Annotated in this window: 113 protein-coding genes and 1 tRNA gene (2 of these 114 only partly in view); 63 read left to right on the top strand and 51 right to left on the bottom strand. The window is 57.2% G+C overall.

Annotated elements, in window-relative coordinates; genetic code table 11:
• The 5 genes in view from metW to KFJ24_RS17655 are tightly spaced (at most 6 nt apart) and all read left to right on the top strand, a layout consistent with a single transcriptional unit that may run on beyond the window.
• On the top strand, nt 1–125 hold the end of the coding sequence (gene metW / locus KFJ24_RS17675; RefSeq protein WP_250832448.1) for a methionine biosynthesis protein MetW. Its footprint begins 481 nt before the window's first position; 125 of the gene's 606 nt are visible here — the last part of the coding sequence; the start codon falls outside the window, past its left edge; its stop codon occupies nt 123–125.
• A complete protein-coding gene (locus KFJ24_RS17670; RefSeq protein WP_250832447.1) occupies nt 122–583 on the top strand; it encodes a DUF4426 domain-containing protein in 462 nt (153 codons plus the stop codon). The genes metW and KFJ24_RS17670 overlap by 4 nt, the downstream gene beginning before the upstream one ends.
• A 6-nt stretch (nt 584–589) precedes the next feature.
• Nucleotides 590–1,189, top strand: a complete 600-nt coding sequence (gene rdgB, locus KFJ24_RS17665) for an RdgB/HAM1 family non-canonical purine NTP pyrophosphatase (protein WP_250832446.1) — start codon at nt 590–592, stop codon at nt 1,187–1,189.
• A 4-nt stretch (nt 1,190–1,193) separates the two neighbouring features.
• Nucleotides 1,194–2,342, top strand: a complete 1,149-nt coding sequence (gene hemW, locus KFJ24_RS17660; RefSeq protein WP_250832445.1) for a radical SAM family heme chaperone HemW — start codon at nt 1,194–1,196, stop codon at nt 2,340–2,342.
• Nucleotides 2,342–2,875: a hypothetical protein gene (locus tag KFJ24_RS17655; protein ID WP_250832444.1), complete on the top strand. Its 534-nt coding sequence runs from the start codon at nt 2,342–2,344 to the stop codon at nt 2,873–2,875. Before hemW ends, KFJ24_RS17655 begins: the two co-directional genes overlap by 1 nt.
• Nucleotides 2,876–2,890: 15 nt before the next feature.
• Here the strand turns inward: KFJ24_RS17655 and trmB are convergent, their stop codons facing one another.
• The 3 genes from trmB to KFJ24_RS17640 all read right to left on the bottom strand — a co-directional run bounded on the left by trmB (nt 2,891) and on the right by KFJ24_RS17640 (nt 5,560).
• On the bottom strand, nt 2,891–3,625 hold the full coding sequence (gene trmB / locus KFJ24_RS17650; protein WP_250832443.1) for a tRNA (guanosine(46)-N7)-methyltransferase TrmB: 735 nt from the start codon (nt 3,623–3,625) through the stop codon (nt 2,891–2,893).
• 76 nt (nt 3,626–3,701) lie between these two features.
• Nucleotides 3,702–5,234: a YifB family Mg chelatase-like AAA ATPase gene (locus tag KFJ24_RS17645; RefSeq protein WP_250832442.1), complete on the bottom strand. Its 1,533-nt coding sequence runs from the start codon at nt 5,232–5,234 to the stop codon at nt 3,702–3,704.
• A gap of 71 nt (nt 5,235–5,305) precedes the next feature.
• Entirely contained in the window at nt 5,306–5,560 is a 255-nt protein-coding gene (locus KFJ24_RS17640) for an accessory factor UbiK family protein (protein WP_250832441.1), read from the bottom strand.
• A gap of 379 nt (nt 5,561–5,939) precedes the next feature.
• On the opposite strand from KFJ24_RS17640, the gene glnK reads away from it, so the two are divergent.
• A complete protein-coding gene (glnK, locus tag KFJ24_RS17635) occupies nt 5,940–6,278 on the top strand; it encodes a P-II family nitrogen regulator (protein WP_008173268.1) in 339 nt (112 codons plus the stop codon).
• Nucleotides 6,279–6,349: 71 nt separating this feature from the next.
• Nucleotides 6,350–7,630: an ammonium transporter gene (locus tag KFJ24_RS17630; protein ID WP_250832440.1), complete on the top strand. Its 1,281-nt coding sequence runs from the start codon at nt 6,350–6,352 to the stop codon at nt 7,628–7,630.
• An 81-nt stretch (nt 7,631–7,711) separates the two neighbouring features.
• Here KFJ24_RS17630 and speE read toward each other — a convergent pair whose 3' ends face one another.
• Nucleotides 7,712–8,593: a polyamine aminopropyltransferase gene (speE, locus tag KFJ24_RS17625; RefSeq protein WP_250832439.1), complete on the bottom strand. Its 882-nt coding sequence runs from the start codon at nt 8,591–8,593 to the stop codon at nt 7,712–7,714.
• A gap of 210 nt (nt 8,594–8,803) precedes the next feature.
• On the opposite strand from speE, the gene speA reads away from it, so the two are divergent.
• The 3 genes from speA (at nt 8,804) to KFJ24_RS17610 (ending at nt 12,243) form a co-directional block, all read left to right on the top strand.
• Entirely contained in the window at nt 8,804–10,714 is a 1,911-nt protein-coding gene (gene speA, locus KFJ24_RS17620) for a biosynthetic arginine decarboxylase (RefSeq protein WP_250832438.1), read from the top strand.
• Between the two features lie 246 nt (nt 10,715–10,960).
• Nucleotides 10,961–11,608, top strand: a complete 648-nt coding sequence (locus KFJ24_RS17615; protein ID WP_284709213.1) for a sigma-70 family RNA polymerase sigma factor — start codon at nt 10,961–10,963, stop codon at nt 11,606–11,608.
• Nucleotides 11,605–12,243, top strand: a complete 639-nt coding sequence (locus KFJ24_RS17610) for a ChrR family anti-sigma-E factor (protein ID WP_250832436.1) — start codon at nt 11,605–11,607, stop codon at nt 12,241–12,243. The genes KFJ24_RS17615 and KFJ24_RS17610 overlap by 4 nt, the downstream gene beginning before the upstream one ends.
• Nucleotides 12,244–12,313: 70 nt before the next feature.
• Here KFJ24_RS17610 and KFJ24_RS17605 read toward each other — a convergent pair whose 3' ends face one another.
• Complete coding sequence (locus tag KFJ24_RS17605) at nt 12,314–13,057, bottom strand: SDR family NAD(P)-dependent oxidoreductase (protein ID WP_250832696.1); 744 nt, start codon at nt 13,055–13,057, stop codon at nt 12,314–12,316.
• 223 nt (nt 13,058–13,280) lie between these two features.
• On the opposite strand from KFJ24_RS17605, the gene KFJ24_RS17600 reads away from it, so the two are divergent.
• The 3 genes from KFJ24_RS17600 (at nt 13,281) to KFJ24_RS17590 (ending at nt 17,930) form a co-directional block, all read left to right on the top strand.
• Nucleotides 13,281–15,056 carry an acyl-CoA dehydrogenase C-terminal domain-containing protein gene (locus tag KFJ24_RS17600; protein WP_250832435.1) on the top strand — a complete coding sequence of 592 codons (1,776 nt, stop codon included), beginning with the start codon at nt 13,281–13,283 and terminating at the stop codon, nt 15,054–15,056.
• A gap of 168 nt (nt 15,057–15,224) precedes the next feature.
• The gene (tcdA, locus tag KFJ24_RS17595; RefSeq protein WP_250832434.1) at nt 15,225–16,016 is read left to right on the top strand and encodes a tRNA cyclic N6-threonylcarbamoyladenosine(37) synthase TcdA; all 792 of its coding nucleotides are present in this window, start codon (nt 15,225–15,227) and stop codon (nt 16,014–16,016) included.
• Nucleotides 16,017–16,037: 21 nt separating this feature from the next.
• On the top strand, nt 16,038–17,930 hold the full coding sequence (locus tag KFJ24_RS17590; protein ID WP_250832433.1) for a cation:proton antiporter: 1,893 nt from the start codon (nt 16,038–16,040) through the stop codon (nt 17,928–17,930).
• Nucleotides 17,931–17,943: 13 nt separating this feature from the next.
• Here KFJ24_RS17590 and KFJ24_RS17585 read toward each other — a convergent pair whose 3' ends face one another.
• From KFJ24_RS17585 to KFJ24_RS17570, 4 genes are all read right to left on the bottom strand, one after another.
• Nucleotides 17,944–18,927, bottom strand: coding sequence for an NADP-dependent oxidoreductase (locus tag KFJ24_RS17585; protein WP_250832432.1), 984 nt, complete (start codon nt 18,925–18,927; stop codon nt 17,944–17,946).
• Nucleotides 18,928–19,002: 75 nt separating this feature from the next.
• Complete coding sequence (locus tag KFJ24_RS17580) at nt 19,003–19,476, bottom strand: acyl-CoA thioesterase (RefSeq protein ID WP_250832431.1); 474 nt, start codon at nt 19,474–19,476, stop codon at nt 19,003–19,005.
• Complete coding sequence (locus KFJ24_RS17575) at nt 19,473–20,561, bottom strand: SMP-30/gluconolactonase/LRE family protein (RefSeq protein WP_250832430.1); 1,089 nt, start codon at nt 20,559–20,561, stop codon at nt 19,473–19,475. The genes KFJ24_RS17580 and KFJ24_RS17575 overlap by 4 nt, the downstream gene beginning before the upstream one ends.
• Nucleotides 20,562–20,660: 99 nt before the next feature.
• Nucleotides 20,661–21,458 carry an alpha/beta fold hydrolase gene (locus KFJ24_RS17570; protein WP_250832429.1) on the bottom strand — a complete coding sequence of 266 codons (798 nt, stop codon included), beginning with the start codon at nt 21,456–21,458 and terminating at the stop codon, nt 20,661–20,663.
• Between the two features lie 393 nt (nt 21,459–21,851).
• Between KFJ24_RS17570 and KFJ24_RS17565 the strand changes: the two genes are divergently transcribed.
• From KFJ24_RS17565 to KFJ24_RS17555, 3 genes are all read left to right on the top strand, one after another.
• The gene (locus tag KFJ24_RS17565; protein WP_434968042.1) at nt 21,852–22,943 is read left to right on the top strand and encodes an AraC family transcriptional regulator; all 1,092 of its coding nucleotides are present in this window, start codon (nt 21,852–21,854) and stop codon (nt 22,941–22,943) included.
• Nucleotides 22,940–24,376: a cardiolipin synthase gene (gene cls, locus KFJ24_RS17560; protein ID WP_250832427.1), complete on the top strand. Its 1,437-nt coding sequence runs from the start codon at nt 22,940–22,942 to the stop codon at nt 24,374–24,376. Before KFJ24_RS17565 ends, cls begins: the two co-directional genes overlap by 4 nt.
• A 78-nt stretch (nt 24,377–24,454) precedes the next feature.
• Nucleotides 24,455–25,126 carry a GntR family transcriptional regulator gene (locus tag KFJ24_RS17555; RefSeq protein ID WP_250832426.1) on the top strand — a complete coding sequence of 224 codons (672 nt, stop codon included), beginning with the start codon at nt 24,455–24,457 and terminating at the stop codon, nt 25,124–25,126.
• A 10-nt stretch (nt 25,127–25,136) separates the two neighbouring features.
• Here the strand turns inward: KFJ24_RS17555 and KFJ24_RS17550 are convergent, their stop codons facing one another.
• Both KFJ24_RS17550 and KFJ24_RS17545 read right to left on the bottom strand, forming a co-directional pair.
• Entirely contained in the window at nt 25,137–27,218 is a 2,082-nt protein-coding gene (locus KFJ24_RS17550) for a patatin-like phospholipase family protein (RefSeq protein ID WP_250832695.1), read from the bottom strand.
• A gap of 144 nt (nt 27,219–27,362) precedes the next feature.
• Nucleotides 27,363–27,971, bottom strand: coding sequence for a hypothetical protein (locus KFJ24_RS17545; RefSeq protein ID WP_250832425.1), 609 nt, complete (start codon nt 27,969–27,971; stop codon nt 27,363–27,365).
• Between the two features lie 217 nt (nt 27,972–28,188).
• On the opposite strand from KFJ24_RS17545, the gene KFJ24_RS17540 reads away from it, so the two are divergent.
• Entirely contained in the window at nt 28,189–28,554 is a 366-nt protein-coding gene (locus KFJ24_RS17540) for a hypothetical protein (protein ID WP_250832424.1), read from the top strand.
• A 10-nt stretch (nt 28,555–28,564) separates the two neighbouring features.
• Here KFJ24_RS17540 and KFJ24_RS17535 read toward each other — a convergent pair whose 3' ends face one another.
• Nucleotides 28,565–31,354 carry an ATP-binding protein gene (locus KFJ24_RS17535; protein ID WP_434968027.1) on the bottom strand — a complete coding sequence of 930 codons (2,790 nt, stop codon included), beginning with the start codon at nt 31,352–31,354 and terminating at the stop codon, nt 28,565–28,567.
• Between the two features lie 81 nt (nt 31,355–31,435).
• Here KFJ24_RS17535 and KFJ24_RS17530 point away from each other — a divergent pair, with 81 nt between their 5' ends.
• Nucleotides 31,436–31,669 carry a DUF2789 domain-containing protein gene (locus tag KFJ24_RS17530; protein WP_250832423.1) on the top strand — a complete coding sequence of 78 codons (234 nt, stop codon included), beginning with the start codon at nt 31,436–31,438 and terminating at the stop codon, nt 31,667–31,669.
• Here the strand turns inward: KFJ24_RS17530 and KFJ24_RS17525 are convergent.
• The 7 genes from KFJ24_RS17525 to KFJ24_RS17495 form a co-directional block, all read right to left on the bottom strand.
• Nucleotides 31,663–33,102, bottom strand: coding sequence for a GGDEF domain-containing protein (locus tag KFJ24_RS17525; protein ID WP_250832422.1), 1,440 nt, complete (start codon nt 33,100–33,102; stop codon nt 31,663–31,665). The two genes, KFJ24_RS17530 and KFJ24_RS17525, sit on opposite strands and share 7 nt — an antisense overlap.
• 60 nt (nt 33,103–33,162) lie before the next feature.
• On the bottom strand, nt 33,163–34,104 hold the full coding sequence (xerC, locus tag KFJ24_RS17520) for a tyrosine recombinase XerC (protein ID WP_250832693.1): 942 nt from the start codon (nt 34,102–34,104) through the stop codon (nt 33,163–33,165).
• Nucleotides 34,105–34,132: 28 nt separating this feature from the next.
• On the bottom strand, nt 34,133–34,879 hold the full coding sequence (locus KFJ24_RS17515) for a DUF484 family protein (RefSeq protein WP_250832421.1): 747 nt from the start codon (nt 34,877–34,879) through the stop codon (nt 34,133–34,135).
• A gap of 16 nt (nt 34,880–34,895) precedes the next feature.
• Nucleotides 34,896–35,810 (bottom strand): diaminopimelate epimerase, encoded by a 915-nt coding sequence (gene dapF / locus KFJ24_RS17510; RefSeq protein ID WP_250832692.1) that lies wholly within the window; start codon nt 35,808–35,810, stop codon nt 34,896–34,898.
• Between the two features lie 11 nt (nt 35,811–35,821).
• Nucleotides 35,822–37,072 (bottom strand): diaminopimelate decarboxylase, encoded by a 1,251-nt coding sequence (gene lysA / locus KFJ24_RS17505; RefSeq protein WP_250832419.1) that lies wholly within the window; start codon nt 37,070–37,072, stop codon nt 35,822–35,824.
• Nucleotides 37,073–37,112: 40 nt separating this feature from the next.
• Nucleotides 37,113–37,292, bottom strand: a complete 180-nt coding sequence (gene lptM / locus KFJ24_RS17500) for an LPS translocon maturation chaperone LptM (protein WP_250832418.1) — start codon at nt 37,290–37,292, stop codon at nt 37,113–37,115.
• Nucleotides 37,293–37,356: 64 nt separating this feature from the next.
• On the bottom strand, nt 37,357–40,215 hold the full coding sequence (locus tag KFJ24_RS17495; RefSeq protein WP_250832417.1) for a class I adenylate cyclase: 2,859 nt from the start codon (nt 40,213–40,215) through the stop codon (nt 37,357–37,359).
• A gap of 146 nt (nt 40,216–40,361) precedes the next feature.
• Between KFJ24_RS17495 and KFJ24_RS17490 the strand changes: the two genes are divergently transcribed.
• The gene (locus KFJ24_RS17490; RefSeq protein WP_250832416.1) at nt 40,362–42,806 is read left to right on the top strand and encodes an EAL domain-containing protein; all 2,445 of its coding nucleotides are present in this window, start codon (nt 40,362–40,364) and stop codon (nt 42,804–42,806) included.
• 30 nt (nt 42,807–42,836) lie between these two features.
• On the opposite strand, the gene argH is transcribed toward KFJ24_RS17490, so the two are convergent.
• Nucleotides 42,837–44,246: an argininosuccinate lyase gene (gene argH, locus KFJ24_RS17485; RefSeq protein WP_250832415.1), complete on the bottom strand. Its 1,410-nt coding sequence runs from the start codon at nt 44,244–44,246 to the stop codon at nt 42,837–42,839.
• A 119-nt stretch (nt 44,247–44,365) separates the two neighbouring features.
• On the opposite strand from argH, the gene KFJ24_RS17480 reads away from it, so the two are divergent.
• From KFJ24_RS17480 to KFJ24_RS17455, 6 genes are all read left to right on the top strand, one after another.
• The gene (locus KFJ24_RS17480; protein ID WP_250832414.1) at nt 44,366–45,412 is read left to right on the top strand and encodes a sensor histidine kinase; all 1,047 of its coding nucleotides are present in this window, start codon (nt 44,366–44,368) and stop codon (nt 45,410–45,412) included.
• Nucleotides 45,413–45,421: 9 nt separating this feature from the next.
• Complete coding sequence (locus tag KFJ24_RS17475; protein WP_250832413.1) at nt 45,422–46,183, top strand: LytR/AlgR family response regulator transcription factor; 762 nt, start codon at nt 45,422–45,424, stop codon at nt 46,181–46,183.
• 93 nt (nt 46,184–46,276) lie between these two features.
• Nucleotides 46,277–47,218: a hydroxymethylbilane synthase gene (gene hemC / locus KFJ24_RS17470; protein ID WP_250832412.1), complete on the top strand. Its 942-nt coding sequence runs from the start codon at nt 46,277–46,279 to the stop codon at nt 47,216–47,218.
• Nucleotides 47,199–48,008, top strand: coding sequence for a uroporphyrinogen-III synthase (locus KFJ24_RS17465; RefSeq protein ID WP_250832411.1), 810 nt, complete (start codon nt 47,199–47,201; stop codon nt 48,006–48,008). Before hemC ends, KFJ24_RS17465 begins: the two co-directional genes overlap by 20 nt.
• A gap of 11 nt (nt 48,009–48,019) precedes the next feature.
• Nucleotides 48,020–49,138 carry a uroporphyrinogen-III C-methyltransferase gene (locus KFJ24_RS17460; protein ID WP_250832410.1) on the top strand — a complete coding sequence of 373 codons (1,119 nt, stop codon included), beginning with the start codon at nt 48,020–48,022 and terminating at the stop codon, nt 49,136–49,138.
• Complete coding sequence (locus tag KFJ24_RS17455; RefSeq protein WP_250832409.1) at nt 49,135–50,376, top strand: heme biosynthesis HemY N-terminal domain-containing protein; 1,242 nt, start codon at nt 49,135–49,137, stop codon at nt 50,374–50,376. The genes KFJ24_RS17460 and KFJ24_RS17455 overlap by 4 nt, the downstream gene beginning before the upstream one ends.
• 51 nt (nt 50,377–50,427) lie before the next feature.
• Here the strand turns inward: KFJ24_RS17455 and KFJ24_RS17450 are convergent, their stop codons facing one another.
• From KFJ24_RS17450 to rho, 3 genes are all read right to left on the bottom strand, one after another.
• Nucleotides 50,428–51,420: a 2Fe-2S iron-sulfur cluster-binding protein gene (locus KFJ24_RS17450; protein WP_250832408.1), complete on the bottom strand. Its 993-nt coding sequence runs from the start codon at nt 51,418–51,420 to the stop codon at nt 50,428–50,430.
• Nucleotides 51,421–51,433: 13 nt separating this feature from the next.
• On the bottom strand, nt 51,434–52,921 hold the full coding sequence (gene ubiD, locus KFJ24_RS17445; protein ID WP_250832407.1) for a 4-hydroxy-3-polyprenylbenzoate decarboxylase: 1,488 nt from the start codon (nt 52,919–52,921) through the stop codon (nt 51,434–51,436).
• A gap of 261 nt (nt 52,922–53,182) precedes the next feature.
• Entirely contained in the window at nt 53,183–54,445 is a 1,263-nt protein-coding gene (gene rho, locus KFJ24_RS17440; RefSeq protein ID WP_250832406.1) for a transcription termination factor Rho, read from the bottom strand.
• 384 nt (nt 54,446–54,829) lie between these two features.
• On the opposite strand from rho, the gene moaB reads away from it, so the two are divergent.
• The 4 genes from moaB to KFJ24_RS17420 are packed head-to-tail and all read left to right on the top strand — an operon-like array spanning nt 54,830 to nt 57,357.
• Nucleotides 54,830–55,402 (top strand): molybdenum cofactor biosynthesis protein B, encoded by a 573-nt coding sequence (moaB, locus tag KFJ24_RS17435; RefSeq protein ID WP_250832405.1) that lies wholly within the window; start codon nt 54,830–54,832, stop codon nt 55,400–55,402.
• Nucleotides 55,403–55,431: 29 nt separating this feature from the next.
• A complete protein-coding gene (locus KFJ24_RS17430; RefSeq protein WP_250832404.1) occupies nt 55,432–56,646 on the top strand; it encodes a molybdopterin molybdotransferase MoeA in 1,215 nt (404 codons plus the stop codon).
• A 2-nt stretch (nt 56,647–56,648) separates the two neighbouring features.
• Complete coding sequence (gene moaD, locus KFJ24_RS17425; protein ID WP_250832403.1) at nt 56,649–56,909, top strand: molybdopterin converting factor subunit 1; 261 nt, start codon at nt 56,649–56,651, stop codon at nt 56,907–56,909.
• Between the two features lies 1 nt (nt 56,910).
• Nucleotides 56,911–57,357 (top strand): molybdenum cofactor biosynthesis protein MoaE, encoded by a 447-nt coding sequence (locus KFJ24_RS17420; protein ID WP_250832402.1) that lies wholly within the window; start codon nt 56,911–56,913, stop codon nt 57,355–57,357.
• 142 nt (nt 57,358–57,499) lie between these two features.
• Here the strand turns inward: KFJ24_RS17420 and trxA are convergent, their stop codons facing one another.
• Nucleotides 57,500–57,826 (bottom strand): thioredoxin TrxA, encoded by a 327-nt coding sequence (gene trxA, locus KFJ24_RS17415; protein WP_012139190.1) that lies wholly within the window; start codon nt 57,824–57,826, stop codon nt 57,500–57,502.
• Nucleotides 57,827–58,119: 293 nt separating this feature from the next.
• On the opposite strand from trxA, the gene ppx reads away from it, so the two are divergent.
• Nucleotides 58,120–59,646 carry an exopolyphosphatase gene (ppx, locus tag KFJ24_RS17410; protein WP_250832401.1) on the top strand — a complete coding sequence of 509 codons (1,527 nt, stop codon included), beginning with the start codon at nt 58,120–58,122 and terminating at the stop codon, nt 59,644–59,646.
• Between the two features lie 6 nt (nt 59,647–59,652).
• Here the strand turns inward: ppx and KFJ24_RS17405 are convergent, their stop codons facing one another.
• Nucleotides 59,653–61,602, bottom strand: a complete 1,950-nt coding sequence (locus tag KFJ24_RS17405; RefSeq protein WP_250832400.1) for an ATP-binding cassette domain-containing protein — start codon at nt 61,600–61,602, stop codon at nt 59,653–59,655.
• 45 nt (nt 61,603–61,647) lie between these two features.
• Here KFJ24_RS17405 and KFJ24_RS17400 point away from each other — a divergent pair, with 45 nt between their 5' ends.
• From KFJ24_RS17400 to KFJ24_RS17390, 3 genes are all read left to right on the top strand, one after another.
• A complete protein-coding gene (locus KFJ24_RS17400) occupies nt 61,648–62,205 on the top strand; it encodes a DUF2390 domain-containing protein (RefSeq protein WP_250832399.1) in 558 nt (185 codons plus the stop codon).
• Nucleotides 62,202–62,585, top strand: a complete 384-nt coding sequence (locus KFJ24_RS17395) for a DUF4124 domain-containing protein (RefSeq protein ID WP_250832398.1) — start codon at nt 62,202–62,204, stop codon at nt 62,583–62,585. The genes KFJ24_RS17400 and KFJ24_RS17395 overlap by 4 nt, the downstream gene beginning before the upstream one ends.
• Nucleotides 62,586–62,708: 123 nt before the next feature.
• On the top strand, nt 62,709–63,440 hold the full coding sequence (locus KFJ24_RS17390; RefSeq protein WP_250832397.1) for an FKBP-type peptidyl-prolyl cis-trans isomerase: 732 nt from the start codon (nt 62,709–62,711) through the stop codon (nt 63,438–63,440).
• 76 nt (nt 63,441–63,516) lie between these two features.
• Here the strand turns inward: KFJ24_RS17390 and rsd are convergent, their stop codons facing one another.
• Both rsd and KFJ24_RS17380 read right to left on the bottom strand, forming a co-directional pair.
• Nucleotides 63,517–63,996 (bottom strand): sigma D regulator, encoded by a 480-nt coding sequence (gene rsd, locus KFJ24_RS17385; RefSeq protein WP_250832396.1) that lies wholly within the window; start codon nt 63,994–63,996, stop codon nt 63,517–63,519.
• A gap of 102 nt (nt 63,997–64,098) precedes the next feature.
• Complete coding sequence (locus KFJ24_RS17380; RefSeq protein ID WP_250832395.1) at nt 64,099–64,605, bottom strand: disulfide bond formation protein B; 507 nt, start codon at nt 64,603–64,605, stop codon at nt 64,099–64,101.
• 123 nt (nt 64,606–64,728) lie between these two features.
• Between KFJ24_RS17380 and KFJ24_RS17375 the strand changes: the two genes are divergently transcribed.
• On the top strand, nt 64,729–65,175 hold the full coding sequence (locus KFJ24_RS17375) for a flagellar basal body-associated FliL family protein (protein WP_250832394.1): 447 nt from the start codon (nt 64,729–64,731) through the stop codon (nt 65,173–65,175).
• Nucleotides 65,176–65,192: 17 nt separating this feature from the next.
• Here KFJ24_RS17375 and rmf read toward each other — a convergent pair whose 3' ends face one another.
• From rmf to KFJ24_RS17355, 4 genes are all read right to left on the bottom strand, one after another.
• Complete coding sequence (gene rmf / locus KFJ24_RS17370) at nt 65,193–65,408, bottom strand: ribosome modulation factor (RefSeq protein ID WP_250832393.1); 216 nt, start codon at nt 65,406–65,408, stop codon at nt 65,193–65,195.
• Between the two features lie 115 nt (nt 65,409–65,523).
• Nucleotides 65,524–67,083, bottom strand: coding sequence for a glutamate--cysteine ligase (gene gshA / locus KFJ24_RS17365; protein WP_250832392.1), 1,560 nt, complete (start codon nt 67,081–67,083; stop codon nt 65,524–65,526).
• A gap of 68 nt (nt 67,084–67,151) precedes the next feature.
• Entirely contained in the window at nt 67,152–69,494 is a 2,343-nt protein-coding gene (locus KFJ24_RS17360; RefSeq protein ID WP_250832391.1) for a Tex family protein, read from the bottom strand.
• A 53-nt stretch (nt 69,495–69,547) separates the two neighbouring features.
• Entirely contained in the window at nt 69,548–71,284 is a 1,737-nt protein-coding gene (locus KFJ24_RS17355; RefSeq protein ID WP_250832390.1) for a putative bifunctional diguanylate cyclase/phosphodiesterase, read from the bottom strand.
• A gap of 144 nt (nt 71,285–71,428) precedes the next feature.
• Here KFJ24_RS17355 and rep point away from each other — a divergent pair, with 144 nt between their 5' ends.
• Nucleotides 71,429–73,447: a DNA helicase Rep gene (gene rep / locus KFJ24_RS17350; RefSeq protein ID WP_250832389.1), complete on the top strand. Its 2,019-nt coding sequence runs from the start codon at nt 71,429–71,431 to the stop codon at nt 73,445–73,447.
• 53 nt (nt 73,448–73,500) lie between these two features.
• On the opposite strand, the gene KFJ24_RS17345 is transcribed toward rep, so the two are convergent.
• A complete protein-coding gene (locus KFJ24_RS17345) occupies nt 73,501–73,914 on the bottom strand; it encodes a c-type cytochrome (RefSeq protein ID WP_250832388.1) in 414 nt (137 codons plus the stop codon).
• A 201-nt stretch (nt 73,915–74,115) separates the two neighbouring features.
• Between KFJ24_RS17345 and KFJ24_RS17340 the strand changes: the two genes are divergently transcribed.
• Both KFJ24_RS17340 and KFJ24_RS17335 read left to right on the top strand, forming a co-directional pair.
• On the top strand, nt 74,116–74,454 hold the full coding sequence (locus tag KFJ24_RS17340) for a hypothetical protein (RefSeq protein ID WP_250832387.1): 339 nt from the start codon (nt 74,116–74,118) through the stop codon (nt 74,452–74,454).
• A gap of 9 nt (nt 74,455–74,463) precedes the next feature.
• Nucleotides 74,464–75,591 carry a phospholipase A gene (locus KFJ24_RS17335; protein WP_250832386.1) on the top strand — a complete coding sequence of 376 codons (1,128 nt, stop codon included), beginning with the start codon at nt 74,464–74,466 and terminating at the stop codon, nt 75,589–75,591.
• Nucleotides 75,592–75,738: 147 nt separating this feature from the next.
• Here the strand turns inward: KFJ24_RS17335 and KFJ24_RS17330 are convergent, their stop codons facing one another.
• The 12 genes from KFJ24_RS17330 to KFJ24_RS17275 all read right to left on the bottom strand — a co-directional run bounded on the left by KFJ24_RS17330 (nt 75,739) and on the right by KFJ24_RS17275 (nt 87,159).
• Nucleotides 75,739–77,091, bottom strand: coding sequence for a phosphomannomutase (locus KFJ24_RS17330; RefSeq protein ID WP_250832385.1), 1,353 nt, complete (start codon nt 77,089–77,091; stop codon nt 75,739–75,741).
• 9 nt (nt 77,092–77,100) lie between these two features.
• Complete coding sequence (gene bfr, locus KFJ24_RS17325; RefSeq protein WP_250832384.1) at nt 77,101–77,577, bottom strand: bacterioferritin; 477 nt, start codon at nt 77,575–77,577, stop codon at nt 77,101–77,103.
• Between the two features lie 143 nt (nt 77,578–77,720).
• On the bottom strand, nt 77,721–77,927 hold the full coding sequence (locus KFJ24_RS17320; RefSeq protein ID WP_250832383.1) for a bacterioferritin-associated ferredoxin: 207 nt from the start codon (nt 77,925–77,927) through the stop codon (nt 77,721–77,723).
• A 99-nt stretch (nt 77,928–78,026) separates the two neighbouring features.
• Entirely contained in the window at nt 78,027–79,319 is a 1,293-nt protein-coding gene (gene pepQ, locus KFJ24_RS17315) for a Xaa-Pro dipeptidase (protein ID WP_250832382.1), read from the bottom strand.
• Nucleotides 79,306–80,226, bottom strand: a complete 921-nt coding sequence (locus tag KFJ24_RS17310) for a LysR family transcriptional regulator (protein WP_250832381.1) — start codon at nt 80,224–80,226, stop codon at nt 79,306–79,308. Before KFJ24_RS17310 ends, pepQ begins: the two co-directional genes overlap by 14 nt.
• A gap of 58 nt (nt 80,227–80,284) precedes the next feature.
• On the bottom strand, nt 80,285–81,304 hold the full coding sequence (locus tag KFJ24_RS17305) for an ABC transporter ATP-binding protein (RefSeq protein ID WP_250832380.1): 1,020 nt from the start codon (nt 81,302–81,304) through the stop codon (nt 80,285–80,287).
• Complete coding sequence (locus KFJ24_RS17300; protein ID WP_250832379.1) at nt 81,301–82,299, bottom strand: ABC transporter ATP-binding protein; 999 nt, start codon at nt 82,297–82,299, stop codon at nt 81,301–81,303. Before KFJ24_RS17300 ends, KFJ24_RS17305 begins: the two co-directional genes overlap by 4 nt.
• A gap of 5 nt (nt 82,300–82,304) precedes the next feature.
• Nucleotides 82,305–83,237 carry an ABC transporter permease gene (locus KFJ24_RS17295; RefSeq protein ID WP_250832378.1) on the bottom strand — a complete coding sequence of 311 codons (933 nt, stop codon included), beginning with the start codon at nt 83,235–83,237 and terminating at the stop codon, nt 82,305–82,307.
• Nucleotides 83,234–84,283 (bottom strand): ABC transporter permease, encoded by a 1,050-nt coding sequence (locus KFJ24_RS17290; protein WP_250832377.1) that lies wholly within the window; start codon nt 84,281–84,283, stop codon nt 83,234–83,236. Before KFJ24_RS17290 ends, KFJ24_RS17295 begins: the two co-directional genes overlap by 4 nt.
• Before the next feature lie 76 nt (nt 84,284–84,359).
• Complete coding sequence (locus tag KFJ24_RS17285; RefSeq protein WP_250832376.1) at nt 84,360–85,922, bottom strand: ABC transporter substrate-binding protein; 1,563 nt, start codon at nt 85,920–85,922, stop codon at nt 84,360–84,362.
• 156 nt (nt 85,923–86,078) lie between these two features.
• On the bottom strand, nt 86,079–86,801 hold the full coding sequence (locus KFJ24_RS17280) for an LrgB family protein (RefSeq protein WP_250832375.1): 723 nt from the start codon (nt 86,799–86,801) through the stop codon (nt 86,079–86,081).
• The gene (locus KFJ24_RS17275; RefSeq protein WP_250832374.1) at nt 86,794–87,159 is read right to left on the bottom strand and encodes a CidA/LrgA family protein; all 366 of its coding nucleotides are present in this window, start codon (nt 87,157–87,159) and stop codon (nt 86,794–86,796) included. Before KFJ24_RS17275 ends, KFJ24_RS17280 begins: the two co-directional genes overlap by 8 nt.
• Before the next feature lie 75 nt (nt 87,160–87,234).
• Here KFJ24_RS17275 and KFJ24_RS17270 point away from each other — a divergent pair, with 75 nt between their 5' ends.
• Together KFJ24_RS17270 and KFJ24_RS17265 are read left to right on the top strand one after the other, a co-directional pair.
• Nucleotides 87,235–87,777 carry a YaeQ family protein gene (locus KFJ24_RS17270; RefSeq protein ID WP_250832373.1) on the top strand — a complete coding sequence of 181 codons (543 nt, stop codon included), beginning with the start codon at nt 87,235–87,237 and terminating at the stop codon, nt 87,775–87,777.
• 97 nt (nt 87,778–87,874) lie between these two features.
• Nucleotides 87,875–87,951 (top strand) — tRNA-Arg (locus KFJ24_RS17265).
• Between the two features lie 137 nt (nt 87,952–88,088).
• Here KFJ24_RS17265 and KFJ24_RS17260 read toward each other — a convergent pair.
• Nucleotides 88,089–88,481 carry a glutaredoxin gene (locus KFJ24_RS17260; RefSeq protein WP_250832372.1) on the bottom strand — a complete coding sequence of 131 codons (393 nt, stop codon included), beginning with the start codon at nt 88,479–88,481 and terminating at the stop codon, nt 88,089–88,091.
• Nucleotides 88,482–88,736: 255 nt separating this feature from the next.
• Complete coding sequence (locus KFJ24_RS17255; RefSeq protein ID WP_250832371.1) at nt 88,737–89,621, bottom strand: helix-turn-helix transcriptional regulator; 885 nt, start codon at nt 89,619–89,621, stop codon at nt 88,737–88,739.
• Nucleotides 89,622–89,737: 116 nt separating this feature from the next.
• Here KFJ24_RS17255 and KFJ24_RS17250 point away from each other — a divergent pair, with 116 nt between their 5' ends.
• The 7 genes from KFJ24_RS17250 (at nt 89,738) to KFJ24_RS17220 (ending at nt 95,475) form a co-directional block, all read left to right on the top strand.
• Complete coding sequence (locus tag KFJ24_RS17250; RefSeq protein WP_250832370.1) at nt 89,738–90,436, top strand: ABC transporter permease; 699 nt, start codon at nt 89,738–89,740, stop codon at nt 90,434–90,436.
• A complete protein-coding gene (locus KFJ24_RS17245; RefSeq protein ID WP_250832369.1) occupies nt 90,433–91,176 on the top strand; it encodes an ATP-binding cassette domain-containing protein in 744 nt (247 codons plus the stop codon). Before KFJ24_RS17250 ends, KFJ24_RS17245 begins: the two co-directional genes overlap by 4 nt.
• A gap of 123 nt (nt 91,177–91,299) precedes the next feature.
• On the top strand, nt 91,300–92,064 hold the full coding sequence (locus KFJ24_RS17240; protein WP_250832368.1) for a substrate-binding domain-containing protein: 765 nt from the start codon (nt 91,300–91,302) through the stop codon (nt 92,062–92,064).
• A 199-nt stretch (nt 92,065–92,263) separates the two neighbouring features.
• Nucleotides 92,264–93,133: a formate dehydrogenase accessory sulfurtransferase FdhD gene (locus tag KFJ24_RS17235; protein ID WP_250832367.1), complete on the top strand. Its 870-nt coding sequence runs from the start codon at nt 92,264–92,266 to the stop codon at nt 93,131–93,133.
• Nucleotides 93,126–93,713 (top strand): molybdenum cofactor guanylyltransferase MobA, encoded by a 588-nt coding sequence (gene mobA / locus KFJ24_RS17230; RefSeq protein WP_250832366.1) that lies wholly within the window; start codon nt 93,126–93,128, stop codon nt 93,711–93,713. The genes KFJ24_RS17235 and mobA overlap by 8 nt, the downstream gene beginning before the upstream one ends.
• Nucleotides 93,710–94,231 (top strand): molybdopterin-guanine dinucleotide biosynthesis protein B, encoded by a 522-nt coding sequence (gene mobB / locus KFJ24_RS17225; RefSeq protein ID WP_250832365.1) that lies wholly within the window; start codon nt 93,710–93,712, stop codon nt 94,229–94,231. The genes mobA and mobB overlap by 4 nt, the downstream gene beginning before the upstream one ends.
• Nucleotides 94,228–95,475 (top strand): molybdopterin-binding protein, encoded by a 1,248-nt coding sequence (locus KFJ24_RS17220; RefSeq protein ID WP_250832364.1) that lies wholly within the window; start codon nt 94,228–94,230, stop codon nt 95,473–95,475. Before mobB ends, KFJ24_RS17220 begins: the two co-directional genes overlap by 4 nt.
• On the opposite strand, the gene KFJ24_RS17215 is transcribed toward KFJ24_RS17220, so the two are convergent.
• Genes KFJ24_RS17215 through KFJ24_RS17200 form a run of 4 tightly spaced genes read right to left on the bottom strand, consistent with a single transcriptional unit; the run spans nt 95,476 to nt 99,494 of the window.
• Nucleotides 95,476–95,952: a DUF6505 family protein gene (locus KFJ24_RS17215; protein WP_250832363.1), complete on the bottom strand. Its 477-nt coding sequence runs from the start codon at nt 95,950–95,952 to the stop codon at nt 95,476–95,478. It abuts the gene before it with no gap.
• Complete coding sequence (locus KFJ24_RS17210) at nt 95,949–96,653, bottom strand: biotin/lipoate--protein ligase family protein (protein WP_250832362.1); 705 nt, start codon at nt 96,651–96,653, stop codon at nt 95,949–95,951. The genes KFJ24_RS17215 and KFJ24_RS17210 overlap by 4 nt, the downstream gene beginning before the upstream one ends.
• Complete coding sequence (locus tag KFJ24_RS17205) at nt 96,650–97,495, bottom strand: Mrp/NBP35 family ATP-binding protein (RefSeq protein WP_250832361.1); 846 nt, start codon at nt 97,493–97,495, stop codon at nt 96,650–96,652. Before KFJ24_RS17205 ends, KFJ24_RS17210 begins: the two co-directional genes overlap by 4 nt.
• 19 nt (nt 97,496–97,514) lie before the next feature.
• Nucleotides 97,515–99,494: a 4Fe-4S binding protein gene (locus KFJ24_RS17200; protein ID WP_250832360.1), complete on the bottom strand. Its 1,980-nt coding sequence runs from the start codon at nt 99,492–99,494 to the stop codon at nt 97,515–97,517.
• Nucleotides 99,495–99,645: 151 nt separating this feature from the next.
• On the opposite strand from KFJ24_RS17200, the gene KFJ24_RS17195 reads away from it, so the two are divergent.
• The 17 genes from KFJ24_RS17195 to KFJ24_RS17120 all read left to right on the top strand — a co-directional run bounded on the left by KFJ24_RS17195 (nt 99,646) and on the right by KFJ24_RS17120 (nt 112,439).
• Nucleotides 99,646–100,221, top strand: a complete 576-nt coding sequence (locus tag KFJ24_RS17195; RefSeq protein ID WP_250832359.1) for a DUF3305 domain-containing protein — start codon at nt 99,646–99,648, stop codon at nt 100,219–100,221.
• Complete coding sequence (locus tag KFJ24_RS17190) at nt 100,221–100,886, top strand: DUF3306 domain-containing protein (protein WP_250832358.1); 666 nt, start codon at nt 100,221–100,223, stop codon at nt 100,884–100,886. Before KFJ24_RS17195 ends, KFJ24_RS17190 begins: the two co-directional genes overlap by 1 nt.
• Before the next feature lie 94 nt (nt 100,887–100,980).
• The gene (locus tag KFJ24_RS17185; RefSeq protein WP_250832357.1) at nt 100,981–101,592 is read left to right on the top strand and encodes a TorD/DmsD family molecular chaperone; all 612 of its coding nucleotides are present in this window, start codon (nt 100,981–100,983) and stop codon (nt 101,590–101,592) included.
• A gap of 40 nt (nt 101,593–101,632) precedes the next feature.
• Entirely contained in the window at nt 101,633–101,821 is a 189-nt protein-coding gene (locus KFJ24_RS17180; protein WP_250832356.1) for a hypothetical protein, read from the top strand.
• An 88-nt stretch (nt 101,822–101,909) separates the two neighbouring features.
• Nucleotides 101,910–104,795 carry a formate dehydrogenase subunit alpha gene (locus KFJ24_RS17175; protein ID WP_250832355.1) on the top strand — a complete coding sequence of 962 codons (2,886 nt, stop codon included), beginning with the start codon at nt 101,910–101,912 and terminating at the stop codon, nt 104,793–104,795.
• A gap of 15 nt (nt 104,796–104,810) precedes the next feature.
• On the top strand, nt 104,811–105,419 hold the full coding sequence (gene fdh3B / locus KFJ24_RS17170; protein WP_250832354.1) for a formate dehydrogenase FDH3 subunit beta: 609 nt from the start codon (nt 104,811–104,813) through the stop codon (nt 105,417–105,419).
• Between the two features lie 87 nt (nt 105,420–105,506).
• Nucleotides 105,507–106,679 (top strand): formate dehydrogenase subunit gamma, encoded by a 1,173-nt coding sequence (locus tag KFJ24_RS17165; protein ID WP_250832353.1) that lies wholly within the window; start codon nt 105,507–105,509, stop codon nt 106,677–106,679.
• Entirely contained in the window at nt 106,676–106,804 is a 129-nt protein-coding gene (locus KFJ24_RS18205) for a hypothetical protein (RefSeq protein ID WP_284709422.1), read from the top strand. The genes KFJ24_RS17165 and KFJ24_RS18205 overlap by 4 nt, the downstream gene beginning before the upstream one ends.
• Nucleotides 106,779–107,036, top strand: coding sequence for a sulfurtransferase TusA family protein (locus KFJ24_RS17160; protein ID WP_350455582.1), 258 nt, complete (start codon nt 106,779–106,781; stop codon nt 107,034–107,036). Before KFJ24_RS18205 ends, KFJ24_RS17160 begins: the two co-directional genes overlap by 26 nt.
• Nucleotides 107,037–107,562: 526 nt before the next feature.
• Nucleotides 107,563–107,916: a hypothetical protein gene (locus KFJ24_RS17155; protein WP_250832352.1), complete on the top strand. Its 354-nt coding sequence runs from the start codon at nt 107,563–107,565 to the stop codon at nt 107,914–107,916.
• 296 nt (nt 107,917–108,212) lie between these two features.
• Nucleotides 108,213–108,959, top strand: coding sequence for an SDR family oxidoreductase (locus tag KFJ24_RS17150; RefSeq protein WP_250832351.1), 747 nt, complete (start codon nt 108,213–108,215; stop codon nt 108,957–108,959).
• 69 nt (nt 108,960–109,028) lie between these two features.
• The gene (locus tag KFJ24_RS17145; RefSeq protein ID WP_250832350.1) at nt 109,029–109,226 is read left to right on the top strand and encodes a hypothetical protein; all 198 of its coding nucleotides are present in this window, start codon (nt 109,029–109,031) and stop codon (nt 109,224–109,226) included.
• Nucleotides 109,227–109,402: 176 nt separating this feature from the next.
• Nucleotides 109,403–109,981 carry a TetR/AcrR family transcriptional regulator gene (locus KFJ24_RS17140; protein WP_250832349.1) on the top strand — a complete coding sequence of 193 codons (579 nt, stop codon included), beginning with the start codon at nt 109,403–109,405 and terminating at the stop codon, nt 109,979–109,981.
• 12 nt (nt 109,982–109,993) lie between these two features.
• Complete coding sequence (locus KFJ24_RS17135) at nt 109,994–110,440, top strand: acyl-CoA thioesterase (protein WP_250832348.1); 447 nt, start codon at nt 109,994–109,996, stop codon at nt 110,438–110,440.
• Nucleotides 110,441–110,461: 21 nt separating this feature from the next.
• Entirely contained in the window at nt 110,462–110,926 is a 465-nt protein-coding gene (locus tag KFJ24_RS17130) for a DMT family transporter (protein WP_284709206.1), read from the top strand.
• A gap of 140 nt (nt 110,927–111,066) precedes the next feature.
• Complete coding sequence (locus tag KFJ24_RS17125) at nt 111,067–112,014, top strand: hypothetical protein (RefSeq protein ID WP_250832346.1); 948 nt, start codon at nt 111,067–111,069, stop codon at nt 112,012–112,014.
• A 107-nt stretch (nt 112,015–112,121) separates the two neighbouring features.
• A complete protein-coding gene (locus KFJ24_RS17120; RefSeq protein WP_250832345.1) occupies nt 112,122–112,439 on the top strand; it encodes a hypothetical protein in 318 nt (105 codons plus the stop codon).
• 13 nt (nt 112,440–112,452) lie between these two features.
• Here KFJ24_RS17120 and KFJ24_RS17115 read toward each other — a convergent pair whose 3' ends face one another.
• Nucleotides 112,453–112,978, bottom strand: the final stretch of a protein-coding gene (locus KFJ24_RS17115; protein WP_250832344.1) for an AMP-dependent synthetase/ligase. 1,277 nt of this gene lie beyond the right edge of the window; only the last 526 of its 1,803 coding nucleotides appear in the window; the start codon falls outside the window, past its right edge; its stop codon occupies nt 112,453–112,455.

Raw genomic sequence — 112,978 nt, 5'->3', positions numbered from 1 at the left:
GCATTCGCATCAAGAGCCGCCGGGTTGTGGACGGTCAGCACCAGAATAGCTGGCTGGCTCGTTTGTGGCCTAACCTGTTAGGGGAGATCGCCATTTACCGCATCACACGGGAGAAAGAGCAATGATCACCAGAAAGCTCCGAATACTCAGCCGTATAGCACTGACAACCCTGTTATTTATCGCCTACACGACCCAGGCTCAGGCAGCCGGAAACAAGGATTTCGGCGATTACCAGGTACACTGGAGCGTACTGCCAAGTACTTTTCTTGCGCCTGAAGTTGCCAAAGCAAACAACCTGCAGCGCAGCAAGGGTATCGGCATTATCAACATCTCCATCATGAAAGAAAACGAGGACGGCTCCCTGTCACCGGTCAGCGGGCAGGTCGAAGGCAAGGTGACCAATGATATCCAGCAGGTGAAGTTTCTGGCATTCCGTCGCGTCCAGGAAGGAGATGCCGTGTACTTCATTGCAGAGTACCAATATCCCTCAGGAGAGCTGATGACGTTCAACATCACTGCACGGCCGACCGGCTACCGGCAGGATTTGCCGGTACGATTCGCTCACACCCTTTTCAGCGACTGAGCCGCCATGACTGACAAGCTTGTTATTGCCAGCAACAACAAGGGCAAAATCGCCGAACTGGCCGAATTGCTGGCACCACTAGGCATGATACCCGTTGCCCAGGGTGAGCTCGGGGTGGAAGAAACCGAAGAGCCGGCCGTGACCTTTGTGGAAAACGCCATTCTAAAGGCCCGTCACGCCGCCCGTGAAACCGGCCTACCCGCACTCGCTGACGACAGCGGCCTGGCGGTCGATTGCCTGGATGGCCAGCCCGGTGTGCGCTCGGCGCGCTATGCCGGAGACAACGCCACCGACCAGGACAATGTAGAGGCCTTGCTCAAGGCGATGCACGATGTCCCGGAAGATAAGCGCAACGCCCAATTCCATTGCGTGCTGGTTTACCTCCGCCATGCAGACGACCCGACGCCCATCATCTGTCACGGTCGCTGGCCCGGCTCAATTTTGCGAGAACCCCGGGGCGAAAGCGGCTTCGGTTACGACCCGGTATTTCTGGTACCCGAGCACGGTTGCAGTGCCGCCGAACTCACACGCCCCGAGAAGAGTCGTATCAGCCATCGAGGGCGCGCCCTCGCCAGGCTTACCGAACAACTCAGGGCGGGAGCATAGCCCCATGACCGCCCCGTCAACGGTGGCGGTCAGACCGCCCCTCAGCCTGTACCTTCATGTGCCCTGGTGTGTTCGCAAGTGCCCCTATTGCGACTTCAACTCCCACGTTGCCAGGCAGGAAATCCCGGAAACAGCTTACCTGAAGTCGATGCTTGAGGATCTGGATCAGGATCTCGCCTTTGCCAAGGACCGTGAGATTCAAACGGTCTTTATTGGCGGCGGCACCCCCTCACTGATGAGCGGTGAGTTTTACCGGAACCTTTTCAGGGAACTCCGCGCCAGGCTGGATCTGTCCGCTGACGCCGAAATCACTCTGGAAGCCAATCCCGGCACGCTGGAACAGGGCCGATTCGAGGCGTTCCGGCAAGCCGGAATCAACCGGTTATCCATCGGCGTCCAGAGTTTCAATCCCGCACATCTGAAAACCCTGGGGCGCATTCATGACAGTGACGCGGCCCATCGTGCCATTGCAGCCGCCCGGCAGGCCGGTTTCGACAATTTCAACGTGGACCTGATGCACGGCCTGCCCGACCAGACACCGGAAAATGCCATCGCGGATCTTGAGGCCGCACTGAGCCACAGCCCCCCTCATGTGTCCTGGTATCAGTTGACACTTGAGCCGAACACCGAGTTCTATAGCCGCCCGCCCGACCTGCCGGACGATGACCGGCTCTGGGACATCTACCGCCAGGGTTCCGCATTTCTGAGACGGCACGGTTTCCAGGATTACGAGGTTTCCGCCTGGAGCCAGCCGGGCATGGCCTCACGCCACAACCTGAACTACTGGATGTTCGGAGACTATCTGGCACTGGGCGCCGGTGGCCACGGCAAGGTCAGCCTCGCCGACGGCAGTATCCGACGATATTGGAAAACCCGTCAGCCAGACGCCTACCTGAATCGCATAGGTAGCCGCACGGCCGGTTCTGAAATCATTGACGTAAATGAACTGCCACTGGAGTTCCTGATGAACGCGTTACGCCTTTCCGAAGGCGTAAACGAAGAACTGTTCACTGAACGTACAGGTTTACCCCTGTCGTCAGTTGCGGTAAAACTTGAACAGTTGCGTGAGGAAAAGCTGCTGGAAAGGGACCGAATTCAGGCCACCGACCTCGGCCAACGATACCTGAACAGCCTGTTGGAGCGTTTTCTGTAATGGACACAGCTAACGGATCGGCAGCCCTGCCGAAGAGCCTTAAGGCCAGCCTCCTGCTGGCGGCAGTGCTGTTGATTGCTCTGCTGCTGGTCAATCAGCCACTGCAGACAGGCTCCGCGCCCCAGGGCATCGTCAGTTTCCAGATGGCCGGGACTGCAGATCAGTCGCACGCCATTCTTCGAAGCTGGCGAGCAGATGGCGTGGTCTGGGCGAAAGTCTCGCTGTGGCTGGATTTTCTTTTTATACCGGTCTACGTGCTGGCCCTGCTTCACCTGACCCGTCACCTGATGCGGGACCGCCCCGGCATTCGGGAGCGAGTGGTTGCGCGCTGGATACGGGCCATGTTTCTGGCAGCCGGCCTCAGCGATGGTGCCGAGAACATACTGCTTCTGAATAACTTTAATCCGCCTACTGATATGGTGAGCCTTTCCGCCACCATCTGCGCACTGGTCAAGTTTACCGGGCTGACCCTGGGGGGTGCCGGCCTGGTGATTATCAGGGCTGCACGCCGCCACCCGTTTGTCCATGGCTAACGGCGCGACCCCCGATCAATTGGTGCGATGGAAAAGCAGATCCCAGACGCCATGCCCGAGGTGCTCACCGCGCTTCTCGAACTTGGTGATCGGACGATCATCAGGCTTGGGTGAGAACTCACCCGGCTCCTGAGTATTGGCAAACCCCTCCGACTCCACCATGACTTCCATCATGTGTTCGGCGTAATTTTCCCAGTCTGTTGCCAGGTGCAGAATACCCCCGACCCGCAGCTTGTGGCGGATACGCTGGACGAATTCTGCCTGGACCAGACGGCGTTTATGATGCTTCTTCTTATGCCAGGGGTCCGGGAAGAACACCATAACCCGATCCAGACAGGCGTCCGGCAAGCAAAGATCAATCACGTCGTTGGCATCGATATTATAGACCCGCACATTTTCCAGGCCGCGGTCCTCAACTTCCTTGAGGAGAGCCCCCACCCCGGGGAGATGCACTTCCACACCAATAAAATCCTGCTCTGGAGCCGCTTCCGCCATATCCGCCAGCGACTTGCCCATACCGAACCCGATTTCCAGGTTAAGCATGGCATCACGCCCAAACACCTGGCGTGGATCGATCATGCCGTCTTCCCGGGTCAGGCCGTATTTCGGCCAGCTACGCTCGAAAGCTTTCTTCTGGCCTTCGGTCATGCGGCCCTGACGAAGGACAAAACTGCGCACACCACGACGTGTGGTTACCGGCGAATCCGCGGAGGTCGTTTTAGGATCTTGCGGCTCTTTCTGGTCAGTCATCTGCAATCCTCAACCGCAGGCTCTGCGGGTTCTGATTAAAAGGAATTTGAGAGACAGTTTACCAGAGTCGACGGGGTCAGGAGGACACCAGGGAATTTCGTCCCTGCTGCCGGTCCAGTTGGCGGTAGCCCAGGGCCTCAACCAGATGTGCCTGACCCGGGGCATCGCAGTCATCAAGATCGGCCAGGGTTCGGGCAACCCGCAAAATCCGGTGCAACGCTCTTGCTGAAAGACCGAGCTTTTCCATGGCACCGGTCAACAGGTGCTCTCCACTGGCGTCCAGAGGACAAGCCAGGTGCAATTCGCGACCAGACAGTGCCGAATTCAGCTGATGCCGGGCGGCCTGCCGCTCCCTGGCCTGCGCTACACGTTCCCGGACCTGTGCACTGGACTCACCGCCCCCACCCTGCTGCATCAGCACCTCGCCACCCTGGACAGGGACCTCCACATGAAGATCGAACCGGTCCAGCAGTGGTCCGGAAATCTTTGAACGGTAACGCAGTACCTGCTGAGGCGTGCACTGGCATTCAATCGTGGGATGCCCACTATAACCGCAGGGACATGGATTCATAGCGCCCACCACCTGAAACCGGGCCGGAAAGGTGACCTGACGTGCAGCGCGACTGATTGCAATTTCGCCGGTTTCCATGGGTTCCCGAAGGACTTCCAGTACCCGGCGTTCGAACTCCGGTAACTCATCAAGGAACAGCACGCCGCGATGGGCCAGAGAGATTTCACCCGGACGCGGGCTGCTGCCTCCGCCAACCATCGCGACCGCCGAAGCCGTGTGATGGGGCGCGCGAAATGGCGGCCGGCGCCAGCCACTCTCTCCGAGCGGCAAACCGGCGACAGAGTGCACGCTGGCCACTTCCATGGCGGCCTCATCACTCAAGCCCGGCAGAATACCGGGCAAACGGCTGGCCAGCATGCTCTTGCCGGTTCCGGGTGGCCCAAAGAACAGAAGGTTGTGGTTGCCGGCAGCGGCAACCTCCAGTGCCCTGCGGGGCACTCCCTGGCCCCTTACATCAGACAAATCCGGCAGATTCAGGTCAGAGCCCCCATCCGGTCCAGGCGATGCTTTGGCCAGCGGCACCAGTCTGGCACGCCCACACAGGTGCTCACACACGGCGAGCAAATGACCTGCCGAGAGAACGTCCCCGTGGCTGGCAAGCGCGGCCTCACCGGCATTGGCCTGGGGCACCAGCAAGGCCCGCCCCTCCTTACGTGCAGCCAGCACAGCCGGTAAAACGCCTTTTAAGGGCCGGAGCGCGCCATCGAGGGATAGCTCGCCGACAAACTCCCATTGACTAATACTGTCGGAGGGAATCTGGCCGGAAGCGGCCAGAATGCCAAGGGCAATGGGCAGGTCAAACCGACCACCTTCTTTGGGGAGGTCGGCAGGGGCAAGGTTGATGGTAATCCGGCGCGCCGGGAAATCGAAACCGGCATTGAGCAGGGCGCTACGGACGCGCTCCTTACTTTCGCGAACGCCGGTTTCCGGCAAGCCTACGATGGAAAGGGCGGGCAGGCCGCCTGAGAGATGCACTTCAACCGTGACCGGCGGAGCAGACACACCGATGCTGGCTCGGGAATGAACGATGGCAAGCATGAGAACCTTCCGTGGTTATAAACATCTTATCTGTTCAACGGACCCGGCTTCCTGCCAGCCCGTTTGCAGGCTTACTGGTCCTGCAGCTTCTGCTCCAGTTCGGCGACCCGTTGCTCCAGCGTTTCCACCTTTTCACGGGTCTTCAGCAGCACCGCCTGCTGGGCATCAAACTCTTCCCGGGTCACCAGCTCCAGCCGGGACAGTACCGACATCACCGTGGCGCGGGCCTGGGTTTCAAAATCTTCCCGGGCAGCGCGGGCCATATCGGGAACAAACTGGCCAAACTGGCCCTGTAACTGGGCGAAAATATCCTGCGGACCTTTCACACATCACCTCTCTGGTTCAAATAATGACCGGTTTCGACCAAAGACGGGCGCTCGAACCGGACCGAAAGAGTGTATCACACCGCTGCCCCTGCCATAATGTAGGCGGTCGACATTATAATGCTCGACGCGCTCTCCAGAGCCCGCCCTAATTTGGCTCATTCCGGGGCGCAGTGCCCGGTTTTGGTGCGCACTTTTGCGCCAATCTGGGACAGTCGTTAAGTAATTGACTGTTATAAAAGACTTTTTTTGCGTTGGCATACCCGATGCTAAAGCACTCGTACGCAATCCGCACAATTGGTGTGCGAGGTGGCAGCATCCCGACCTCAACAACGGGCCGAAGAATCCCAGATGTTGAGACGGCTTTACCAAGGAGAAAGCAATGAAACTTGTGACAGCGATCATCAAGCCTTTCAAATTGGATGATGTCCGTGAGGCACTATCCGAAATTGGCGTACAAGGCGTAACGGTCACTGAAGTCAAAGGCTTCGGTCGCCAGAAGGGCCACACCGAACTCTATCGTGGCGCAGAATACGTGGTGGACTTTCTACCCAAGGTCAAGGTTGAAGTTGCTATCGGCGACAACCTCCTGGACCAGGTTATCGAATCCATCACCAAGGCAGCGAATACAGGAAAAATTGGTGACGGCAAAATTTTCGTGACCGAACTGGCACAGGCGATTCGAATCCGAACCGGCGAAACCGGCGAAGAAGCGGTCTGATCAAAGCCTGATCAACCAGACAGCCAACGCAAAAATTTATAACTTGAAAAGCCTCGTGCGGAGGGCTTCAAATGGAAAGCAATCTTAATCATATTTTCGAACTGCAGTACGCATTAGACACCTTTTACTTCCTGATCTGTGGTGCCCTGGTCATGTGGATGGCCGCGGGCTTCTCGATGCTCGAAGCAGGCCTGGTGCGTGCCAAGAACACCACTGAAATCCTGACCAAAAACGTCGCGCTGTTCGCGGTTGCCTGTACGATGTACCTGATTGTCGGTTACGACATCATGTACGGTGGCGGTCTCTTCCTCAGCGGCATCACAACCGTTGGTGAAATGGATGAAGCGGCCATAGCCGGCGTGATTGCTGCGTCCACCGAATCCGGTTTCGGCGACATGGGCGAGTACAGCGGTGCTTCCGACTTCTTCTTCCAGGTAGTCTTCGTTGCAACAGCCATGTCCATCGTTTCCGGTGCCGTAGCTGAGCGCATGAAGCTCTGGGCATTCCTCGCATTTGCTGTCGTTATGTGTGGCTTCATCTACCCGATGCAGGGCGCATGGACATGGAACGGCGATGCCGTATTCGGCATCTACGAACTGAGCTACAGCGACTACGCCGGCTCCGGTATCGTGCACATGGCTGGTGCCGCTGCTGCGCTGGCAGGTGTTCTCTTGCTGGGTGCCCGTAAAGGCAAGTACGGTGCGGATGGCCAGATCAAGGCCTTCCCGGGTGCAAACCTGCCGCTGGCAACACTGGGTATGTTTATCCTGTGGATGGGCTGGTTCGGCTTTAACGGTGGCTCTACCCTCAAACTGGGCGGTATCGGTGTTGCCAACGAAGTTGCCAACGTATTCCTGAACACCAACGCAGCCGCTGCTGGTGGTCTGATTGCAGCACTGATCGTGGCGCGCATCATGTTCGGCAAAGCTGACCTGACCATGGCCTTGAACGGCGCTCTGGCTGGCCTCGTAGCCATCACGGCTGAGCCTGCTGATCCGTCACCTCTGCTGGCCACCATCATTGGCGCCATCGGCGGTATCATCGTGGTCTTCTCCATCGTGACTCTCGACAAGCTGCGTATCGACGATCCGGTCGGTGCCATCTCTGTCCACGGTGTGGTTGGTATCTGGGGTATCTTTGCAGTCCTGCTGTCCGACGCAGATGCGACCTTCATGGGTCAGCTGGTCGGCATGCTCACCATCTTCATCTGGGTCTTCGTGACCAGCCTCATCGTCTGGGGCATCCTGAAAGCCGTCATGGGCCTCAGGGTTTCCGAGGAAGAAGAGTACGAAGGTGTGGATCTGTCCGAGTGCGGCATGGAAGCCTATCCGGAGTTTGTCAGCCAGAAGTAATGATCGCCGGCTGGCATGATCAAAAAGGGCGCCCCTCGGGGCGCCCTTTTTTATTGCCTTCTCCGGAACTGAACGAAAGCGTCAGCCTTCTCCAGGGAGTACCTGATCTTCCAGCACATCCAGCATGAACTGCGGCATGGCAAGAGCGCCATGGTGGACACCGGCGTTGTAATAGCGCGTGACGAAAGGACGATTATTGGCGTCTTCTTCCCGGAAATACCGAACCGGCTTGTCCTTACCGGCCATCGTGCAGCTCCACCAGCCAGTGGGATAAACCGGCTGCGGGAACGGAAGAGTCTGGACGTGATCAAAGCCAGCCTTGCGCATATCCTCGTGAATGGACTTGATGATGGTATTGGTATGCAACAGGGGCGACTCACTCTGCTGGACAATAATACCGCCATCTCTCAGTGCCAGCATCGCATCACGGTAGAAATCCAGCGCAAACAACCCCTCTGCGGGGCCAACCGGATCGGTGCTATCAATAATGATAATGTCCAGGCTGCTGGGCTCCACGTCGCGAATCCACTGGATACCGTCCCCAAAGAAGAAATTGGCGCGAGGGTCACTGTTAGCCTCGCACAGCTCCGGAAAGTATTTCTCGGATGTACGCGTTACACGCTCGTCGATTTCCACTTGCCAGGCTTCTTGCACACCGGGGTGCTTTAGCACCTCTTTCAGGGTGCCACAGTCGCCGCCACCGACAATCACCACCTTCTTCGGATCCTTGTGGGTAAACAGCGCCGGATGAGTCATCATCTCGTGATACAGGAAATTGTCCCGGGCAGTCAGCATCACACAGCCATCGAGCACCATCAGGTTTCCGAAGGTCTCGGTTTCGTAGATTTCCAGTTTCTGAAATGGCGTTTGCTCTTCGTGCAGTTTCTTTTTCACCTGCAGGGAAAAAGCCGTCCCCTGATCCTGAAATATCTCGGTGAACCAGCCTTCGTTCAATGCCGTCATCTTGTTTCTCCCGCTGTGCTCCGTGAGCTCTGTTAAAGGGCGTATTGTAGGGATGCCTTCGGGGTAGCTAAAGTGTTAATCATCACGCTGGCCCACGTATTTTCCACAGCCGGTTCTTTTAGCCAGCAACAGGAATCCATACAATGACGTCCAGACACCGGCACCTGAACATCCACCCCGCCGGCCCGGTTTCCTGACAGGATAGCAAGCATGAGCGAAGCCAGCGGCACCCCTGCCCACAAGATCTATAACATCGACCACTGGAGCGATGGCTATATTGGCGTAAATCATGGGGGCGAAGTGATGATTCGCCCGGATCGCGGCCACAGCCCGGCACAGATAAACCTGCCCGAGCTGGCACGCTCGCTGTCGAATTCCGGTGTGCAGTTTCCGGTACTGATCCGTTTTACTGACATACTGCATGACCGGGTCAACACGCTGTGCGACGCCTTCAACGAAGTGGCTGCCGATCAGGGCTACCAGGGCCAATACACCGCCGTGTATCCGATCAAGGTCAACCAGCAGCGGAGGGTCATCGAGGAACTCGTGTCTGCGGAGCCTGCAGCATCGAATGGTCAAATCGGTCTGGAGGCTGGCAGCAAGCCCGAACTGATGGCCGTTCTGGCAATGTCCCGTGAGCCAGGCTCGGTCATCGTGTGCAATGGTTACAAGGATCGGGAGTACATCCGTCTTGCCCTGATTGGACAGAAGCTGGGCCACAGGGTGTTCATTGTCGTTGAAAAACAATCCGAACTGCCCCTGATCCTGAAAGAAGCAAAGGCTCTTGATGTAAGTCCGCTGATTGGTGTGCGTGTACGTCTGGCCACCATCGGGAAAGGTAACTGGCAAAACACCGGCGGGGAGAAATCCAAATTCGGGCTCTCTGCCAGCCAGGTTCTGGATGTGGTGAATACCCTGAGTGATGCCAATGCCCTGAATACCCTACAACTCCTGCACTTTCACCTTGGCTCACAGATCGCCAACATTCGCGATATACAGACCGGGCTCAGGGAATGCGCGAGGTTCTACAGCGAACTGCGGCAAATGGGCGCCCCTGTGGGCACTATCGACATCGGCGGTGGATTGGGCGTGGACTACGAGGGTACCCGCTCCCGCAGCAGCTGCTCCATGAACTACAGCGTGCAGGAATATGCCTACAACGTGGTGCACGTACTCCAGTCGGAATGCGATCGTATCGGCATTCCGCACCCTGATCTGATCAGCGAATCCGGCCGGGCATTAACCGCGCACCACTCGGTGCTGGTAACTAACGTCATTGACCAGGAAGTACCGGATAATCGCGCACCACAGAGGCCAGCCCCTGACGCCCCTGCACCATTACAGGATCTTTGGCGGGACCTGCGGAGCCTGGAAGACAGCGCCACCCCCCGCTCTCTTGCGGAGATTTATCACGATGTACTTCACGCCATGGCGGATGTTCATGCCCAGTTCGCCCATGGACTGCTGTCCCTTCAGGAACGTGCAGGTGCAGAAACCCTGTACACGCGCTGTTGCCGCCTGCTGCGCGGCCAGCTCGACAACGCCAACCGGGCCCACCGGGAAATCATCGACGAACTCAACGAGAAGCTGGCCGAAAAGCTGTTCGTGAACTTTTCCCTGTTCCAGTCACTCCCGGATGTCTGGGGGATTGACCAGATCTTTCCGGTGATGCCGATCAATGGCCTGGACCGGCCATTAAACCGGCGGGCTGTTATCCAGGATATTACCTGTGATTCGGATGGGCGCATTGACCAGTATGTGGATGGCCAGGGAACGGAAACCACCCTGCCCCTGCCTGCTGACGTACCGGGCACCCCTCTGCTGATGGGATTTTTTATGACCGGGGCCTACCAGGAAATCCTGGGCGACATGCATAACCTGTTTGGCGATACTCATTCCGTGGATGTGAAACTGAATCCGGAGGGCGGGTTCGATATCAGCGAACCGATCACCGGTGATACGGTCGCCAAGGTATTACGCTATGTCAATTTCGAGCCGGATGACCTGCTGGCCGCCTACCGGCTTAAATTCAGTGAGAGCGATTTGCCGAAAGACTTACAGGCTGCATTGCTGGCGGAACTGGCGGCAGGACTGAACGGCTATACATATCTCGAAGAATAACACTGGCGGATTTGCCCTTCCTGCTCCCGGCGCCAGCTGCTGGGAGCAATGCCCCTCCAATTTTCTGAAAGCCTGCCCAACATTGGACGGGTCGCTATCCATCGGTGGCAAACTCCAGCCCCAGCGGCGTCTCCGTCTGCCCGCCGGAGCCAGTAAAAAAATCGATATTTTTTTCAACCCGGTTGATCCGCAGGGTATTCGAACCCGTATATCTCGGCACTGACAAATCTGCGGTGAGTGCATACAATGATGACTAGAACAAGTTCAAATCATGCCACTGTCAAGGAGCGTCCAGTGACAACACTGGATCAAAAGTCAGCGAATTCCGAGGGTCGAAAGGACCAATGGAGCCAGCTGCTTCAGAAAGTGGGCAAGAGCCAGGATCGGGAGGCGTACCACGCGCTCTTCGAGCACTTTGGCCCACAGATAAAGTATTACGCCATGGCAAATGGCCTGGCCAGCCACGCAGAGGAGCTGGTACAGGAAGTCTTTGTCTCCATCTGGCGACGCTCCTGCCTGTACGATTGGCGTAAGGCAGCAGCATCCACCTGGATTTTCACCATCGCGCGGAACCAGCGCATTGATATGCTCCGCAAAATGCAGCGCACCAGCGCGGAGATGGCGATAGAGACCGAAGATCTGTGGCAGATTCCAGGTGAAAATGAGAACGAACCTGTGACATCGCTCCACCGCCTCATGTCAGAACGTCGCATTCGTGATTCGTTGAGCCAGCTGCCCGAAGCGCAGATTACAGTGATCGCCAAAGTGTACATGGAGAACAAGTCCCACCAGATGGTGGCGGACGAGCTGGACATTCCCCTGGGCACAGTGAAAAGCCGGGTGCGCCTGGCACTGAACAAATTGAAAGTGATTTTGCAGGATCAAAACGCATGACACGGCACCATCCCGATACTCTCAGCCTCATGGAATACAGTGCAGGGAACCTGAGCGAGCCCCACGCACTGTGCATCCGGCTCCACCTGGACGAGTGTTCGCACTGCAGAAGCCGTGTGGATACGCTGGACAGTCTGGGTGCTGTCATGATGGAACAGCAGCCAAAAGTCAGCGTGTCCGAAAGCATGTTCGACACCATCCTTTCACGCATCGACAGTGCACCCGTTGATGGGCCGGCTACGCCTGCGGCTCCGAGAATGAGCCCACTGCAAAAGCTGCTGGGAAAGGATATCAACGATCTGCCGTGGAAACGTCAGCTTGGCGATGTCAGCGTACTGGATATCAGCGACAGGTTCCCGGACCAGAAAGAGCAGGTCGTGCTGCAAAAGCTGGCCGCGGGTGGCAAGGCCCCGGCTCACACCCATCGTGGCGACGAGACAACGATTGTTCTCCAGGGAGCATTTGCTGACCAGAAGGGTGTCTTCAACCAGTGGGATTTCGTAGTGCTGAACGAGGAGGATGAGCACAAGCCTGTGGCTGTTGGCTGTGAGGACTGCATTACCCTGTCCGTGCTCAGCGCACCCGTAAAGCTGACGGGCACGTTCACTCGTATGTTGAACCCCTTCATCCGGTAAGCGCTGCTTGCCTACACCAAAAAAGCCGGTCGATGGTTAATCGCCCGGCTTTTTTTATGCTCGGTCGGTATCACCATGGCAGCTCCGACCCATCCCAATTCAGAAACTGGCCGTTGCTCTCGGCATCCACACCCTTCAGTACCGTGTGCAGATTGGTGGCAGTGTCATCCGGATCATGTACCTCCAAACGGGCCAGGGACTGCCGGAACGGCTCGCTGAGGGCGGACTCAGTCGTTCCTGGGTGCAGTGCGACGCAGGCGACAGGCTTGCAACGCCTCGGTAACTCCACCGACATCGTCCGAACCAGCATGTTCAGAGCGGCCTTGGAGCTGCGATAGGCGTACCAGCCCCCAAGACGGTTATCCGAGATCGAGCCCACCTTGGCAGAGATGGCTGCAATGCGTTTCAGCTCCCGGTGACGCAACCACGGAACCAGGGCTCGCACCAGCAGGCCAAACCCGGTGGCATTCACCGCGAACGCTCTTGCCATCGCCTCCGCTGAAAGGTCTTCCAGGCGTTTCTCGGGAAACATGGTATCCGAATGCAGGAGACCGGCAGCGTAAATCAGCGTATCAATCCCTGTTTTTTCCTGGAACATCGATGACAGAGACTCTGCCATTGGCTCCAGCGCTGCGCTGTCTTCTGCATCCCACGCCAACAGGCTCACCCGATCCGATGCCTGCAATTCTTCCGGGGCATGGTTCGGGTGCCGGCAAAGACCCACGACATGGCTTTCCGGATTGCCATCCAGAATTCTGGCTGCCAGCGCCGCACCAATCGCACCTGAAACTCCCGCAATCACTACTCGCTCCACCTTCTTCCCCTTTTTTCTCACCAGTGTTTCGGAATTTTGAGCGTTTTACCGGCGGATTTAACCGGCCATTACAGGAGATACGAAAATTTCGTCGCGCGGACCGAATAATTCAGTGAACCAGCAAATTAAAACGGGCGTATGAATTAAATGTTGAACTTACCACTAGGGTGAGACGTACCTGACCCGACACCTCATCAAATCAGCACTTTCAGGAGAGTACTCCATGCAATACCAGGCTCCGGCGAACGACATTCGCTTTATCTTGTTTGATGTTCTGGGTGCAGACCGACTTCACGAGCTTGAAAAATATGCCGATGCCACACCGGATCTGATCTCTGCGGTGATTGACGAGGCCGGCAAGCTGGCTGCCGAAGTCATTCAGCCCACCAATCAGATTGGTGACCAGCAGGGTTGCACTTACGATCCGGAGACACACGCGGTTACCACGCCTGAGTGCTTCAAGGACGCGTACAAGAAATTTGTCGAAGGCGGCTGGACCGCTCTGGATGCCCCTCTGGAGTTCGGCGGTCAGGGCTTGCCCCACACCCTGAAGTTTGTGGTGGATGAAATGATCTGCTCAACCAACCTGTCTCTCGGCATGTACCCGGGGCTGACGCACGGCGCGATCAGCGCACTTTTCGAACATGGCTCCGACGAACTGAAGCAGACCTACCTGGAAAAACTGATTTCAGGGGAGTGGACAGGCACCATGTGCCTGACCGAACCCCAGTGCGGCACCGACCTGGGGCTCATTCGTACCCGTGCGAAGCCCAACGACGACGGAAGTTATGCCATCGAGGGCACCAAGATCTGGATTACCGGCGGCGAGCACGACCTTGTCGACAATATCGTCCATCTCGTGCTGGCCAAGCTGCCGGGCGCACCGGATACCACCAAAGGCATCTCCCTCTTTGCTGTGCCCAAATTCCTGCCCGATAGCGGCGAACGCAATCCGGCTTTCTGTGGTGGCCTGGAACATAAGATGGGCATCAAGGGTTCCGCAACCTGCGTCATGAACTTCGAGGGCGCCAGGGGCTGGCTCGTCGGTGAGCCCAACGATGGCATGCGTGCCATGTTCACCATGATGAACGAAGCGCGCCTGATGGTTGGCATGCAGGGCCTCGGCCTTGCCGAAATGGCCTATCAGGAAAGCCTTGGCTTTGCCCGCGAGCGGCTGCAGAGCCGCTCCCTCAATGGCCCGAAAAATCCGGAGGGTCCTGCGGATCCGATCATCGTGCACCCGGATGTAAGGCGCATGCTCATGCGTCAGAAGGTCCTGAATGAAGGCATGCGTGCCCTCGCGCTGTTTACGGGCCACCACCTGGATATCTCTACCGCGCATCCGGACGCCGCGGTACGCGAATCCGCCGATGATCTGGTACAACTCCTGACGCCGGTGGTCAAAGCATTCCTGACCGACGAGGGCTTCAATAATGCCAATACTGGCCTGCAGGTGCTCGGCGGCTCCGGATTCACCACTGACTGGCCGCTGGAGCAGCTGGTGCGAGACGGTCGCATCGCCCGTATCTATGAAGGCACCAACGGCATCCAGGCCATGGATCTGGTGGGCCGTAAACTGAGCCTGAAAGGTGGGCAGCTGGTCCGGACCCTGTTCGGCGTTATGACCGCCTACCTCAGGGACAACCCGGAGGCGCCGTACCTGGCAGAACTCAAAGACGCCATGAAGTCCCTCGAAGAGGCGACCACCTGGCTGGCAAGCAATGCCCCCGACGATCCGGAACAGGCCGGGGCAGCCGCCACACCGTATCTGCGGCTGATGGCCCTGACCGTCATTGGCTATCTCTGGTCCCGCATGGCCGGTGTAGCGGGTCAGCAACTGGAGGCTGGAGAGGCCAACAAACCTTTGCTGGAAGGCAAGCAGGTATCCGCTCGCTTCTATTTCGAAAAATTGCTGCCGGAAGTCCACTGGTTGCTGGGTGACATCAAGACCGGCAAGGACAGCCTGATGGCATTCGAGGATGACCACTGGGCCGCGTAAGAGCCAAACCGGTCAAAAATAAACACTGGCTACATTGATTAGTGTCTCCTTCACAGCCACGCACCGCGTGGCTTTTTTTGGTCTGTTTTTCGGTCTGGCCTGGCGCTGGGTTACAATTGCGTTCTTTGATTCCGTTCGGCTTCGCGCCGGACCCTGACCGGAGGCTGCATGAACGCCGACGATTTTGCTTTCCGCTTTGGCGGCATTGAACGACTCTACGGGCGCCGAGCCCTTGATGCTTTCCGGAATACTCACGTTGCCATTGCAGGTCTCGGCGGAGTGGGTTCATGGGCCGCAGAATCGCTGGTCAGGAGCGGCATCGGCACAATTACCCTGATTGACATGGATGACATCTGCGTCTCGAACACCAACCGGCAACTCCATGCGCTGGAAGGCCAGTATGGCCGCACCAAAACCGACGCCATGGCAGAACGACTGAAGGCCATCAACCCACACGCTGATATACGCATACACTTTGGCTTTCTAACCCCGAAAAATGTCATGGAGCTGATCACTCCGGATATGCATGGCGTCGTGGATGCCATCGACAGCGTAAAGCCCAAGGTAGCCCTGATCGCCCACTGTCAGCGCAACAAGATACCCATTGTGTGTGCAGGCGGGGCCGGTGGCCAGATGGATCCGACCCAGATCCAGGTCAGCGACCTTAGCAAAACCACCCAGGACCCTTTGCTGGCAAAGGTTCGCAATATGCTGCGCCGGGAGTATGGTTTTTCCCGCAACCCCAAACGGCGCTTCGGTATAGAGGCCGTATACTCACTGGAGCAGCTCACGTATCCTGCCGGAGATGGCGAAGTTTGCCTGCAAAAACCGGCCACCGCCGGGCCTGTTCGGCTGGATTGCGCGTCCGGATTCGGAGCAGCCAGCCCGGTAACCGCCAGCTTTGGTTTTTTTGCAGCTTCCCGAATCCTGAACCGTATTGCACGACGCGCCAATCGATAACTCAAAGGACCTGAACGCACTATGCCAGTCAGCACGGTCATGCTTCTCGCCAGCATTGGCGTAATTTCCCTGTTCTGTCAGTGGCTTGCCTGGCGAGTCCGAATGCCTGCCATTCTATTCCTGCTGGCCGGTGGCATTGCCGCCGGCCCAATGCTCGGTTTTCTGGCGCCAGAGGCGGTATTCGGCGAGCTGCTGTTTCCCGTCATATCCCTTGCCGTTGCGATCATTCTTTTTGAAGGCAGCCTGACTCTCCGCTACGAAGAAATCCGTGGCCACGGCAAAATGGTGCGTAACCTCATTCCCGTCGGCTCCTTCGTTACTTGCATCATCGGCACACTGACGGCCCGCTGGTTACTGGATGTATCCTGGCCCGTAGCACTCCTGTTCGGGGCAATATCCATTGTTACCGGGCCCACGGTCATCGCACCATTGCTACGTTCGGTGCGGCCGGATTCCAAGCTGGCCAACATACTGCGCTGGGAAGGCATTATCATCGACCCTGTCGGCGCACTGCTGGCGGTTCTGGTCTTTGAAGGCATCGTTTCCTGGGGACAGGGCAATGTCTTTGGCCACTCTGTCTATATATTTGGCAAGACCCTGATGGTGGGTTTCCTGATCGGCGCCATTGCTGGCTACCTGAATGGCGTCGTGCTCCGCAAACACTTTATCCCGCAATACCTGCATAATGCCGGCACCCTCACCTTCATGCTCGGTGTCTATGCCATTTCCAATGAAATTGCGCACGAATCCGGACTCCTGACTGTCACAATTATGGGAATCTGGATGGCGAACATGAAACAGGTGCCTATTGACAGCATTCTGGAATTCAAGGAATCCCTCAGTGTACTGCTGATCTCCGCACTATTTATCATCCTCGCCGCCCGGGTGGAATTTTCCGCCATTGCCGATCTGGGCTGGGGACTGGCTGTGGTCCTCGCCATACTGATGCTGATCGCACGCCCGCTGAGCATTTTTCTCTCCGCGATCGGCACTAACCTGAATTGGCGAGAGAAGCTCTTCCTGAGCTGGATAGCGCCCCGGGGCATTGTCGCAGCCGCCGTATCCGCGCTGTTTGCCTTCCAGCTGCAGAAACTGGGTTATGAAAGTGCCGGTGCGCTTGTGCCACTGGTGTTCATGCTGATCATTGCCACCGTCACCCTGCAGAGCCTGACCGCTCGCCCGCTTGCCCGTCTGCTCAAGGTCGCTGAGCCGGCGGAATTCGGCTTCCTGATTCTCGGCGCTAATCCGGTGGCCCGTATGATTGGCCTCGCCCTGAAAAAGCATGAAGTCCCGGTGACGCTGGCAGACACCAACTGGGAAAATGTACGTCAGGCTCGTATGGAAAACCTTCAGACCTACTTCGGTAACCCCGTGTCAGAGCATGCCTCCACCCACCTGGACCTGACCGGTATCGGCAACCTGCTGGTCATTTCGCCTTACAAGCATATGAACTCACTGGCCACCTATCACTTCCTGGACTGGTTCGGAAACAACTCCGTTTTCAGCCTCGTAGAAGGTGATCAGGATCAAAAGGCCCGTCATCAGACCGCTGAGAAGATCCAGATGACCCGGGGCCTGTTTGACGGTGTCAGCTACGCAAAACTGGCCAGCCTGGCCAGTCAGGGCTACACGGTAAAAACCACCCAGCTCAGTGAAGAGTTCAGCTACAAGAAATTCCTGGAAAAATACCAGCGCCAAGCCCTTGTGCTGTTTGTGTTTGACAGCAAGGGCTACGTCTCACCAGTACTGGAGATGGAAGGCATAAAACCCGAGAAGGACTGGGTGTTGATTAGTCTGGTCCCGCCTCAGGCCCCGAAAGAACGCAAGGAGAAGGACTCTCAGGAAACCCCCAGCGGGGAGGGCTCCGGTAAAAGCTCAGAGGAAAAAACGCAGAACAAGAGGAACCCGGGTTGAGGGGGAATACCCCTCAACCGCAGTCCAGAACCAGTTTGCCTCGGACGTGGCCACCTTCCAACAGTTCGTGGGCGTCCGCAACTTGCTCAAGCGGGAATGCCCGCTCAATATGGACCTTCACGTCGCCATCCTCAATCAGCTCGGCAATTTCATCCAGGTGGAAGACATCCGGGCGCACCGTCATGCCATGAGCTCTCAGGCCAAGGCCCTCGGCGGCACTGATAATCTCATCCGCGGTGACGGTAGGAATAGTCACCAGCACACCATGTTCACCCAACGTATGCAGTGACCGTTTTCCGGCCTTCCCACCGATCAGATCAAGCACTACGTCCAGCCCATAGCACTCCTCGGCAACATCGCTGGAGTGGTAATCAATCACTTCATGGACGCCAAGCTCGGCCAGAAAATCCCGGTTCGAGGCCGACGCCGTGGCAATCACATGGGCACCCCGTTCCAGTGCGAACTGTACCGCAAAGTGCCCGACACCGCCGGCACCGGCATGAATCAGTATCTTCTGGCCGGGTTCCAGCTTGGCCACCTCAAACAACGCCTGCCAGGCTGTAAGGGCGGCCAGCGGGAGAGCGCCGGCGGTAACCAGATCCAGCTCTTCGGGCACGATGGCAAGCTCATCAGCACCCGCGACGGCGAACTCGGCGTAGCTGCCGCCCGTAGCAGGAAAACCGATCATACCCATCACCCTGTCGCCCGGAGCGAGGGTAGTGACGTCATCGGCAACAGCAACAACCTCACCCGCCACATCATAGCCCGGGGTCCAGGGCAACGAATCTTCAATCTGCCGGGCCGCAAAACCAAGCCCTTTTCGTGTTTTCCAGTCAATGGGGTTCAATCCCGCACCGCGGACCCGGATAAGCACCTGGCCGGCTTGCGGCACGGGAATTTCCGAGCTGACCACCTGCAACACATCACGCTCGCCAAAACGATCATAGATAACATGACGCATAGAGGATTCGGTGGTCTGATCAACGGTATTTACCATGGCGGTCTCCGGACAACGGTTATAACGGGAAACGAACTTTCGTTCAGACTAGCAGAAGTTGGCGTTTTTAGTGACTCAATCGAAGTTGAGGCTCTTGCCACCAGCAACCACAGCACCTCCGAGTATTTCGGAAAACTCCTTCGGTGCCCGGGAGGGGCGCTGGGTTTTCATATTCACACAGGCGTGTGTCGAGATCGCTCTGACCAGTGTTTTGCCATCAGCCGGGCGAACCAGCTGAAACTGGCGGGATGAGCGAAGGCGGCCATCATAACCGGTCAGCCAGGTACCAAGAACCAGGCGGTCTCCGGCATTGGCGGAGGCAAGATAATCAATCTCGGTGCGGGTGATCGCCATCGCCTTGCCTGTGGTTTCATGCAACTGCCAGGTCATGCCCAGGCTTTCGATATGGGCCCAGCTGACATCCTCGAGCCAGCGCACGTACACCACATTATTGGCATGGCCAAGGCGGTCAGTGTCTTCATCACCCACCGTGATATCGATCACAAATGGATCCTGAAGGTCCCACTGGACGGCTTTATCGTCTGTCATGCGTCATCATCCCCGAGTCCCGGAATGGCCCGTAACGGTAGCCGCCCAATGCGATCGTTGTGAAGTGAGCCAAAGTACAAATAGCCACCGTGGGGGGTTACCGAGGTAATCTCCTTAAGATGGGTGCCACGGCTATCCTGAAGGCTGGTAATCATCTCCCCGTCGCGATCAAAGGCTACCACCAGGCCATACTCCTGCGGTTCAGGCTTGAGGCTGTCCGGCAATTTCGCCACCAGGTCCTTTAACCAGGGCCTGCGGTGCAAGGCGTCCACCTGTAGATTCCGCAGAGTGGGAAATGCAATCCAGTAACGCCCTTTGCTATCCACATCAAGGTTATCCGGGAAACCCGGCAGATTATCAGCGAACACTTCTGCCTGCCCTGCCTTGGGGCCATGAATCCAGTAACGAAGCGTCCGGTATTTCCAGGTTTCATTGACCAGTACGAAGTCGCCTTTCGGAGAAATCGCAACACCGTTGGCAAAGTGCAGGTTGCCGAGCAGGACCTCGGCTTTTCCGGTCTGGGGTGAATATCTCAGCAACCGGCCATGGGGACGCATTTCAAGCAGGTCCAGCCGGTATTTCGGCTGATGAAAACGGGAACTGGCGTCGGTGAAATAAATCTGGCCATCCGGAGCTATGTCGACATCATCCGTAAAGCGAAACGGAGTGCCCCTGGCTTCCCGGGCCAGAACTGACACCTTCTTGTCCGGTGAAATGGAAAGCAGCCCCTTCCAGGCATCCGCAACAATCAGGTTGCCTTCTCGGTCAAACACCATGCCCAACGGGCGCCCACCCGTCTTGAGCCAGGTCTCCAGCCGACCATCGGGAAACAGCCTGACAATACGACCGTCCTGAGTGCCCGCATACAGAACACCGTCCTTTCTGACAGCGGTGTCTTCGGGTCCGAAGACTTGCCCCCGGGCCAGAAGGTCCGCCAGCCTCAGTCTTTCATTAGGCGCCAGCACGCCGGTCATCGGGGGTGGAGAGGGCGGTTGCCATGCCTTGCTGTCAATGGGGGATGGTGTCAGCAGAAAACTCCCCAGCATGAAAAACAGGACCAGCGCTCCCACCATCAACCATTTCATAGACCATGCCCGCCTGTTTCATGTCTGTTGCATTTGTCTGCCATCGTTTAACCATAACAGACAGCGCACCAGCCTTGAAAACGTGGCTAATAGAGGCGGTTATTTTTCACCACTGAGAAAACGGCGACACAAGGCGGCAAAGGTGTCGGCCTTCTCCGCATGCAGCCAGTGCCCGGTATCCTGAATGATACGGAGCTCAGCCGCCGGGAACAGGCGCTGAATCTCATCCCGATGTTTTTCCTGGATATAGGCAGAATCCGCCCCCTTTAGAAACAGCACAGGGCCGTCAAAAGGTCCGCTGCCCTCGGGCGCATTGGCAAGGTCGGTGTAGCAGGCATCAATCGCCGGCAGATTCAGGCGCCAGCGGAACATTGGACTACCTTCAGTCTGCTCTTCCCGCGGCACCCGCTCAAGATTCTTCAGCAAAAACTGCCTGGTAGCAGGCATTTCCACAAATCCTGCCATCAGTCTGTCGGCATCCTGCCGCGAACTCACACCGCTCAGGTCAATGTCTTTCATGCCTTCAAGAATGGCATCGTGTCTCGCCTTGTAACTGACCGGCGCAATATCGGCCACGATGATTTTCTCCACACGCTCAGGAGCCTGCAGGGCAACCTGCATGGCCACCTTCCCGCCCATGGAGTGCCCCAGAATGCATGCCGTTTTGATGCCCTGGCTATCCATGTAGGCAATCACGTCCTCGGCCATCGACGGATAATCCATGGCGTCAGTATGGGGTGAACCGCCGTGATTGCGCTGATCAAGCGCATGAACCTGCCATTCATCCTGTAATCGGCGGGCAATACCGCCCAGGTTCTCAAGTGACCCGAACAGGCCATGCAACAGAATCAGTGGCGGCCCTTCGCCGGTAATTCGGTAGTTCAGCTCTACACTCATGGGCAAATAGTCTCCGGGTTGGCATCGTATTTTTCAGATCGGATACATTACCACTGCCAGCCACTCGAGCAAGTTCCGGCGGCATGGGACTTTTCCAGGGGCGAAAAAAAAACCGGGGATTGCCCGGCTTAAAGGTCATAGCTTCCAAGTCCGTCTGATCAGCAATAGAAAATGCTGCTCAGGTACTCTGCAAGCGCAATCACGTTTTTACGTTCATACTCGGTATGGGGTACAAAAATTTCCTGTTCCATTAGACACCTCCTGAAAAGGTCTTTCCATTGCTTCAAACTGATAACTTAATGCTATCGTTATTGGCATGACACACTGTTGACAGGTTGTCTCATCGGCTTGACATTTTGTATCAGTCTCCATGACAGCTTGTTAACCATCGGAATCAATACTGTGACTCCGGATCAGCCAGAAAACACGACAACACCGCTAGTTGCAGCCTCCAGCACCCTGGCTCTCGTGCATTATCTTGAGCGTCAGGGCGTGCTGGACCCGGCCCGTGTGGAGAAGATAATCGGGCTGGGCATGCCAGCTCTGACTGACCCCGATCGCCGGGTGCCCGCTGATGCCCATTACCGTTTATGGGAGTATGCAGAACAGGTAACCGGAGACCCCGGTGTTGGTTTGCATGCGGGTCAGGTGGTGGATCCGGAGCGAATGGGCCTGGTGGGGCATGTTTTCTTCAATTGCGACACGTTGGGAGAGGCGGTCACTCAATATGTACGACTGCATCGGCTGATCAACGAATCCGTGATCCTCAGCTTCGAGCAGATTGGCGAACAGGCTATCCTGGCCTGGCAGCCGGACAGCCCGGATCATTACTGTCGTCAGGACATGGACCGCACCCTTGCGACAGCACTGAGCCGGACCCGCCACTTCATTCACCCGACAATAAGGGCTGAATGGGCGGAAATCGCCCACCCGCGCCCAACCTATGCAGAGGAGTACGAAAAGTTGCTGGGAGGCCCGGTCCGGTTCGGATGTAACACAACGCGCCTTGCCTTTCCTAGCCGCCATCTCAGCCACCCCATTCCCCGACGAAATCCCTATGTCTATTCCGCTGTGCTCAAACAGGTCAACTCCGTTCTTGCGCGACTGCAGCCTCGCCGCGCGTTCAGCCGCAAGATTCGCCGTCTCATTTCCATGCAGTTGTCGACCGACCGGATCGACGCGGATAGCCTGGCAAAACAGTGCCACATGAGCCGACAGACCCTCTACCGGAAGCTGAAAAAGGAAGGGCTCAGTTTTCACGACCTGGTCGAGCAGGTACGCAAGGACAAGGCGCTGCGCTATGTCGCGGCTGATCAGTATGCACTGGGCGAGATAGCGTTCCTTCTGGGCTTTTCAGAACTGAGCGCGTTCAGCCGGGCCTTTAAGCGATGGACCGGCACTGCACCCGCCCAGTACCGGGACAGGCACTTTGCCCGGGAAGGAGACGACAGCAGAACCTCCCATGCCACGGAGGGAAAATCGTGATCAACGATCAGCTTTCACTGGTGGCGGTGGCCCTCGGCCTGTTTTACCTGGGAGCACTGGCATGTATTTTCCGCATTCTCCTCACCTACCGTACCGCCCAAGGTGCCATTGCCTGGATCGTCGGCCTGTTGGGCCTGCCCTACTTTGCCGTCCCACTGTTCCTGCTATTCGGCCGGCACCGGTTCGGGGGCTATGTCAAAGCGCGGCGGATGGGGGACGAGGCGCTGACCGATATCCTTAACCATTTTGAGCAGCAAACCACGTCTATTTCCGAGGTCGACAAGGAACGCTTCTCCGACGAGCTACAAGTACTGTGCAGGCTCGGTCGCCAACCCTTCACTGAAGGTAATCGCTGCACCCTGCTCCGGGACGGAGAAGCAACCTTTGATGCGCTGTTCGAGGCAATGGAAGATGCCACCAATTACATACTGATGGAGTTTTATATTGTCCGCTCGGATCGTGTCGGCCAGCGCATCAAATCGATCCTTGAGCGCAAGCTGGCCCAGGGAGTGGAGGTATGGTTTCTGTATGATGAAATCGGCAGCGTCTGGCTACCTCGAACCTATCTGAATCAGTTGTCTGCAGCGGGCGCCCGGGTGGCATCGTTTGGTAATGGCAATATCCGCAGGCGGCGATTTCAGATCAACTTCCGTAACCACCGGAAACTGCTGGTCTGCGATGGCAAGGTGGGATTTGTCGGCGGTATTAATCTGGGCGACGAATACCTGGGAATCGCTATGGACCAGGAACCCTGGCGAGACACCCACTGCCGTATCGAAGGGCCAGCGGTGACCGGCTTGCAACTGACCTGGCTCGAAGACTGGAACTGGGCCAGCAATGACAGTCCTGAGCTCGACTGGGCGCCCCGGAAGAATACGCCCGGAGATGACAGAGTCCTGATGCTGCCAACTGGCCCGGCAGATGACGGTGAAACCTGCGCGCTGTTCTTCCTGAACTGCATCAACAATGCTCGAAGCCGCGTATGGATTTCCTCTCCCTATTTCGTGCCGGATCTACAGATCATGAACGCCCTGCAGCTGGCCGCGCTCCGGGGCGTGGACGTACGCATTCTCATCCCGGAAAAATCAGACAGCCTTTTGATCAATCTCGCCGCGTATTCCTACACGGTTCAGGCCTGCAAGGCTGGCATCCAGATCTACCGGTATCAGCCGGGATTCATGCACCAGAAAGTCGTCCTGGTAGACAATCGCTACGCCGCCGTTGGCACGGCCAATCTCGACAACCGTTCAATGCGCCTCAATTTCGAGATTACCGCTGTCAGTACTGCGCCACACTTCGTCACCAGTGTGGAGTCCATGCTGGAGGAAGATCTTGACAGCTCCCGGCTGATGACTGAAGGCGACTACCAGGACCGCTCTATACTGTTCCGGCTGAGCTGCCGTGCCGTTCGCCTGCTCGCCCCCTTGCTCTGACTGACACTGGTTTCAGCGGGCAGGAATGTGCGAGTATGCTTTCACAAACCGGCCAGTATGCAGTAGCGACATACAAACATGAATGCGTTCAAGCCCAGAGAAACCCTGACAGAACAGGTTGCTCGCCACATTGAGAACCTGATTGCCTTTGGCCAGATCCGCTCGGGTGAGCGCATCTATGAGGGTGCCATGGCCAAACAGATGGACGTCAGTCATGGCTCGATTCGTGAAGGTTTACTGCTACTGGAAAAGCGGCACCTGGTTCGCAACGTACCCCGCAAGGGTGCGTTCGTGACCCCGCTCGATGAATACTTCGTCCGCAGCCTTTATGAAACCCTGGAACTCTATCTGACCCACACCGGCCGCAAGCTCGTGCAGTTATGGCAGCCCGCCGATATGGAGCGGCTGGAATCACTGTATGACCGGATGAGTGCCTGTTTCGAGAAAAATGACCTGATGGCCTTCCTGGAACTGGGCATTGAATACACCCAGGCGTCCATCGCTTACGCAGACAACTACTTCATTACCTCAGCCATTGACGACCTCTGGCCTTCCGCCAAGCGTTGCGCCTTTGTCGCCTTCCAGAGGGGCGGCAATCAGATTCTTGAAGACAACCTGGCGCACATGCGGGAATCCATACAGGCCATCAAGGACCGTGACGAGAAGCGACTCGCCGACATACTGCACCGGTATGCACTGCAGCAATGTCAGCAGGTTCTGAACGCCATGGATTCAGGCACTCGAACCTGAGCCTGAAGTGTCAGTAAAACAGCTGGGTGAATGAGAACCCTATATTCAGGTAAGCCGTCCAATTGTCTTTGTTATTGTAGGCAGTCGCTACCTGTACCGGGCCCAGGAAGGTATCAACACCTGCGAATACACTCCAGGACCGGACCGAGCTGTTCCAGCTTGCCTGGTCCAGAGAATCCCACGCATTACCCACTTCCAGGCCCATCCCCGCGAACCACGGAACCAGCGGCCCACCAAAGGCCTGACTGGCATACACCGCTCCCATTAATGCGTTGTCCCCCGTAATCTGCCCCGGCGCGAAGGCAGACAAACGCCGGAATCCCCCGAGACGAACCGCATTTTCAATACCTGGCTCACCCCGGGTTACCGCATCGGCATAAAGCAAACCGGTCATATTAAAGCCCTGCCACGTTCGGGTTCCCAGCGCCATACCGGTGATTGAATCAAAGTGACGGTCAGAACCGAGGTCTTCGCGTTCCAGTCGCCCCCGCAATCCCCAAAAAGCCCCTTGCCGCGGGAAAAAAGCATCATCCAGTGAATCGTGCACCAACTGGAGAGCCAAGCCCCCTTGATGGATGGAATCGTCAGGCGCCACCGGTGGCCCAACCTGCTCCTCGACTGTGGCATAACCCCGGGTGTATTTGAGACGAACCTCGGCAACGCTGCCCAGTTCAATACCAAGTGCGAGATCCGCCTTGCGAAAGGTTACATCTACCTCGGAAATACGGGTTTCGCCACCGTCGTAAACACTGAATGTATCCCGACTGTACTCGCTACCGATTACCATGAACCTCTGGTAGCCATAGTCCAATGGCTGGTACCACTGGGTCCGGACCCAGGGTTCGGTACCCAGCTGAATACCGGTCTGCCATTCACCACCAAGCGCGTTGAGCTCGGTCATCCGTAGGGATGAAGCAATGTTGAAACGGGTTTCACCATCGAAGTTATCTTCGTAGTTGAGGCCAAAAGACAGATAATTGGGTCCCCAGCTTTTTTCCTGGACCCGAATGATCAGCACCGTTTCATCTTGCGAGGGTGAAAGCGAATAGGACACAGTCTCATAGTAACCAAGACCATAAATTCGCTTGAGATCAGCCTCAAGCACTTCGACATCGAGTGGCGCACCAGGTTGCTGCTGTATCCGCTCACGCAGAAACTCGCTCGCCAGCTTACTGCCCTGATCAATTTCTATGCGCGCAATCGGGCCGACAGTATAGTTACGCGACGCCATTGCCGCTTTGTAGCCCGTCCACGCCGTTCGGGAGACCGCCAACTGGCTCAGCTCCGTGGCGTGATTCCGGGCGGCGGTAGCGCCCAGCTCGAACAATGCCGCGGCATTGTAGAAATCTGCGGAACTGTAGCCCTCAAGATCGGGACGGATCAGCACATCCTCATCCCCGAGCAAACCCAACTGCACCTCCGTATTGCGTCGGGTCATGATCGTGGTCAGTTGACCCACAACAGAGAACGCTTCCCTCAGCTCATCGGTTTCCAGCAGCGAATCGGTAATATCAACAGCGATGATGATATCGGCACCCATCTCACGGGCCACACTAACGGGCAGATTGTTCGCGACGCCGCCATCCACCAGCAAGTGGCCGTCTCGCTCAACCGGGGCATAAACCCCTGGAATACTCATGCTGGCACGAATCGCTTCAGCGAGATTGCCCGTGCCCATTACCACCGGCTCACCGGTTTCAAGATCGGTCGCTACTGCCCGGAACGGCACGGCGAGACGATCAAAGTCCTCCACCAGGGCAGCGTTATGCGTGAGCTCGTTAAGAATAAAGCCGAGGTTCTGGCCGGCAATGATGCCGCCACCCACATGCAAACCATCAGAGCGGACGCCAATACCGGGAATGACCGGGAAGCGCCACTCGTTCTGCTTGCGACGGACTGGCTTATAAACCCTGCCCGGGTCATCCCGGAAGCTGGATAGCCAGTCCATCTCGATAAATCGGCGTTCTATTTCACTGACCGGCATGCCGGATGCGTAGAGCGCTCCGACGGCAGAGCCGGCACTGGTGCCCACCACCACGTCCACCGGAATGTTCATTTCCTCAAGGACGCGGATAACGCCGACGTGGGCCATACCCTTGGCTCCGCCACCACTGAGGACCAGACCAACTTTCGGCCGCTCCGCGGCGAAAACAGGCGCCACCCCCAGCAATCCCGCCAGGATGAGAAAAAGGAGGACAGGTTTCAAGCAGGCCGAATCCTTGTAGTGTGAACGGGATTATTTCCTGCCGGATGAATCGTCGTCCGCCAGGGAAAGGTGAGATACATCCGGCACCATCGGTGGCGGCAGATCCCGCTCAACACCCAGATCACTGCCGGCCGGCGCCAGCGTCCAGTCATCAAGATGCTGGAACATGGGCGCGTCGACATCGGTATGTTCAACCAGAGTCACTCCCACCGGATCGAGACTGAGACTGGATCCCGAGAGGATGTCGTCCACCTTCTCACCGGCGACCTGCAAACGATCTCCAGGCTCGGTCCTGGGCTCCTGACCTCGAGACGGTGCTGCGGCAGCCTTCTCAGGCTGTGGCTCCGCTACAGGCACTGAGGCCGGTTTCCGGGATGGCTGTTGCGGGGCGGATGCTCCGGCACCAGCAGAAGCGCCCGGCATGGGCTGGACATAGGCCAGCATGCCATGTTTTTTCAGCACGGCCCGATATTTCTCGGCCTGAGCCTCTTCCAGCTTATTTCGAATAACAACCGGCTGGCCGCTAAACATTCGATCCACCTGTTCAATACTGGCCTTGAACAGGGTCCGGGCATTATTGCGTGCAGCTTCCAGATCCGTGCCGGGCGCACACTCTCCCTTAAAGACAAGCTGAAACATGGGCCATCCTCCTACTGACGGTTTTAATCATATGATAGTTGATGGAGGCGCTCTCCGGCAGCCCCAGGGCATAGTCGTCAACTCATCAGAACTGCAAACAATTGAAAAATCCGTGTCCGACATCACGCAAAATCCGAGAGACTCTGCGATAATCAACGGTAACCTAAGATTACATTTCGTTACATTGAGTCCGGGACGTCACCAGGGAGTGGCCTTCATGAGCATCCAGTCTTCCATTCGCATCGCTGTCGCATCGCTCTTGCTTTCGGCTTCGGGTGCCCAGGCAGAAAACCTGGACATCCTGATGAGCCAGGTTTTCCCGCAGGGACAGGCGACCTATATTGGATACCAGAGCGTTGAGCGTGAAGACATTCCGGTTACCTCAGTCGTGGACCGCAAGTATCTGATTGTAGACTTCCGCTTTGATGCACGACAGCCTCCGGTCGAACAACTGCAGGCCAGCGTCCACAAGGTCTGCATGACACTCCTGAAAGATCACGAGCTGGTGCGCCACCTCTCTGACTCCGGCTACGACATGGTGTCCGTAGCCTTTGATCGCCGATCGCAGTTCGACTGCCTTTAAGCCTGCCCCCCTAGTCCTGACGTCCCAACAGTTTGGGGAAAGCTTCCAGCGCACTGTTGACCGCATCAAGGTTGAACGCCTCAACGTCCGCCAGTAATTTCTCACCGTAACGAGTGACTGAGCCGGAGCGATATCGCGTTCCCCAGGCCAGCACTCGCCGGGCGAAGTCTTTCATCTGCTCCGGGTCGCCGCTTTCCCGCACTGTTTTCCATTCACTGCCAAAGTCAGACGCCAGTTGCTCACGCAGCCAGCCACGCTCCTGCATGCTCAGGGTCTGTGCCAGCAGTCTATCGGCCTCTTTCGGCTCGCCTTCATACTCGGCCCGCTCCCCGGTCGCCTCCACGTCAGGCAATACGACGGTAAACACTGACCCCGCCCCGGGTTCACTTTCCAATTCCAGCTCTCCTCCCATCATCCGGGCCAGTTTTCGACTGATCGCAAGGCCAAGGCCGGTACCGCCATAACGACGGGTATTCTGGCCTTCCTGTTGCTCAAAGGCATCAAAGATGCGTTCACGCTGATCAGGAGGAATACCAATTCCGGTATCCTTAACGGTTACGAGGAGCTGGTAATGCTGACGGTCAGCATTGTCCCCACGGCTACCTTTATCGCCTTCCCGGGATTTCAGGGGAGTGGCTGTCGCCCTGACGGTTACCCCGCCTTGATGGGTAAACTTGATCGCATTACCCACGAGATTGAACAATACCTGCCGTAAACGGGTTTCATCGAGCATCATCGCAGCCGGCATTTTCGAATCGACGCTCACCTCCAGTGATATCTCCTGCTCCCTGGCCCTCAGGTCGAAGATGTGGCGCACGTCGTCAAGCACCCGGCGAACGGAAACAGCGGAGTAGTCCAGACGCATTTTCCCGGCCTCGATCCGGGAAAGATCCAGAATGTCGTTGATCAGCATAAGCAAACTTCGGCTGCCCGCGCGGATCGCATCCAGATAGGTGCGCTGCTGCGGGTCAGTAACACTCTTGCTTAGCAAGTCGCTGTAACCGATCACCGCATTCATCGGTGTCCGTATTTCATGGGACATGTTGGCAAGGAATTCACTCTTTGCCAGATTTGCGGTTTCAGCCCCCCGGGCCAGGCGCTCCGCTTCCAGCTTGGCAGCCCGCAGTTCGTCCTCACTCCGACGCAGGGCATTTTCAGAACGGATACGTTCATCCACTTCCCGTGACAACTTACGGTTCCAGTACAGGAAGATGAGCACAACCAGAATGGCGATCAGTACTACCCGGCGCACCACTGTGTAGTCGGTTTCCTGCTCGATATCCAGGTGGATCCAGCGGTTGTAGATGGCTTCGGTCTCGGTTGCATCCAGACTACTCAATGCCTTGTTCAGAATCCGGTGCAACTCCGGGTTATCCTTCCGCACCGCGAGTCTCAGGTCATATTGGTACGGTGTAATACTGGTGATTCGCAAATTCGACAGCCCCAGCCGCGCCACGGTATAGCTGACAGCGGGAATGTGAGTCACCATCACGTCAAGGTCACCGTTGGACAGGGCCAGCAGCCCCTCCTCGACAGTGTCCACAGGATAGAGGTCCAGATTCGGGTGGTTAATCAGAAGGTAATCGTGGGCGGCATGGCGATTGACAACGCCAACCTTCTCGGTGCGCAACTCTCTCAGGTCACCGATAAAGCGACCGTCATCCCGAATTGCGAGCGCGATGGGCACAGTCAGGTAGGCTCGGGTGAAGAGAAAATCATTTTCTGTTCGCGGAGTCCGTGACAACCCCGGAAGAATATCAACCTCACCTGCCTTTAACTGCCCCTCAGCTTCGATCCGGTCTTTCAGAATCGTTCTGTTAAAGCGGACCTCGAGCTGCGATTCCAGGCGGGTAATCAGATCCGGCGCCAGCCCCGTGGGTCGACCGTCCTGGGCATATTCAAAAGGAGGCCAGTCGGAACGAAAGGCGACACGCAGGTTCGGGTGCCGCTTGAGCCAATCCAGATCAGATGAGGACAGTTCCAGCCCGCTGCGTTCAAGTGCCGGCAGGTCTGCCTTAAGCCAGGATTGCCGTATTACGCGGTGCTCATTGTGACTGATCGACGCCACCGCCTTGTCCATCACGCGGTAAAGGAGGTCATTATCAACGTCGACCTGCAGGACAACGTCCACGGTCTTCTGGTCCAGCAAAACCGAGAGTCCGATACCCTTTATCATGGCTGACTGCAGGTAATCGGAAACGACAGGCACCGGTCCCAGGAAGGCATCGGCCTGACCCGAGAGCACACTGCTCACTGCTTCGCCAAAGCTGTCTACTGGCACCGGTGTAAAACTCTCGACCGGTTCCAGCATGGGAAATTGATTGGGGTCCTCTTTAACGACCGCAATGCTTCCGCCTTCGAGGTCGGATAACGACCGGATCGCGGCATCACCCGCGCTGACAAACAAACCATACGTCAGCGACATCAAGGGTTCGGTATAACGTTTGCCCGGAGTCACCCGCGCTCCGGGCATGCGGGTGGTAAGCATGGCTTCCGGCGCAGGCTCTGATTGCCCGGCCTCACTACCCAGTTTCACCGGCTCTACAGGGACGCCCAGTTTGTCTGAGAGGCGCGCGAGATAATCGATATAGGTGCCCGCCAGAGTACCGTCACCGGTATCAAATATGAGCGGTACCTGGCCAACCTGCACCCCCACGCGGAACCGTTCCTGCTGTGCAAGCCACGTCAATTCTCCACTACCAAGAATCGGAGCCGGAGATGACTGGGGGGGATCGGCCCTCAGCGGGGCTTGAAAAAAAGCCAACAGACAGAATAGTAGAGTCGGAAGGGTGACCTTCACTGGATATCCTCAAGGGTTCCGCTACATTTCAGGGAACAATACCTGCAAACGAACATGATTTCATTCGGGAGAACCGCATCTATGGACACCAGCAAGCACACGCTCAGTACCCTTTTCGAACAGATGGGGCTGGCTGCCGATGAAAAAAGTATTGAAGATTTTGTCGCCAGATATTCGCCGTTACCGCGTGAAATCGCACTTCAGGACGCGCCATTCTGGTCAGAGAGCCAGTCACATTTTCTGGAAGAAGGTCTCGAAGAAGACAGCGACTGGGCCGAGATCATCGACGAACTTGACGCGCGCATGCGTCACTGATCTGGCGCGCCCGCGTCAATCTGGACGCAGTTCCGACCGCCGTCCTTGGCCAGATAAAGGGCGCGGTCTGATCTCTCGAAAACCGAATCTTCAGAATCTCCCGGTGCAAACCCCGCCAATCCCACAGAGAAGGTGACCATCACAGGCTCACCGCTAAAATGGAACGGCAGGTTGCTGATATGATGCCTGAGCTTGTCCATGACAGCCTGGGCATCTTCCGGCGAGGTTTCAGGGAACAGAAGCACAAACTCTTCCCCACCATAGCGGGCAATAAAGTCAGTATTCCGCAGCCTTTCCCTTAATTCCCTGGCAATCAGCTGTAGTACCCGATCTCCTGCCTTATGGCCGTAGGAATCGTTAACCCTCTTAAAATAATCAATATCCAGCAGACCGATGGTCAGCGGATGCTGGTAGCGCTGCCAACGATTACATTCAAAGGAAAGGCGTTCCTGCCAGGCTTCCCGATTCGGCAATTGCGTCAGCAGGTCGGTCATCGCCCGCTGACGTTCGCGAAGCACCTGGCCCTGCATCTGCTCAGAATGAGCCTCCATGGCCGCAATTTTTTCCTGCATGGCAGCCAACTGCTCTGAAAGGGCCTTTTCCCGTTCGGTCTCCTGAACATGAAATCGACCCACAGCATCGCCAATGGACTCCAGATGCCGACTGACGGATTGCTTTAACTCTTGCAGATCGTCACTGGCCTGGATATCCAGCCCAACCCGCTCCAACCCTTCCCGAATCTCTCGATCCAGGCTTTCCGTCGCATCGAGACGACCGGACTGCGCCGAGGACTGGTCAGAGAAGTGCTCGCGAAGTACCTCGAGCCGCTCATCGAGCCGCTTTAAAAACGCCTCGAACTCTCGCTGACTGCGCGTGATGGCCGCGATCACCAGTTCAGCAACGTGATTCAGGCCTTCCCGAAGCACCTTCCAGTCATTGCTGGACAGCAGTACCTGCTGAAGCCCCCGGGCACGGGTTTCTGCCGCAGGCTCCAGAGTAACCTGATTCAGCATCTGACCAAGGAGCTGGCCAACGCGCCGGGCAATTCTCAGGCGCTGCGTGTTGTCCTCAATATCCCGTTCATCGCCCGGCACCGCCGACTCATTCTGGTGGCTGACGAAATCCGATGACGGAGCCTCTTCCTGTCGCCCCCTGTCAGCGGAGGAGGGCCGCTCATCAAGCAGCGTCACCTGCCGATCAATCTGTTCCTGTAATTCCCGCCAGGCGTCCACGTTTACTTTTTTCTTGCGAAGATCCTTTCGGACACGGGCAAGAAGGCGGTCGAGTTCCGGGGTCTGCCCTTCCGAAGCGAGGCTTGTGCGCACCAGCATCCGCTCAAGAGTGTTGCGCTCAGCCTTCCACTCCTGTTCCCGATTATCTGCAGACTCAAGCTCCTGAAGGTATTTTTCCTTCCAGGACTGACCCGATGCCATGGAGCGTTCCCGTATTGCCCTTGGTAACCACATACTGGTCTGAGACTTCCTTATTGCCGGTTATTCCGCGGAATTCTTTTCATTACGATCATTCCCATCATACTGATGACGGCGCGCTCTGGGATGACTCTGGTCATAAACACGAGCCAAATGCTGAAAATCAAGATGAGTATAGACCTGGGTGGTGGCAATATCCGCATGGCCCAACAGTTCCTGGACCGCCCGGAGATCCCCGCTGGACTCCAGCATATGGCTGGCAAAGGAGTGGCGCAGCATATGCGGGTGCATCTTCTGATCCGCCCCCTTTGCCACGCCCCACCGACTGAGCCGCGCCTGGATGCTTCGACGACTCAGACGATCCCCCCGACGACTGACAAACAGCGCCTGTTCCGGTTCAGGTGCCAGTGCCGTTCGCAATGGAAGCCAGGCCTTCAGGGCGGCCAAAGCCTTGCTGCCGACCGGCAGAATCCGCTCTTTGCTGCCTTTACCCAGAACGCGGATTTCCCCTCCCTTCGGGTCTACCGAATCCAGATTCAGGCCCGCCAGCTCGGACAAACGAAGGCCAGAGGAGTACATCAGCTCAAACATGCACAGATCCCGGACTTCCAACGGGTCGTCTGGACTGGCATCAAGAAGGTGACTGAGCTGATCGACGTCGGCCACCTTGGGCAGCCGCCGGCCGCTTTTGGGTGCCCGAATGTCCAGGGCGGGATTATCAGTGGCAAGGCGCTCTCGCAAGAGAAACTGGTAAAAGCGGCGAGAAGAGGACAAATGACGGGCGATACTGCGACCACCAAGCCCTTCCCGACTCAGGGTCGCCACATAGCGACGCAAATCATGACTGGAGACCTTACGCCATTCACCGCACTGATCATGCCATAGCCAGGCGGCCAGGCGGGTCAGATCACGCTGATAACTGTCACAGGTACGGGGGGAATGTCGTTTTTCCGAGGCAAGATGGCGAATGAAATCGTCAATGGGGCCAGTCAGCCCCGGGGGCAGATCAACGGGCAGATTTGCCCCCGGCACCCTAGCGCGACTCCGTCGCAATATCGGCAACCGGAGCAGCGCCGGTATGGCGCTGAACCATAGAAGGCAGCAACCGGCTCAGGGTGTCACTAATGTAACTGAGGAACAGCGACCCCATGCTCTGGTCAAAATATCCCGGCTGACAGCTGCCAACGGCCAAGAGGCCAACAAGGTCATCACCGCGCAACGGCACCAGTGCGACCGACGCGATTGGCTCTTCCCTGTCAGGAAACAGAAATTCACGCTCGCTTTCCCGGAATTGGCCACAGACAGCACGGTCGCCCTCCAACAGGCCGCCCAGACGCTCCCGTGCCTCCACGGGACTGACCACATGAAGCGCACCCTGGGAGGCCTCGGGCAGTTCTGCATCGGTAAACAGCAGCACCGAGGCTGCGTCGAGACCGAAATCACCGCGAATACTGTCATCAATGGCCGAGGCCATGTCATTGAGGGTGCGCGCCTCAATCACCTGCATAAGCAATCGTTTGCTTTTCTCGAAAAGACGATCGTTGTGGCGGGCGATGGAGACCAGCTCCACCAGTTCCCGGCGCAGCGTGTCCCTCTGCTCGCGGAAAAGATGCACCTGGCGTTCCACGAGCGAAATCGCCCGACCGCTGTCATGGGGCAGGGTCAGACTGCGCAGCAGTTCATCCTGGTCGACAAAAAAATCCGGATTGGCACGCAGATAGTCTGCCACCTGCTCCCTGCTCAGCTCTTCGACCTTCTGGTGGGCCGTTTGTTCTGTCATCGTGATCTCCTGAGTATCAGGACCGTTGTTTGGAAGGCCGGCCACCTCGACGGCGACGACCGTTATTATCGCCCGGCAGCCGCAACTGGCCTTCGAAAACGCTGGTTGCAGGTCCTTCCATCATAACAGGGGCACCCTCACCCTGCCATTCAATGACCAGCCGCCCTCCGCGCAATTCAACCTCCACGCGATGGTCCAGCAAGCCGCGCAAACAACCCACCACAACGGCGGCACAGGCGCCGCTGCCGCAGGCAAGCGTTTCTCCGGATCCGCGTTCGAATACCCGAAGGCGGACGCGCCCCCGGTCGATGATCTGCAGAAACCCGATATTGGCCCGTGCCGGGAAACGCGGATGCTTCTCCAATCTGGGCCCGAGGGTTTCCACCGGCGCCTGCTCAACATCATCCACCAACAGAACACCGTGTGGGTTGCCCAGGGAAACCGCGCTGAGTTCGACGGTCTGGCCATCCACCTCCACCGTGTACACATCTTTTCGGCAATCGGCGGCAAACGGTATGGCAGGGGGATTGAATTCGGGCACGCCCATATTGACCATGACCATGCCATCCGTGCCTACCCGCAGCTCAATAACACCCTTAGCGGTCTGGACGCGGATAATCTTCTTGTTCGTCAGACGCTGATCGCGCACGAAACGGGCGAAACATCGGGCGCCATTACCACACTGCTCCACTTCAGAGCCATCGGCATTGAAGATTCGATAGCGAAAGTCGACATCTGGCAACCCCGGTGGCTCTACGACCAGCAACTGGTCAAAGCCAATACCAAAGTTCCGGTCCGCCAACTCCCGGATCGTCTCCGGACGCAAGCGAAAGGGCTGGCTGATCGCATCCACCACCATAAAATCATTGCCCAGCCCGTGCATCTTGGTAAATCTGAGCACAGGGCCCTGGCCGCGTCGCTGCTGATTCATCTCCTGATCACTCATTCCGGCAAGCAACTCTCTGGTGCGACCTGTTCATCCAGGGTTTCCCGGCGACGAACGATATGCACCTGATCACCATCCACCATCAATTCTGGCGGCCGGTTCCGGCTGTTGTAATTGGAGCTCATCACAAACCCGTAAGCACCGGCCGAACGAACCGCCAGCAGATCGCCAGCCTGCAGTCGCAACTGCCGGTCTTTGCCGAGAAAGTCACCGGTCTCACACACCGGCCCGACGAGGTCCCAGGGCTTTTCCTCACCATCCTGATGTGGCCTGACCGGGATGATCGACTGCCAGGCACTGTAGAGGGCTGGCCGGATAAGATCATTCATGGCGGCATCAATGATGGCAAAGTTTCGATGTGCAGTGCACTTCAGAAACTCCACCCGGGTCAACAGAATGCCGGCATTGGCCGCAATGGAACGACCCGGCTCCATAATAAGCTCAAGCTTGCGGTCACCAAGCCGTTCAGCCAGCGCCTTGACGTAATCCGACGGCTGGGGTGGCTGCTCCTGGTCGTAGGTGACCCCGAGACCGCCACCGATGTCCAGGTGGCGAATATGTATGCCCTGGGCCACCAGGCTGTCGATGAGCACCAACACCCGATCCAGGGCGTCCAGAAAGGGTGACACCGACGTCAGCTGGGAACCGATATGACAGTCGACGCCCTGGATATCCAGATTCGGCAAGGTCGCCGCTCTGGCATAGACGCCTGGAGCCTCGGCAATATCGATGCCGAACTTGTTCTCTTTCAGGCCGGTCGAAATATAGGGATGGGTACCGGCATCCACATCCGGATTCACCCGTAGCGAAACCGGTGCCTTGACACCCAGCTCACCCGCGACCTTGTTGAGCCGGTCAAGCTCGGTGTCGGACTCCACATTAAAGCAGCGTACGCCGGCTTCAAGGGCGCGTTTCATTTCCCATTCCTGCTTACCAACACCTGAGAACACGACCTTGCCGGCGTCACCACCGGACCGTAACACCCGTTCCAGTTCGCCAGCAGAAACAATGTCGAACCCTGCTCCGAGCCGTGCCAACACGTTCAGAACCGCAAGATTGCTATTGGCTTTGACCGCGTAACACACAAGGTGCGGGCGTCCCTTCAAGGCATCATCATACGCGCGGTAATGGCGCTCGAGAGTAGCGCGGGAATAGACATAGGCCGGCGTACCGAAACGTTCGGCGATTTCGGAGACAGGCACATCTTCGGCGTAAAGTTCGCCGCTGCGGTAATTGAAATGATCCATTATTTTCCTGATTCGTTAATCGGGGACGGATGACAGGACGTTACTCGCCCGACTCCTTGCTGTTGCGCGTATCGTTAATACCGGGCCCGGCGTCCACGGCTTCCACCGCCGAGCGGACCGATGCATCCTGGTGCTCTCTGAACAGCGGGCCTTTCTGACCACAGCCGCCAAGCGCCATCATCAGGACCAGGCCGGTGAGCAAAATTTTCACATCGCGCATTCGTGCCATCCTTCCTTCACTATGGCTGAAGTATACCTGAGAGGCGGCCTGCACGGCGAGAAGGCTATCGCCCGGATTGCAGCTCACGATTCAGTGATTCCTCGAGAACTGAACGGTAATAAAGGTACTGACTGGTCTGAATATCCTGCTGGTATACCTGGGGGTCCAGATCATGAGGCAAATGCACATCGGTCAGATACACAGGGTAGCGTTCATGGCTCTGACGCAACGAGCGGATATAGTGGGCGACTGCCGGAATCAGCCGGTCGCCATACTCCTGTACGGTAAACTCCTGTTCGCCACAGAAGATATCAAAGCGCACCCGGTTGCCCCCTTCCTGAACGCCGACCGCCTGGACTTCAAGACCCGGCAAGGGCGCACCGGAATCATCCACAGGCCGGTTTTCTGCCCGCCAGTGGCCGTCACTATTCACAACCTCATAACACTGAACGCCCGCAAGCACCGCCGGCGCATCACTGCGTCGAAGCATTCGTCGCTCAATCAGGTTTTCAAGAAACCGTAACAACGGCGTCAGCAAATAGCGCCGGTTACTGACCGCCTGCTCCCAGAAAGAGATAGATCCCAACTCATCCACCACCCAGATGCTGGCACGCTCACCGCGAATCCGATAAAACAACTGGATGCTATCCGGCTCACTGGCCTGACATACCGCCCTGAGCGCCGGATTTTCCGGTATCGCATAGCGATCAAACACAACGGGCAGATACTGCTCCTGAGGCAGGGCAAGATGCCCCATGAGCGTCCCAAAACTGTCCAGAACAATAAACCCCGGTTCGGTACCGTTAAACTGGAGCAGAAAATAGCGACGATCCATTTCAATCACATAACGCAAGGGGTGCGGGCCCGCACTGCCGGCGAAGAACTGTCGCAAGACATCGCTGAACAACTCCTGGACCCGACGGGCGATGGCAGTACCATGGCCGCGGTTGTGACTATGCACCTGAATGTCCGGAATATCCGAAGGGTTGCCGGCCACTGAGGCCAGCACGTTTTTCAGGCACTGTACCAGGGTGTCCCCGGTCGCATAGTGCTGAAGACTTACCTCGTGCCAGCTGTTGAAGGTAATCTGGTCAATCGTGATTACCAGGTTTTCCCTGCCGCCACTGAACCCGAGGGAATCGTGCCTCGCACTGAGCTTGTGCAGCCCCCTCTCGGTAAGGTGTGCCTGGGGATCAACGCCGACGTTAACCAGCAGCAGATTGCGCAATGGGCGCACACCCCGGGACAGCGCATCACGACCAGCAGCCTCAACCGGGAAGGAAAGAAAACCCGAGAGCGCATCCAGCATTTCCTTCAGCTCGCTCACCGAAGCGACGCTGTGCCCAGCTCGCACGTTCAATCGGGTTGAACGGGTAAGCAGGCCATTGCAGTAACACCAGACCATAAGTTCTGTCAGGTTGCCCGATCGCCGAATCACGGGCTGCCAGAAGGCGTCCGCCGGATCCTCAAGATCCCGGTAGAGTAGCCAGCCCTCGCCGTCACTGCCCTGCTCCGCCTGATGATGAAACGCCAGGTTTTCTTCCGCCAGCGACGGGGCCAGCCCCGGGTTTATCTGTTCTATTTTGCCGGCCTTGCGCTGAAACGCGGCATACAACTTACGCCCAAGCAGGTTGATATCAGCGGCACTGATCGCTGCCCGGGTGCCATGCTCCCGGGCCATTCTCGACAGCAGCCGGTAACTGTGGGTGAACTCCGTCACAATGGTCCTGCGCAGCGCGGTAACCTCTTCCGCTCGCCAGCGCTGACGGTTATCGAGCTCACTCAGGGTCGTCTCGGTCCAGCCCCAGCGAGTGACCAGCTGCCTCAGCAGATGGACTCGCCACTGCCCGGGCGCCTCTTCAGTACGGGTCAGGGGAAGCCCGGCTTTCAGATACAGGCTCCTGCGCACCAGGTCCAGCCTTGACCTGACCTCAGGACCTGACAGCCAGCTTTCCAGGCGACTGTATAACAGCACATAGGGATCCAGCTCGTCCGCACCGGTTTCGCCACGGAACACCGCCTGTTTGAAAACGCTGGACAACAGTGGCTGACCACTCGTCTGGGCGTAGCACTCGATCAGCAAAAGCTTGAGTATTGATTTCCAGGGCGCATCAATCCCCTTGTAAAGCTGCCAGACACCAGCTCCAAGAAATTCTTCATCGGGGATGGCGGGCACCGGGCCAAAATCGATGTATTCCTCTCCGCGAATGAAGCGGCAATCGACTAACTGTCGCATGCACTCGTCGTAACGCTGTTCACAGTCCGCCGGGACAAGCCACCACATCGGGTGACAGCCAGCCAGATGGATACTGGTACGGTAAAACTCATCCAACAGAAGGAAGTGCTGGGCACTGCCACAGTTTTCACCCATCACCTCCGCCTTCTGACGCCCCGCGCGCCAGTCTTCTGCACAGAAGACAAACACATGCAGCTCGACACCGAGAGACGCCGCCCATTCAGACAGTCTTTCGGCCTTACGCTCCAGACAATGAATGCCCCGCTCCGAAAGATCGTTTCGATGGCACAACCAGACATCCAGATCACTGGCTACCGAGTGCCCGAGGGTGCCCGGGCTACCCATGAGAAACAGGGCATCCAGATCCGGCTTACGTTTGCCCTCATCCCGAACACTGAACGTGCGAGCCAGCCGACGGGCGGCGCTGAGGGTCAGTTCCGATGGTTGATAATGGGCGACACCGTATGGGCAGTCACCATCCACGTAACCTGGCAAGGCAGGATGATTGATGTGAAATACCAGGGGCAGGATCTCCAGCAGCATCTGCTGACGGTAGGTCAGCGCCGAGTGCGCGCGCTCCCACCTATGCTGATTGACCGCGAGAAACCGGTCTCTCAGACGACGCAGGGTCTTTCGATCTATACCCTCATCAAAATCAAGGGCAATCGGTGCAGCGTGGGCAGTCAAGGCAGCTCCTGCGGAGAGGTTTTTTTCGGTCTCAGGATCAGTATGATGACCGCATCGTGGCAAAACCAACAAAAAAATAAAAGCGGTGCCGGCGCGTTCCTGGCAACTCGCCGAATCATACCGCAGAAAACCGAGGCTCACCCGTCGTGAAAGAATTCGTCATTCGCCGCTATCGTTCCGATCAGGCTCAGAGCTCCCACCGCAGCACACTTCTGCGCATTGACGACGAGGGCCGGGTCCTGTTCGCCGACCATTACGCAGAAACGGTACTGGGATACGACGCCAATGAACTGGAGGGCGAGCCGGTACACCGGGTGCTTGCGTCCCGCCAGGATGACCCGTTTGCTCCCGCCAATCGCCACCGAATTGAACGCGGCCAGAACGTGCTGGTGACTTTCCGCCACAAGGAAGGTTTTTTCTATACCGCATGCCTTAGCCTGCGCCTGAACATGCGGGACTCAGACAAGGCCGCCAGTGCCAACATCATCCATCGGGATAACTCCGCCATGGACCCGAGCCTGCTGCGTTCAGCCGAGTGCAACGCCAGCTTCGGGGTCTGGGAGCTGGATACCCGCAGCAATGAAATGACGTGGACCGAGGGCATCTTCGAACTGCTGGAGCTGCGGGCTGGCGCTGAAATCACACCGGAACAGGCACTGTTTTACTGTCAGACCGGTCAGGCCAGGGTACGGGCTCTGTTTCGCCGCTGCATCCGGACAGGCGAGCCCTTCTCGCTGGAACTGAACGTCCTTACCTCGCGGCAAAACACTCGCCGGATGACCCTGAGCGGTATGGCCCTGAAAACCGGAAGCCGGAAGCAGCGGCTTGGCGGCACGCTGGTCGATCGCACCCCCGAGATGCGCCGGGATCTGGCTCGCCAGCAGGCAGAGCAGGTTTTGTCTGCCACTACAAAGGCAACTCCCGACCTGGTCGCTGCAGTGGACCTGGAGCTCAACCTGATGCACTGCAACCATCACTTCGTTCGGCAGTTTGCCAATGCATTCGGAATCACCCCCACGCCCGGCGATAACCTGAAACAACTGCTAACGGACCATCCCAACGAACGGCGGCTGATCGAGCGGCTCTGGCAACGGGCGTTTGATCGCGACAACTTCGTGGTGGAAATGCCGCTGGCTCAGCAAAACCGTGAATTACCCGTTTACGAATTTCACTATCAGCGTCTGACCGACAGCCAGGGAGAGGTCATCGGAGCAGTGCATGTAGCTCGGGACATAAGCAACCGGGCCAGTCATGCCAGCAGTAGCGAATACCGTATCTGTCACGACCCTGTCACCGGCCTGTTGAACCGCCGGGAATTCGTTGCCCGGCTATTACGTACGCTGGAGCAGAAAACCCATCGAAAATCCTGCGACAGCCTGCTGTATCTGGACCTGGATGAGTTCGATCGCTTCAATGATATTGCCGGCGGCGGTACCTGTGACCGCTACCTTCGCGAGCTGGCTGGCAACCTTGGTATTCGGGTGCGCCAGCGTGATGCCCTGGCGCGACTGTCCGGAGATACCTTTGCCCTGCTGATAGAGAATTGCCCTGAAGCCCGGGCACGAAAAATCGCTGAGGACATTCTGGCGCTGATAGGTGAGTTCGTTTTTGAGTGGCAGGACCACCAGCTGCAAACAACAGCCTCGGGTGGTTTGCTGGTTATGGAAAACGACGTTCCGAGCGACCCGGAACAACTGCTGAGCCAGGCTTCCGACCTGTGCCATACCGCAAAGACCTCCGGACGCAACCGCATTCATACCGCCCATGCGATTGCCCAACACGCTGACGAGAGCATGGCGGGCAAACGCCTGGAAGAGCTCCGCAGGGCCCTCGATAATGACGGGCTGATTCTGGAGTACCAGTCATTGCGCCCGGTCGCGAGCGTTACCTGGGGCGACCACATTGAAATCCTGTGCCGCATCCCCGGAGATTCTGACGACCAGACACTGCTACGGCCTGATCAGTTCCTGCCGGTGGCCGAACGTTTCGATCTCGCAAAACGACTGGATCGTCAGGTAATTCGACAGACACTCGACTGGCTGGGCAAACATCGCCTGCTGGAACCACGGATAAAATACGTTGGATTCAACCTGTCCCTCGCCAGCGTTCTGGATGACACCTTTGCAGACTTTATGGCGAAGGCTTTGCAGGCGTCGCCGTATGCACCGGAGTGTTTCTGCCTGGAAATACGGGAATCCCATGCCACACAGTATCCGGATGACGTGGCAGTGCTGTGCGACGCCCTCCACCGGGTCGGATGCCGGGTGGCCCTCGATGGCGCCGGCGCCTCTGTTGAGAGCTACAGTCTGGCCGCAAAACTGCCGGTAGACATTATCAAGCTGGACCGGAGAATCATGCAGCACCTGGAAGACGATCCGGTGCAACAGGTAATGATTGAGGCGCTGCATCGCATTGCCGAAGCGGCGGGTAAAACCACCGTGGCAACGTTTATCGAAAGCGATAACACACTCAGCAAGGTAAGAACGCTGGGCATTCACTACGGCCAGGGCTTCAGATTGTCACGCCCCCAACCGCTGGCGGAACTAACCCCGGCTGCGGTAGACCTGACCACCGGGCGCATCGGCGGATAGCCGTTACGCCCGGTAATAAGTGCAGCCGGATCAGCCCAGAAGCGTGCGGGCCCGTCCAACGGCAGCCCGGACCTGGTCCGGCGCAGTGCCACCCAAATGATCGCGAGCCTGCACTGAACCCTCGAGGGTCAGCACATCAAACACATCGTCGCCGATCACATCGGAAAACTGCTTCAACTCGTCCAGAGTCATGTCAGACAAATCACGACCTTCGGCCACACCAAAGGCCACCGACTTGCCGACGATCTCATGGGCATCCCTGAAGGGAACACCTTTCTTGACCAGATAATCCGCCAAGTCAGTGGCCGTTGAGAAACCACGTTTGGCGGCCACCCGCATATTGTCGGCCTTGGCACGAATCGCCGGAATCATGTCCGCGTATGCCTTCAGGCAACCCTTGACGGTATCAACGGTATCGAACAGGGGTTCCTTGTCCTCCTGGTTATCCTTGTTGTAGGCCAGTGGCTGGCTTTTCATCAGCGTCAGCAAGCTGATCAAATGACCATTAACACGCCCGGTCTTGCCCCGGACCAGTTCGGGCACGTCCGGGTTCTTCTTCTGGGGCATGATGGAAGAACCGGTACAGAACCGATCCGGCAGATCAATGAAGTCGAACTGGGCAGAGGTCCACAGCACCAGCTCCTCGCTGAAGCGGGACAGGTGTGTCATCAGCAGGGCGGCAAAGCTGCAGAATTCAATGGCGAAATCCCGGTCACTCACGGAATCCAGCGAATTCTCGGTCGGGCGGTCAAAGCCCAGCAGTTTCGCCGTCATGTCCCGGTCGATGGGGTAGGTGGTTCCGGCCAGGGCGGCTGCACCAAGGGGCATCACGTTTACCCGCTTGCGGCAGTCCTGAAGGCGCTCGGCATCCCGCACCAGCATCTCGTACCAGGCCAGCAGGTGATGACCGAAGGTCACTGGCTGGGCTGTCTGCAGATGGGTAAAGCCCGGCATAATGGTGTCAGCTTCGCGCTCCGCCAGCCCAAGCAGTCCCGTTTGCAGTCGCTTCAGCTCCTCCGCGATCACGTCGATCTCGTCGCGCAGGTACAAACGGATGTCCGTCGCCACCTGATCGTTCCGGCTGCGGCCCGTGTGCAGTTTCTTGCCAGTGATGCCAATGCGGTCAGTAAGACGGGCTTCGATATTCATGTGCACGTCTTCAAGGCTTACGGACCATTCAAATGTGCCGGCCTCAATATCTGCCTTGACGCCTTTCAGGCCTTCTATGATTGTGTCCCGCTCTTCGTCGGTCAGCACGCCCACCGCCGCCAACATGGTGGCGTGGGCAATGGAGCCGGTGATGTCATGATGGTAAAGACGCTGGTCGAAACCGACAGAGGCGGTAAAACGCTCGACAAAGGCATCGGTGGGCTCGCTGAAGCGCCCACCCCAGGGTTTTTCGGAGGTTGTGGTCTGGTCAGACTTTTTCTGATCCGTCATGGTCTATCTTTCCTGCTGACAGCCCGGCATCATCTGGCGGGAATTGAGTACATTGATCGTGGCGGGAGTATAACATTCTGACACGTCTAAAGGAGACACCCCTGAACGGCGACAAAGGTGTGACAGACAGCGAATTCTTCGTGCCCGACCTGTGTCGGGTTCGGGCGGTCTTTTTGCTGCTGATTACCAGTGAGCTGCTGGTTCTGGTTCTGGCCATCGTACAGGCGGACGCTGGCTGGATAGACTGGAACTATTTCGGCCTTCTCTCGCTGTTCGTTCAGTGGACTACTCTGACAAGTGCAGCACTGATCTGCCTGCTGCGTCGAAAGCTGGCGGCAATGTCAGTTACCCGGGCCACGCTGAGCATCGTTGCCATCGTCCTGCTGGACGTTCTCGCCTTCAGCCTGTTCGCTGACAGTGTGCTGCACCCCCAGCCCGGAGTGGCTGTGTGGCAGAGCATTGCCAAGAAACAGTTGCTGGCGTTGCTGATCGTTCTCACGGTGCTCCGTTATTTCTATATGCAGCACCAGTGGCAACAACAGCGCGAAGCGGAAATGCAGGCTCACCTGACGGCGCTTCAGGCCCGTATTCAACCCCATTTCCTGTTCAACAGCATGAATACCATTGCCAGCCTGATCACGGTGAACCCTGACCAGGCAGAAGAGGCGGTGCTGGATCTGTCGGAACTGTTCCGCGCCAGCCTGCGAACGGGCGACCAGCTTATTCCCCTGGCAAGGGAACTGGACCTTTGCCAGCGTTACCTTGCCATTGAGGCCCTGCGACTCGGGGACAGGCTTACTCTCGAATGGGCCATCCAGCCAGGGCTTGAACAACAAGCCATACCTCCCCTCACCCTTCAGCCTCTGGTAGAAAATGCGATCTATCATGGCATACAGCCCAGGCAAGGTGGCGGCACCGTGCGCATTGAGGCCCAGGCCCGGGGCAATTTTGTATACTTGCTGGTACAGAATCCGAAGCCGGACCATAACGACCGCCAGCATGAAGGTAACCGCATGGCGCTGGCCAATATCCAGGCTCGCCTGCAGGCGCTGTTTGGCGAGCCGGCAGTGCTCAAGCACAGCCACCAGAACGACATTTATACGGTTACCTTGCGACTTCCGCGACAAAGCGCCAATACGCAGCCCACATCCCGGAAAAGGACGTAATACCCGGACATGAAAACTGAGCCAGCCCTCGCACGCAGCATTCTGATCGCCGACGACGAACCCCTCGCCAGGGAACGCTTGCGTCGCCTGGTGGACGCACTGCCCGGGTACCGGGTGTGTGGCGAAGCGGCAGACGGCGACGCGGCACTGAAGCAGGTGGCCCAACTGGAACCGGATATTCTGCTACTGGATATCCGCATGCCAGGCATGGACGGCATGGAAGCGGCAGCCCGCCTGGGTCAGCTGGCCAATCCGCCCGCGCTGATCTTCTGCACCGCCTACGATCATTATGCGATTCAGGCCTTTGGCGTCCAGGCCATGGCCTACCTCCTCAAACCCGTGCGCAAGGAAGCACTCGCAGAGGCTCTGAACCGGATCGGCCGGGTCAATCGGGTGCAACTGCAGGCGCTGACCGACCAGGCTGACCAGGACGATGAACAGCTGGCAGTTCGCACCTACCGGGGCACCGAACTGATTGACCTGAGCAATATTCTCTACTGCGAGGCCGATCAGAAATACGTCACCCTGCATCATACCCGCGGCGAAACGGTCTGCGATTACACCCTCAAGGAACTGGAAAGCACCTACCCACATCACCTTCTGCGTACGCACCGTCATACCCTGGTAGGTGTCCGTTTCATCCAGGCTCTCACGCGCTCGCCGGAGGGTCAGAACATGATTGTCCTCAGGGATGGCCGGGGCGAACTTCCGGTCAGCCGGCGCCACACCAGCAACGTACGGCAGTGGCTGCAGGAACATCAGCCGGGTTAATCGTCCCTCGGAATACCCCGACATCCACGGCGGGACTTTTTTGCTGTCACAAGGTAACCTTGGCGAACATTTTCCGAACCGACAGTGAGTGTCATGTCAAAACGTACCCTTCGCATCGCAACCCGCAGCAGCGCATTGGCTCTCTGGCAGGCAGAATTCATCAAGGCCGAACTGGAGCGCCTGAACGACAACATCGACGTCGAACTGGTCAAAATCAAGACCCAGGGCGACAAGATCCTTGACGTTCCGCTCGCCAAGATTGGCGGCAAAGGCCTGTTTGTGAAGGAATTGGAAGAAGCCATGCTGGATGGCCGTGCGGATCTTGCCGTGCATTCAATGAAAGACGTGCCTATGGAGTTCCCGGAAGGTCTGGGCCTGGTCGCCATTTGCGAACGGGAAGATCCGACCGACGCGTTTGTCAGCAATCGGTACGACAACGTTGATGCGCTGCCGGACGGTGCCGTGGTAGGTACCGCCAGCCTGCGACGGGAAGCCCAGCTGCGGGCCTACCGACCAGACCTGCAGATTCGGGTATTGCGTGGCAATGTAAATACCCGCCTCGCCAAACTGGATGCCGGTGAATACGAGGCGATTGTACTGGCGAGCTCCGGCCTCAAACGACTCGGCTTCCATGACCGGATACGTTATTGCATGCCAGACAGCATCTCCCTGCCAGCCGTAGGCCAGGGCGCCCTGGGTATCGAATGCCGGTTGGATGACAGCGAACTTCTGGCCATGCTCGCGCCGCTCAACCACACCGACACCTGGGATCGGGTAAGCGCAGAACGCGCACTCAATCGCCGCCTTGAAGGTGGTTGCCAGGTGCCCATTGCCGCCTATGCCCTGCTCGAAGACGAGAATACCGTCTGGTTACGCGGCCTTGTGGGCGCCGTCGATGGCACCCAGATATTCCGTGTCGAAGGTCGCGCACCTCGTTCAGAAGGCGAACGTCTTGGTCGGGAACTGGCAGAAGACCTGCTTGCCCTGGGGGCCGACAAGGTACTGGCTGAAATCTATGGCCACACCCCGCGCTAAGGTGCCCGATCTTCACGGCCGGCGGATTCTGATTTGCCGGCCGGAACCCGAGGCCTCAAGGCTTGCCAACTGCTTCCGCGATGCGGGCGCTGTGGCCCGGGTACTCCCCCTTATCGAACGGGAACCGCTGCCGGAAACACCGGAGCGGCGCACCCTGATCCTGGATCTTGACCATTTCTCCCATATCATCACGGTCAGCCCCTACGCGGCCAGGCTTCTGCTGGAGGAGCTGGACACCTGGTGGCCCCAGATTCCCTCCGGAATTCGCTGGTACGCCGTTGGCGCAGGAACGGCCTCTGTGCTCGCCGATTATGGCCTGTCTACACGGAAGCCCGTCGATGGCTGGACCAGCGAAGCCTTGCTGGAGCTTCCATCTCTGGCACAGGTCAGAGGAGAACGGGTGTTGCTGGTTCGAGGCGACAATGGCCGTGAGCTTATTCGCCAGACCCTCAAGGATCGCGGCGCCCGGGTGACCATCCTGCCACTTTATCGAAGGAGTATTCCAGACTACAGTCCGGAAGAGGTCGGCGGGATTCTCGGCGACTTTGCACCGGAGGCCATCGTCGCCCTCTCCGGAGAAACCTTGAACAATCTCATCGCACTATGTGCGAATAGCGGCCATAATCTATACGATAGGTTATTGATTGTTCCCGCTGAACGGGTTGCCGAACAGGCCCGGGCAGCAGGATTCAGAAATCCGTGTACACCAGGAAGCCTTGCCGACAATGACATCGTGGCCACCGTTGCGGCGCAACTCACCGGCCGGGACGGTGGCTCCGGAAAAGCCTAGTAAGGACGCCCGTGACTGATACTACGAATCAACTGCCCGCCCCTATACCCAAGGAACCACCCGCACGCCAGAAAATCTGGCCTGTCTGGCTCGTTGCCATCATTGCTCTGGTATTTGCCATTGCCCTAGCCGTCTGGAGCTGGCAACAGTGGAATAATCATCAGGCCGTACAGCAGACCCTCCAGAATCTGCAGCAGGACACAGCCCAGCTCGAGAGCCTCTATGGTGATCGTGGTAGCCAGCAAAACCAGCGACTGCAATCCCTCGAAGAAAAGCTGTCAGCCCAGCGGGAACTGATCGCCACCCAACAGAGGCAGATCGATCACAATGCCCGGGAACTGCTGGAAGCCGGGAATCGCACCCGGACCGACTGGCTGCTCGCAGAAGCGGAATATCTCCTGCGCATCGCCAACCAGCGCCTGATGATCGAGAAGGACATCCGCGGCGCACTGTCAGCCCTGCAGGCCGCCGATGAGGTTCTGGCCGAGTCTGATGACATAGGCGTGTATCCGGTGCGCCAGCAACTCGCCCGGGAAGTTCTCGCGCTCAAGGGCATTAGCGGGGTGGATCGCACGGGGCTTTACCTGAAGCTGGAAGCGGCCATCGACAGCATTCACCAACTTACCGACCAGGCACTGATCAACGATCAGGCTCCGGGCTTTGTTGGTACGACTGGCGAAGCGTCGGACAGCGCCCAGAGTGGCGAGCCAAACGCCCTGATGCGGGCCTGGAACAAATTCAAGTCGACACTGATGCAAGTGGTGGTCGTCCGTCGCCTGGACGAATCGGTCAAACCACTGCTATCTCCTGACCAGAGTGCCTACGCCCGCCTCAACCTCCAGCTGATGCTCGAGGAAGCCGAAATGGCCGTACTTCGCGGCAACCAGCCACTTTATGAGCGAGCACTGACCAAGGCACGGGATACTATTGATAACTGGTACAACGCCAGCAACCCCCGGGTCATGGCTCTTTCCGAAACCATGACCGAGCTGGCCAGCCGCAATGTCGACCCGACACTGCCGGATATCAGCCAATCCCTGGACCTGCTCAAGAAACGCCTTGCCGGCCGGCTCAATGCTGACGATGCCGGAGATACCGAATCCGGAACAAACGGAGGCGGTGATTCATGATTCGTCTGCTGCTGATTGTCCTGCTGGCGCTGCTGATCGGGACCGGACTTTCTCTGGGGCTGCAGTATGATCTGGGTTACATACGCATCAGCCTGGGTCACTACATGGTAGAGACCAACTTCTGGGTTGGCCTGGCGCTGCTGGTGGCCGTGATTGTGCTGACAGTCCTCACCCTCAGCCTGTTCCGTCGATTTCGTCATGGCACCGGCATGGTGGCCGGCTGGATTTCACGGGGCAACGAGCGCCGGGCCCGTCGCCGCACCACCCAGGGCCTGTTGGCGCTGGCGGAAGGTAACTGGCCAAGAGCGAACAAACTCCTGACGTCTTCTGCGGGTCATGTCGATACGCCACTGATCAATTACCTGGCGGCAGCACAGGCATCGTTTGAATCCGGCAATCATGAAGAGGTCGACGAACTGCTGCGCAAAGCCTTTGAAAGCACACCGGGATCGGACCTGGCGGTCGGCATTACCCAGGCCCAATTACAGTTAGCCGGTAATCGCCTGGAACAGGCCCTGGCCACACTGATCAGACTGCGCAAGCTGTCGCCTCACCACCCCTTTGTGCTCAAGCTTCTGAAAAATGCCTACTTGCGTCTGGAAGACTGGCGAGAGCTTTCGAAGATGCTGCCTGAACTGCAAAAGCGCAACGTTCTCCCGGATGATGAATTCAACGAATTACAACGCCTGGTCTGGCACAATCTGCTGGAACAGGCTGCTGAAGACTGTCGCCGGCAACGGCAGGCTGATCCGGATGCGTCCCTGGAACCGCTTACCCGTCTGTGGGATGAATTGCCCGGCTTCCTGCGCCGTGATGAATACACTATCCGGGATTACGCCCGACTGCTGGCTGACCTGGGCGAAGAAGCACAGACTGAAACCCTGCTCCGCAAGGTACTGCGCAATCACTGGAGCGACGAACTGATCAATCTTTACGGGCGGATTAAGGGGCACAAGCCGGACGAGCAGCTACTGCTCGCCGAACAATGGCTGAAAGACCGTCCAAACAATCCGGAATTGTTACTGGCGCTGGGACGGCTCAGCCTGCGAAATGAACTCTGGGGCAAGGCCCGGGAATATTTTGAAACCAGCCTGCGCTTGCGGCGCAATCGGGAAACCCTGGCGGAACTGAGCCGTCTGAACGCCCACATGGGCGAGGAACAAGTCAGTGTCAAACTGATGATGCAGGGGCTGGCCAAAGACAATGGCTTGCCGGAACTCCCCATGCCCAAGGCCTGACCGGAAGGGCCAGGGCTGACCAAAAGGTCAGGCCCTGGCTGGAACCGCCGCCTACTTGCGCGGTGCATACTCCAGGACATCCGAGAAAAAGGCCTGTTCTGGCAGTCCTGCGTCAATCAGAGCGTCCATCAGCGTGTAGACCATAGTTGGTGAACCGCTGGCGTGGACCTCGACATTACCCCAGTCCATGCCTGAAGCCAGAACCGCGCCCACCAGCTGATCATGGTGGCCACCCCAGTCGTTGTCCTCGTCATCACCAACCACGGGCAGGAATGTAAAGGGAGGCCATTCCTGCTGCCACTGCTGGGCAAGGCTCCGCAAATACATATCCTCGTGGCGACGCACGCCCCAGAATAGCCTGACCGGCTGGTTATAGTCGGTGCTGCGCAAGTAATCCACCAGACTCTTCATCTGGGCGAAACCGGTACCGGCTGCCACCAGTAACATCGGCTTGTCGGGCACGGTCGCCAAACAGGCCTTGCCATGGGGCAGTTCCAGAGTAACTTCACCGCCAGCCGTCAGGGCATCGATGACCTTCTGCGCAGAAACCCAGTCCGGCGTCGCCTGGATATGCAGTTCGATATTCTGTTCGGCCGGACTACTGGCAATGGAAAAATAACAGGGCTCGGCATCCGGAAGGTTCACGGACAAGTACTGGCCCGCGTGGAATGACAGTTCCCGACGACGCGGGAGTTGAAGCTCAACGCGGTATACGTCGTGACTGATTGATCGAACGTCCACGACCTTTGCCTGAAACTTGCGAGGCTGGTTATTTCCGGCTGCCATAACGGCGTTTATCTCCAGTTCAAGATCACCGAGCGCCTGACTCCTGCACAACATCAGGCGCTCACTGACCAAAATCTTCTGTTGGTTTCGGGTGTTGAGCACGGGCCCGGCCATCAGCCGTGCCTCACAGATTTCACACACCCCGTTGCGACAGGCCGCCGGCACATCAACGCCCGCCCTGGCGGCCGCGCTAAGCAGGTCGTCGCCCGGGCCGGCGTAAAACACGAGCCCGGAAGGCTTCAGAACGACCCGATGCACACTGTTGCCCCTATCACTCGGGGCGATCGGGGCCAGTTTCAATCCCCAGGCTGTCCCACAGCTCGTCCACCCGCTGCTTGACCTCATCGGTCATGGTAATAGGGGTGCCCCACTCCCGGTCGGTTTCACCGGGCCATTTGTTGGTGGCGTCCATCCCCATCTTTGATCCCAACCCGGACACCGGCGATGCAAAGTCCAGATAATCAATGGGGGTGTTATCCACCAGCGTGGTGTCACGGGTCGGATCCATGCGGGTGGTCATCGCCCAGATCACGTCCTTCCAGTCCCGGGCGTTCACGTCATCATCTGTCACAATGACGAACTTGGTATACATAAACTGACGCAGGAACGACCATACGCCCATCATGACCCGTTTGGCATGGCCTGGGTACTGCTTCTTCATGGTCACCACTGCAAGCCGGTAGGAACAACCCTCGGGTGGCAGGTAGAAATCCACGATCTCCGGAAACTGTTTCTGCAGAATCGGGATAAACACCTCATTCAGCGCGACACCCAGAATGGCTGGCTCATCAGGCGGCCGACCGGTGTATGTACTGTGATAGATCGGATCCCTGCGGTGCGTAATCCGCTCCACCGTAAACACCGGGAACTGGTCCACCTCGTTGTAATACCCGGTGTGATCACCAAAAGGCCCTTCCGGCGCCAAATCATCCGGATAGATAAAGCCCTCAAGCACTATCTCGGCACTGGCCGGCACCTGCAGATCACTGAGACCGGCTTTCACCAGTTCGGTGCGGCTGCCGCGCAACAGGCCGGCAAAGGCATATTCAGACAGGCTATCCGGCACCGGCGTCACGGCCCCGAGAATGGTGGCGGGATCCGCGCCCAGCGCAACGGCCACCGGATAGGGCTGTCCCGGGTTGGCCTTCTGGAATTCCTGGAAATCCAGGGCACCGCCCCGATGGCTCAGCCAACGCATGATCAGTCGGTTACGCCCAATCACCTGCTGGCGATAGATCCCCAGATTCTGTCTTTCCTTATGGGGACCACGGGTAATCACCAGTGGCCAGGTCACCAGCGGCCCCGCATCCCCCGGCCAGCAGTGCTGCACCGGGATCTGATACAGATCCACCTGATCCTTTTCGATCACCACATCCTGACAGGGCGCCGAGCGAAGCACCTTGGGACTCATCCGCATGACCTGGCGGAACAGGGGTAATTTCTCGATCGCATCCCTGAAGCCCTTGGGGGGATCCGGCTCCTTCAGGAACGCCAGCAATTTGCCAATGTCCCTGAGAGCCGTGACATTGTCCTGCCCCATCCCCATTGCGACCCGCTTTGGTGTACCAAACAGGTTAGCCAGCACGGGCATGTTGTAGCCTTTCGGATTCTCAAACAGCAACGCCGGACCCTCTGCCCGCAATGTGCGGTCACAGATTTCCGTCATTTCCAGATGGGGATCAACTTCAACAGAGATACGCTTCAGCTCGCCCAGTTTTTCCAACTGGTCAATGAAGTCTCTCAGGTCGTTGTATTTCATCGTTTGCTCCGAAGGTTTCGGGCTTTGTACGGGATACAGCGCTTATCGGATGTTTAAATCTGCACGCCAGATCAGGATGGGGGACGGGTGCGCGCAGGAATCAGGATAGCAGTGCCAGAAAATCCCTCCCCGGACTGTGTCTTGCCAGGGATGGCAGGACACAGTCTACAGGGAAGTATTCACGGCGTGTCCGGGGAGGGATTCCCCTGCGCCGCCCGCCACCAAGGGCCTGGCGCGCAGGAATATACCCGCGTCCTGAACTTAACGACGCTTCATCGACTGGAAGAACTCGTCGTTGGTCTTGGTGTCCTTGAGCTTGTCCAGCAGGAACTCAATGGCTGCGGTGTCGTCCTCCATGGAGTGCAGCAGCTTGCGCAGGATCCACACCCGCTGGATATCCGCCTCACTCATCAGCAGATCTTCCCGGCGTGTGCCGGAACTGCGGATATTGATCGCCGGGTACGTCCGCTTCTCGGCAATTTTGCGATCCAGATGGATCTCCATGTTGCCCGTACCCTTGAACTCCTCGTAAATCACTTCGTCCATCTTGGAGCCGGTGTTTACCAGCGCCGTCGCCAGAATGGTCAGGCTGCCGCCTTCTTCCACGTTACGAGCGGCACCAAAGAAACGCTTCGGCTTCTCCAGGGCATGGGCATCCACACCACCGGTAAGTACTTTGCCGGAGGAAGGGATCACCGTGTTGTAGGCTCGAGCCAGACGGGTAATGGAATCCAGCAGGATCACCACGTCTTTCTTGTGCTCAACCAGACGCTTGGCCTTCTCAATAACCATTTCCGCCACCTGAACGTGACGTGCAGGCGGCTCGTCAAAGGTGGAGGCAATCACCTCACCTCGCACCGTACGCTGCATTTCGGTTACTTCTTCCGGCCGCTCATCAATCAGCAGCACCATCACATGGCACTCCGGATTGTTGCGGGTAATGGACTGGGCAATGCTCTGCATCAGCAGAGTTTTACCGGCTTTGGGCGGGGATACGATCAGACCACGCTGGCCCTTGCCGATCGGCGCCACAAGATCCAGAACCCGTGAGGACAAATCCTCGGTACTGCCGTTTCCGGCCTCAAGCTGCAGGCGCTCTTGCGGAAACAGCGGTGTCAGGTTTTCAAACAGAATCTTGTTACGCGCATTGTCCGGTTTGTCGAAGTTAATTTCATTAACCTTCAACAGGGCAAAATAGCGCTCACCGTCTTTCGGCGGACGAATCTTGCCGGCAATGGTATCACCCGTGCGAAGGTTGAAACGCCGGATCTGACTCGGAGAGACGTAAATGTCGTCAGGACCTGCTAGGTAGGAGGCGTCAGCGGAACGGAGGAAGCCGAAACCGTCCTGCAGAATTTCCAGTACGCCATCACCGTAGATGTCTTCGCCGCTCTTGGCATGCCTCTTCAGAATAGTGAAGATAACATCCTGCTTGCGCGAACGAGCCAGGTTATCGAGGCCCATCTCTTGCGCAATTTCGAGCAATTCGGGCATGGAGTTCTGCTTGAGTTCAGTAAGATTCATAGTTTATTGAATTTTTCAGGAATGGAAGTAGTAAGCACGCATTGGAATGACAGGGACGCCCTGAACGAATTGATTAAAACGTCGTTTAACTAGGTGCTGGCCAAATGGAGCAACCGGTATAGATGGAATCCGGGATTAAAGTACTGAAGCCAGAGAGTGGGAACAACCGTTCGCCGGGCAACCGAGATCATCGACCACCTGACTGGCGAATGTCAAGTACACCGGCCAAATTAACGCCAATTTCATGGCACGCCAGTGTTTCCGCGCCCCCGTTTTAGCCGGGGGATCGCATCTCCCTCTGAAGGGTTACCCCTCTTCCAATCTTAATCCGTGACACGGATACTGACGAATATAGACCTTTTATAATTTTGCGGAGCCTATTCCATGAGCAGCGAACGCACCGACCAACTGACCCCTCTGAACATCGCCGTTCTTACCGTTTCTGATACCCGCGGCCCAAACGAAGATACATCCGGTCAATTCCTTGAAGACAGCGTGATCGAGGCAGGCCACAATCTGACTGCCCGACGCATTCTACCCGACGACGTGTACCTGGTAAGGGCCGTGATCTCGGACTGGATTGCCGATCCAAAAGTGCATGTCGTGGTTATTACCGGCGGCACCGGATTCCACGAACGAGACAGCACGCCCGAAGCCGTCGGCCCTTTGCTGGACAAGGCTATCGAAGGGTTCGGCGAAGAGTTCCGCCGGTTGTCTGCCGCCGAGATAGGGTCCTCCACCATTCAGTCCCGCGCCTTTGGCGGTCTCGCCAATCACACGGTGATCTTCTGTCTGCCCGGTTCCACCGGCGCATGTCGTACCGGCTGGAACGGTATCCTGAGCTCTCAGTTGGACAGTCGCCATGGCCCGTGCAATTTTTCCGCGCTGGTTTTGCGCAAACCTGAAGCCCCCCATTCCCGGTTACACGAACGGATCGGCAGCCGCGCCAAGCGCTGAAACCAGAGAACCAAAGGAGCAATAACAGGATGGCTGGCCCTAACCTGACCCCCGTTGACGATGCACTCACGCACCTGCTCTCCAGAGTCCCGGTAACGACAGCCGTTGAAACGGTGGCGTTGCAGGATTCACTGGATCGCATCCTGGCGGAAGACTACTACGTGCCCGCGGATGTCCCTCCCGCCGATAACAGCGCTGTAGACGGTTATGCCCTGCGCAAAGAGGATCTCGGGGCAGGCGAGCCACTACGGGTGTCAGCACGGGTTCCGGCCGGGCAAGCCCCGCAGCCGCTGGCGGCAGGCACCGCTGCACGCATTTTTACCGGATCCGAGATACCCGAAGGTGCTGATTCTGTGGTGATGCAGGAACGGGTCGACCTTTCGGATAACAGCATCACCGTTTCTGCAGAGGTCGAGGCAGGCCAAAATATCCGGCGCCAAGGCCAGGATCTGAAAAAAGGCGCTCTGGCGCTGACCAGCGGCACGCCTGTCCGCCCGCAGGAAATGGGATTACTCGCCTCCCTCGGCATTGCGAGGGTGTCAGTAATGGCTCGCCTTAAAGTCGCCATCCTTACTACCGGCGACGAACTGGTGGATCCCGGAACTCCACTGGCCCCCGGCCAGATCTATAACACCAACCGTTTTACCATGCTGGGGCTGCTTGCGAGCGCCGGTTGCGAGGTGGTGCTCTGTGAAACGCTCGAGGATACTCGCCAGGCAACCAGGGCATCAATTCAACGAGCCGCCACCCAGGCCGATCTGATCATTACCAGTGGTGGCGTGTCTGTGGGCGAAGAAGACCATGTCCGCGCGGTTCTGGAAGAATCCGGCGAGCTTTCGCTATGGCGGCTGGCGATCAAACCCGGTAAACCTCTGGCATTCGGCTCGATCAATGGCACACCGCTCCTTGGCCTGCCGGGAAACCCTGCCTCCGTCCTGGTAACGTTTCTGGTACTCGGCATGCCCGTTATCCGCAAATGTCAGGGGCATGGCCGTACTCGGGCAATCGGTGAAACACTTCCTGCAGCTTTCAGTGTGGCCTCTGCATCGACCCGCCGGGAGTATGTCCGCGCCCGCAAGGAGATCCAGAGCGGCGAGACTCACATTACCGCCTACCCCAACCAAAGCTCGGGTGTGATGAGCTCGGCATGCTGGGCCGATGGTCTGGCTGTCGTCCCTGAAGGCACTACGGTAGAGCCTGGGGATCTGTTAACTTACTATTCATTCGCAGAATTACTGGCCTGACCATGACTAAAGAAAACATCACCGTTCGCTTTTTTGCCCGTTTGCGGGAGGAACTGGATACGGAGGAACTGACGATTCCTGCAAAACCAGGACAGACCACCGGTGATCTTCTTGCCGCTCTGGCCGGCCGGGGTGGCCCCTGGGCCCAGCTTCAGGGTGGCCAGCCAGTCATGATCGCTGTGAATCAGGCCATGGCAAAACCCTCCACTCCTGTTCATGGAGGGGATGAAGTGGCTTTCTTCCCCCCGGTTACCGGAGGCTGAAATGATTTCGATACAAGCCGAGGACTTCGATCCTGCTGTTGAATATGCGGCGCTGAGGGACAGCGGCGCAGGAACAGGGGCTATTGCCATATTTTCCGGACTTGTCAGGGAAAGCGGTGATATGAAGGGGGTCACCGGGCTTTACCTTGAACACTACCCGGGCATGACCGAACAGGTAATCGGCGAATTGATTGACGAGGCATCGAATCGCTGGGACGTTCGCAAGGCGCGGGTGATTCACCGCGTTGGCCGGCTGGGTCTGCAGGACCAGATTGTCTTTGTGGGCATTTGCAGTGCCCACCGGGGCGATGCGTTTGCCGCTTGTCAGTACATTATGGACGCTTTAAAAACATCAGCGCCGTTCTGGAAGAAGGAACTGACCGAATCCGGAGAGCATTGGGTGGAGCAGAAAGCATCTGATGTGGCTCGAAGCAAGAACTGGGAATAAGTCGGTTCTGCCCAGCCTGCGGCCTTCACCACCAGCCAGGAGCAGCCCTGCCACTTTTGGCAGGCCAGAGGACGCTTTCATAACCATAAAAAACCGCCCGTGAGCTTTCGCTCAGGGGCGGTTTTTTATGTCCGGAAGGCAATCAGAGATTGCTGTCCAGGAAGGCGGCCAACTGGGATTTGGACAGGGCGCCAACTTTGGTGGCATCGACGTTACCGTTCTTGAACAGCATCAGTGTCGGGATACCACGAATGTTGAATTTCGGCGGAGTCTGCTCGTTTTCGTCGATATTCAGCTTACAGATTTTCAGCTTGCCATCGTACTCGTCGGCAATTTCTTCCAGCACCGGTGCAATCATCTTGCAAGGGCCACACCATTCCGCCCAGTAGTCTACCAGCACCGGAACGTCGGACTGCAGTACGTCCTGTTCGAAAGAAGCGTCAGTTACGTTTACGATATTTCCGCTCATTACTTTTTCCTGATTCACGCGCCCCGCGTCGTGCCAGCATGTTTTTCGGATTACTGCCGGGGCGCTGTTGACTGTCGCTGAAGATGTGCCATTGTTCAAAAGCACGCCTTCGCCCTCATCACGATACGTAATACTTTACGCGATTGATCAGCCGGATGTGAAGCAGTAGATCTATCTGTAGAAATCCTGACAGCCAGGCTTCGGTGAAAGACGAAAGCTGTCCGTTACTGACAGGCCCGAGGAATTTCGCTTATAGTAGCCCGCAGATTCATATCAAAAGGATTTCGACCAACGTGACGGCCGCATCCACCGCCGAAAACGCTGCATCTTCATCGGAAGCCCTGGCAGCCATCGACATCGGCTCCAACAGTTTCCATATGGTGGTTGCCCGACTGGTCCACGGAGAAATCCGCACCCTCGAGAAGATGGGTGAGAAAGTTCAACTTGGCGCTGGGCTGGATCAATTCAACCGGCTGACTGAGGAAGCGCAGGAACGGGCCCTGGCCTGTCTGAGAAAATTTGCGCAGCGCCTCAACGGCATGCCCCCGGAATCGGTCCAGATTGTCGGTACCAACGCGCTAAGAGTCGCCCGCAATGCCTCTGAGTTCATAGCCCGAGCCGAAGAGGTCCTGGGTTATCCGGTAGAGATCATCGCCGGCCGGGAGGAAGCTCGCCTGATCTATCTCGGGGTTTCCCATACGCTGTCTGACGATATCGGTCGTCGTCTTGTCATTGATATCGGTGGCGGCAGCACGGAGTTCATTATTGGCCAGCGCTTTGAACCCCAGGTTCTGGAAAGCCTGCACATGGGCTGCGTGTCGTTTCGCAACCGCTACTTCCCCGACGGCAAGATTACCCGTCGACAGCTGGATAAGGCGATCACCCACGCGGAGCAGGAGCTCCTGAACATCCGGCGGCATTATCGGTCAGTGGGTTGGCAGAGCGCGGTGGGCTCGTCCGGCTCGATCAAGGCCATTGCCAATGTTCTGGTGAGCCTGAAGATTACCGATGGCACCATCAACCTCGCGGGCATGCAGGAGCTGCGTAAGCGGCTGGTCGATATGGGCAAGACCGACAAACTTGGAGAGCTGGGCGTGCGCTCTGACCGCCAGAGTATTTTCCCGGCCGGTTTCGCCATTCTGATGGGAGCGTTTCAGTCCCTGGGCATTGAGGAAATGGATTTTGCCGATGGTGCCCTGCGCGAGGGCCTGCTCTACGACATCGCCGGCAGAATCCAGCACGAAGACGTACGCGAGCGGACCATTTCCGCCCTGCAGGAACGCTATCATGTCGATCAGAATCACGGAGCAGCCGTAGAAGCCACCGCTGTAGCCGCCTGGCAACAGGTAGCGGACGCCTGGGGGCTGCAAACCGCCAGTGACGAGGAAGTCCTGCGCTGGGCCTGCCGCCTTCACGAGATTGGCCTGACTATTTCCCATAGCCAGTATCACAAGCATGGCGCCTATTTGCTGCGTTATTCCGACCTGCCTGGCTTCAGCCAGCAATTTCAGCGGGACCTGGCTACCCTGGTACGGGGCCATCGGCGCAAGTTCTCGCAGGCAATCTTTGAGGGTGTGGACCCGGATGACAAAACACGGCTTCGCTATCTCTGCGTCCTGCTGAGACTTGCGGTTCTCATCCAGCATCCGCGCAACATGGAATCGCCACCGGACGTAACCCTTCATGCCCACGACAAGAAGCTGGTGGTGGAATTCGCGGACGGCTGGCTTGATGACCGCCCTCTGACGCTGGCTGATCTGGAGAACGAGCGGGACTACCTTGCCAAACAGGATTTTGAACTGGAAATCGCCGGCGCCTGACCGGCTTTACCCAGCCAGTTCAGCCTCCATGGATTCCACGGTCTCGCTCACGTCCAGCCACTCGGCCTCCATGTCTTCCAGGCGGCCTTTAGCCTCCGCCTGTTTACCAAGCAGTTCCTGCAGCCTGGCCTTGCCACTCGCATCATAAAGGGTCGGATCGGAGAGGTCCGATTCGAGGACCCTCAGGGTTTCCTGGAGGGTATCCATTTTCCGCTCCAGAGCCGTCTGCTTCTTTCGGTAAGGACTGAGTTTCTGGCGCAGCGCGGCTTCGGCGCGCTTACGGGACTTGCGGTCATCCGCACTCTCACCGACGGCAACCTCTGCATCGGAATCACCGCCTCCCTGGCGGCTCTCACTCTGGCGCTTCGGCGCCTCGGTCTCGTCCTTGCGACGGTCCGCAAGCCAGCGCTCGTAGTCTTCGAGATCTCCCTCGTATTCAGCAACCCGGCCATCATTCACCAGCCAGAACTCATCGACGGTGTTTCGAAGCAGATGACGATCGTGGGAGACAACGACAATGGCGCCCTCAAAGTTCTGCAGTGCCATGGTCAGTGCCTGGCGCATTTCCAGATCAAGGTGGTTGGTAGGCTCGTCCAACAACAGCAGGTTTGGCTTCTGCCAGGCAATCACCGCCAGTGCCACCCTGGCTTTTTCACCGCCAGAGAAGGACCGTATGGGGCTCAGAGCCTGATCTCCGTGGAAATCGAATCCTCCCAGAAAATTGCGAACCCGCTGTTCCGAGGCCCTGGGCTCGAGGCGTTGAAGATGCAGGAACGGGCTCGCATCCAGATCAAGCGACTCCAGCTGATGCTGGGCAAAATAACCAATAGCCAGATGCTCGCCGCAGGTTCGCTCACCGGACAACAAGGTAGCCTCACCCCGCAGAGCATCCATTAACGTGGATTTGCCAGCGCCATTAGGGCCGAGTAGCCCTACCCGGCTTCCCGGCAGCAGGGCGATATTAATGCCATCAAGAATGGTGACGTCACCGTGACCGGCGCTCCCGTTTCGGATAGACAGCAAGGGGTTGGAAACCTTCTCTGCTAACGGAAACTCGAAACTGAACGGCGAATCAATGTGAGCAGGCGCAATTTTCTCCATGCGTTCCAACGACTTGACCCGACTCTGTGCCTGCCGGGCTTTTGTGGCCTTGGCCTTGAAGCGGTCGATAAACCGTTGAATTTCGGCTATGCGAGCCTGCTGACGTTCAAAACCCGCCTGCTGCTGGGCCAGGCGCTCACTGCGCTGGCCTTCGAAGGCGGAGTAGTTGCCGGTATAGATGTCCAGATTACGCTGATCAAAGTGCACCACATGAGTCGCAACCCGATCCATGAAGTCCCGGTCGTGGGAAATAAAGAGCAGGGTGCCGGAATAGCGTCGCAGCCAGTTTTCCAGCCACAGGCATGCGTCGAGGTCCAAATGGTTAGTGGGCTCGTCCAGCAACAGCAGATCCGATGGCCGCATAAGGGCCTGGGCAAGATTCAGGCGTATGCGCCAGCCACCGGAAAACGCCGACACCGGGCGATCCGCATCGTCGTCGGTAAACCCAAGACCGCGCAACAGGGACTCTGCCCGACGCGGCGCCGACCAGGCCTCGTGCACATCCAGTTCGCCGTGGATACGGGCGAGGGCGTGATCATCTCCCCGGCCCTCTGCGTCAGCGAGTTCAGCCTCGAGACGACGGAGATCGATATCGCCATCAAGCACGAAATCCCTCGCACTTCGCCCGGATGCCTCAAATTCCTGGGCCATATGGGCAATGCGACAACCTCCCGGGAGCGAGATACTGCCCTGCTCCGGTGACAGTTGCCCGAGTAAAAGCTGAAACAGGCTCGATTTACCGGCGCCATTAGCTCCGACAATGGCAACTCGCTGGCCCGGCTGGACGGTCAGGTTGACGGATTCTAGCAACCAGACGCCACCCCGTTGTAAACTGAGATCGGTTATCGTTAACATGTTTTCATTTTATCAACGTAAGTTTTCAGGGAAGGTTCTGTTGTCATGTCGGTCTCGTCAGGAAGCAACGGTGAGTTACCGGCAAATTCCCTGGATTTACCGGAAAAACTGGAACCAGATAACCCTCTTTGGCGTTTTGCACTGGAGTTCTGGCAATACCCCGAAGCTCAGGAAAACTGCCTGGCGTTGCAACAGCAGGGCTGGAGCGTGACACGAATTCTATGTGCCGGGTGGCTTTCGCTGAATGGCAGAAGGTACTCCGGCATTGAGGACGCTACGTTAACAGAGTGGCGCGATCGTGTAACCGGTGGTTTGCGCGCCATACGGAAATGGCTTCCCAAGTCGAATACAGCATGCCAGAAACTGCGAGACGGCACTGGCGGCCTGGAGCTGGAAGCAGAACGAATCGAGCTGGCACTGGCCTGGCAGACACTGATTACCCAAAACCCGGAATACAGCGATATGCACGGACGCGAAAAGCTAATCCGAAACAATCTCGAGGCCGCAGCCCCGTCTCCGAGCTCAATCCGGAGCGCGAAACCTCAACTGAATGCACTGGCCAGTACGCTGGCAAATTTCCCAAAGGGAGAACCCCGGCCATGATCATGAAATGGCTCATCCGGCTCTCGTTCCCGGCACTCGGGTTGCTGTTGTTACTGATTGTTTTCGGCCTGAACGATCCGGAACAGGTTTCCAAACCCGTGGCTGACGAGAAACAGCCTGAAATTCCGGCGTTTGAGGGGCTGGTCCCCTCCCCGATTGCAACGGAAGGACCTGATATCATCTTCAAGTGGCAGGATACCGAAGGCAATTGGCACTATGCCGACCAGCCGCCGGAGCATGGCCCGTGGAACACGCTCGCAATAGAGCGGTCTGAGAGGGCGCTGCAAGGAGAAAGGCCATCGGATCCGGAAACCGATTGGCAATCTCCATACAGCGCACCGTTCTCATTGGGACCCACTGCCGGTCGCAATGGCAGCTGATCGAACCGTCCGGTTTCTTAACACATGTTCAGTGGCATCTGCCGCCAGAACCCGTTACCTTCGGCGTTCTGACAAACAAAAGCTACGGGCACAGCCCCTAAACAGACGTTAAAGGATGAAGCAATGAAGAAAGCACTGCTCGCACTGGCGATGACCGGAATTGTTGCCGGCTGCTCGACTCCGCCGGAAACGCCGGAACAGCCTAAACTGGAATCCACCGACCAGAAAGTGAGTTACGGCATGGGACTGGTCCTTGGTGAGCGCATGGGCAACGACCTGCCAGACCTGCAGATGGATCAGTTCCTTGAGGGCATCCAGCACGGTCACGCGGGTGACGACGAAGCCAAGCGTATGAGCCGTGAAGAGGTCCAGCAGGCGCTGATGACCTATCAGCAGCAACTGCAGGAAGAGCAGTCCAAACAGATTGAAGATCTGGCCCAGAAAAACAAGGACGCCGGCGAGGCTTTCCTGGCCGAAAATGGTGCCCGTGAAAACGTTGAAACCACGGAATCCGGCCTGCAGTTCGAAGTTCTGGAAGAAGGCAATGGCGAGAAGCCAGCCGCGACCGATACCGTTGAGGTCCACTACACCGGCGAATTGCTCTCCGGCGAAGTTTTTGACAGCTCCCGCGAGCGCGGCGAGCCAGTTACTTTTGGCCTGAACCAGGTAATCCCTGGCTGGACCGAAGGATTGCAGCTGATGAGCGAAGGCGCACGCTACAAACTCTACATCCCCTCCGAGCTGGCCTACGGCCCGGGTGGAAACCGCGCTATTGGCCCCAACGAAACGCTGGTATTCGACGTAGAACTGCTGAGCATCAACCCTCAGGACGATAAGGCCGCTGACTCGGAATAATCAGCGAGCAATAAAAAGCCTCAGCCCGGGATAACCGGTGCTGAGGCTTTTCTATGCCAAGACCTCAATCAGGAGATCAGGCCGACGCGACCTTGCCAGCGTGGACGTTGTGAAGGTGTTCGATCAGGAAATCCTCCATCTCAAAACGGGTTTCCAGCATCTCTCCCAGTTTTGAAAGCTCACTGAACAACGCGTTGACGTCTTCTTCCGTCAAGTCACGGCCATCCACACGATCGTTGAAATTAAGAGCTACCTCGGTGGTATGCTCAATGCGCGGATAAACCTTGCCGGCAAGCTCCAGCCCGCCATCGTCAAACTCCCGGGCTTCCTGAACCAGCTGTTCGTATATCTCGAAGTGCCCGGTCGAAACGTAATCCACCAGCAATTCGCACAGGCGCACGAATTTGCCTCTCAGGGCCTCGGTCTGGGAATAATCGCTTTCACCGGACAGGTCACAATAGTGAACCAGCAGTTCCTGACGCTCCTTGAGCCAGCGGTCAATGAGTTCGCTAACGCCACCCCAACGCTCCCTGGCATTTCGGCAATTTTCCAACATGACGCCTTTTCTCCGCTTGGTAACCCGGAACTTCAGTCTCGGTTTTGATTCTTCTCAGATGGAGTTCAAGTTACCCCATGCCACCCATTCACCGCAACCGTTTCACCCGGCAATCCAGCCTCTTGGCTTTGAGCGACGAAACAACAGAACCAGACCAACGATAACCAGCAAAACGAAGAAAACCGCCGTCCAGCCGGGAATGCTCAATCCAAGGAAACGCCAAACAACTTCCGCACAATCGCCTGTACCTCTGAGCGCAGTTGTAAGCACCTCAAAAAACGGGAGGACTTCCAGCATATAATCCACCGAGGGGCCACAGGCAGGCACCTGGTCCGCGGGCAAGCTCTGGAGCCATAGCTGACGGCCAGCCACTCCGAGCCCTGCGCCCGCGGTAACAGCCAGCAGCAGGCCGTAAAGTCGCACACCAAAGCCCGTGGGACCATGCAGTGCAGCCAGCAAGCTCACCAGTCCGGCGCCCATAAAGCCAAACCGCTGGAGCCAGCATAGCGGGCAGGGCTCAAGGCCCATAACATGCTCCATGTAAAACGCCACGGCAAGCAGCCCGGCACAAACAACGAAAATAAGCCCAAATACCCACCTGCTGGTCAAAAGAACACCTCGAAATGATGAATTGAAACTGCATCCTCGCACCGGGCCTGTTATTCTCGGTCCATCCGGTGACATTGCTGCTGATCCGTCACTAAACCCTAAACCATGATCAACTTCAAGCCTATGACACTTCAGCCAAAATCCATTCTGACGTTGATAATCTTGCTGTGCTCAATGCTGGCATTTCCCGTACTGGCTCAGGAAAGCGATGCGGAAGAGGAAGAGGTCGTCGAGGAAACCGGCGTTACCGACTACATTGCCATGGAGCCTGCCTTTGTGACCCATGTGGGCACCCCGGGCAACAAGGTGACCTACCTGAAGGCGGCGATCAGCCTGCGAACCTCCAGTGCGGCCGTTCGCCCTGCCGTTGAAGCCCACATGCCAAGGCTTCGACATGAACTGATCATGCTCTTCGGTGAACAGACCGACACCGATCGGCTTACATCCATGGAAGGGCAACAGGCACTGAGGGAGGAAGCTAAAAAGCGGATCAATCAGGTATTGGAGGAACAGCAAACCGGGGAAGCCATCACAGGCGTCTTGTTCACAGAGTTTGTCGTGCAGAAATAAGAGCGCAGGAACCGCGCTCAGGCAATTCTCGAGAACAGATCATCACCAGGGGTGCGTTCATCCCGGGCGACCCGTTCGGCGTCATCCCAACCAGCTTCCCAGGCAGCAATCACCACGTCACCTCGATAGGGACAGCGGGCTTTTTCCATGCCCATTGAAGAAGCCATATAACCCTGACGGTAAGCCTTGTTCAGCGCTTCCACGTCCCAGCCGAGTTTAATATCTCTGGCCATACCGGCCTCCCTCTTGTCCCTGATTTTACAAAAACTAACAGCCGCTTCTGGTGCTGACAAACTTTTGTTCAGTTTCTGTGCACCAGGTCCGAAAGGGAGAGGGTAAGCCCGGCGGTCAGGATTTCAGGTAGTCTTCAAGGAACTCCCCGAAGGTCTGGGTCTGATTTTCTTCCATGCGCTTTTGCTCCGCCATCGACTCTGCAGTCATCGAGCGGAAAGCGGCCAGAACATCTGCATCCAGACCTTCCTCCCGGAGAGTTTTCTGGTGCTGACGCGACATAGCCATCACCCATTCACGGTGCCCCTGCCCCGAGCTCCGCATGGCCTCCAGAACCTTCTCTGACGGGACCGACCATACATCGGGCCCTGAGAGTTTCTTGCGCTGTTCCGTCAGTGCGTTGCGATAGGTCTCGCCACCATTCCAGCCGTCCAGCAACTCGGCCAGTGGCTCCAACTGTTCGAGCAATTGCACGGCGGCATCACCGACCTGCGTGCGATGACCTCCCTGGCACAGTGAGAGTTCCCGGTTGCGACCATGGGCAACCACATCCTTGTAATTATCATCCAGGCGCTCGCACTCGGCATCACCGATGCAAGGACTGTCCGAGAGCAGGCAATCCAGCAGGAACAAATCCAGGAAATCAATCTGGGCCTCATTCACACCCACCGGCGAGAATGGATCAAGGTCCAGACAACGAACCTCAATGTATTCAACACCACGGGCTTCCAGGGCCTGAATTGGCTTCTCTTCACGCTCGGTCGTCCGCTTGGGGCGAACTGCACTGTAATACTCGTTTTCGATCTGGAGCACACTGGTGTTGATCTGGATAAACTTGTCGCCCCGGCGGGTGCCGATCGCTTCATAGGCCGGCCAGGTGGTGTGGATAGCTCTATCCAGAGTTTGAGTATAGGTGCTCAGTTCGTTAAAACAGATGTTGAGTGAAGCCTGGGCGTTGTTGTGATAGCCCAGGTCCCCCATACGCAGAGAGGTGGCTTCCGGTCCGTACAACGTATCATCATCAAAGCCAGCAAGATCATGGCTGACGTTGTCCACGAAACTGGCGTCCAGCGCAGGCGAGGCACCGAACAGCAGCATCAGTAGCCAGCTGCGCCTGCGGAAATTCCGGATCAGCCAGAAATACTGGTCTGATTTGAAGTCCTTCAGGCTTTGCTGATTTCCGAGCGTCTCCTGCCACTTCCGCCAGAAACTGTCTGGCAAAGACAGATTATAGTGAGCACCGGCGATACTCTGCATCATTCGCCCATAACGAACCGCCAGTCCCTGACGATAGACATTCTTCAACTGCCCGATATTGGATGACCCATACTCGGCGATTGGAATACTGGGGTCTCCCTCCAGTTCGCAGGGCATGCTCGCTGCCCAGAATACTTCGTCACCGAGATTCTGCTGGACGAAGCGGTGAGTATTCCTCAGCGACTCCATCATTTCGCGAGTACTGGCACAGACGGGCGTAATCAGCTCCAGCAAGGCCTCGGAATAGTCCGTGGTAATCTGCGGGTGAGTCAGTGCAGAACCGAGGGCTTCGGGATGAGGTGTTTGGGCAATGAAACCATTACGATCGACTCGCAGGCCCTCTTTCTCGACTCCTTTGAGAAAGCCGTTCCAGTCACTGGCGGCAAACTGGCGAAAAACAGAATGGCGGGATTCAGCCATGGTGTACTCCTGCTGCAGCCGGCACCCACTCCTGAGCAGGTGTCGGCCGATGAAAAGATAGAAACCGGTTAGCGGCTATCCTTGCGGGCCGAGGCCATGGCCTGGGCCAATGCGCCCGCCATGGCGCCCTTCTGCTGCTTTTGTCCACCGCCAGCCTGACTCGGGTTACGGCCGGCGGACTTTTGCTCGCCACGGCCACGCGCGGAGTCAGCCGGCTTACCGCCGTTTTTCTCACCCGGCTGGTCATCCATCCGCATGGACAGGGCAATCCGCTTGCGGGGAATATCCACATCCATCACTTTAACCTTGACGATATCCCCCGCTTTCACCACTTCCCGGGGATCTTTCACAAACGTATGGGACAGAGCCGAAATATGCACTAACCCGTCCTGATGAACCCCGACATCCACGAACGCTCCGAAATTGGTGACGTTGGTTACCGAGCCCTCAAGAGTCATACCCGGTTTCAGATCACTCAGGGTTTCCACCCCTTCTTCAAAGCTTGCGAAACGAAATTCCGGTCGCGGGTCGCGGCCTGGCTTCTCCATCTCGGAGATTATGTCCTTGATGGTGGGCAAACCAAACCGTTCTGTTACGTAATCCTGCGGATTCAGACCACGCAGAAACGAAGAATCGCCAACAATGTCGTCTACCTTACGATTATTCTTCGCGGCAATCGCCTCTACCACTCCGTAGGCTTCCGGGTGGACAGACGAACGATCCAGCGGGTTCTCACCGCCGGCAATGCGCAGGAAGCCGGCGGCCTGCTCGAAGGTGCGGTCGCCCAGGCGTGACACTTTCAGCAACTGTTTGCGGTTATGGAACAGGCCGTTCTGGTTGCGGAAATCGACAATATTCTGGGCGATGCTCTGGTTAAGCCCGGATACCTTTGCCAGCAGTGGCACGGAAGCCGTATTCAAATCGACCCCAACACCGTTCACACAATCCTCAACCACGGCATCCAGGCTCCGTGAGAGCTGGACCTGGGAGACGTCGTGCTGATATTGACCGACACCGATGGACTTCGGTTCAATCTTCACCAGCTCCGCCAGTGGGTCCTGCAGGCGGCGGGCAATGGAAACCGCACCACGAATGGTAACGTCCAGATCCGGCAATTCCCTGGAGGCAAACTCGGAGGCAGAATAGATCGATGCCCCGGATTCGCTCACCACAATCCGGGCGAGCTTCAATTCGGGGTAGCGCTTGCACAGATCGGCTACCAGCTTTTCGGTTTCCCGGGACGCGGTACCGTTGCCAATCGCCACCAGTTCAATCTTGTATTCACGACACCAGGTTGCCAACTGTTCAATCGATTGGTCCCATTGGTTCTTGGGGGCATGGGGGAAAATCGCACCATGGCCAACAACCTGGCTGGTACCATCGATCACAGCCACCTTCACACCGGTGCGCAGCCCGGGATCCAGCCCCAGAGTGGGACGCGGGCCGGCCGGAGCCAGCAACAGCAGATCCTTCAGGTTGGCGGCAAAAACATTGATTGCCTCAGTCTCGGCAGATTCGCGCACCTGCGCCATCAGATCAGTCTCAATCTGGGTAGACAGCTTCACCCGCCAGGTCCAGCGCACCACCTCCGACAGCCACTTGTCCGCAGGACGGCCGTTATCACGGATGTTCCAGCGTGCGCCAATACGCTGCTCTGCAGGATGCGGCTGCCGCCGGTCGTCTGCACCGTCGCCGACAACAAGAGAATAGGCCAGTATGCCTTCATTACGACCGCGGAGAATCGCCAGCGCCCGGTGAGATGGCACCCGCTTCAGTGGCTCCACATGATCAAAATAATCGCGGAATTTGGCCCCCTCGTTTTCCTTGCCCTCGATCACCGATACTTTCAGCTGACCTTCCTGCCAGATAAAGTCCCGCAGGCTACCCAGCAACTCGGCATCCTCGGCGAAGCGCTCCATCAAAATATAGCGCGCGCCATCCAGGGCGGCCTTGGTATCTTCGATACCGGCTTCCTTGTTGAGGTACTCCCCGGCAGTCGTTTCCGGATCCATTGAGGGATCGTCATACAGGGCGTCCGCCAGCGGTTCCAGGCCAGCCTCCCGGGCGATCTGTGCTTTGGTCCGGCGCTTTGGCTTGTAGGGCAGGTAAAGATCTTCCAGGCGGTTCTTGGTGTCCGCGGCGTCAATGCTGGTGCGCAGTTCGTCGGTCAGCTTACCCTGCTCCTCAATGCTTTTGAGGATGGTGGAACGACGGTCCTCAAGTTCGCGCAGGTAGCGTAACCGGTCTTCCAGATTTCGTAGCTGACTGTCATCCAGCGAACCGGTCACTTCCTTCCGGTAGCGGGCAATAAATGGAACGGTCGCGCCCTCGTCAAGCAGAGCGACGGTGGCATTAACCTGTTGCTCGCGTACGCCGAGCTCGTCGGCGATGCGCCTGGAAATACTGTTCATGCAACCTCTGTCGATAACATCAGGATCAAATTAAGGGGGAAAGGTACAGCGGCTTACTGCTGCAGGCAAGCGGCCTGTCCCCGGTTGTTCAGGAATTGAACAAGGTCGTTCCAGGGCATGGGGCGGGCGTAATAGTAACCCTGAATCTCGTCACAGTGTTGCTGGCGCAGGAACTCAAGCTGACCCTCAGTTTCAACACCCTCCGCAACCACACTGATCTGGAGACTGTGAGCGAGACTGATAATCGCCCGGATGATGTGCTCGGCATCGGCGGAGTTACCCAGCTCCTGAACGAAGGACTTATCAATCTTTACCAGGGAGATGGGCAGGTGCTGGAGGTTGCTCAGAGAGGAGAAACCGGTGCCGAAGTCATCGAGCGCAAAGCTGATGCCAAGCTGATTCAGTTCCCGCAGGCACCGCTGGGCGTATTCGGGGTCGTGCATCATGGCACTTTCCGTCAGTTCCAGTTCCAACAGGCTGGTGTCGACATTGGCATTGAAGATGATCCGGAAAATGGTTTCCGTCATCTTGCGGTCGTGAAACTGACGGAACGACAGATTGACCGCAAAAACCAGCCCCGGAAAGCCCAGTTCTGCGGATTCTTGCAGGCGCTGACAGGCTTGTTCAATCACCCAGTAGCCGATGGGCACAATCAGGCCACTGCGTTCTGCCACCGGGATAAACTCATCTGGCCCCACCAGGCCACGTTCCGGGTGGTTCCAGCGCAACAGGCATTCGACACCGCGCACTTCTTCGGTAGCCAGATCAATGCGAGGCTGATAATAGAGTTCCAGCTCGTTGCCCCGCAGCGCGCTGCGCAGATCAGCCTCAAGACGCAACTGATAACCCGCAGAAATATGGAGTTGGCGATCGTAAAAGCGGTAGCTTGTGCCCGGGTCCCGCTTGGCCTCAAACATGGCGCGATTGGCCCGGCGCAACATGTTATCAGCCGTGTCCCCGGCCTCTGGGTAGGTTGCCACACCCAGACTGGCGTTGACGCCGATGGTCTGGCCATCAATGGTGACTGGCTCGTCCAGAGCGCTGACCACTTTCCGGATGATCTGAGTGATATCCAGCGAGTCTTCCACCTTTTCGATGATGATGGCGAGCTCATCACCACCGATACGCATCAGCGAGTCCACCCGACGCAAGCTGTGGCGCAGGCGCTCGGCCAGCTTCATCATCAACTGATCACTTTTCTGGTAACCAAAGGATTCATTGATGCTGCGAAAGTCATCGATATTCAGATGCAGCAATGCCAGGCGATGACCGCCCCGTTCTGCACGCAAAAGTGATTGCTGCAACCGGTCAAAGAACAGGCCACGATTAATAAACCCGGTTGCCACGTCGCGACCAAGCTGGCCATGGGCGGATTCCGACAGCTGTCCCCGGTACCAAAGGCTTTTGACTGCCCGTCGGAAACCCCATCGATCCAGAGCATGGCGGGAAAGGTAATCGGAAGCACCGGAGGAAAGGAGCTCAGAAGCACGCTCATCGGCAGGCTCGGCACTCAGGGCGAGTACCGGCTTTTCATTACTGGCAACCGCGAGGTATTGCAGAAACGCGGATTCAGAACCCCCGTGGAACACGCAGTCCCAGATGATCACGTCGAAACTGGCATTGCGGATGAGATCGTCACAGTCGACGAGATCCGGACACCAGGTCGCATCGGCATCAAAGTCCGGATCATCGGCAAGAAGCGCGTTAAGCCAGAGAAAGTCCGAATAATCGGGAACAAGAACCAACAGTCGCAATTGGCCTGGTCTTGTCGTCTCCAGTGGCAATGTCATTAAGCAGGGTCCATTTGTGCGTGAACAACCGAGTCCGTCCTATCAAGAATAGCCGATAGATCTTCAAGGTACAGAAAGTCACGCTGGTGTAGAATACACCAAACGTCCGATACACCCATTTCGTTCCAATCTGGCACCTTATTTGTGAACAAACTCAACCCTAGACAAAGTGAAGCGGTACGTTACGCCGAGGGTCCCCTGCTGGTCCTGGCGGGCGCGGGCAGTGGCAAGACCAGCGTTATCACCCGAAAGATCGCCTACCTGATTGAACATCTGGGCATTCCCGGCCGGCATATCGCAGCCGTGACATTTACCAACAAGGCCGCCCGGGAGATGAAGGAGCGCGTTGGACGCATTGTCGACCGCAAACTCACCCGTGGCCTCATTGTATCCACTTTTCACAACCTTGGCCTGAATATGATCCGGGAGGAACACGCCCACCTGGGCTATCACCCCGGTTTTTCCATCTTTGATGCCGAAGACGCCAAGGCATTGCTGCAGGATCTGATGCTGCGCGGAGGCAGCACCGAGGCCGGAGATGAACTGAACAATGTACAGATGACCATCTCCTCGTGGAAAAACGCCATGCGCGGGCCTGCGGAGGCCCTGAGCAGGGCCGCCGACGAGCGGGAGCAGCGCATTGCTCTGGTCTACAAACAGTACAACGAGTATCTGAAGGCCTACAACGCGGTCGACTTTGATGACCTGATCCTGTTGCCGGTGCAACTGTTCCGCACCCACCCGGACGTTCTGGCCAAATGGCGCCGCAAAATCCGTTACATGCTGGTCGATGAGTACCAGGACACCAACGTATGCCAGTACGAACTGGTCAAACTCCTGGTCGCCGAACGCGCCGCGTTCACGGTGGTGGGCGACGACGATCAGTCGATCTATGCCTGGCGCGGTGCGCGCCCGGAAAACCTTGCCCAGCTCAAGGAAGACTTTCCCAGCCTCAAGATCGTCAAGCTGGAGCAGAATTACCGTTCCACGAGCCGCATCCTGCGAAGTGCTAACACGGTCATCGCCAATAACCCCCACGTCTTCGAGAAAGCCCTGTGGAGTGACCACACCATTGGCGAAGAGCTCCGGATCATCCGTTGCCGCAACGAGGACGCGGAAACCGAGCGTGTGGCAACGGAAATCCTCGACCAGAAGCTGAAACAGGGCCTGGAATTCCGGGATTTCGCGGTGCTCTACCGGGGCAACCACCAGGCACGCCTGCTCGAGATGAAATTGCAGGCCTACCAGATCCCCTACCGGATCTCCGGAGGCCAGTCGTTCTTTTCAAAGAACGAGATCAAGGACGCGATGTCCTATCTTCGCCTGCTCATGAACCCGGACGACGACGCCGCGTTCCTGCGAGTGGTCAATGTGCCCCGTCGGGAAATTGGCCCGCGCACCCTGGAACAGCTCAGTCACTATGCCCGGGCCCGCAATGCCAGCCTGTTCAAGGCGCTTGGTGATATGGGCGCCGAGACCCATGTCACCGAGAAAGGACTGGATCGTCTGCGGCGCTTCGCCCACTGGGTCGATGCCACCTGCGAACGCCTGCATGGTGAAGATCCGATCCCGGTAATCAAGCAGTTGTTCACCGACATTGAGTACGAAGAATGGCTGCACCAGCACTCAGGCACGCCCAAGCAGGCCGAGCGGCGGATGGAGAACATCTGGTACCTGGTCGAGTCAATCCAGCGCATGCTCGATGACGGCAAGGGCACAGCGGACGAACTCGGCATTGAAGATGCCATTACCAAGCTCATTCTGCGGGACATGATGGAACAGCGGGAGGAAGACGACGACAGTGACAAGGTGCAGCTGCTGACACTGCACGCCTCAAAGGGACTGGAGTTCCCACACGTCTTCATCATGGGGCTGGAGGAGGAAATCCTGCCGCACCGAAGCAGCATTGAAGAAGGCAACATTGAGGAAGAGCGCCGGCTTATGTACGTGGGTATTACCCGGGCCCGGGAAACCCTGACGCTGACTTACGCGGCCGCCAGAAGACAGTATGGGGAAAAAATCGAGACCATTCCCAGCCGGTTTCTGGATGAATTGCCGGAAGAAGATCTGAAATGGGAAGGCCAGGGTGACCTCGATGTCGAGGCTAACCAGAAAAAAGGCAAAGCGACACTGAGTGCATTGCTGGGCGATCTGGGTGTCTGAACGAAAAATCCCCCGCAATGCGGGGGATCTGGTTCGGGTATGAGAAAGCCGGCTTACTGGCTCTCGGAAACCAAATATTCAACGGCGCTGGATATTTCTTCTTCCGGGCAGCTGGCACAGCCGCCTTTCGCCGGCATGGCATTAAATCCGTTAACTGCGTGGGTGATCAGGGTTTCCAGGCCCTTGTCCACCCGCGGTGCCCAGGCAGCAGTATCGCCAATTTTCGGCGCACCGGCCGCACCTGTGGTGTGGCAGGCCATACACACAGCGTCATAAACTTCCGAGCCCGAACGCGGGCCAGAGCTGGCGGTCTCGGTCGGTGCAGCGGCGGCACCACACTCGTTGCCTTCGAGACACACGTCGCCTACCGGCGCGATACGTGCACGGATTTCATCTTCAACACTTGCCAAGGCGGCACCGGCGGTAAGGCCGAAACCAAGCAATACGACAGCCAGGACTCTCTTCATCTTCACAATGCACCTCGCATTAGAGCGTTATAATCTTCGGTCGCCGCATTATAGCGACTGAACCCCAGCAAAAAAACCAAACACCAGAATCATAAATTGATTTCAACCATATTAATTGCCATTTCGTAAGTACAAAGGCGTTTTTCCGGCAATCCGGTTAACATAGTCACGCTCACATCCAAGCCCCTCAGGAACGAAGACATGCCCCAACCTGACAGACCGTCTCCACATCCGCTGCGCAAGCTCCTGCTCATCACCGAATTTACCGCGCTCGCAGTGCTTCTGGCGTCCATGGGCTGGTTTTCCAGCCATACCGCTGATGGCAGTAAACTCGATCCGGCCTGGCTAATAATCCCGGCGATCGCGAGCCTGTGTGTATTTCTGAGCTTTATCGGGCTTATGTACCTACGCTGGGTGGCGGCGGCGGATGCATCAAACCGTTTGCGCCACAAAATCATTTTTTCATTGTTGGCGATTACCCTTATCGGTGTCTGGCTGTATGGCATTGCCAATACCTGGTTTAGCCTCAACGCCAGCTGAGGAGCACCCATGCCTATCCGTTTTTACTTACCCCCGGCTACTGTCGGGCTGGCGATTGCCGCATCCCTCGGTGCGGAGTCGGTGAATGCCCAGTCAGGCGGGGACGCGGAGGGTAATACCAGCCCTCTCTCGGCGGACGAGTGCGCCCTGGTTGAGAACGGTGTTCGGCGTCTCGCCTGTTATGACACTGTGTTCAAGCCCAGCCAGTCCCGGCAAAAGGCAGACCCGACCAGGATTGAAAACGCTCAGGAGCAGGCCGTCGAGGCTTTACCTCCGAGGGAGGAGCAACTGGAAGAACTCGCGGATGAAGGGAGCGGTGATGAAGGCGTCATGGAGTCCTTCGTGGATCAGTACCTGGCGGCAGAGCAGGCGGTATTTTCCTTCTCCGGAGGTTTCGTGGGCTATCGCCCCACTTATATCCTGCCGATCAGCTGGGTAAAGGACCCCAACCCAGTACCGACCAGTCCGCGGCTGGGCGACAGTACCTACGACTACGAACTGGAGAGAGAAGAGGCCAAGTACCAGATCAGCTTCAAGGTTCCGCTGCTGACCGGCTTCCTGAAAGGCCCCACCACGCTCTGGTTCGGTTACACCCAACAATCCTACTGGCAGGTCTATAACCGGGACGATTCCGCGCCTTTCCGGGAGACCAACTTCGAGCCGGAACTTTTTCTACGTTACCAGACTGATTTCAGGATCGGCCCCGGTAGGCTCAACGCCGTCACCATTGGCTTAAACCATCAATCCAATGGTCAGTCGGAGCCTCGCTCGCGAAGCTGGAACCGGGTCGTAGGCACAGCGACTTATAGTTATGATCGATGGCTGTTCCTATTGCAGCCCTGGTATCGCATTCCCGAGAACAGTGAGGATGACAATGCGGATATTGACCGCTATCTGGGGTACGCCAACTATCAGGCAGTCTATAAGCTGAGCGAGGACAGGACGTTCTCTTTTCGGCTTATGAACAATCTGCGCTCAGACAACAAGACGTCGGTGGAATTCGGGTACAGCTTCCCAATGGGGGACACGGTGAAGGGCTTTTTCCAGTACTACAACGGTTATGGGGAGAGTCTGATCGACTATAACCACCGGACTGAGCGGTTTGGTATCGGGATTATGCTGAACGACTGGCTCTGACCAAAACTGGTGTAAGGGCGAGCGGGCAGACCTTCCTGAAACCCGCTCCTTGCGGCACATCCCTGTGACGCTTGAGCTCCGCCATCCATGGCTCCGCACAGTTTCAGGAAGGCCTGCCCGCTCACCCCCGCACCTTCAGGGAAATCCTCACTCGTTCAATCGGTCCATTTCGGCCAGCAGTTCTTCAGTTTTGGCTTCCATCAACGGAATATCCGCGCGCGATTCCACGTTTAACCGCACGACCGGCTCGGTGTTGGACATCCGGAGGTTGAAGCGCCAGTTGTCGAACTCGATGCTGACGCCATCTACGTGGCTGACGTCTTTGGCACCGGCACCGTATTTAGCCTCAATCGCGGCAATCACTTTGGACGGATCCGCGATGGTGCGGTTGATCTCGCCGCTGGCCGGGTAGGCTTCGATTCGGGCATCGATCAGGGAGGACAGGGTCTGGCCGGACTGGCACAGGCGTTCGGCAACCAGCAGCCAGGGGATCATGCCGCTGTCGCAGTAGGCGAAATCCCGGAAGTAGTGGTGAGCGCTCATTTCGCCGCCGTAGACCGCATCCTCATCGCGCATGCGCTGTTTGATGAAGGCATGGCCGGTTTTGCTTTCGATGGCTTCACCGCCAGCGGCTTTGACCAGGTCCAGCGTGTTCCAGGTCAGGCGCGGGTCGTGGATGACCTTGCCGCCGCCCGTTTTCCGCAGGAACTGATCCGCCAGCAGACCAACGATGTAGTAGCCCTCGATGAAACGGCCATTTTCGTCGAAGAAAAAACAGCGATCGTAATCGCCGTCCCAGGCGATGCCCATTGCTGCGCCCTGCTCGATCACAGCATCGGCAGTCGCCGACCGGTTCTCTGGCAGGATAGGGTTGGGTACGCCGTTGGGGAAATAGCCATCCGCTTCATGGTGCACTTTCACAAATTCGAACGGCAGATGCTGCTCCAGCTCGTCAATTACCAGGCCAGCGCCGCCATTGCCCGCGTTGCACACAATGGTCAGTGGTCTCAGTGAACCGGCATCCACATAGCCCAGCAAGTGGTCTATGTAGGCAGTCATGGATTCAAGCGGCTCGTAACGGCCCTGCTCCGGGGCATCTTCAAAAGGCTCTGGCACCCGGTCACGGATCTCGTTCAGGCCGTTGTCCGAACTGATGGGGCGAGACTCCGGACCCACCATTTTCATGCCGTTGTGATCTTTCGGGTTGTGGCTGGCGGTGACCATGATGCCGCCATCCATCTTGTAGTGGCTGGTCGCAAAATACACCATTTCGGTGCCGCACAGGCCAATGTCGAAGACGTCGGCACCGGCTGCCATCAGCCCGGAGCTCAGCGCTTCTGCAATTTCCGGACTGGACAGGCGGATGTCGTAACCGACGATGACTTTTTTGGCGCCGGTGATTTCCACATAGGCGCGCCCGATTCGCTCGGCGAGGGCCGGATTCAGTTGATCCGGCACCCGGCCACGCAGATCATAGGCTTTGAAACAGGACAGATCCATTGTCTGAGTTTACTCCGCGGCGGTTGATTGAAGCTGGATGTAGTTCTGAATGCCCATCTGGGTAATCATCTCCAGCTGGGTTTCCAGCCAGTCGATATGTTCCTCTTCACTGTCGAGGATACTGCGGAACAGCTGGCGACTGGTGTAGTCCTGGACTTCCTCACAGTAGGCAACAGCTTCTTTCAGATCGGTATGGGCAATTTGCTCCAGCTTGAGGTCGCAGGAGATCATTTCCTCCACGTTCTCTCCGATCAGCAACTTGTTGAGGTCCTGCAGGTTGGGCAGCCCCTCCAGAAACAGAATACGCTCGATCAGCTGATCGGCGTGCTTCATTTCATCAATGGACTCTTCGTATTCTTTTGCAGCCAGCTTGGCAATACCCCAATCCTTGTACATGCGGGAATGAAGAAAATACTGGTTGATAGCGGTCAGCTCATTGGCGAGGACCTTGTTAAGGTACTGGATTACCTTCTTGTCGCCTTTCATGACATGGCTCCTTGAATAGGTATGAGGACTATCACCAAGAATAGCGGGTTATACCTCAATAAAAAATTGCAGGCGGGAAACAAATGCAACAAAACCGGCATCGGCGCCGGCTTTGTCGGAAACAAGGCTTTGGTATACGCCGCCTACGCGGGCTGAGCCAGAAGATTGGCCAGGGCCAGGTAATCAGGAGAGCGACTTTCTCTCAGAATCTCTCGCGCCATACTGGCACAACGACCGCACTGGCGGCCTACACCCATCTCTTTGCCGAGCTGGCGCATGGACGTGACACCATTCTCGGCCGCTTCGCGTATTTCGCGGTCAGTAACTCCGTGGCAAAGGCAAACGTACATAGGACCCTCTCACCAACTACTTTAATGTTAGTGATAATTATTGTTATTCGCGTCCGTAATTTCAACCCTTTTTTACATTAATTTGTACACCGGGGCTTATTAACCACCGGCTTCCCGAGTCAGATTGCGTGCGCCCTCCGCGGTTACTAACACATTATCCTCGATACGAATCCCACCACAGCCTTGTAACTCATCAATCACGGCGTGGTTGAAATGCTCCCCCAGGGGCCCGTTAAGGAACGGCCCCAGTAACGAGGGGATTATGTAAAGACCCGGCTCGATGGTGACCACCATGCCCGGCTCAAGGGTTCGTGTCAGGCGCAGGAGCGGCGCATCCGCCGGCGATGGCTTCCGCTTACCGGCGACATCGTGCACCTGAATCCCCAGGAAATGGCCGATACCGTGGGGGAAAAATGCCCGGGTGATCCCCTGCTCTACCAGGGCTTTGTCATCCAGCCCCGACACAACACCGGCCGCGCTCAGCAGGGCAGCGATCCCCTCATGGGTCTTGCGGTGAATTGCCACGTAGTCGACACCCGGCGCCACCATCTCACACAGGCGGTGTTGCAGCTGCCCAAGGCCCTGCGCCAGCGCCGCGAAACGCCCTTCATCGGCTGCTGGCGTGGTTCGGGTAATATCCGAGCAGTAGCCCCGGAAACGCACGCCGGCATCAATCAGCAGGCTGCGGGAACGTGCGGGCGCTTCGGTATCGTAGTACTGGTAGTGCAGAGTGCCAGCGTGTTCATTCAGGCCAATGATACTGTGGTAAGGAGCCTCCGCCTCACGCTGACCAGTGGCCCGCTGGTAGGCGAGGTTGATTTCAAATTCGCTCCCACCGGCCAGAAAGGTGTCCCGGGCAGCCTTGTGTCCAAGCACGGCAATCTCGTTGGCACGGGCAAGGCAGGCGATCTCGTAGAGTGTCTTGTGCACCCGGGTCTCGTCCAGGGCCGCCAGCAACTGCACCGGATTGTGGTCGCCGGGCACCTCAGCCAGAGATGCCGGGTCGCCGATAACCGCCAGCTTGCCGGACACCTCCATGGAAGGAGCCTCCCGCTGTTGGCTGTAGCGCACCTCTATTACCTGCTGCCAGGGTTCTTCAGGCAATTCCAGATTGGCGTGCCAGAAATCTATCGGCTGATACAGCCATAGCAACGGGGGCTCGCCTGGCCGAAGCAGCAGCCAACTGTGCTCCTGGCCGGTCAGGCCGGTCCAATGCAGGAAGGGACCATACCCCTGAAAATGCCAGGACTGGTCGTCGCCGTAACGCATCGGAGCTGCACCGGAACTGATCAACAGACTGTCGTAGCCATGGGCCGCCATGGCTTGTTCATAACGCTGCTGAAGCGCCTGGATGTGATCAGTCTGTAGCGACAGCAACTCAGTGTCCGGCATGTTGGCTTTCCAATGTTTTCCAGAGTGTTAAAAGATCGTCGGAGCGAGGCTCCTTCACACGTATCAGGCGGATTTCCAGGGGCACATCCCACTGCTCGCCGCCAGCCCGCGCCAGGCTCCCGAATTGCTCGCTTTTTTCTGTCAGGCGCTGTGGCAGCCAGCCCATACCAAAGCCCTGCTTAACCAGGGCTTTGATACTGGCGGACTGGGTATTCTCGTTCAGCCGCAGCAGGTTTGCTGACACCTTGCTCCGGCTCAGGTGGGCCTCGATGGCCGAATGAAGAAACCCGCGCGGATGATAGGCAATCAACGGTACCGGCTGCTCGGTGGTTCCAGGCAGGCAGAACCGCGGCTGGCTGTTTTCGTCCACCACACTCACGGGCACCAGTGACTCCCGTGCCAGCGTGATCGACTCATAACGTTCCGGGATCAGCCGCTCACCCCACGGCAGGTCCTTGTGCCAGTAACACAGCACGAAATCACAGTCGCCGTTATCCAGGGCATCCAGAAACTGTTCACCTACCCAGTTGGTCGCCTTGAGATTCAACTGCAGGCGCTCTGCCACGCCAGCCTGTCGCGCCCAGGCCTGATAGAAATGGGAGAACAGGCCCTGGGTAGAGCCGACACTGATTCGTGCCGAGGCTTCCGCCTCCATGTCATGAATGCGGTCTTTGGTATCCCGGACATCGCGGGTCACCCGCTCGCACAATTCCACGAAGGCTTCCCCCGCCGGAGTCAGGGACAACGGCAGGGTCTGGCGGTTGATCAGGGTGGCGCCCATGGCTTCCTCCAGAAGCCTGATTCGGCGACTGAACGTAGGCTGGCTCACGTGCTGCAATTCAGCCGCACGTGAGAAATGACGCGTGCGAGCCAGCGCCATAAAGTCTTCAAGCCAGCGTATTTCCATGAACTCCCCAGGGGTGAACGGTTAACTGCAAGCATCATAGCCTATCGCAGCAACCCCGTTACAACCGCCCCTCTTCCACTGCGTGACAAGCAACCTGAGCACCGCCGTCGGCAGCAATCAGTTGGGGGATCTCCTGCCGGCAACGCTCGTTGGCATAGGGGCACCGCCCATGGAATACGCATCCGGAAGGCAGCTGTACCGGTGTCGGTACCTCGCCCTGCAACCGGATGTGACTGGGCCGATCATCCTCAAGCTTGGGAATCGCCGACAGCAGCGCCTGGGTGTATGGATGCCTCGGTGTGCTGAACAGGGTTTTGGTATCTGCCAGCTCACACACCCGGCCGAGGTACATCACCGCCACGCGGGTGCCAAAATGCTCCACTACCGCCAGGTCATGGGTTATGAACAGGTAGGTCAGGTTGCGACTTTCCTGTGCATCCATCAGCAGGTTCAGAACCTGGGCCTGAATGGAAACGTCGAGAGCCGAAATCGGTTCGTCCGCAACAATAAACTCCGGATCCACTGCCAGCGCCCGGGCGATGGCAATACGCTGACGCTGCCCTCCGGAAAACTCATGACCAAACCGGCTTCCCCAGTCGATATCGATGCCCACCGAATGCATGACCTCATGCACCTTGTCACGAATCTGTATTTGCGACGCCTCCGGCTGGTGAAAGCGGATGGGCTCTTCCAGCGTTTGCTGGATGGTCATACGCGGGTTCAACGACGCGTAGGGGTTCTGGAAGATCATCTGCATCTTGCGCCGGTAGGGCAACACATCCTTGCCATCCAGGTTATCGATGCGCTGGCCGTCGTAGTGGATCTCGCCGGCACTGGGGGACAATAAGCCCATAACGGTGCGGGCCACCGTCGATTTACCACAACCAGACTCTCCCACTACGCAAAGTGCCTCGCCTTTCTGCACCTGGAGGTCCACGCCATTAATCGCGTGCACCGCCTCCTGCCGACGATGGAACCGGCCGTTCTTGAAGGAGATCTGCTCCAGCAGACTCCCGGAAAGGTCAAACTTCTTTTCCAGCCCGCGGATGTCTACCAGGGGGGATGACGGGGAGGTCACGATTCCACCTCCTGCATGCGTTTCTCCTGCTCGATAAGATTACTGACTTCATAACAGGCCACATTCACGTTCCCGGAGCGCACATACTCAGGCATCGTGCGCTTGCACTGATCCGTTGCGAAGTTGCAGCGAGGGTGGAACGGACAGCCCGTTGGTACGTTTTTCAGGGATGGCATGGCGCCGGGAATCTGGAACAGCCGCTCGCCGGGCTCACCCATTTGCGGCAGTGCGTTGATCAGTCCCTGGGTATAGGGATGCTGGGCATCATTGATGATTTCCCGGGTCGGACCCTGTTCGATGATCCGGCCGGAATACATCACCAGCATGCGCTGGGTCACCTGGGAAACCACGCCCAGATCATGGGTGATCAGCATCAGCGCCACGTTTTCCTGCTCACACAGTTCCAGCAGCAACGCCATGATTTCCGCCTGAATGGTCACATCCAGCGCGGTAGTCGGTTCGTCGGCGATAATAATTTCCGGATCCAGCAGCAGTGCGATGGCAATAATCACCCGCTGACGCATACCGCCGGACAATTCGTGAGGGTACTGGTCCAGTCGCGTTTCCGGTGACGGGATCTGCACCTTGCGCAACTTGTTCAGGGCAATATCCCGGGCGGCTTTGGTGGTGATCCGGCGATGGGCCCTGATGGCTTCCACCATCTGGGTACCGATGGTCAGCACCGGGTTCAGTGTCATCATCGGATCCTGGAAAATCATGGCGATGCGATTGCCACGGATTTTCCGCAACTCACGCTCGCTCATGGCTGCCAGGTCTTTGCCTTCAAACAGAATCTGGCCACCGGCAATGTAACCGGGCCGGGCAATCAGATTGAGGATGGAGAAGGCCGCCACCGACTTACCGGCACCGGATTCACCCACGAGGCCAAGGCGTTCGCCCTTATCGAGGCTGAAACTGATACCACGGAGGGCGGTAAGGTCACCGCCGCGCACCGCGAACCGGACATCAAGGTCTTTTACTTCCAGCAATGGCATGGCGTTTACCCCTTATACAGCCGTGGGTTCATGACATCCCGCAACCAGTCACCCAACAGGTTAATGACCAGCACGAGAACCACCAGCACCAGGCCGGGAATCAGAGTAATCCACCAGGAACCGCTCTGGATGTAATCGAAGCCAGACTTGATCAGGGACCCCAATGATGGCTGGGTCTCTGGCATGCCAAGGCCAAGGAACGACAGCGCCGCCTCGGAAATGATCGCATTGGCGATCTGAACCGTGCCAATCACAAAGATTGGCGACAGGGTGTTAGGCAGAATATGCCGAAACATGATCCGGCCGGTCCGGAACCCCATGACCTTGGCCGCGTCCACGTATTCCTTTTTCTTCTCTGCCAGCACAGACGCCCGCACCGTCCGGGCGATCTGGGGCCACTCGGCCACGCCGATAATAAAAATCAGCATGTAGATGGCGACCTCACCGAACATCAGGTTGCCAAAGCTGGCCTTGAACACCGCGCCGACAATGATGGCCACCATCAGGGTGGAGAAGGACAACTGCACGTCGGCGATTCGCATCAGGATGGAATCCACCCGGCCGCCGAGGTAACCCGCAAGCAACCCGAAAAGGATACCCAACGCGGCCTGGAGTACCACTGCGCCAAAACCGATCAGCAGGGATACCCGGGTGCCATAGAGAATGGTGGAGAGCAGATCCCGGCCCTGGGCATCTGTGCCAAGCGGGAATGCCGGGTCAGCGCCATCCATACCCACCGGCGGCATCTCCGAGTTCATGATGTTGATCTGGGCCAGATCGTAGGGATCGGCAGGCGCCAGCAACGGCGCAAAGACCGCCGCCAGCACCATCAGCAGCAACACCGTGAAGCTTACGATGGCGACCTTGTCGCGTTTGAAACTGTACCAGAGGAAGGACTCGCGAAAGCGATCCCAGCGTGAAAGAGTCGCCGTCGTCATGCTTTCTTACCTGTCAGTTTTACCGTGGGGTTCACCAGCCCGTAGACCAGGTCCACCACCGTGTTGGTAATTACGAAAATCAGACCCACCACCATCAGGTAAGCCACAATCAGGGGAATATCACTGCGGGTGATCGCTTCCAGGAACATCAGCCCGACACCGGGCCACTGGAACACCGTCTCCGTGAGGATGGTGTACGCCACCATAATGCCAATCTGCACACCACCCACGGTGATCACCGGCAACATGGTGTTCTTGAGGGCGTGAAGGAAGTTGATGCGGGCCGAACTCAGGCCCTTGGCGCGGGCGTACCGGATATAGTCACTCTGAAGCACTTCCATCATTTCCGCCCGGATCAGACGGATAAACAGCGGCAGCATGATGGATGCCAGGGACACCGACGGCAGGATCAGATGCAGGATGCCACTCTGGGAGAAAAAGCCGGAGTCCCAGGTGCCGAACAGTGGCGTCAGTTCGTCGCCACGACCATAGGAAGGCAGGCCGCCGTCAGTGGATAAGGCCCCGTTCAGCCAGCTGCCCCAGCCGGTATCCGCCGGGAACCCGTCCACGGTGACACCGATAGAAAACAGCTGAATCAAGACAATGGCCGTCAGGAACACGGGGATGGAAATCCCCACGGTGCTGACGCCCATAAAGAATTTGGATAGCCACGCCTGTGGCCGGATGGCGGCATAGACACCAATGGGCACCGAAAACACGATGATAATCAGACTGGCACCAATGACCAGCTCCAGCGTGGCCGGCAGGTGTTCGAGAATCACATCAAGGGTGGGTTTACCGTAAAAATAGGACGTCCCCAGATCGCCCTGCAGGGCGTTACCCGCAAACCGCAGGTACTGCACGACCAATGAGTCATTCAGCCCCATTTCTTCACGGATAGCTTCCCGCTCATCCTGGGAAACGGACATACCCACCATCTGTTGAAGCGGGTCTCCAAGGCCATCCTGAATGGCGAAGGCAATCACACTGATCACAAACATGACCAGCAAGGCCTGGGATATCCGCTGAACCAAAAACGCTAACATGGAATATTTCCGGATAAAGCTGCAAACAAAAGGCCGGCTCCAGACTGATCCGAAGCCGGCCCGCCCATAGCGGCTGTTACTCCACGACCAGGTCACCCAGGTACGGGAAGTTCATCACGTTGAGGATTTCCTCAATCTTCACGTTTTTCTTGCTGGCCCAGGCCAGGTCCTGCCAGTGCAGAGGGACGAAAGCGGCCTCGTCATACAGACGCTGCTCAACTTCCTTCAGCATGGCAGTCCGCTTATCCAGATCGGTTTCGACGTTGGCCTTGTTCACCAGAGCATCGACTTCCGGGTTGCAGTAGTTGCCGGCGTTGTACTGGCCCGCACCACTTTCCGCATCCGGGCAGAATGTCAGGAACTCATAGAAGTTGGCGGAATCCTCGGTATCCGCGTGCCAGCCAATCATCATCATGTCAGCGGCGCGATCGTCGTACTCAGGCCAGTACTGGGCCTTGGGCAGAGTCTTCAGGTCCACCTTGATGTTAATACGAGCCAGCATGGCCGCGACCGCCTGTGCGATTTTGTCGTCATTCACGTAGCGGTTGTTCGGCGCCATCATGGTGATGGTGAAACCGTCCTCATAGCCGGCTTCTTTCATCAGCTGCTGGGCTTTTGCCACATCAAAGCGAGGCTTCAGGGACTCATTGTGACCCTGGTAGCCAGTCGGTGACATCTGGGCCGCCGGAGTCGCAAAGCCCTTCATGATTTTGGCGGCGATGCCTTCCTGGTTGATGGCATAGGCAACGGCCTGACGAACTTTCGGGTCTTTGAACGCTTCGACACGGTCCTGATTCATGTGAAAGAGGATGATGCGGGTACCGCTCATGGTAACCAGGCTGGAGTTCTCGTCACGACGGATACGTTCCAGGTCGGTCGGCGGTACCGGTGCGATGAAATCAACACCGCCGGAGAGCAGCGCAGATACGCGGGTATTGTTCTCCTTGATCGGAGTCAGCACGATTTTGCCGACATTGCCCGGAGACGCGGCATCCCAATAGTCGTCAAAACGCTCGAACTCGACACGCACACCTTGCCGACGTTCAGCGACAACGTAAGGGCCAGTGCCGGACAAATGCTCGGAAGCGTAGGAGTTGCCATGCTTGGTGATGGCACTCTTGTCCTTGCCGTCTTCGGTCTTGCCGGTGTAGAACTCGCTATCCATCGGGAAGATGTAGGTAGCCGTGTTCAGCAGCAGAGGGTATGGCTCACGGGTCACCAGCTCAAAGGTGTAATCGTCGATAACCTTGATATCACTGAACGGCTTGAAGATGGCCTTGAAGTCCTGGCTCTGCTTCAGACGCTCAAAAGTGAATTTCACATCCTTGGTGGTGAGCTCGTTGCCAGAGTGGAACTTCACGCCCTCACGCAGTTTGAAGCGCATCGTGTTTTCGTCGATACGCGCCCAGCTCTCGGCCAGACGTGCCTCAAAGCCAAGGTCTTTGGTCCAGCGCAGCAGCGGGTCGAAGGTCATGTGGCTCAACTGCAACATGCCGCCGGAAAGCTGCTCATGGATATCCAGTGTCACGGGGTCGGCGTCGTACGCCATTTTCAGTTCCTTGTTCGCCTCGGCGGACATCGCCATCGGGGCGGCGGCCAGGGCCATGGAACCAACAAAAGCTGTCAGTAGTTTCTTCATCGCGTTTTCCGTCGCTGTTTTAAGAATTTTACGGCACATCGGCGCAACTTCGCTCCAGATGTCTGCGCTAAAAACTAGTCGGGGAAACCCCTAACAGCAATCGAAATTGCAACATGGCGTTATTCGTGAAGTGAATGACCTGATTTGGGGCGGGAATTACAGGTGAAAAACCAGCGGCAGAATCAGGGCCGTGAAGACCCCCGTCAGCCCCATGCCAAGCGAAGCAAATGCGCCGGCGGTAGGGCTGATCTCAAATGCCCGGGCTGTGCCAATGGCATGGCCGTTCAGCCCCAGCGCAAACCCCCGAATACGCTCATCCGATATCGACAGCAGCCCCGACAGCAGGTCAACGAACAGGGTTGCGACGACACCGGTGATCAGCAGCCCACCCATCATCAGGGGCACAGAACCGCCCAACTCTTTGGTAATACCGATCGCGATGGGGGCCGTTACCGATTTCGGCGCCAGGGACGCCAGCACTTCCGGCGTCGCCCCCAGGCCCCAGGCGATAACCACCGCATAGACGGCCGCCAGTGTGGCGGCCAGAGGCAAGGTGCACAGGATCGGACGCCATAACGCCCGGATGTGGTGCATCTGTTGATAGAGCGGAATACCGAGGGCCACCGTCGCCGGCCCCAGCAGAACCCTCAGCCATTCTGCACCGTCCTGGTAGCGCGCGTAATCCAGCGACAGGACAGCAATGGTCGCCGACAGCAGAACGGCGGAAAGAACCACCGGTGGCAGCCACAGTGGACGGCCCATACGGGCGAAGCCCCAGTTACCGGCGAAGAAGGCGCCTAAAGTCAGGCCAATAGCCAGGGCCGGGCTGGCCGAGAGCGTATCCATCATGGAGAGCAAGCGCTCAGGCAACTCAGTCATTGGCTTGGCTCCGGGTACCGGCCCGAATCAGAAACTTCATCAGCAACAATGTCGTCAGCACACTCAAGAAGGTACCAACCAGCAACGCAGCCCCAACGGCCAGCCATTGGCCCTGAAACTGATCAGCGGTAAAAAAAACGCCAACCACCCCGGGCATGATCAGCAAGACCAGCACCGAAATCAGCCCCTGGCTCGCCGATGCCAGCTCCTCGCTGACGCCTCCCGTCACCATCAGGGTCAGGGTCATCGCCATCATGCCCAACACTCCGCCACTGACCGGCAACAGAAACACCAGCCGGACGGCTTCGCCGAGCAAAAAGAACAGCACCAGAATCAAAAATCCGCGCAACATGGGCATGTGGTCATGATCACCAAAGACAGAATTGCACTACACTAGCGCATACCAACAGTTTGATACCAATCCGGAAAGCACATGGCGCTCAAAGCAACCATTTACAAGGCGACCCTCAACATCGCGGACATGGACCGTCACTACTACGCGGACCATCAGCTCACCATTGCGCAACACCCTTCGGAAACCGATGAGCGCATGATGATCCGCCTGCTGGCTTTCGCCGTGAATGCCAGTGAGCATCTGGAGTTCACCAAGGGCCTCAGCACCGACGACGAGCCCGAACTCTGGCAGAAAAGCCTCAGCGATGAGATCGAGATCTGGATTGAGCTGGGCCTGCCTGAGGAAGGTCGCCTGCGCAAAGCCTGTAACCGGGCTCAGCAGGTCATTCTCTATACCTATGGCGGGCGCGCCGTTCCCCTCTGGTGGGAAAAGCATCAAACAAAGCTGAAACGATTCGATAACCTGACCATTATCAACCTGTCCCAGGACGATACCGAGGCACTGGCAAAGCTCGTCCAGCGGACCATGAACTACCAGGTCACCATTCAGGATGGCGAAGTATCGGTCAGCAACGAAGACGCACTGGTCAGCCTTAAGCCTGAGCCACTGTACCCATCATAGAAACCTCGCCCCGGAGTTGGATTCGGGGCTGGACAGAGTCCTGCTGCGCACGTAAGATTGCGCACTCGAAATTAACGCACTGCCGTTAACTTTCGTTCCGCCCGTAGCTCAGCTGGATAGAGCGCCGCCCTCCGGAGGCGGAGGTCTCAGGTTCGAATCCTGACGGGCGGGCCATTATTCCCAAAGGCTTGCGTGAAAACGCAGGCCTTTTTTGTTTGTCTGTGCCCAAATTGTGTCCATGGTGTGTCCAACCTGGATGGCGATATTTTCCGCGGATCAAAAACCTGACCTTTGCAAATCAGCGACTGCGATCAGGCCGGTTCGAATCGTTCCTGCAGCCATGCATTGATCTCGGCGGACTCGTACAGCCAGCGCTGACTGCCATCATCCTGCTGAATCTTCAGGCAGGGCACTTTGATGCGGCCGCCACCTGCCTCCAGTGCCGCACGATGCTGCGGGTCATGCTGGGCATTGCGGGTTTCAATGTTCAGGCCAAGTCGGGCGATTTCCTTGCGTACTTTGATGCAGAACGGGCAGGCGCTGAACTGGTAAAGCGCGAGATGTTTGCTGGCCTCGTCGGCGAGGGCCTGCTCTTCAGCCGTCCGGGTCACGCTTTTAGGCGTGCTTAGCTTTTCACTGAGCAGCATGAAGGGTGTCAGAATCAGGCGTAGGGTGCGGAAAAAATAACGAATAATAACTCTCATGGGTAAGGCTGAAACTCCGGGTTGAAGGTGGCCTGCCGTGTGACGGCATTCAGGCTTGAGTTGCGTGTTTGATAGCGATGCGTGAGGATATCACTTCATTCGGTTGGTTAGGTACCAACCGGGACAATGACCTTTTCTTTATGCAATCTTTTGCCTGCGCACCCAGATGCCCCGCTGGCATCCTTCACTAATTTTTTTGTATTGAAGGCATGCAGGCTCCCGATTGTTTCGCCTGTTTATTGTTATTGGCGCCCTTCAAGCGTTATACACGACTTGCCCCAGTTCACTGATGTCGTAACCGCCCAGCGCCTCTGCGCGCTGAACGAAGCGCTCGCTACCGGCAAACGCCAGCAGATGCTGCAGGGCGGGCTCAAAGTAGTGACGCCTGCGCATGGCCAAGTCGAAATGTTCCTCCTGCAGAGGAATAAAAGCCAACCCCTGGCGCCGCGCCGCAGCTTCGATTCCCACGCCGATATCCGCTTCGCCCTGGCGAATAGCCAAAGCGAGATCATCCTCGCTGAGCGACGGATGAGCGGCCCATGTAAGCTGCCTGGCATCGATACGGTGGCGAGCGAGCAAGCTCTGCAGCAAATGGCTGACGCCAGCATCGGGCTGGCGATGCGCGATACGTATGCCGGGGCGGGCAATATCCTCAAGTCGCGCAAGTTGATGAGGGTTATCGGAGGCTAAAAGAAGCCCCTGCTGGCGTTTTGCCCACCGAATCAGCACCAGATCTCGCATCCCGCTCAGCCCTAAGGTGGCAGGGTCATTGTAACGCTGGGTTTCAGCATGCCAGATATGCATCCCGGCGAGCATCGCGCGCCCATCAATTAATCGTTGCACGCCGTCGCCGCTTCCCTGACACAGCAAAGCCAGCTCCGCGCTGCTCTCCTTCATGGCCCACTCCAGCAGCGGGTCCTGGCTGCCCGCCAGGACCGGCGGAATCGGAGAGCTGACGGCGTCGTCACCTTCCAGATGGTTCATCAACCAAAGATCAATACGCTGACGCGGAAACAAAAGCTTTCCTGTCACCCGCACACAGGGAATAACGCCTTGACTGACCAGATCGTAGACTTTGCGCTCTTTCAGGCGCAGATACTCGGCAGCTTCAGCCGTGGTGAGGTAAGCGGGAAGGGGCATCGGTCTCTCCTGCGGTTAGGAAAAGCACTAGACTGTTTTTAGCTGCATATTTTTCAGAAGGTTGTGCAAAGCGTAGTCATAAACGCCACGATGCTCAATATCAAGGAGACGCAGCTGTGGAAAATAATGCGTTTTATGTGGCGATATCGCTACTGTTAAACCTCGACGCTTCGCTCTTTCAGATCGTGGCGCTTTCGCTGCAGGTTTCGCTTCTCGCGGTACTGGTCGCGGCTGTGCTGGGATTTCCCCTTGGTGCGGCAGTAGCGCTATGGCGCTTCCCCGGGCGCGGCGGGGTGATTGTCGTGCTCAATGCCCTGATGGGGCTGCCTCCGGTCGTGGCCGGGCTCACCGTGTATTTGCTGCTCTCGCGCTCCGGGCCACTGGGTGAGTGGGGCTTTCTGTTTACACCGGGTGCCATGGTGTTTGCGCAGGTGGTACTGGTGTTGCCAATTCTGGCCGCGCTCTCGCGCCAAAAGGTAGAAGAGCTTTTGGGAGAATACCGCGAGCAGTTTATTTCGCTGGGGATGTCACGCTCTCGCATGGTGCCCACCCTCCTGTGGGATGCCCGCTTCGCACTATTGACCATTCTGCTTGCCGGGTTTGGCCGCGCCAGTGCCGAGGTGGGCGCGGTGATGATGGTGGGCGGCAATATTGAGGGTGTCACACGGGTAATGACGACCTCCATTGTGCTGGAAACCGGCAAGGGCAACCTTCCCCTGGCGCTGGGGCTGGGAATTGTGCTGCTGACGCTGGTCATGCTGATCAACGCAGGCGTCTATTGGGTAGGTGAACTGACCAGAAGGCGAACAGGATGAGCTCGTTTAACATTCCGCTCCTCGCCTCCTCCGCCCTTTGCCCTCCGCCGGTGCTGTGCTTTGATAGCGTCGCCTTCAGCCACGAGGAAAAGGTACTGCTGGGACCCTGCTCATTCACCCTGGAGGGCACCGGACCCACCCTGGTGATGGGGCCTAACGGGGCAGGCAAAAGTCTTTTGCTGCGACTGGCTCACGGTTTGCTTTCACCCACTCAGGGACAGGTGGCCTGGTCAAGTGAGGGGCGCCCCCGCCAGGCGATGGTGTTCCAGCAACCGGTGCTTTTGCGCCGCTCGGCCGTGGCCAATCTCATTCACGCGTTGGCGGTGAATAACGTGCCGCGCAAGGCACGTGCGAAGCTCGCTTTTGATGCGCTTGAGCGTTTTGGCCTCGCCGCCTGCACCCATACGCCCGCGCGCGTGCTCTCCGGCGGCGAACAACAGCGCCTGGCACTGGCGCGGGCCTGGGTGCTTTCTCCTCAGGTGCTGTTTCTGGATGAACCCACCTCCGCGCTCGACCCGGCGGCAATTAAAGCCGTAGAGGCCGCCGTGCGCGAGTTTCATCAGCGGGGAACGCGCATCGTGATGACCACTCACGACCTGCATCAAGCCAGGCGCCTTGCCGGGGATGTACTGTTTCTCTCTGGCGGGAAAGTGCGCGAACACACCCCCGCTGAAGCCTTTTTTAACGTGCCCGTCTCGCGAGAGGCGCAAGCGTATATTGCCGGAGAACTGGTCGAGTAGTTCGGCCCTGACGCTCTCTTTTTTTTGGGAGGGGGGGGGGTGCTCAATGGAAGTTCTATACACGCGACAGGAGAAAACAATATGAAAAAAAGCCTAGCCCTCATACTCGCAGGTGTAACCACCATGAGCACGGCATTCAACGCTTATGCCGAGGGCTACATCACCCTGGCCTCCACAACCTCGACCGAGAATTCAGGGCTGTTCAGCTCCATTTTGCCGCAGTTCGAAGACGCCACCGGCATCGAAGTGCGAGTGGTGGCCGTGGGCACCGGACAGGCGTTTGAAATCGCCCGCCGCGGCGACGCCGACAGCCTCCTGGTGCACGACACCGCCGGCGAGCAACGCTTTGTCGAAAACGGCTACGCCAGCGAACGAGCCGATGTCATGTATAACGACTTTGTGTTGATTGGCCCTGCAGATGATCCGGCCAATATCAGTGAAGCGCAGAGTGCCGCCGAAGCATTCGCGGCTATCGCCAATGCCGAGGCGCCCTTCGCGTCACGAGGCGATGACAGCGGCACCAATCGCGCCGAGTTGCGCCTCTGGAAAAACGCCGGCGTCGAACCAGACGGCGAATGGTACCGAGAACTGGGCAGCGGCATGGGGCCAACGCTCAACACCGCCGCTGCTATGGATGCGTACGTGATGTCGGATCGCGCTACCTGGGTGGCATTTGGAAACCGCCAGAACCTCACGCTGCTTTTTGAAGGCGACAAAGTACTGTTCAACCAATACGGTAGCTTGCTGCTTTCCGAGGAGAAGTATCCACACCTCAAGCACGATCTGGCCAAGCAGTGGCACAACTGGCTGATTTCCGAAGGTGGCCAACAAGCGATTGCCGACTTCAAGGTGGACGGACAACAGCTGTTCTTCCCCGACGCGAAGTAGGTCACCTGAACAAAGGGTCACCTGAACAAAGGGGCACCAACATAACCCTTCTTTTCCCTGGCCAATAAAAAACCTCAGCGATGCTGGGTTTTTTTATTGGCGATAAGCAGCTATTTTTCCCGAATGGCAAATAGGCTAATCTCTGCCGATCTCCGTAAAAATTACATTCTCTGGCGTCCCTGAAACGGCTACAACAAAAATGACGATCAACCCCCTACTCCCCGATCCCAACGACCCTCGACTGTCCCGCACGGTTGAGGGCGTTGACGAAAACGGTCAAGCGAAGTCAATCAGCGTGATTGAAGAGCGCCCTCTGACCATCTACCTGAACAGCCAGGAGATCGTCACGGCCATGACCATTGGCGATCATCCGGAGTATCTGGCCCTCGGCTTTCTTTTGAATCAGGGCATGCTGAAAGAGACCGATCAGGTCACCAAGATTGATTTCGACGAAGAGCTGGAAGTCGCTGTGGTCCGCACCGCAGCTGTGACGGATGTAGAGGACAAGCTGGAAAAGAAAACCCGCACCTCCGGCTGCGCGGTGGGCACAGTGTTCGGTGACATGATGGCGGGGCTTGAAGGGCTGTCATTGCCGGATACACCGGTGCACACCAGCACCTTTTACGACCTCTCCTACCAGATTAACCACACTCCCAGTCTGTATATGGAAACCGGTGCCATTCATGGCACTGCCCTGTGTCAGGGCCGCGAAGTCCTTGCCTATATGGAGGATGTCGGGCGTCATAATGCAGTCGACAAGATCGCAGGCTGGATGCACTTGAATGACATTCCGGCAGCCAATAAAGTCCTCTACACCACTGGCCGCCTGACCTCTGAAATGGTGATCAAGACGGCCCTGATGGGGATCCCGACCCTGATCAGCCGATCCGGATTTACCGCCTGGGGTGTCGATATTGCCCGGCAGGTCGGGTTGACCCTGATCGGACGGATGCGAGGCAAGAAGTTCACCTGCCTCAGTGGCCAGCACCGCCTGGTGTTCGACCAGGACTTGTCTCAGGTTCCTGATGAAGACAAGAAACAGCGTCGAAAAGGAGCTGAGCATGACTGAGTGCGCAGTCATTCTGGCCGGCGGCCAGGCAAACCGGATGGGCGGCGGTGACAAAGGGCGATTAATGCTGGGCGACCAGTCACTAATCCAGCGTGTCATTGAGCGGATCACGCCGCAGGTCGACGCCGTGGTGTTGAATGCCAATGGGGATCTGAGCCGGTTTGATGATTTGGGGCTGCCCATGGTGGCCGACTCTATCGGCGATTTCCCCGGCCCGCTGGCTGGTGTGCTCGCGGGCATGGATTGGGCGGCCGAACAGGGGTATGAATGGCTGATCAGTGTCGCCGCCGATACCCCGTCGTTCCCTCTTGACCTGGCAGCACGACTGGCCGAATACGATACACCGGTGGTGTTGGCGGCCACGCCGGATCCAGAACGCGGCCGACTGCCCCAGCCAACCTTTGGCCGTTGGCAGGTCGCGTTGCGGCATGATCTGAGAGCCGCCCTGAACGACGGAGTACGCAAGATCCGCCAGTGGACACAAGCCCAGGGTGAAACGCTGGTGGTTTTTGATGAGGGCGATTTTTTCAACATTAATACGCCGGAAGATCTGGCCTGGGCGGAGAAGCACCTTAAGTGAATGTTATAGGCATCGTGGGCTGGAAAAATTCTGGAAAAACAACTCTGGCCAGCGCATTGATTCGCGAGCTATCCCGCAGAGGGTTAACGGTCAACTCGATCAAGCATGCCCACCACATGGTGGATGTGGACCAGCCCGGCACTGACAGCTACAAACACCGTGATGCCGGTGCCCGTGAGGTCATCCTGGCAGGTGGTCAGCGCTTCGCCATCATGCACGAGCTTCGGGGAGCCGACGAGCCGACGCTGGATGAATTGCTGGCTCGATTGGGCCCCTGCGATTGGGTCGTGGTGGAGGGCTTTAAAACCCACTCCCACCCCAAGATCGAAGTGCACAGGCGGGAAAGTTCGCGAACGCCCCTGTACCCGGAAGACGCCAGCATTATCGCGGTAGCGGCGGACTACGATGCGGAGTTCTCGGGCCCCGTTTTCGACGTAAACAATGTACCCGCCATCGCTGACTTTATTCTGAACCGTGAGAAACCAGAAACGGTACAACCAGGAACGAAAGATCCATGAAGCCGCTTCGTAACGACTGCTTTGCCCTGCCCCCCGGCGTGAACTGGACACCGGTAGAAGAGACGCTGGAACGGTTGCGCTCACGTTTGCATCCTGTGGTGGGCGTGGATCGCTCCGTTCCGCTGTCACAGGTGAGTGGCCGGATACTGGCGAGCGATGTTTATGCGCCTCGCGCTCATCCTCCCAGCAGCAATTCTGCAGTCGATGGCTATGCGTTTTCAGGACCTTTAACCGAAGTACCCTGCGCCCTGCCTCTGGTTGATGGCCGAAGTGCCGCCGGGGAGCCATACATGGGGCATGTGCCCGAAGGCCATGCTATCCGGATTCTGACCGGGGCGGTGATACCCGCCGGCACGGATACGGTGGTCCTGGAAGAAGACTGCGAGGTCATCGATGGTCAACTGCATTTGCACGGTACGTTAAAAGCGGGCGCTAACTTACGTAAGGCCGGAGAGGACATCAAGGCACAGGACCGGATCCTCACAACGGGTACCCGCCTGACGCCGACCCAGGTTTCGGTCCTTGCCAGCGTAGGCATCGACTCAGTTGATGTCTATCAGCGTCTCCGTGTCGGAGTCTTGTCCACGGGTGATGAAGTGAAACCTGTCGGTTCATCTGTCACCGACTGGCAAATCTATGATGCGAACCGCCCGATGCTGAGCGCAATGGTGGCGCAGCTCGGCTATGAGCTGGTGGACCTGGGCCATGTGCTCGACCGAGCCGACGACGTCAAAGCCGCATTAGAGCGCGGCGCGGAGCAGTGCGACCTGATCCTGACCAGTGGCGGTATTTCCGCAGGAGACGAGGATCACGTGTCAAAAACACTGAAAGCCCATGGTGACATCAGCAACTGGCGCATCGCGATCAAGCCGGGCCGCCCTCTGGCGCTGGCAATGTTTCAGGGGACGCCCGTGGTGGGCTTGCCAGGAAATCCGGTTGCCGCCTGGGTCTGTGCACTGCGCTTTGGCGCTCCGGCGATGGCGCTTCTTGCAGGCGGTGAGTGGTTCGAACCCCAGGCCTATGCCATGCCCGCCAGCTTTCATAAGAACAAGAAGCCGGGGCGCAGCGAGATGTTACGCGCCCGTATCCGTAATGGGCAGGTTGAGGTATTCGGCTCTGAAGGCTCGGGCCGGGTTACCGGTCTGGCGTGGTCCGAGGGTCTGGTGGAGCTGGATGAGAGCGCCCGGGAGATAGAACCAGGCACTCCAGTGCGGTTTATTCCCTACGGCAGCTTCGGGTTGTAATCACTCGACGCTGCCATGCACGGCAAAGGCCTCTAACGAGGCATCTTGCGGGGCCCGGGAGCGGTAGGTTTCCTCAACACCTAACTCGGTCAGCGTGCGGCTGACCATCAGCAGGGTGTTCTCCTCGAAATCTTCACACATAGTGCGCATCTGGTCGATTTCTTCGCAGGCCACAGGGTAGGCGGCATCAATATCAGGCGCGCCGTAAAACTGAACAAAGGTCTGCGCCAGAGTCTGTTGCAGCTGTTCCAATTCGCTTTCGGTAATCTGGCAGACGCCCACAAAACTGGCGCGACCGCCCGATTCAATACTGTACCAACCGTTGGTAAAGGCCTGGCGTGCTTTACCTTTAAGATCGGCCTCGGTCCAGTTGGAGAATTCAAATCCTCCAGAGATGGCCCACTCGCCGCTCAGCGCTGGCTTCTCAAAGACATTTTCATCGGATACATCCAGTCGCAGCGTTCGGGCCAGTTTCATACGTGCTCCGCGAATTGAATCAGGCTGATGGTCTCGGTCATTGCGCCGTCACGCAATAGCATCCGGCCCTTTTCGTCCAGACCGACGAAAACGCCCGGCCTGGGTCTTTCGACTGTTTCACCCAGCGTATCGCAGCGCGGCCGCCACTCTTTATGCAGGCGCTCAAAACCCTCGTCCAGAAAGTAGGTCAGCCATAACAGAGTATGCTTGGACCAGCTTTCCAGCAATGCCATGGGTACAATGTCGCTGCAGCCCTCTTCCAACAAACAGGTGTCATTCGGATTGGTACCCGGCTCGTCGCTCTGGGGAATAAACGGCACTTCAATGCCCATAACCAACCAGTTCGGCTCCGCACTGGGGTCTGATACATCAGCCGCAAACCGGACCGAGCCGCAGACAGCGCCATTGACCTTGATACGGTCCGGCCACTGGAAATGCACGGGGACTTCCGGAGGTGCCAGTGCCCCCAGGCTTTCGGCAAGGCCGATCTGCGCCGCATAGACCGCCTGGATGGCTTCCTCTAACGGTGTTTCAGGAGCCAGAACCAGCGCCGCCCGCAGCATATCGCCCGCCTCGGAATAAAAAACCGTGCCTGAATCCACTCCGGCGATGGCGCGGCTGACCGCTTTTTCAAAAGGGTCCATATTGCTGGGCACCACTTCTCCCGATAATAGCGGAGGGAACTGAGGTGAATCGATCATTGGATTGCCTTTGCATAAACATCAGAAGCAACAATTTCATCGGCAATACGCTGGAAAGCTTGTGCCTGCGGGCTTTCCGGTTTCGATACCACAATCGGTACGCCACCGTCTGAACCGATACGAATATCAAGATCCAACGGAATCTCTCCCAAAAAGGGCGCTCCAATCTTTTCGGCTTCAGCCCGCGCGCCGCCGGACCCAAATGGATGGTGCTCTTTACCACAACCGTCGCAGACAAACGAGGCCATGTTCTCAATGACGCCGAACAGCGGCACTTCCATCCGGTTGAACATATCGATGCCTTTGCGCGCGTCCATCAGGGCAATGTCCTGAGGCGTCGAAACGATAACCGCACCCGCTACAAAGAATTTCTGACTGAGGGTCATCTGGACATCACCTGTGCCGGGAGGAAGGTCCACCAGAAGCACATCCAGCCTACCCCAGTCCACCTGATTCATCATCTGCTCCAGGGCTCCCATCAGCATCGGACCGCGCCAGACAATGGCCTCGCCGTCCGGGGCCATCAGGCCCAGCGACATCAACGTAACACCGTGGTTTCGCAAGGGCAGGATAGTGCTGCCATCCGGGCTGGACGGACGGCCGGACACACCTAGCATACGCGGCTGGCTGGGGCCGTAGACGTCGGCGTCCAGAAGACCGACTTTCAGGCCCTTCGAAGCCAACGCGACAGCCAGGTTGGACGCAACGGTCGATTTGCCCACCCCTCCTTTGCCAGAGGCGATGGCTATGATTCTATCAATGCCTCTTGGATTCTTGTCCTGGGGCCGGGGCGCATCTGTGCCAATCAGATTGGCTTTCCCGGCATCAACGTATTCAACCATGCTGTGTCCTGTTTTGTTATTAGCTGTCGAGATAATCGTCACTGGTACGAACTCGTGGACGTTGGCCGGCGGCCATCGGTGCGTTGTCACCGTGGTACTGCGCTTTGACGCGACAGTCATCACACATTTTGATCAACTGAACATTATCAGAGTTCTTGTACATCCAGTGCTGGTTTTCCAATTTTTCAACGATGCGGTTAATGGTGCTGGCAACTCCAAAGGGCCTGCCACACTGAATGCATTCAAAGGGATCTTCCCCATGCAATGCACGAGGGCTCAGCGCATCTTTCGAAAGGTCTAATTGCGGTTTCAGCGTAATCGCGGTTTCAGGGCATGTGCTTTCGCACACGCCGCACTGAACGCAAGCATTTTCCGTGAACTGAACCTCCGGTCGGTCCGGGTGGTCGCTCAGGGCACCGGTGGGACAGAGCGACACGCAGGCCAGACAGAGCGTGCATTTATCGGAATCAATCTCTATCGCACCGTAAGGAGCACCCACCGGCAGCGGAATCGGCTCTTCGATCTTGTCCGACATAGCGGCAACGGTAACCCGTGTGATGTCCCTGCGCCCACCGACCAGCAAAACCGGCTCACTCACTCGCCCGGCGTTGTCGCCCGCGTCGCAGAGTTCGATGGCGTTGATAACCCGCACCCGGCTCGGCGAATTGTGGGTACCTCTGAGCATGGCCTGGGCCAGCTCAACTTCCGCAGCCACCGCCCGGCGGTCTATCTCGTTGTCCGCAAGGATCAGAACCTCGGCGTAGCCTGCACCGAACGCTGCCATTATTTCGGCGTGACCAATCCGGTCTACGTGCTCCAGAGCCATCGGAATCAGATCGTCTGCCAGGCCATCGTCGTAGCGGGCCAGGTTGGCAATAGCTTCAGTACCAGCGCCCAGGGTGTGAAAAACCAAACGCGGGGATTCGTGGGTATGCTCGCGATAGACCTTTGCCATGACTTCCACGGCCTTGGTCAGCGCCTCGAACGGAGTTTCGTTCATGGTCACGGCAGAAGTAGGACAGACCGCGGCACAGGAGCCGCAGCCGGCGCAAATATCCGAATCGATCTGGATGTGGTCCCCCGCGGAAAAAATGGCCTCGGTGGGACAGACATCCAGGCAGCGGGTACACCCGGGTTTGTTTGCGCGGGAATGCGCACACAGGGATTCTTCCAACCTGAAATACACGGTTTTCTCGAATTCACCCACCCGTTCCCGGGCAGTCAGGGCAATACGCTCCAGCTCGCCGGCCTTTTTTGGGTCGGCCCAGAAATACCCGTTGCGCTTCTCGTGACTGGGAAACGCAGGGGCGCCGCCTCGAAGGTCGATAAACACGTCACACTCACTGCGAGCGGTGGGCTTTGCTTCACCATAACCGAGTTCACCGCGCCCTGCCGGATGCAGGGTTTGTAAGTGCACAAATTCCAGTTTGAAATTGCCCAACGCGCCATAGGCTCCCGTCAGCTGCCCTTTGGCCACGTCATAAGCGGCGGATGGCAGCTGTATCGGACCAGCATCATTCACAATACAGGTGACGCCGAGCTCGTCCTGCACCAGCTCGGCCATTCGAATGGCCTGCTCAGTGGGCCCGACAATACAGCACACACCGTCGGACTGGATGGTTTTCGCCGGAGCCATGGGCGCTGGCAACTGGGCGGCAGCCAGCAAAGCGGCCTGCTTTCCATTCAAACGTCTGGGGTCGGCATTGGGCGAACTCCAGCCGGCGCGATCTCGAATGTCGATCGTGCTCAAAGGCGCGGAGTGATGAATTTCCGCCTGAATTTCCTCGCCCAGCCTTTCAAACAGGGCTGCCTGCTGACCACAGGCAATAAGCACTTCGCCGTCTCCGCCCAGATGCTCGGCGGCCTTTTGAATATCTTTGACACACAGCTCGTCAACCGCGAACACCTGATCGGCCGCTGCGGCAGCCTGGAGTGACTCGGGGTCGAGGGCCTGTGTTTTGTCACACGAGCACAGTAATAAAGTCTTATTTGCGGGCATCGGAACTTTGACTCTTTTAGTTGTTCTTATACGTATAAACCGGTGTAGCCGTTCATCGAGCATGCCACAGCCGTTCGTCGTTGGACAATTGGATAATTGGATAATTCCCGGAGCCCTGCTAGCTTCAAGAAACAATAAAAAGAGAATGTGTATGAGCCGTCGCACAGAAAGCTGGAAACGAGAATTACAGGTGGGCGCTGTCGTACGCAGAAAGCCAGGGGCGACCCGGTGGGCAAAGCACGTCTGGAAACCGGTCGCAATCATCCCCGGCGCACCTGACGCCTTCTGGAAAGAACTGGTTCGTGAGGGCGACGTGGTTGACTACCACGCCGGTACCGTGACCATGGAACTTTTCCGCGCCGATGTCGAAGCCTATCTGGTTTCTCTCAATCTTACCGTTCCTTCAGTCTGGGTCATCCTTGACCAGGACGAGGCGAACACATCTCCTTCAGGCTGGGTGCTAAGCGCGATTACGGCCAGCGCCTACGAGGCGCAGGATGCACTGGACAGCGGCGAAAACATTGTTGAGGCCGTACCTATCCCCGAAACACTAGCGGCCTGGATTAAAGAATTTGTCGACATGCATTATATTGAAGAGCCCTTTAAGAAGCGCCGCCGAAAGAACGACATTGAGGGCATTGAAGGCGGAAAAGGCGATCCTCGCATACGACAGGTGAGCGATGTCTTTCGCCCTCCCGCCAACAGCAGAAAGCCAGGGGTGCATTGATGACTGAATCACGTTTGCAGCGCTGGGCAAGAAAGAAGGCCGAGACCTCACAAGACGCCCAGCCAACGCCCCAAGCTCCGGCGCAGCCCGTCGAAACTGCCCCCGAAGCCAGTGCCACTGAGCAGGAGCTGGCTGTCAATCAGAACCTGCCAGAGCAGGAGATTCTCGCCAAGTACAACCTCCCCGACCCGGATACCCTGGAACAGGGTACCGACATCACGGGTTTTCTACGCAAAGAGATTCCGGAGTTTCTACGGCGCAAAGCCCTTCGTTCGCTGTGGCGGTCCAATCCGATATTTGGGGTGTTAGACGGGCTCAATGAATACGATGAAGATTTTTCAAAGGTCACGACGCCCATTGGTGGGGTAAAAACGGCTTATAAGGTAGGCAAAGGGGGCTTCCTTGACCCAGAAAAGCGCGCAAGAGAGCGCCGGGAACAAGAGCTGGAGGCGGAGTCAACTGATGATACCGTCAGGCTGTCTCAACCAAAGCAGCCTGAAGCTCCCGACCAGAGCGTCGAAACAGAAGAGGATGCAGAAGCGGAGAGCAAAGAGGTGGCTGAGGACGTAAGCAAGCCAGAGACTCATACACAACCCAAGGTGGCTCAAGCCGAGGCTGAACCTCCGGCTCCGCGATTTCGCCCGAGGATGCAGTTCGAAGGTTGAAGGTTAATGATCAGACGTCGAATTGCTCCCAAGCAAAGCATCGACTATATATTTATAAATCACAAGAAACTAAAACAAAATCAGGAACAGCACATTGTCCAACACTGCGGAAGTTCAGTGCCCGAAATCGATCACCGAAGAGGATCGTGCCCGGGCCCAGATTTATCAGTTACTGGGCGCTTTGCTTGGCTCCCCGCCTTCGTCTGAACTTTTATCTGGCCTTGCCGCGTTACAGGGTGATGACTCGTCCCTGGGCTCAACTTCAAAGCAGCTTGCCGCGCTTGCAGCGCGAACCTCACCTGAGAACGCCGAGCGCGAATACCACAACCTTTTCATTGGCCTGGGCCGAGGCGAACTCCTGCCCTATGCCAGCTACTACCTGACCGGATTTCTGAACGAGAAGCCCCTGGCCGAATTGAGAACCGACCTGATGAAGCGTGGCATTGCAGCCAACGAGGACGTCAAGCAGCCGGAAGATCACGTCGGTACGCTGTGCGAGATTATGGCGGGCATCATCACCGGAGAATTTTCCTGCGACAGCGACGTAGCCTCTCAGAAAGCTTTTTTTGACGCTCACATCAAGAAGTGGGCGGAACTGTTTTTCAGCGATTTGGAGAAGGCGCAATCGGCGGTCTTCTATGCCCCGGTAGGTTCCCTCGGGAAAACCTTCATGGCCATTGAAGCCGAAGCATTTGCGATTCAGTAACCGGGATCGACCCGATCCCATAACAAGGTGGAGGAGTCCCATGGACAATCCGAAGGCTGAAAGCCGTCGTCGTTTCTTGCGGCTGGCAGCAGCTGCAGGTCCGGCTGCAATCGCCATGACCGTTGCACCAAATGCCGCAGCAGAGGTGGTAACAGACACCCCGAAAAAAAGCCGCGGCATGCGTGACACAGAACACACGCGCAAGTATCTGGAATCGGCTCGCTTCTAGGGACTGGTTGCTATTCAGGATTGCGTGATGCTCTTGGATGGCCGCGGTTCCGACAAAACGAGAACAAGAAAAGAGAGAGGTATTCAAAATGTTAAGAAAGAAAACCAACGGGGTAGCGAAAGGCTCCCGTGCAGGTTCTTTGCTTTCCTCCCTCGCTGCTAAAACCATGGACCGTCGCGGATTTCTGGCGGCTTCAGGTGTTACAGTGGGCGGCCTCGCGGCACTATCGCTGACATCCAATCGCGTACAGGCAGCTACTCCTTCATCCGAAGGTGGCAAAGTCGAAATCAAAAAATCGGTATGCACCCACTGCTCGGTCGGCTGTACGGTCGAAGCCGAAGTTCAGAACGGTGTATGGACGGGCCAGGAGCCCGGGTGGGACAGTCCTTTCAATCTCGGCGCCCACTGTGCCAAAGGTGCTTCTGTGCGTGAGCATGCGCACGGCGAACGCCGCCTGAAGACTCCGATGAAGATGGTTAACGGCGAGTGGCAGAAGATTTCCTGGGACACGGCGATCAACGAAATCGGCGACAAAATGTTGCAGATCCGCAAAGAAAGCGGACCCGATTCAGTCTATTGGCTGGGAAGCGCCAAACACAACAATGAACAGGCGTACCTGTTCAGAAAGTTTGCTGCCTACTGGGGCACCAACAATGTTGATCACCAGGCCCGTATCTGCCACTCCACCACGGTGGCCGGCGTAGCGAACACCTGGGGCTACGGCGCCATGACCAACTCGTACAACGACATTCACAAATCCAAGGCGATCTTCCTGATCGGGGGCAACCCCGCCGAAGCCCACCCGGTGTCGCTGCTACACATTCTGAAGGCCAAGGAAGAAAACAACGCGCCTCTCATCGTGTGTGATCCACGTTTCACCCGCACTGCCGCTCATGCTGATGAGTTTGTTCGTTTCCGCCCGGGTTCAGACGTTGCCCTGGTCTGGGGCATCCTCTGGCATATCTTCGAGAACAAATGGGAAGACAAGGAGTTCATCCGCACCCGCGTCTGGGGCATGGACCAGATCCGTGAAGAAGTGAAACGCTGGACTCCTGAAGAAGTCGAGCGCGTCACCGGCGCTCCGGGCGCCCAGCTCGAGCGTGTTGCACGCACGCTGGCAAACAACCGTCCCGGTACCGTCATCTGGTGTATGGGTGGTACCCAGCACACCAACGGCAACAACAACACCCGTGCCTACTGCATTCTTCAGCTGGCTCTGGGCAATATGGGCACAGCGGGTGGTGGCACCAACATCTTCCGCGGTCACGACAACGTTCAGGGTGCTACCGACCTTGGCGTTCTGGCCAACACGTTGCCGGGATACTACGGCCTCGCCGCTGGTTCCTGGGCCCACTGGGCGCGCGTATGGGAAGAGGACCTGGATTGGCTGAAGGGTCGTTTTGACACCCTCGACAGAAATGGCAAATCCAAGGCCATGATGAACGAGAAGGGCATTCCGGTCTCGCGCTGGATTGACGGTGTTCTGGAAGCCAAGGAAAACCTTGAGCAGCCGGATAACACCCGCGCCATGGTTCTGTGGGGCCACGCGCCCAACTCCCAGACCCGTATGCTGGAAATGAAGGAAGCCATGGAGAAGCTCGACCTGCTGGTCGTCGTGGATCCCTTCCCCACTGTTTCCGCAGTGCTGCATGACCGTAAAGAAGGCGCTTACCTGCTACCGACCACTACCCAGTTCGAGACCTACGGTTCGGTGACTGCGTCAAACCGTTCGCTGCAGTGGCGGGAGAAAGTCGTTGAGCCGCTATTCGACTCCAAGGTTGATCACGAAATCATCAAGCTGTTCGCGGACAAATTCGGTTTCACCGACCGGATGTTCAAGAACATTTCAATCGACGGTGACGTGCCGCTGATCGAGGACATTACCCGCGAATTCAATCGTGGCATGTGGACGATCGGCTACACCGGCCAGTCGCCTGAGCGAATGAAAAAGCACATGAAGTACCAGCATCACTTCGACAGGACCACATTGCGTGCCAAAGGCGGACCCTGTGACGGTGATATCTACGGCATGCCATGGCCGTCCTGGGGAACTGCAGAGATGAACCATCCCGGAACACCGAACCTCTACGACATGTCGTTGCCGGTTTCCGAGGGTGGCCTGACCTTCCGCGCCCGCTTTGGTGTTGAGCGCGATGGCGACAACCTGTTGGCTGAAGGTGTCTACTCGAAGAACTCCGAGATCAAGGACGGCTACCCGGAATTCACCATGCAGATGCTGATGGATCTGGGCTGGGATAAAGATCTGACCGCCGAAGAGCGTGCCAGCATTGAAGCTGTTGCGGGCCCTAAAACCAACTGGAAGACCGACCTTTCAGGCGGCATTCAGCGAGTAGCGATCAAGCACGAGTGTGCACCCTTCGGCAACGCCAAGGCGCGCGCAGTGGTCTGGAACTTCCCGGATCCGGTGCCCATTCACCGCGAGCCCCTGTACACCAATAGGCGTGATCTCGTCGAAGACTATCCGACCTACGAGGATAAGACCTTCTGGCGTGTACCGACCATGTACAAGTCCATCCAGAAAGACGACTTCAGCAAGGAGTTCCCGATCATCCTCACCTCCGGCCGTCTGGTCGAATACGAAGGTGGTGGTGACGAGACCCGCTCCAATCCCTGGCTGGCCGAATTGCAGCAGGAGATGTTCATCGAGGTGAATCCGCGCGATGCGAACAACCTGAACATCCGTGACGGCAAGGACGTCTGGGTCGCGGGGCCTGAAGGCGGTCGCATCAAGGTAAAAGCAATGATCACCGAACGCGTCGGCGAAGGCGTCGCCTTCATGCCGTTCCACTTCGGCGGACACCTGGAAGGCAAGTCTCTGAGGAACAAATACCCTCAGGGCGCCGATCCGATTGTCCTGGGTGAATCCACTAACGTTGTTCAAACATACGGGTATGACTCGGTCACGCAAATGCAAGAGACCAAAGCCACCCTGTGTTCGATTATGCCGGCATAACGAGAGGTGTAGACCATGGCACTTGAAGGACAAGCACGAGCAAAATTCCTGTGCGACGCCGAACGCTGCATCGAATGTAATGCCTGCGTAACGGCCTGTAAGAATGAGAACGAAGTCCCCTGGGGTATCAACCGTCGACGCGTGGTTACCATCGAGGATGGTAAACCTGGCGAGCGTTCGATCTCGGTAGCCTGCATGCACTGTTCAGACGCGCCTTGCATGGCCGTCTGTCCGGTGGATTGCTTCTACCAGACCGAAGACGGGATCGTATTGCACTCCAAGGATCTGTGTATCGGTTGTGGCTATTGCTTCTACGCTTGCCCCTTCGGCGCGCCCCAGTTCCCGCAAGCGGGCAACTTCGGCAGCCGTGGCAAGATGGATAAATGCACGTTCTGTGCAGGTGGTCCTGAGGAAGACAACTCAACAGCCGAGTTTTCCAAGTACGGACGCAACCGTATCGCAGAGGGCAAATTGCCCATTTGTGCGGAGATGTGCTCGACCAAAGCCCTGTTGGCCGGCGACGGCAACGAGGTGGCGGACATCTATCGCCAGCGTATCGTGAACCGAGGTTTCGGTTCCGGTGCCTGGGGCTGGGGCACAGCCTACGAGAAGAAAGGTGCATAAACTGGCCTGAGCGGTTCGGGGCCCTTCGGGGCCCCGACATGCTTTGAGGCAACGAACTCTTCTTGTTGATTCCGTTGGAGTGCTCTCATGAAACGAAAATGTTTTAGCGTCGCCATCCTCGTGCTGGCGACGCTGCTGTTAAATCCTGCCTGGGCACAAGAGGCCGCGGAGGTTGATCGCTCTGCTACCGGGGGCGCACAAACCCTGGAAGACATCATGGCTCGCCAGAAACAGTTGGAGATTGATGAATCTTTTCGATCCGAAAACCTGGGGAACCCCGCAAATGCAGCGCCAGCCAATGCCCCATTAGGCACTAATGGGGGCCGCTCTGATGCCGATGTCTGGCGCTCTATCCGGTATAACGAAATTGATCCGACCGTACAATCCCCCGGACCTGCCAACAAGGTTCTGATACAAGACAAGGGCATGCCGTGGTATCAGCTACGTGAGGGTCCCGTCATTACCTATGGCGGCGGGGCCATCCTCGGGTTCATAGCCTTGTTGGTCGTGTTCTATTTTGTTCGCGGCAAAATCATGATCGACGGCGGCCCTGCGGGCACCACGATTCAGCGCTTTAAAGCCGTAGAGCGGTTTGGCCATTGGTTGTTGGCTGGCTCGTTTATCGCATTGGGCATAACCGGTCTGATCACCTTGATGGGGCGCAGTTTCCTGATCCCGGTGATAGGGCTCGACGCCTTTTCGACTCTGGCTGCCGGCTCCAAGTGGATTCATAACAACATTGCCTGGGCCTTTATGCTGGGTCTGGTGATGACATTCTGCATGTGGGTGGTGCACAACATCCCCAACAAGCTGGATTGGCAGTGGCTCAAGGCGGGCGGCGGTATCTTTACCAAGTCTCACCCTTCAGCAAAGAAGTTCAACGCCGGTCAGAAGATCATTTTCTGGACCGTTATGGTGTTGGGCGCCTCAGTCTCTCTGTCTGGCCTGTCGCTGCTGTTCCCGTTTGAAATGCCCATGTTTGCCGAGACCTTCAGCATCATGAACAGCGTTCTGGGAACCGATTTTCCGACGGTCCTGGCACCGCACGAAGAGATGCAGTACGCCAACCTCTGGCACTCGATCGTGGCTTTCGTAATGTTGCTGGCCATTATTGCCCACATTTATATTGGCTCCGTCGGAATGGAAGGTGCCTTCGATGCAATGGGTAACGGTCAGGTTGACCTTGAATGGGCGCGCCAGCATCACGATCTTTGGGTGGCCGAGGTCGAGGCCAAACAAGACAAAGGAGAATCATCGTGAAGGTTATGATTTCCGCATTTGTCGCCGCCCTGGTGATTGCCGCCGCCGCCCCGGTCGTTCTGAATCAGTTCGGGTGGTCATCAGCTGAGCAAGGAAGCAGTGAGACGAGCGTGCGTCTTGACTGATCAATCAGAGGTACATCAGATCGATGCCATCGGTTTGGTGTGCCCTCTCCCCATTTTGCGTTTCAAGAAGCGTACGCAGGGTTTGCCTAGCGGGACGCGGGTCGAGTTCCTGGCCGATGACCCCACCGGCCGCCGTGATTTACAGGCGCTGTGCGAGATAACCGGTCACAGGATTGAATCGGTCCGGGAAGAGGACGCGGGTGTCCTCCGATATCGTATCTGTCTGGCATAGGGTGGGCGCTCAGGAAAGTTAAGAGCCAACCTTCAGGTGCAGTTGCCCTCGCTGAACCGAAAAGGTGCTAGCCGTTTGCGCGCGGAAGCGAAACGCAGAAAAGCGCTTCTCGTAATCAAGCAAACTCACCGGCCACTCCAGCAAATGCTCTTCGGCGAAAGTAGCCTTTGTGATGCCCTATAAGGGTTCGCGATGCGCAACAATCTGGCGCTTTTGGCCGCTGATGAGATGCGCCTCGAGGACAATCTCAAAGCCAGTGGCCGGTTCTGGCCCGCCCTGCTCCTCCTTAAATAGAACGAACTGTAATGGTATTGCTCAGCCATGTTGGCTGGTAAACGAGTGTTCTCAATGCTCCCGTATGCTCGATCCGCAAAGCTTTGTGGCCTACCGTACGGACAGCCAACTCGACCTATGTTTACCGTGGGTGAAAGTTTGTACACTTTTTACCCGCTGCTTGTTTATTGGCCAATTTCCTGCATAGGCCACGGTCTAACAATAGGCACAAGGTTCATTTGGAGGAACCGTAATGACAGACTCTCGATTGTCGGGTTGGGCAATTAGCAACACTCGAAGATATACCCACTTTTCACAGCTGACCGGTGAAGCACAAGCCACTGCCGCGTCGATCGGTGCTTTTAGTGAAGTGGTCGTTTATGAGGGCGGCCTGGTGATTGGCAAGAAGCCGGGTAAGGAGCTCTACTTTATCTCGGTGGATGGTGTAGAACGCGTGTCAGACTTGCAGACTTGCGAAACGGAGCTTTTTTGCCGGGCTGAATCGCTCGGAACCCTGCCAGAGAAACATGCGCCCCTGGTAGTGCGGCGGCTGACCGCACGATTCGTTTCCCAAGAAACGGGTGCGGACGCCGTGATCACTAAATAGAATCGGCTTTTTCAGTGCCCACCCCGCATTCGACTCCAAAGCCGGCCGGTACAGACTTTGTTATAATCTAACTGTTCATTTCTGGGCCCAAACGAAAAACAAAAAAATTGTAGCCGGGGTGCGTCCGGAATGTTCTGTGCAGGATATATTCCGAGGCTGCATTCCGTTCTTCATCGCTGACGTTCTGACAATTGCTGTGCTCATTTCGCTGCCAGGGATCGTCCTGTGGCTGCCAGGTTTAATGGGATTTGCCTGATAGGGTTTTGCTGCAAACCACCTCGACAAGGAACACAATAATGCGAAAAAACATCCTGATTACCGGAGCAAGCACGGGCCTGGGTGAGGGAATGGCGAGAGCATGGGCGGCGCAGGGCTGCAATCTGGCGCTGTGTGCCCGGAACTCCGACAAACTGAAAGCATTGCAGGACGAATTACAGTCCAGCCACCCCAATATCCGCGTTCTTGTGCGGCCCCTCGATGTGTGTGACTACGAGCAGGTATTTGAGGCCTTCCGGGCGTTCCAGCAGGAGCTTGGCAGCCTGGACCGGGTCGTTGTCAACGCGGGTATCGGCAGCTCATCAACCATCGGCCGCGGCCAGTTTGCGTCCAATCGCCAGACTGCCGAAACCAACTTTGTAGCCGCCATCGCCCAGTGCGAATCCGCCATGGAAATTTTCCGGGAGCAGAACAGCGGCCATCTGGTGCTGATGTCCTCGGTCAGCGGGGTACGCGGCTTCCGTGGACCACTGAACGTCTACGCTGCCACCAAGGCCGCCGTGGCTTCGCTGGCAGAAGGCTTGCAGCTGGATACGAGAAGTACGCCCATCAGGGTGAGCAGCATCATGCCGGGCTACATTCTCACCGACATCAACCGGGGCACCAAAAATGCGCCGTTCCGGGTTGATCTGGACACCGGTGTGCGTGCTCTGGTGCGTGCCATCGACAAGGAAAAACGCCGGGCTTACGTACCCTGGTGGCCCTGGACGCCCTTGAGTTACGTGCTCAAGGCGATGCCCTTTGAGCTATTTGCGCGGGCCATGTAGCGCAGAGAAGCAGGAGTCTGTGCCGGTGGCTGCAAACCGGCTATAGTGGTGGTTTTCCGGAGGCTATAGATGAACATGTCTGAAAAAGAGAGTGGCACCAGTGGTTACTCCTGGAAGCTGTCGGCGTTCGCTTCCGTCGCTTCCCTCATTGGCGCACTGGTCACCCTTGGTGAGGTATCGCCGATCATCACGGGTCTGATTCTGCTGGCCGCGGTCGGCTGGGGTTTTACCGCCAGGGACAACAAACGGGCATCCGATAAGGGCTAGTCACCTCCCGGGAACGACAACTCCGGGCAGTGACCCGGTGCCCCCGCCTTTCCCCTCAGCACGGTAGACGCATACACTTTCCTCACCCTCAGCCTTTCCTTCGCAACCTGCCAAATTGACATGACGCCCATCATACGATAATGTTTTTGGCATGATGAACATCATACGGATTTAACATGACGATCAGAGCCACTAAAAAGCAGGAATCGCGAAAACAAATTCTTGAAGCGGCGGCCAAAAGGATTCGTACCGAAGGCATCAATGGTGCGGGCATTGCCGCCGTGATGGATGATGCCGGCCTAACCCATGGTGCGTTTTATTCTCACTTTGAGAACAAGGATGAGTTGGCCAGAGCGGCTTTGGTAGAGGCTCTTCAGAACAGTCGCAATGGCTGGACCAGTAAATCGACAAACACCTCATGGCGGGAGCGCCTTGCAGGCTTGGCCAAACGTTATCTGACGAAAGCTCATCGCGCGAATCTCAGCAACAGTTGTGCACTGGCCACCTTATGTTCCGAGGCGGCCCGCAGTGATGACGCATTCAAGAGTACCTATGAGTCAGAGTTGATAAAAACGCTGACCGAGGTAGCTGAACAGGATTTCGACACACTGGACGAAAAGCAGTCCCAGGACGTGCTGGCGTTCATGTCACTGATTGTTGGCTCCATGGTTTTGTCCCGCGCGGTAAAGTCCAGGGACCTTTCGGACAAGTTGCTCATCGCAGGAAAGAATGCAGCAAACAGAATTGCAGATTGAGGAAAGCAAAAAATGGCTAAAAATAATAAAGGACGTCCTTTAGCACTGGACGATTTCCCGTTTCAGACGTACGACAAACTGAGATATGCAGATACGGACCGCCAGGGACACATCAACAACGCTGTGTTCGCAACTTTTCTGGAAACCGGGCGCGTCGAATTCCTCTATGCGCCGGAAAACCCCCTTGCCTCGGACAATGCGTCCTTTGTCATTGCCAATCTCAACCTTCAACTGCTCTCGGAAATAAGCTGGCCTGGGACAGTAGAAATTGGAACGGGCGTTACCAAGGTTGGAAACAGCTCTATCCGGCTTTTCCAGGGTGTTTTTCAAAACGGCTCCTGCGTCGCAACGGCCGAAACCGTGATTGTCCAGATGCACGATGAAACCCGGAAATCACATCCCTTGTCTGAAACCACCCGGGCTTTATTCGACAAGCACCAAATCAGCCAGCCTCAATAATCCGCGAATTGGGAAGCACTTATGACTAACTCGATTACCTACTCGATGCTTATGCTGATTGCCGGCATAGGAATACCTGTAATGGCAACCTTGAACGGAGGGCTTGGCACCAGGCTTCAGAGTCCCGCCCTGGCCGCGGCGATCCTGTTTTTCGTGGGGCTGATCATGGCTCTGGCCTATCTTCTGGCCACGGAGGGGCTACCCGAAAAGCTCTACCATCCGAGCACCCCCATCTACTATTATTTTGGTGGCTTCTTTGTGCTGTTCTATATCCTGACCATCACCTGGGTCGCTCCTCGCTTTGGCATTTCCAACGCCATTGCCTTCGTCTTGCTGGGACAATTAATTGCCATGAGCCTCATCGACCACTTCGGGCTTATGGGGGCGCAGAAGTTCACGATGAATATCCAGCGGATCGCGGGCCTGGGTTTGATGGTGCTGGGTGTCTTTCTCGTTCTGAATAAGGTGCCCCAGGGAAACGGATAGGCGATGGCGGGGGCGATAATCCCCCGCCTCTCTCGCGCCCCCTGACAACCAGCTTTACCCAACCTTTACACCCCATTGACAGTGTTTTTCATTGCCCTTTGCGAAGATGAGAACGAACAAAAACACGGCAGTGGGGTCTTATGAAAATGCGGACTGGGTTACTTATCGGACTGTTTGCCATTCTTGTGAGTGGCTGCAAAGTGAGCGTCTCGGAAGACTACAATGACTCACCAGGCCACGACTTCACACCGGGCCTGTACCTTGATGCCCGTGATACCGGAGACTACTTCCCTTCTTCTAGCTGGAGCCTGAGCCAGCACTCGGACGACTGTATTGATGAAACACTGTACTTCGAAACTGCCAGCGGGCGTGTACGTGTTTACGGCTCACCAGCCTATAGCGATACTGATTTCCGGGCTGCTGCTACGGAACTTGAGCACGGGATTGATGGTGTTCTAAGTCGTTTTCAGCTGCGCTGGTCGGAGTTTGTTTCAGACAGGACTGCGGAAGTGCAGTATCCAGGGCAGATACTGGGCTGCCTGAGCCCCTCGATCTCAAGAACCGAATTTGCAGACGCGTCCATATCCGCTATCGGCATTCTCCCCCATTACAGTCAATGGCCTTACGAGACCGACCAGATCATTAGCCATCAGCTTGCGCATTTCGTTCAGGAGAACCTGAGCCGCTATCAAGCCCGGTATACCCTTCTGCCCTACTGGTTTGCCGAAGGCCAGGCTTCTGTCGTGGCGGGTGAAAGTATCGCATCCGCCTATCAGCACTATGATTACGATCCCCTTGAGGACGCTACCGTGCTCGACGCAGGACCGGCCGATTATCGTTTCGAGCATTACGCACTGGCATACCGTTACCTGGAAGAAGCCAATGGCAAGCTGGCCATGACCATACTGCTCGATCTGATCCAGCTACTGGACTGGGAAGGCGGATTCGAAGATTTCACCGATACCGGGGAATCCTGGGCATTTGTTGAAGCGTTCAATGCCGCCGGACTGGTAGATCACCGCAATCAGTCCCTGACGTGGCAGAGATACAAAGCCGACTACCATTATCTGCTGAGCCACAGCTACTAGGAACGAGAAAGGGGGGGGGTTGCCAGCGCAAACTGGATTAAAAACGGCCAATCAGGGATAATTTCCGCCGTTTTTTAGCCAGCTATAGGTTTCGGTAGCCCTAAATCATGACATTTTTATATATTCTTCAAGTTGTTATCTTCGCCGTGCTGCTGTTGAACACCGTTCACCTGATGCCGGCATTCGGTCGATGCCTGCGCACAGCCGAATCCGCGTTTCAATCCGGTTATCTCTGCGCGATGCTGACCATCCGCCTGGCCCGAAATGCCCTTGGCCTGATTCTGGTCACAGCCAGCGCCGCTCCCAACCCGGAAATTCACGCCCTGGTGCCGAAAGGCATTCTGCTGTTCCTGGTGCTGGCAGTGGTAAATGCCGCGTTAACCCATTATCGGCAGCGCGACGAAATCGAAGGAGCCCGTTTCTAGGGCTCCTGGCATCTCAGGCGTACAAGGACTCGATCACCTCGGTATACTTTTCATAGATGTTGCTGCGACGCACCTTCATGGTCGCCGTCACTTCATCATCGTCGTGGTCCAGCTCCTTGGCCAACAAATGGAAGCGCTTAATCTGGGCCACCTGGGGCAGCTTGTCGTTACCCTTTTCCACCTCCGCCTGAATCAGGGTCCGGACCCGCTCATGTTCGGTAAGACTCCGAAATGTGGTGTAGGCGATGCGTTCCTGCTCCGCCCATTTGGCAACGGTTTCGAAATCGATCTGGATAAGCGCCGACACATACTTTCGGGCCTCCCCGATGACGATGCATTCCTTGATGTAAGGGCTCGCCTTAACGGTGTTCTCAATCTCGGTGGGTGACAGGTTCTTGCCACCTGCGGTGATCATGATGTCCTTCAGGCGATCGACAATCCTGAGCTGCCCGTCCTGCCACTCGCCCACGTCTCCGGTGTGCAACCACCCGTCTTTCAGAGTTGACTCGGTGGCATCGTCATTTTTGTAGTAGCCCTTG

This window comes from Marinobacter sediminum, from assembly GCF_023657445.1.
In the GTDB taxonomy this organism is placed as follows: domain Bacteria; phylum Pseudomonadota; class Gammaproteobacteria; order Pseudomonadales; family Oleiphilaceae; genus Marinobacter; species Marinobacter sediminum_A.
The sequence above is the reverse complement of the archived record's forward strand: the minus strand, read 5'-3'. Positions and strand labels throughout refer to the sequence as shown.

Excerpts from the sequence above, each read along its gene's own strand:
- KFJ24_RS17390 (WP_250832397.1), top strand. The coding sequence starts at position 62,709 with ATGAAGAAAGCACTGCTCGCACTGGCGATGACCGGAATTGTTGCCGGC.
- KFJ24_RS17190 (WP_250832358.1), top strand. The coding sequence starts at position 100,221 with ATGACTGAATCACGTTTGCAGCGCTGGGCAAGAAAGAAGGCCGAGACC.
- KFJ24_RS17295 (WP_250832378.1), bottom strand. The coding sequence starts at position 83,237 with ATGACGACGGCGACTCTTTCACGCTGGGATCGCTTTCGCGAGTCCTTC.
- lptM (WP_250832418.1), bottom strand. The coding sequence starts at position 37,292 with ATGCGCGATGTGAAAATTTTGCTCACCGGCCTGGTCCTGATGATGGCG.
- KFJ24_RS17165 (WP_250832353.1), top strand. The coding sequence starts at position 105,507 with ATGAAACGAAAATGTTTTAGCGTCGCCATCCTCGTGCTGGCGACGCTG.
- KFJ24_RS17255 (WP_250832371.1), bottom strand. The coding sequence starts at position 89,621 with ATGCCCCTTCCCGCTTACCTCACCACGGCTGAAGCTGCCGAGTATCTG.
- KFJ24_RS17655 (WP_250832444.1), top strand. The coding sequence starts at position 2,342 with ATGGACACAGCTAACGGATCGGCAGCCCTGCCGAAGAGCCTTAAGGCC.
- KFJ24_RS17430 (WP_250832404.1), top strand. The coding sequence starts at position 55,432 with ATGGCTGGCCCTAACCTGACCCCCGTTGACGATGCACTCACGCACCTG.
- KFJ24_RS17135 (WP_250832348.1), top strand. The coding sequence starts at position 109,994 with ATGGCTAAAAATAATAAAGGACGTCCTTTAGCACTGGACGATTTCCCG.
- KFJ24_RS17235 (WP_250832367.1), top strand. The coding sequence starts at position 92,264 with ATGACGATCAACCCCCTACTCCCCGATCCCAACGACCCTCGACTGTCC.
- rdgB (WP_250832446.1), top strand. The coding sequence starts at position 590 with ATGACTGACAAGCTTGTTATTGCCAGCAACAACAAGGGCAAAATCGCC.
- KFJ24_RS17590 (WP_250832433.1), top strand. The coding sequence starts at position 16,038 with ATGCCAGTCAGCACGGTCATGCTTCTCGCCAGCATTGGCGTAATTTCC.
- KFJ24_RS17540 (WP_250832424.1), top strand. The coding sequence starts at position 28,189 with ATGAGCATCCAGTCTTCCATTCGCATCGCTGTCGCATCGCTCTTGCTT.
- KFJ24_RS17465 (WP_250832411.1), top strand. The coding sequence starts at position 47,199 with ATGGCCACACCCCGCGCTAAGGTGCCCGATCTTCACGGCCGGCGGATT.
- KFJ24_RS17615 (WP_284709213.1), top strand. The coding sequence starts at position 10,961 with ATGATGACTAGAACAAGTTCAAATCATGCCACTGTCAAGGAGCGTCCA.
- KFJ24_RS17260 (WP_250832372.1), bottom strand. The coding sequence starts at position 88,481 with ATGAGAGTTATTATTCGTTATTTTTTCCGCACCCTACGCCTGATTCTG.
- trmB (WP_250832443.1), bottom strand. The coding sequence starts at position 3,625 with ATGACTGACCAGAAAGAGCCGCAAGATCCTAAAACGACCTCCGCGGAT.
- KFJ24_RS17200 (WP_250832360.1), bottom strand. The coding sequence starts at position 99,494 with ATGCCCGCAAATAAGACTTTATTACTGTGCTCGTGTGACAAAACACAG.
- KFJ24_RS17355 (WP_250832390.1), bottom strand. The coding sequence starts at position 71,284 with ATGACATTGCCACTGGAGACGACAAGACCAGGCCAATTGCGACTGTTG.
- KFJ24_RS17525 (WP_250832422.1), bottom strand. The coding sequence starts at position 33,102 with ATGGCATCGGGTCAGTCCTGGAAGGAAAAATACCTTCAGGAGCTTGAG.
- KFJ24_RS17130 (WP_284709206.1), top strand. The coding sequence starts at position 110,462 with ATGACTAACTCGATTACCTACTCGATGCTTATGCTGATTGCCGGCATA.
- KFJ24_RS17155 (WP_250832352.1), top strand. The coding sequence starts at position 107,563 with ATGACAGACTCTCGATTGTCGGGTTGGGCAATTAGCAACACTCGAAGA.
- KFJ24_RS17610 (WP_250832436.1), top strand. The coding sequence starts at position 11,605 with ATGACACGGCACCATCCCGATACTCTCAGCCTCATGGAATACAGTGCA.
- trxA (WP_012139190.1), bottom strand. The coding sequence starts at position 57,826 with ATGAGCGGAAATATCGTAAACGTAACTGACGCTTCTTTCGAACAGGAC.
- moaD (WP_250832403.1), top strand. The coding sequence starts at position 56,649 with ATGACTAAAGAAAACATCACCGTTCGCTTTTTTGCCCGTTTGCGGGAG.
- KFJ24_RS17145 (WP_250832350.1), top strand. The coding sequence starts at position 109,029 with ATGAACATGTCTGAAAAAGAGAGTGGCACCAGTGGTTACTCCTGGAAG.
- KFJ24_RS17120 (WP_250832345.1), top strand. The coding sequence starts at position 112,122 with ATGACATTTTTATATATTCTTCAAGTTGTTATCTTCGCCGTGCTGCTG.
- KFJ24_RS17310 (WP_250832381.1), bottom strand. The coding sequence starts at position 80,226 with ATGGAAATACGCTGGCTTGAAGACTTTATGGCGCTGGCTCGCACGCGT.
- KFJ24_RS17530 (WP_250832423.1), top strand. The coding sequence starts at position 31,436 with ATGGACACCAGCAAGCACACGCTCAGTACCCTTTTCGAACAGATGGGG.
- KFJ24_RS17375 (WP_250832394.1), top strand. The coding sequence starts at position 64,729 with ATGACACTTCAGCCAAAATCCATTCTGACGTTGATAATCTTGCTGTGC.
- speA (WP_250832438.1), top strand. The coding sequence starts at position 8,804 with ATGAGCGAAGCCAGCGGCACCCCTGCCCACAAGATCTATAACATCGAC.
- KFJ24_RS17300 (WP_250832379.1), bottom strand. The coding sequence starts at position 82,299 with ATGCCATTGCTGGAAGTAAAAGACCTTGATGTCCGGTTCGCGGTGCGC.
- KFJ24_RS17600 (WP_250832435.1), top strand. The coding sequence starts at position 13,281 with ATGCAATACCAGGCTCCGGCGAACGACATTCGCTTTATCTTGTTTGAT.
- KFJ24_RS17550 (WP_250832695.1), bottom strand. The coding sequence starts at position 27,218 with ATGGCCCACGTCGGCGTTATCCGCGTCCTTGAGGAAATGAACATTCCG.
- KFJ24_RS17140 (WP_250832349.1), top strand. The coding sequence starts at position 109,403 with ATGACGATCAGAGCCACTAAAAAGCAGGAATCGCGAAAACAAATTCTT.
- KFJ24_RS17405 (WP_250832400.1), bottom strand. The coding sequence starts at position 61,602 with ATGTTAACGATAACCGATCTCAGTTTACAACGGGGTGGCGTCTGGTTG.
- pepQ (WP_250832382.1), bottom strand. The coding sequence starts at position 79,319 with ATGCCGGACACTGAGTTGCTGTCGCTACAGACTGATCACATCCAGGCG.
- argH (WP_250832415.1), bottom strand. The coding sequence starts at position 44,246 with ATGACGGATCAGAAAAAGTCTGACCAGACCACAACCTCCGAAAAACCC.
- bfr (WP_250832384.1), bottom strand. The coding sequence starts at position 77,577 with ATGAAAGGCGACAAGAAGGTAATCCAGTACCTTAACAAGGTCCTCGCC.
- KFJ24_RS17340 (WP_250832387.1), top strand. The coding sequence starts at position 74,116 with ATGCCCCAACCTGACAGACCGTCTCCACATCCGCTGCGCAAGCTCCTG.
- KFJ24_RS17580 (WP_250832431.1), bottom strand. The coding sequence starts at position 19,476 with ATGACAGACGATAAAGCCGTCCAGTGGGACCTTCAGGATCCATTTGTG.
- KFJ24_RS17630 (WP_250832440.1), top strand. The coding sequence starts at position 6,350 with ATGGAAAGCAATCTTAATCATATTTTCGAACTGCAGTACGCATTAGAC.
- KFJ24_RS17220 (WP_250832364.1), top strand. The coding sequence starts at position 94,228 with ATGAAGCCGCTTCGTAACGACTGCTTTGCCCTGCCCCCCGGCGTGAAC.
- KFJ24_RS17320 (WP_250832383.1), bottom strand. The coding sequence starts at position 77,927 with ATGTACGTTTGCCTTTGCCACGGAGTTACTGACCGCGAAATACGCGAA.
- KFJ24_RS17125 (WP_250832346.1), top strand. The coding sequence starts at position 111,067 with ATGAAAATGCGGACTGGGTTACTTATCGGACTGTTTGCCATTCTTGTG.
- KFJ24_RS17205 (WP_250832361.1), bottom strand. The coding sequence starts at position 97,495 with ATGGTTGAATACGTTGATGCCGGGAAAGCCAATCTGATTGGCACAGAT.
- KFJ24_RS17360 (WP_250832391.1), bottom strand. The coding sequence starts at position 69,494 with ATGAACAGTATTTCCAGGCGCATCGCCGACGAGCTCGGCGTACGCGAG.
- KFJ24_RS17245 (WP_250832369.1), top strand. The coding sequence starts at position 90,433 with ATGAGCTCGTTTAACATTCCGCTCCTCGCCTCCTCCGCCCTTTGCCCT.
- tcdA (WP_250832434.1), top strand. The coding sequence starts at position 15,225 with ATGAACGCCGACGATTTTGCTTTCCGCTTTGGCGGCATTGAACGACTC.
- KFJ24_RS17585 (WP_250832432.1), bottom strand. The coding sequence starts at position 18,927 with ATGGTAAATACCGTTGATCAGACCACCGAATCCTCTATGCGTCATGTT.
- KFJ24_RS17670 (WP_250832447.1), top strand. The coding sequence starts at position 122 with ATGATCACCAGAAAGCTCCGAATACTCAGCCGTATAGCACTGACAACC.
- KFJ24_RS17545 (WP_250832425.1), bottom strand. The coding sequence starts at position 27,971 with ATGTTTCAGCTTGTCTTTAAGGGAGAGTGTGCGCCCGGCACGGATCTG.
- KFJ24_RS17275 (WP_250832374.1), bottom strand. The coding sequence starts at position 87,159 with ATGCCCATGTTGCGCGGATTTTTGATTCTGGTGCTGTTCTTTTTGCTC.
- KFJ24_RS17215 (WP_250832363.1), bottom strand. The coding sequence starts at position 95,952 with ATGAAACTGGCCCGAACGCTGCGACTGGATGTATCCGATGAAAATGTC.
- KFJ24_RS17645 (WP_250832442.1), bottom strand. The coding sequence starts at position 5,234 with ATGCTTGCCATCGTTCATTCCCGAGCCAGCATCGGTGTGTCTGCTCCG.
- KFJ24_RS17455 (WP_250832409.1), top strand. The coding sequence starts at position 49,135 with ATGATTCGTCTGCTGCTGATTGTCCTGCTGGCGCTGCTGATCGGGACC.
- moaB (WP_250832405.1), top strand. The coding sequence starts at position 54,830 with ATGAGCAGCGAACGCACCGACCAACTGACCCCTCTGAACATCGCCGTT.
- KFJ24_RS17175 (WP_250832355.1), top strand. The coding sequence starts at position 101,910 with ATGTTAAGAAAGAAAACCAACGGGGTAGCGAAAGGCTCCCGTGCAGGT.
- KFJ24_RS17345 (WP_250832388.1), bottom strand. The coding sequence starts at position 73,914 with ATGAAGAGAGTCCTGGCTGTCGTATTGCTTGGTTTCGGCCTTACCGCC.
- KFJ24_RS17475 (WP_250832413.1), top strand. The coding sequence starts at position 45,422 with ATGAAAACTGAGCCAGCCCTCGCACGCAGCATTCTGATCGCCGACGAC.
- KFJ24_RS17575 (WP_250832430.1), bottom strand. The coding sequence starts at position 20,561 with ATGAAATGGTTGATGGTGGGAGCGCTGGTCCTGTTTTTCATGCTGGGG.
- KFJ24_RS17515 (WP_250832421.1), bottom strand. The coding sequence starts at position 34,879 with ATGACAGAACAAACGGCCCACCAGAAGGTCGAAGAGCTGAGCAGGGAG.
- KFJ24_RS17270 (WP_250832373.1), top strand. The coding sequence starts at position 87,235 with ATGGCGCTCAAAGCAACCATTTACAAGGCGACCCTCAACATCGCGGAC.
- rsd (WP_250832396.1), bottom strand. The coding sequence starts at position 63,996 with ATGTTGGAAAATTGCCGAAATGCCAGGGAGCGTTGGGGTGGCGTTAGC.
- hemC (WP_250832412.1), top strand. The coding sequence starts at position 46,277 with ATGTCAAAACGTACCCTTCGCATCGCAACCCGCAGCAGCGCATTGGCT.
- dapF (WP_250832692.1), bottom strand. The coding sequence starts at position 35,810 with ATGAATCAGCAGCGACGCGGCCAGGGCCCTGTGCTCAGATTTACCAAG.
- KFJ24_RS17395 (WP_250832398.1), top strand. The coding sequence starts at position 62,202 with ATGATCATGAAATGGCTCATCCGGCTCTCGTTCCCGGCACTCGGGTTG.
- KFJ24_RS17570 (WP_250832429.1), bottom strand. The coding sequence starts at position 21,458 with ATGAGTGTAGAGCTGAACTACCGAATTACCGGCGAAGGGCCGCCACTG.
- speE (WP_250832439.1), bottom strand. The coding sequence starts at position 8,593 with ATGACGGCATTGAACGAAGGCTGGTTCACCGAGATATTTCAGGATCAG.
- KFJ24_RS17150 (WP_250832351.1), top strand. The coding sequence starts at position 108,213 with ATGCGAAAAAACATCCTGATTACCGGAGCAAGCACGGGCCTGGGTGAG.
- KFJ24_RS17195 (WP_250832359.1), top strand. The coding sequence starts at position 99,646 with ATGAGCCGTCGCACAGAAAGCTGGAAACGAGAATTACAGGTGGGCGCT.
- KFJ24_RS17240 (WP_250832368.1), top strand. The coding sequence starts at position 91,300 with ATGAGCACGGCATTCAACGCTTATGCCGAGGGCTACATCACCCTGGCC.
- KFJ24_RS17180 (WP_250832356.1), top strand. The coding sequence starts at position 101,633 with ATGGACAATCCGAAGGCTGAAAGCCGTCGTCGTTTCTTGCGGCTGGCA.
- KFJ24_RS17420 (WP_250832402.1), top strand. The coding sequence starts at position 56,911 with ATGATTTCGATACAAGCCGAGGACTTCGATCCTGCTGTTGAATATGCG.
- rmf (WP_250832393.1), bottom strand. The coding sequence starts at position 65,408 with ATGGCCAGAGATATTAAACTCGGCTGGGACGTGGAAGCGCTGAACAAG.
- lysA (WP_250832419.1), bottom strand. The coding sequence starts at position 37,072 with ATGGATCATTTCAATTACCGCAGCGGCGAACTTTACGCCGAAGATGTG.
- KFJ24_RS17290 (WP_250832377.1), bottom strand. The coding sequence starts at position 84,283 with ATGTTAGCGTTTTTGGTTCAGCGGATATCCCAGGCCTTGCTGGTCATG.
- KFJ24_RS17280 (WP_250832375.1), bottom strand. The coding sequence starts at position 86,801 with ATGACTGAGTTGCCTGAGCGCTTGCTCTCCATGATGGATACGCTCTCG.
- ubiD (WP_250832407.1), bottom strand. The coding sequence starts at position 52,921 with ATGAAATACAACGACCTGAGAGACTTCATTGACCAGTTGGAAAAACTG.
- KFJ24_RS17210 (WP_250832362.1), bottom strand. The coding sequence starts at position 96,653 with ATGATCGATTCACCTCAGTTCCCTCCGCTATTATCGGGAGAAGTGGTG.
- KFJ24_RS17335 (WP_250832386.1), top strand. The coding sequence starts at position 74,464 with ATGCCTATCCGTTTTTACTTACCCCCGGCTACTGTCGGGCTGGCGATT.
- fdh3B (WP_250832354.1), top strand. The coding sequence starts at position 104,811 with ATGGCACTTGAAGGACAAGCACGAGCAAAATTCCTGTGCGACGCCGAA.
- rho (WP_250832406.1), bottom strand. The coding sequence starts at position 54,445 with ATGAATCTTACTGAACTCAAGCAGAACTCCATGCCCGAATTGCTCGAA.
- mobA (WP_250832366.1), top strand. The coding sequence starts at position 93,126 with ATGACTGAGTGCGCAGTCATTCTGGCCGGCGGCCAGGCAAACCGGATG.
- hemW (WP_250832445.1), top strand. The coding sequence starts at position 1,194 with ATGACCGCCCCGTCAACGGTGGCGGTCAGACCGCCCCTCAGCCTGTAC.
- KFJ24_RS17555 (WP_250832426.1), top strand. The coding sequence starts at position 24,455 with ATGAATGCGTTCAAGCCCAGAGAAACCCTGACAGAACAGGTTGCTCGC.
- KFJ24_RS17330 (WP_250832385.1), bottom strand. The coding sequence starts at position 77,091 with ATGGATCTGTCCTGTTTCAAAGCCTATGATCTGCGTGGCCGGGTGCCG.
- glnK (WP_008173268.1), top strand. The coding sequence starts at position 5,940 with ATGAAACTTGTGACAGCGATCATCAAGCCTTTCAAATTGGATGATGTC.
- gshA (WP_250832392.1), bottom strand. The coding sequence starts at position 67,083 with ATGGCTGAATCCCGCCATTCTGTTTTTCGCCAGTTTGCCGCCAGTGAC.
- KFJ24_RS17285 (WP_250832376.1), bottom strand. The coding sequence starts at position 85,922 with ATGAAGAAACTACTGACAGCTTTTGTTGGTTCCATGGCCCTGGCCGCC.
- KFJ24_RS17400 (WP_250832399.1), top strand. The coding sequence starts at position 61,648 with ATGTCGGTCTCGTCAGGAAGCAACGGTGAGTTACCGGCAAATTCCCTG.